General features: G+C 73.6%; 100 protein-coding genes and 1 riboswitch (2 of these 101 only partly in view). Of the genes, 48 read left to right on the forward strand and 52 right to left on the reverse strand.

The window, feature by feature from the left end; all coding sequences use genetic code 11:
* Positions 1-300, forward strand: partial view of a helix-turn-helix domain-containing protein gene (locus ACZ3TI_RS12405; protein ID WP_465726152.1) — the end only. It extends 537 nt beyond the left edge of the window; only the last 300 of its 837 coding nucleotides appear in the window; its start codon lies beyond the left edge, outside the window; its stop codon occupies positions 298-300.
* A 15-nt stretch (positions 301-315) separates the two neighbouring features.
* Here ACZ3TI_RS12405 and ACZ3TI_RS12410 read toward each other — a convergent pair whose 3' ends face one another.
* The 5 genes from ACZ3TI_RS12410 to ACZ3TI_RS12430 form a co-directional block, all read right to left on the reverse strand.
* Positions 316-936: an L-threonylcarbamoyladenylate synthase gene (locus tag ACZ3TI_RS12410; protein ID WP_465726153.1), complete on the reverse strand. Its 621-nt coding sequence runs from the start codon at positions 934-936 to the stop codon at positions 316-318.
* A gap of 103 nt (positions 937-1039) precedes the next feature.
* Positions 1040-2311 carry an acyltransferase family protein gene (locus ACZ3TI_RS12415; RefSeq protein ID WP_465726154.1) on the reverse strand — a complete coding sequence of 424 codons (1272 nt, stop codon included), beginning with the start codon at positions 2309-2311 and terminating at the stop codon, positions 1040-1042.
* A 2-nt stretch (positions 2312-2313) separates the two neighbouring features.
* Positions 2314-4404, reverse strand: a complete 2091-nt coding sequence (locus ACZ3TI_RS12420; RefSeq protein WP_465726344.1) for a bifunctional polysaccharide deacetylase/glycosyltransferase family 2 protein — start codon at positions 4402-4404, stop codon at positions 2314-2316.
* A 655-nt stretch (positions 4405-5059) separates the two neighbouring features.
* Positions 5060-5998: a hypothetical protein gene (locus ACZ3TI_RS12425; protein ID WP_465726155.1), complete on the reverse strand. Its 939-nt coding sequence runs from the start codon at positions 5996-5998 to the stop codon at positions 5060-5062.
* A gap of 16 nt (positions 5999-6014) precedes the next feature.
* Positions 6015-6848, reverse strand: a complete 834-nt coding sequence (locus tag ACZ3TI_RS12430) for a papain-like cysteine protease family protein (RefSeq protein ID WP_465726156.1) — start codon at positions 6846-6848, stop codon at positions 6015-6017.
* 519 nt (positions 6849-7367) lie between these two features.
* On the opposite strand from ACZ3TI_RS12430, the gene ACZ3TI_RS12435 reads away from it, so the two are divergent.
* Complete coding sequence (locus tag ACZ3TI_RS12435) at positions 7368-10388, forward strand: ATP-binding protein (RefSeq protein WP_465726157.1); 3021 nt, start codon at positions 7368-7370, stop codon at positions 10386-10388.
* Between the two features lie 20 nt (positions 10389-10408).
* Here the strand turns inward: ACZ3TI_RS12435 and mpaD are convergent, their stop codons facing one another.
* Positions 10409-11737 (reverse strand): daptide-type RiPP biosynthesis aminotransferase, encoded by a 1329-nt coding sequence (mpaD, locus tag ACZ3TI_RS12440; protein ID WP_465726158.1) that lies wholly within the window; start codon positions 11735-11737, stop codon positions 10409-10411.
* 536 nt (positions 11738-12273) lie between these two features.
* Positions 12274-12687 (reverse strand): Fur family transcriptional regulator, encoded by a 414-nt coding sequence (locus ACZ3TI_RS12445; RefSeq protein ID WP_465726159.1) that lies wholly within the window; start codon positions 12685-12687, stop codon positions 12274-12276.
* A gap of 213 nt (positions 12688-12900) precedes the next feature.
* On the opposite strand from ACZ3TI_RS12445, the gene katG reads away from it, so the two are divergent.
* The gene (katG, locus tag ACZ3TI_RS12450; RefSeq protein ID WP_465726160.1) at positions 12901-15120 is read left to right on the forward strand and encodes a catalase/peroxidase HPI; all 2220 of its coding nucleotides are present in this window, start codon (positions 12901-12903) and stop codon (positions 15118-15120) included.
* Positions 15121-15296: 176 nt separating this feature from the next.
* Here the strand turns inward: katG and ACZ3TI_RS12455 are convergent, their stop codons facing one another.
* Positions 15297-15815, reverse strand: coding sequence for a histidine kinase (locus ACZ3TI_RS12455; protein ID WP_465726161.1), 519 nt, complete (start codon positions 15813-15815; stop codon positions 15297-15299).
* Between the two features lie 223 nt (positions 15816-16038).
* Here ACZ3TI_RS12455 and ACZ3TI_RS12460 point away from each other — a divergent pair, with 223 nt between their 5' ends.
* From ACZ3TI_RS12460 to ACZ3TI_RS12480, 5 genes are all read left to right on the forward strand, one after another.
* Entirely contained in the window at positions 16039-16794 is a 756-nt protein-coding gene (locus tag ACZ3TI_RS12460) for a hypothetical protein (RefSeq protein WP_465726162.1), read from the forward strand.
* A gap of 65 nt (positions 16795-16859) precedes the next feature.
* Entirely contained in the window at positions 16860-18308 is a 1449-nt protein-coding gene (locus ACZ3TI_RS12465; RefSeq protein WP_465726163.1) for a lanthionine synthetase C family protein, read from the forward strand.
* On the forward strand, positions 18305-21523 hold the full coding sequence (locus ACZ3TI_RS12470; protein WP_465726164.1) for a lantibiotic dehydratase: 3219 nt from the start codon (positions 18305-18307) through the stop codon (positions 21521-21523). Before ACZ3TI_RS12465 ends, ACZ3TI_RS12470 begins: the two co-directional genes overlap by 4 nt.
* Before the next feature lie 307 nt (positions 21524-21830).
* The gene (locus tag ACZ3TI_RS12475) at positions 21831-23786 is read left to right on the forward strand and encodes an ATP-binding cassette domain-containing protein (protein ID WP_465726165.1); all 1956 of its coding nucleotides are present in this window, start codon (positions 21831-21833) and stop codon (positions 23784-23786) included.
* 50 nt (positions 23787-23836) lie between these two features.
* Positions 23837-24319 carry a DUF5990 family protein gene (locus ACZ3TI_RS12480; protein ID WP_465726166.1) on the forward strand — a complete coding sequence of 161 codons (483 nt, stop codon included), beginning with the start codon at positions 23837-23839 and terminating at the stop codon, positions 24317-24319.
* Positions 24320-24390: 71 nt separating this feature from the next.
* On the opposite strand, the gene ACZ3TI_RS12485 is transcribed toward ACZ3TI_RS12480, so the two are convergent.
* Complete coding sequence (locus ACZ3TI_RS12485) at positions 24391-26655, reverse strand: M9 family metallopeptidase (protein WP_465726167.1); 2265 nt, start codon at positions 26653-26655, stop codon at positions 24391-24393.
* Between the two features lie 259 nt (positions 26656-26914).
* On the opposite strand from ACZ3TI_RS12485, the gene ACZ3TI_RS12490 reads away from it, so the two are divergent.
* Together ACZ3TI_RS12490 and ACZ3TI_RS12495 are read left to right on the forward strand one after the other, a co-directional pair.
* The gene (locus ACZ3TI_RS12490; RefSeq protein ID WP_465726168.1) at positions 26915-27517 is read left to right on the forward strand and encodes a superoxide dismutase; all 603 of its coding nucleotides are present in this window, start codon (positions 26915-26917) and stop codon (positions 27515-27517) included.
* A gap of 145 nt (positions 27518-27662) precedes the next feature.
* Positions 27663-28493, forward strand: coding sequence for a polysaccharide deacetylase family protein (locus ACZ3TI_RS12495; protein WP_465726169.1), 831 nt, complete (start codon positions 27663-27665; stop codon positions 28491-28493).
* Between the two features lie 85 nt (positions 28494-28578).
* Here the strand turns inward: ACZ3TI_RS12495 and meaB are convergent, their stop codons facing one another.
* From meaB to ACZ3TI_RS12510, 3 genes are read right to left on the reverse strand one after another with little or no spacing between them, the layout of a single operon-like run.
* Complete coding sequence (gene meaB / locus ACZ3TI_RS12500; RefSeq protein ID WP_465726170.1) at positions 28579-29565, reverse strand: methylmalonyl Co-A mutase-associated GTPase MeaB; 987 nt, start codon at positions 29563-29565, stop codon at positions 28579-28581.
* Positions 29566-29582: 17 nt separating this feature from the next.
* On the reverse strand, positions 29583-31796 hold the full coding sequence (gene scpA, locus ACZ3TI_RS12505) for a methylmalonyl-CoA mutase (protein WP_465726171.1): 2214 nt from the start codon (positions 31794-31796) through the stop codon (positions 29583-29585).
* Positions 31793-33688: a methylmalonyl-CoA mutase subunit beta gene (locus ACZ3TI_RS12510; protein WP_465726172.1), complete on the reverse strand. Its 1896-nt coding sequence runs from the start codon at positions 33686-33688 to the stop codon at positions 31793-31795. The genes scpA and ACZ3TI_RS12510 overlap by 4 nt, the downstream gene beginning before the upstream one ends.
* A gap of 396 nt (positions 33689-34084) precedes the next feature.
* On the opposite strand from ACZ3TI_RS12510, the gene ACZ3TI_RS12515 reads away from it, so the two are divergent.
* Complete coding sequence (locus ACZ3TI_RS12515) at positions 34085-35188, forward strand: C40 family peptidase (RefSeq protein WP_465726173.1); 1104 nt, start codon at positions 34085-34087, stop codon at positions 35186-35188.
* Between the two features lie 113 nt (positions 35189-35301).
* Here ACZ3TI_RS12515 and ACZ3TI_RS12520 read toward each other — a convergent pair whose 3' ends face one another.
* The 4 genes from ACZ3TI_RS12520 to ACZ3TI_RS12535 form a co-directional block, all read right to left on the reverse strand.
* Positions 35302-36216 (reverse strand): M56 family metallopeptidase, encoded by a 915-nt coding sequence (locus tag ACZ3TI_RS12520; protein ID WP_465726174.1) that lies wholly within the window; start codon positions 36214-36216, stop codon positions 35302-35304.
* Positions 36213-36614 (reverse strand): BlaI/MecI/CopY family transcriptional regulator, encoded by a 402-nt coding sequence (locus ACZ3TI_RS12525; RefSeq protein ID WP_465726175.1) that lies wholly within the window; start codon positions 36612-36614, stop codon positions 36213-36215. Before ACZ3TI_RS12525 ends, ACZ3TI_RS12520 begins: the two co-directional genes overlap by 4 nt.
* A gap of 263 nt (positions 36615-36877) precedes the next feature.
* Positions 36878-39616, reverse strand: coding sequence for an FtsX-like permease family protein (locus ACZ3TI_RS12530; protein ID WP_465726176.1), 2739 nt, complete (start codon positions 39614-39616; stop codon positions 36878-36880).
* Positions 39613-40362, reverse strand: a complete 750-nt coding sequence (locus ACZ3TI_RS12535) for an ABC transporter ATP-binding protein (RefSeq protein ID WP_465726345.1) — start codon at positions 40360-40362, stop codon at positions 39613-39615. Before ACZ3TI_RS12535 ends, ACZ3TI_RS12530 begins: the two co-directional genes overlap by 4 nt.
* A gap of 350 nt (positions 40363-40712) precedes the next feature.
* Between ACZ3TI_RS12535 and ACZ3TI_RS12540 the strand changes: the two genes are divergently transcribed.
* Positions 40713-41390, forward strand: coding sequence for a YoaK family protein (locus ACZ3TI_RS12540; protein ID WP_465726177.1), 678 nt, complete (start codon positions 40713-40715; stop codon positions 41388-41390).
* Positions 41391-41414: 24 nt separating this feature from the next.
* On the opposite strand, the gene ACZ3TI_RS12545 is transcribed toward ACZ3TI_RS12540, so the two are convergent.
* The 3 genes from ACZ3TI_RS12545 to ACZ3TI_RS12555 all read right to left on the reverse strand — a co-directional run bounded on the left by ACZ3TI_RS12545 (position 41415) and on the right by ACZ3TI_RS12555 (position 44493).
* Positions 41415-42071 carry an Rv1733c family protein gene (locus ACZ3TI_RS12545; RefSeq protein ID WP_465726178.1) on the reverse strand — a complete coding sequence of 219 codons (657 nt, stop codon included), beginning with the start codon at positions 42069-42071 and terminating at the stop codon, positions 41415-41417.
* Between the two features lie 423 nt (positions 42072-42494).
* Positions 42495-42947 (reverse strand): nucleotide triphosphate diphosphatase NUDT15, encoded by a 453-nt coding sequence (locus ACZ3TI_RS12550; protein ID WP_465726179.1) that lies wholly within the window; start codon positions 42945-42947, stop codon positions 42495-42497.
* Between the two features lie 37 nt (positions 42948-42984).
* Entirely contained in the window at positions 42985-44493 is a 1509-nt protein-coding gene (locus ACZ3TI_RS12555) for an SDR family NAD(P)-dependent oxidoreductase (RefSeq protein WP_465726180.1), read from the reverse strand.
* Positions 44494-44784: 291 nt separating this feature from the next.
* Here ACZ3TI_RS12555 and ACZ3TI_RS12560 point away from each other — a divergent pair, with 291 nt between their 5' ends.
* Positions 44785-46224, forward strand: coding sequence for a GuaB1 family IMP dehydrogenase-related protein (locus ACZ3TI_RS12560; RefSeq protein WP_465726181.1), 1440 nt, complete (start codon positions 44785-44787; stop codon positions 46222-46224).
* On the opposite strand, the gene ACZ3TI_RS12565 is transcribed toward ACZ3TI_RS12560, so the two are convergent.
* From ACZ3TI_RS12565 to ACZ3TI_RS12575, 3 genes are all read right to left on the reverse strand, one after another.
* The gene (locus ACZ3TI_RS12565; RefSeq protein ID WP_465726182.1) at positions 46185-47096 is read right to left on the reverse strand and encodes a DUF5995 family protein; all 912 of its coding nucleotides are present in this window, start codon (positions 47094-47096) and stop codon (positions 46185-46187) included. The two genes, ACZ3TI_RS12560 and ACZ3TI_RS12565, sit on opposite strands and share 40 nt — an antisense overlap.
* Positions 47097-47224: 128 nt before the next feature.
* On the reverse strand, positions 47225-47614 hold the full coding sequence (locus ACZ3TI_RS12570; RefSeq protein WP_465726183.1) for a DUF3224 domain-containing protein: 390 nt from the start codon (positions 47612-47614) through the stop codon (positions 47225-47227).
* 155 nt (positions 47615-47769) lie between these two features.
* Positions 47770-48858: a PP2C family protein-serine/threonine phosphatase gene (locus ACZ3TI_RS12575; RefSeq protein WP_465726184.1), complete on the reverse strand. Its 1089-nt coding sequence runs from the start codon at positions 48856-48858 to the stop codon at positions 47770-47772.
* 205 nt (positions 48859-49063) lie between these two features.
* On the opposite strand from ACZ3TI_RS12575, the gene ACZ3TI_RS12580 reads away from it, so the two are divergent.
* From ACZ3TI_RS12580 to ACZ3TI_RS12590, 3 genes are all read left to right on the forward strand, one after another.
* Positions 49064-50047 carry an RluA family pseudouridine synthase gene (locus ACZ3TI_RS12580; protein ID WP_465726185.1) on the forward strand — a complete coding sequence of 328 codons (984 nt, stop codon included), beginning with the start codon at positions 49064-49066 and terminating at the stop codon, positions 50045-50047.
* Between the two features lie 90 nt (positions 50048-50137).
* Positions 50138-50911: an SDR family NAD(P)-dependent oxidoreductase gene (locus tag ACZ3TI_RS12585; RefSeq protein WP_465726186.1), complete on the forward strand. Its 774-nt coding sequence runs from the start codon at positions 50138-50140 to the stop codon at positions 50909-50911.
* A complete protein-coding gene (locus tag ACZ3TI_RS12590; protein WP_465726187.1) occupies positions 50908-51996 on the forward strand; it encodes an S-adenosylmethionine:tRNA ribosyltransferase-isomerase in 1089 nt (362 codons plus the stop codon). Before ACZ3TI_RS12585 ends, ACZ3TI_RS12590 begins: the two co-directional genes overlap by 4 nt.
* Before the next feature lie 20 nt (positions 51997-52016).
* Here the strand turns inward: ACZ3TI_RS12590 and ACZ3TI_RS12595 are convergent, their stop codons facing one another.
* The 3 genes from ACZ3TI_RS12595 to ACZ3TI_RS12605 all read right to left on the reverse strand — a co-directional run bounded on the left by ACZ3TI_RS12595 (position 52017) and on the right by ACZ3TI_RS12605 (position 56786).
* Positions 52017-52421, reverse strand: coding sequence for a nuclear transport factor 2 family protein (locus tag ACZ3TI_RS12595; RefSeq protein ID WP_465726188.1), 405 nt, complete (start codon positions 52419-52421; stop codon positions 52017-52019).
* A gap of 112 nt (positions 52422-52533) precedes the next feature.
* Positions 52534-56217: a SpoIIE family protein phosphatase gene (locus tag ACZ3TI_RS12600; protein ID WP_465726189.1), complete on the reverse strand. Its 3684-nt coding sequence runs from the start codon at positions 56215-56217 to the stop codon at positions 52534-52536.
* Positions 56218-56297: 80 nt separating this feature from the next.
* Positions 56298-56786: an Imm21 family immunity protein gene (locus tag ACZ3TI_RS12605; RefSeq protein ID WP_465726190.1), complete on the reverse strand. Its 489-nt coding sequence runs from the start codon at positions 56784-56786 to the stop codon at positions 56298-56300.
* Positions 56787-57165: 379 nt separating this feature from the next.
* Between ACZ3TI_RS12605 and ACZ3TI_RS12610 the strand changes: the two genes are divergently transcribed.
* Positions 57166-57420, forward strand: coding sequence for a hypothetical protein (locus ACZ3TI_RS12610; RefSeq protein ID WP_465726191.1), 255 nt, complete (start codon positions 57166-57168; stop codon positions 57418-57420).
* 65 nt (positions 57421-57485) lie between these two features.
* Here ACZ3TI_RS12610 and ACZ3TI_RS12615 read toward each other — a convergent pair whose 3' ends face one another.
* The 4 genes from ACZ3TI_RS12615 to ACZ3TI_RS12630 form a co-directional block, all read right to left on the reverse strand.
* Positions 57486-58208 (reverse strand): hypothetical protein, encoded by a 723-nt coding sequence (locus ACZ3TI_RS12615; protein ID WP_465726192.1) that lies wholly within the window; start codon positions 58206-58208, stop codon positions 57486-57488.
* Between the two features lie 416 nt (positions 58209-58624).
* Positions 58625-59689 (reverse strand): serine hydrolase domain-containing protein, encoded by a 1065-nt coding sequence (locus ACZ3TI_RS12620; protein WP_465726193.1) that lies wholly within the window; start codon positions 59687-59689, stop codon positions 58625-58627.
* A 142-nt stretch (positions 59690-59831) separates the two neighbouring features.
* Positions 59832-60245, reverse strand: a complete 414-nt coding sequence (locus ACZ3TI_RS12625; protein ID WP_465726194.1) for an HIT family protein — start codon at positions 60243-60245, stop codon at positions 59832-59834.
* A 189-nt stretch (positions 60246-60434) separates the two neighbouring features.
* Entirely contained in the window at positions 60435-61130 is a 696-nt protein-coding gene (locus ACZ3TI_RS12630) for an MSMEG_1061 family FMN-dependent PPOX-type flavoprotein (protein WP_465726195.1), read from the reverse strand.
* Between the two features lie 168 nt (positions 61131-61298).
* On the opposite strand from ACZ3TI_RS12630, the gene ACZ3TI_RS12635 reads away from it, so the two are divergent.
* Positions 61299-61619, forward strand: coding sequence for an antibiotic biosynthesis monooxygenase family protein (locus tag ACZ3TI_RS12635; protein ID WP_465726196.1), 321 nt, complete (start codon positions 61299-61301; stop codon positions 61617-61619).
* Positions 61620-61707: 88 nt separating this feature from the next.
* Here ACZ3TI_RS12635 and ACZ3TI_RS12640 read toward each other — a convergent pair whose 3' ends face one another.
* On the reverse strand, positions 61708-61956 hold the full coding sequence (locus ACZ3TI_RS12640) for an SCO4226 family nickel-binding protein (protein WP_465726197.1): 249 nt from the start codon (positions 61954-61956) through the stop codon (positions 61708-61710).
* A gap of 161 nt (positions 61957-62117) precedes the next feature.
* Positions 62118-62245: riboswitch (FMN riboswitch) on the forward strand.
* Between the two features lie 241 nt (positions 62246-62486).
* Between ACZ3TI_RS12640 and ACZ3TI_RS12645 the strand changes: the two genes are divergently transcribed.
* The 10 genes from ACZ3TI_RS12645 to ACZ3TI_RS12690 all read left to right on the forward strand — a co-directional run bounded on the left by ACZ3TI_RS12645 (position 62487) and on the right by ACZ3TI_RS12690 (position 71371).
* Positions 62487-63242 (forward strand): riboflavin synthase, encoded by a 756-nt coding sequence (locus ACZ3TI_RS12645; RefSeq protein ID WP_465726198.1) that lies wholly within the window; start codon positions 62487-62489, stop codon positions 63240-63242.
* Complete coding sequence (locus ACZ3TI_RS12650; protein ID WP_465726199.1) at positions 63239-63886, forward strand: nicotinamide mononucleotide transporter family protein; 648 nt, start codon at positions 63239-63241, stop codon at positions 63884-63886. The genes ACZ3TI_RS12645 and ACZ3TI_RS12650 overlap by 4 nt, the downstream gene beginning before the upstream one ends.
* Complete coding sequence (locus tag ACZ3TI_RS12655; protein WP_465726200.1) at positions 63883-65169, forward strand: bifunctional 3,4-dihydroxy-2-butanone-4-phosphate synthase/GTP cyclohydrolase II; 1287 nt, start codon at positions 63883-63885, stop codon at positions 65167-65169. Before ACZ3TI_RS12650 ends, ACZ3TI_RS12655 begins: the two co-directional genes overlap by 4 nt.
* A gap of 45 nt (positions 65170-65214) precedes the next feature.
* Positions 65215-65688, forward strand: a complete 474-nt coding sequence (ribH, locus tag ACZ3TI_RS12660; RefSeq protein ID WP_465726201.1) for a 6,7-dimethyl-8-ribityllumazine synthase — start codon at positions 65215-65217, stop codon at positions 65686-65688.
* A 113-nt stretch (positions 65689-65801) separates the two neighbouring features.
* Positions 65802-66074 carry a phosphoribosyl-ATP diphosphatase gene (locus tag ACZ3TI_RS12665; protein ID WP_097238956.1) on the forward strand — a complete coding sequence of 91 codons (273 nt, stop codon included), beginning with the start codon at positions 65802-65804 and terminating at the stop codon, positions 66072-66074.
* A 63-nt stretch (positions 66075-66137) separates the two neighbouring features.
* Entirely contained in the window at positions 66138-66986 is an 849-nt protein-coding gene (gene hisG / locus ACZ3TI_RS12670; protein WP_465726202.1) for an ATP phosphoribosyltransferase, read from the forward strand.
* Between the two features lie 154 nt (positions 66987-67140).
* Positions 67141-67581 (forward strand): PH domain-containing protein, encoded by a 441-nt coding sequence (locus ACZ3TI_RS12675; RefSeq protein WP_465726203.1) that lies wholly within the window; start codon positions 67141-67143, stop codon positions 67579-67581.
* 263 nt (positions 67582-67844) lie between these two features.
* On the forward strand, positions 67845-69188 hold the full coding sequence (locus tag ACZ3TI_RS12680) for a hemolysin family protein (RefSeq protein ID WP_465726204.1): 1344 nt from the start codon (positions 67845-67847) through the stop codon (positions 69186-69188).
* Positions 69185-70231 (forward strand): hemolysin family protein, encoded by a 1047-nt coding sequence (locus ACZ3TI_RS12685; protein WP_465726205.1) that lies wholly within the window; start codon positions 69185-69187, stop codon positions 70229-70231. Before ACZ3TI_RS12680 ends, ACZ3TI_RS12685 begins: the two co-directional genes overlap by 4 nt.
* 153 nt (positions 70232-70384) lie before the next feature.
* The gene (locus ACZ3TI_RS12690) at positions 70385-71371 is read left to right on the forward strand and encodes an NAD-dependent epimerase/dehydratase family protein (RefSeq protein ID WP_465726206.1); all 987 of its coding nucleotides are present in this window, start codon (positions 70385-70387) and stop codon (positions 71369-71371) included.
* Between the two features lie 76 nt (positions 71372-71447).
* Here the strand turns inward: ACZ3TI_RS12690 and ACZ3TI_RS12695 are convergent, their stop codons facing one another.
* Both ACZ3TI_RS12695 and ACZ3TI_RS12700 read right to left on the reverse strand, forming a co-directional pair.
* The gene (locus tag ACZ3TI_RS12695; protein ID WP_465726346.1) at positions 71448-73466 is read right to left on the reverse strand and encodes an AAA family ATPase; all 2019 of its coding nucleotides are present in this window, start codon (positions 73464-73466) and stop codon (positions 71448-71450) included.
* Between the two features lie 388 nt (positions 73467-73854).
* Positions 73855-74499 (reverse strand): uridine kinase family protein, encoded by a 645-nt coding sequence (locus ACZ3TI_RS12700; RefSeq protein WP_465726207.1) that lies wholly within the window; start codon positions 74497-74499, stop codon positions 73855-73857.
* A gap of 211 nt (positions 74500-74710) precedes the next feature.
* Here ACZ3TI_RS12700 and ACZ3TI_RS12705 point away from each other — a divergent pair, with 211 nt between their 5' ends.
* Positions 74711-75874: an acyl-CoA dehydrogenase family protein gene (locus tag ACZ3TI_RS12705; RefSeq protein WP_465726208.1), complete on the forward strand. Its 1164-nt coding sequence runs from the start codon at positions 74711-74713 to the stop codon at positions 75872-75874.
* 96 nt (positions 75875-75970) lie between these two features.
* Here the strand turns inward: ACZ3TI_RS12705 and ACZ3TI_RS12710 are convergent, their stop codons facing one another.
* A complete protein-coding gene (locus ACZ3TI_RS12710) occupies positions 75971-76489 on the reverse strand; it encodes a hypothetical protein (protein ID WP_465726209.1) in 519 nt (172 codons plus the stop codon).
* 218 nt (positions 76490-76707) lie between these two features.
* Here ACZ3TI_RS12710 and ACZ3TI_RS12715 point away from each other — a divergent pair, with 218 nt between their 5' ends.
* The 5 genes from ACZ3TI_RS12715 to fxsA all read left to right on the forward strand — a co-directional run bounded on the left by ACZ3TI_RS12715 (position 76708) and on the right by fxsA (position 81718).
* Positions 76708-77148, forward strand: coding sequence for an Lrp/AsnC family transcriptional regulator (locus tag ACZ3TI_RS12715; protein ID WP_031071340.1), 441 nt, complete (start codon positions 76708-76710; stop codon positions 77146-77148).
* Positions 77149-77179: 31 nt separating this feature from the next.
* Complete coding sequence (locus tag ACZ3TI_RS12720) at positions 77180-78787, forward strand: amidohydrolase (protein WP_465726210.1); 1608 nt, start codon at positions 77180-77182, stop codon at positions 78785-78787.
* A 71-nt stretch (positions 78788-78858) separates the two neighbouring features.
* Positions 78859-79317: a GNAT family N-acetyltransferase gene (locus tag ACZ3TI_RS12725; RefSeq protein ID WP_465726211.1), complete on the forward strand. Its 459-nt coding sequence runs from the start codon at positions 78859-78861 to the stop codon at positions 79315-79317.
* Between the two features lie 120 nt (positions 79318-79437).
* Complete coding sequence (gene lnt, locus ACZ3TI_RS12730) at positions 79438-81084, forward strand: apolipoprotein N-acyltransferase (protein WP_465726212.1); 1647 nt, start codon at positions 79438-79440, stop codon at positions 81082-81084.
* Positions 81085-81139: 55 nt separating this feature from the next.
* Positions 81140-81718, forward strand: a complete 579-nt coding sequence (fxsA, locus tag ACZ3TI_RS12735) for an FxsA family membrane protein (RefSeq protein ID WP_465726213.1) — start codon at positions 81140-81142, stop codon at positions 81716-81718.
* Positions 81719-81907: 189 nt separating this feature from the next.
* On the opposite strand, the gene ACZ3TI_RS12740 is transcribed toward fxsA, so the two are convergent.
* From ACZ3TI_RS12740 to ACZ3TI_RS12750, 3 genes are all read right to left on the reverse strand, one after another.
* Positions 81908-82282 carry an RNA polymerase-binding protein RbpA gene (locus tag ACZ3TI_RS12740; RefSeq protein ID WP_030058371.1) on the reverse strand — a complete coding sequence of 125 codons (375 nt, stop codon included), beginning with the start codon at positions 82280-82282 and terminating at the stop codon, positions 81908-81910.
* 285 nt (positions 82283-82567) lie between these two features.
* Complete coding sequence (locus ACZ3TI_RS12745) at positions 82568-84184, reverse strand: hypothetical protein (protein WP_465726214.1); 1617 nt, start codon at positions 84182-84184, stop codon at positions 82568-82570.
* 105 nt (positions 84185-84289) lie between these two features.
* On the reverse strand, positions 84290-84484 hold the full coding sequence (locus ACZ3TI_RS12750; protein WP_360491714.1) for a hypothetical protein: 195 nt from the start codon (positions 84482-84484) through the stop codon (positions 84290-84292).
* 396 nt (positions 84485-84880) lie between these two features.
* Between ACZ3TI_RS12750 and ACZ3TI_RS12755 the strand changes: the two genes are divergently transcribed.
* Genes ACZ3TI_RS12755 through ACZ3TI_RS12765 form a run of 3 tightly spaced genes read left to right on the forward strand, consistent with a single transcriptional unit; the run spans position 84881 to position 86967 of the window.
* Positions 84881-85297, forward strand: coding sequence for an ankyrin repeat domain-containing protein (locus ACZ3TI_RS12755; protein ID WP_465726215.1), 417 nt, complete (start codon positions 84881-84883; stop codon positions 85295-85297).
* Positions 85298-85321: 24 nt separating this feature from the next.
* Positions 85322-85837 carry a GNAT family N-acetyltransferase gene (locus tag ACZ3TI_RS12760; RefSeq protein WP_465726216.1) on the forward strand — a complete coding sequence of 172 codons (516 nt, stop codon included), beginning with the start codon at positions 85322-85324 and terminating at the stop codon, positions 85835-85837.
* Positions 85838-85893: 56 nt separating this feature from the next.
* Positions 85894-86967 (forward strand): serine hydrolase domain-containing protein, encoded by a 1074-nt coding sequence (locus ACZ3TI_RS12765; RefSeq protein ID WP_465726217.1) that lies wholly within the window; start codon positions 85894-85896, stop codon positions 86965-86967.
* A gap of 4 nt (positions 86968-86971) precedes the next feature.
* On the opposite strand, the gene ACZ3TI_RS12770 is transcribed toward ACZ3TI_RS12765, so the two are convergent.
* The 3 genes from ACZ3TI_RS12770 to ACZ3TI_RS12780 form a co-directional block, all read right to left on the reverse strand.
* On the reverse strand, positions 86972-87622 hold the full coding sequence (locus tag ACZ3TI_RS12770) for a vitamin K epoxide reductase family protein (RefSeq protein ID WP_465726218.1): 651 nt from the start codon (positions 87620-87622) through the stop codon (positions 86972-86974).
* Between the two features lie 95 nt (positions 87623-87717).
* Positions 87718-88533 (reverse strand): DsbA family protein, encoded by an 816-nt coding sequence (locus ACZ3TI_RS12775; protein WP_465726219.1) that lies wholly within the window; start codon positions 88531-88533, stop codon positions 87718-87720.
* A gap of 171 nt (positions 88534-88704) precedes the next feature.
* Positions 88705-89379, reverse strand: a complete 675-nt coding sequence (locus ACZ3TI_RS12780) for a hypothetical protein (protein ID WP_465726220.1) — start codon at positions 89377-89379, stop codon at positions 88705-88707.
* Between the two features lie 164 nt (positions 89380-89543).
* Here ACZ3TI_RS12780 and ACZ3TI_RS12785 point away from each other — a divergent pair, with 164 nt between their 5' ends.
* Entirely contained in the window at positions 89544-90422 is an 879-nt protein-coding gene (locus ACZ3TI_RS12785) for a CHAD domain-containing protein (RefSeq protein WP_465726221.1), read from the forward strand.
* A gap of 45 nt (positions 90423-90467) precedes the next feature.
* Here ACZ3TI_RS12785 and ACZ3TI_RS12790 read toward each other — a convergent pair whose 3' ends face one another.
* Positions 90468-91256, reverse strand: coding sequence for a uracil-DNA glycosylase (locus tag ACZ3TI_RS12790; RefSeq protein WP_465726222.1), 789 nt, complete (start codon positions 91254-91256; stop codon positions 90468-90470).
* 187 nt (positions 91257-91443) lie between these two features.
* Here ACZ3TI_RS12790 and ACZ3TI_RS12795 point away from each other — a divergent pair, with 187 nt between their 5' ends.
* Positions 91444-92460: a slipin family protein gene (locus tag ACZ3TI_RS12795; protein WP_465726223.1), complete on the forward strand. Its 1017-nt coding sequence runs from the start codon at positions 91444-91446 to the stop codon at positions 92458-92460.
* A gap of 68 nt (positions 92461-92528) precedes the next feature.
* The gene (locus tag ACZ3TI_RS12800; RefSeq protein WP_465726224.1) at positions 92529-92978 is read left to right on the forward strand and encodes a CBS domain-containing protein; all 450 of its coding nucleotides are present in this window, start codon (positions 92529-92531) and stop codon (positions 92976-92978) included.
* An 89-nt stretch (positions 92979-93067) separates the two neighbouring features.
* Here the strand turns inward: ACZ3TI_RS12800 and ACZ3TI_RS12805 are convergent, their stop codons facing one another.
* The 3 genes from ACZ3TI_RS12805 to ACZ3TI_RS12815 form a co-directional block, all read right to left on the reverse strand.
* Positions 93068-93898: an SDR family NAD(P)-dependent oxidoreductase gene (locus ACZ3TI_RS12805; RefSeq protein ID WP_465726225.1), complete on the reverse strand. Its 831-nt coding sequence runs from the start codon at positions 93896-93898 to the stop codon at positions 93068-93070.
* 76 nt (positions 93899-93974) lie between these two features.
* Positions 93975-94421 (reverse strand): PaaI family thioesterase, encoded by a 447-nt coding sequence (locus ACZ3TI_RS12810; RefSeq protein ID WP_465726226.1) that lies wholly within the window; start codon positions 94419-94421, stop codon positions 93975-93977.
* A gap of 40 nt (positions 94422-94461) precedes the next feature.
* Positions 94462-95082, reverse strand: a complete 621-nt coding sequence (locus ACZ3TI_RS12815) for a TetR/AcrR family transcriptional regulator (RefSeq protein WP_465726227.1) — start codon at positions 95080-95082, stop codon at positions 94462-94464.
* Between the two features lie 74 nt (positions 95083-95156).
* On the opposite strand from ACZ3TI_RS12815, the gene ACZ3TI_RS12820 reads away from it, so the two are divergent.
* On the forward strand, positions 95157-95651 hold the full coding sequence (locus tag ACZ3TI_RS12820; protein WP_465726228.1) for a DUF1453 domain-containing protein: 495 nt from the start codon (positions 95157-95159) through the stop codon (positions 95649-95651).
* Positions 95652-95667: 16 nt separating this feature from the next.
* On the opposite strand, the gene ACZ3TI_RS12825 is transcribed toward ACZ3TI_RS12820, so the two are convergent.
* The 4 genes from ACZ3TI_RS12825 to ACZ3TI_RS12840 all read right to left on the reverse strand — a co-directional run bounded on the left by ACZ3TI_RS12825 (position 95668) and on the right by ACZ3TI_RS12840 (position 101982).
* The gene (locus tag ACZ3TI_RS12825) at positions 95668-98649 is read right to left on the reverse strand and encodes an FAD-binding and (Fe-S)-binding domain-containing protein (RefSeq protein WP_465726229.1); all 2982 of its coding nucleotides are present in this window, start codon (positions 98647-98649) and stop codon (positions 95668-95670) included.
* 87 nt (positions 98650-98736) lie between these two features.
* Positions 98737-99741: a glycosyltransferase family 2 protein gene (locus tag ACZ3TI_RS12830; protein WP_465726230.1), complete on the reverse strand. Its 1005-nt coding sequence runs from the start codon at positions 99739-99741 to the stop codon at positions 98737-98739.
* Positions 99742-99970: 229 nt separating this feature from the next.
* The gene (locus tag ACZ3TI_RS12835; protein ID WP_465726231.1) at positions 99971-100654 is read right to left on the reverse strand and encodes an aggregation-promoting factor C-terminal-like domain-containing protein; all 684 of its coding nucleotides are present in this window, start codon (positions 100652-100654) and stop codon (positions 99971-99973) included.
* A gap of 533 nt (positions 100655-101187) precedes the next feature.
* A complete protein-coding gene (locus tag ACZ3TI_RS12840) occupies positions 101188-101982 on the reverse strand; it encodes an EI24 domain-containing protein (RefSeq protein ID WP_465726232.1) in 795 nt (264 codons plus the stop codon).
* Positions 101983-102123: 141 nt separating this feature from the next.
* On the opposite strand from ACZ3TI_RS12840, the gene ACZ3TI_RS12845 reads away from it, so the two are divergent.
* The gene (locus tag ACZ3TI_RS12845; protein WP_465726233.1) at positions 102124-102912 is read left to right on the forward strand and encodes a S1 family peptidase; all 789 of its coding nucleotides are present in this window, start codon (positions 102124-102126) and stop codon (positions 102910-102912) included.
* A gap of 235 nt (positions 102913-103147) precedes the next feature.
* Entirely contained in the window at positions 103148-103270 is a 123-nt protein-coding gene (locus ACZ3TI_RS12850; protein ID WP_465726234.1) for a hypothetical protein, read from the forward strand.
* A 44-nt stretch (positions 103271-103314) separates the two neighbouring features.
* On the opposite strand, the gene ACZ3TI_RS12855 is transcribed toward ACZ3TI_RS12850, so the two are convergent.
* The 3 genes from ACZ3TI_RS12855 to ACZ3TI_RS12865 form a co-directional block, all read right to left on the reverse strand.
* Positions 103315-104496, reverse strand: a complete 1182-nt coding sequence (locus tag ACZ3TI_RS12855) for a helix-turn-helix domain-containing protein (RefSeq protein WP_465726235.1) — start codon at positions 104494-104496, stop codon at positions 103315-103317.
* A 211-nt stretch (positions 104497-104707) separates the two neighbouring features.
* A complete protein-coding gene (locus ACZ3TI_RS12860; protein WP_465726236.1) occupies positions 104708-106147 on the reverse strand; it encodes an amino acid permease in 1440 nt (479 codons plus the stop codon).
* 230 nt (positions 106148-106377) lie between these two features.
* A complete protein-coding gene (locus ACZ3TI_RS12865; RefSeq protein WP_465726237.1) occupies positions 106378-106608 on the reverse strand; it encodes a hypothetical protein in 231 nt (76 codons plus the stop codon).
* A gap of 149 nt (positions 106609-106757) precedes the next feature.
* Here ACZ3TI_RS12865 and ku point away from each other — a divergent pair, with 149 nt between their 5' ends.
* Together ku and ACZ3TI_RS12875 are read left to right on the forward strand one after the other, a co-directional pair.
* Positions 106758-107747, forward strand: a complete 990-nt coding sequence (gene ku / locus ACZ3TI_RS12870) for a non-homologous end joining protein Ku (RefSeq protein ID WP_465726238.1) — start codon at positions 106758-106760, stop codon at positions 107745-107747.
* 48 nt (positions 107748-107795) lie between these two features.
* On the forward strand, positions 107796-108077 hold the full coding sequence (locus tag ACZ3TI_RS12875; RefSeq protein WP_465726239.1) for a hypothetical protein: 282 nt from the start codon (positions 107796-107798) through the stop codon (positions 108075-108077).
* Positions 108078-108112: 35 nt separating this feature from the next.
* Here ACZ3TI_RS12875 and ACZ3TI_RS12880 read toward each other — a convergent pair whose 3' ends face one another.
* Together ACZ3TI_RS12880 and ACZ3TI_RS12885 are read right to left on the reverse strand one after the other, a co-directional pair.
* Positions 108113-109501: an NADP-dependent succinic semialdehyde dehydrogenase gene (locus ACZ3TI_RS12880; RefSeq protein WP_465726240.1), complete on the reverse strand. Its 1389-nt coding sequence runs from the start codon at positions 109499-109501 to the stop codon at positions 108113-108115.
* A 172-nt stretch (positions 109502-109673) separates the two neighbouring features.
* Complete coding sequence (locus ACZ3TI_RS12885; RefSeq protein ID WP_402213188.1) at positions 109674-109955, reverse strand: DUF6158 family protein; 282 nt, start codon at positions 109953-109955, stop codon at positions 109674-109676.
* A 157-nt stretch (positions 109956-110112) separates the two neighbouring features.
* Between ACZ3TI_RS12885 and ACZ3TI_RS12890 the strand changes: the two genes are divergently transcribed.
* The 3 genes in view from ACZ3TI_RS12890 to ACZ3TI_RS12900 are tightly spaced (each overlapping or abutting the next) and all read left to right on the forward strand, a layout consistent with a single transcriptional unit that may run on beyond the window.
* Complete coding sequence (locus tag ACZ3TI_RS12890; protein ID WP_465726241.1) at positions 110113-110706, forward strand: ArsR/SmtB family transcription factor; 594 nt, start codon at positions 110113-110115, stop codon at positions 110704-110706.
* Positions 110703-112088 carry an MFS transporter gene (locus tag ACZ3TI_RS12895; RefSeq protein WP_465726242.1) on the forward strand — a complete coding sequence of 462 codons (1386 nt, stop codon included), beginning with the start codon at positions 110703-110705 and terminating at the stop codon, positions 112086-112088. The genes ACZ3TI_RS12890 and ACZ3TI_RS12895 overlap by 4 nt, the downstream gene beginning before the upstream one ends.
* Positions 112088-112109, forward strand: partial view of an adenosine deaminase gene (locus ACZ3TI_RS12900; RefSeq protein ID WP_465726243.1) — the start only. Its footprint extends 962 nt past the window's final position; 22 of the gene's 984 nt are visible here — the first part of the coding sequence; it begins with the start codon at positions 112088-112090; its stop codon lies off the right edge, out of view. Before ACZ3TI_RS12895 ends, ACZ3TI_RS12900 begins: the two co-directional genes overlap by 1 nt.

The following is a 112109-nucleotide window of genomic DNA, read 5'->3' on the forward strand; positions in this document are numbered from 1 at the left end:
GCCTTCCTCCACCTGGAGGCCGGGCGCCGCCCCGACGACCCGCTGCTCGCCGAGCTGGTCGGCCAACTATGCCTCCGAAGCGAGGAGTTCCACCGCTTCTGGGCCGAACACCCGGTCGCCGACAAGACCTCGGGCCGCAAGCTCTTCCACCACCCGATCGCTGGCACCCTGGATCTCGCCTACGACACCCTCCGCCCGGCCGACGACCCGGGCCAGGCCCTGGTCACCTACACCGCCGACCCGGGCACGCCGTCGGACGACGCGCTGCGCCTGCTGCTGTCCTGGGCAGCCTCGCGCTGAAACCCGTCGACCTGCTCACTCGAAGCGGGCCGGGTCTCCGGCCCCTCGTCGGATGATCTCCGGTGCGCCGCCGGAGAAGTCGACGACCGTCGTCGGCTCCGTACCGCAGTCGCCCGAATCCACCACGGCGTCCAGTACGTGGTCGAGGCGTTCCTTGATCTCCCACCCCTGGGTCATCGGCTCGTCCTCCCCGGGCAGGACCAGGGTGCTGGAGAGCAGGGGCTCACCGAGCTCGGCGAGCAGGGCCCTGGTGACGGTGTGGTCGGGGATGCGGACGCCCACCGTCTTCTTCTTCGGGTGCATCAGGCGGCGCGGCACCTCCTTGGTGGCGGGGAGGATGAAGGTGTAGCTGCCCGGCGTCGCCGCCTTGACGGCCCGGAAGACGTTGTTGTCGAGTTGGACGAACTGCCCCAGCTGCGCGAAGTCCTCGCACATCAGCGTGAAGTGGTGGCGCTCGTCGAGTCGCCTGATCGACCGGATCCGCTCGAGGCCGTCGCGGTTGTCCAACCGGCAGCCCAGGGCGAAACAGGAGTCGGTGGGGTACGCGATGAGGGCCCCGTCGCGGAGGCCGGCGGCCACGGTGCCGATGGTGCGCGGCTGGGGGGACTCTGGGTGCACGTCGAAGTACTTCGCCATTGGCCGACCCTACGGGATCCCGGCGGGCGATGGGCGCAGCCGGGGCATCCCGCGTGCTGGTGGGTCGTCGGGGCGCGGCGTACGGTCGGTCGGTATGGGCTTGTCAGCGCCGGCGCCCCCGGACCTTCAGCGGGACGGCGGCGAGCCGCCGCTTGCCGCGTGGGCGGCGGGGCCAGGGGAAGAGGCGTAGGGGGCGTTTGGCGGCGACGTCCTCGATCCAGCCGAAGACGAGGACCTGGAGGCCGATGAGTGGGATCGCTGTCATCAGTGGCAACCAGGGGCTGGTGAGAAGCCACTGGGCGTGTTGGTAGAGGACGTCGACGGACCAGAGGGTGTCGGTGAGTGGGATGGCGAGGATGAGGGCGGTGGTGTGCCAGAGGTAGATGCTGACGGCGCGCGCGTTGAGTAGTCCGACCAGGCCGTTCCAGCGCTGGAGTGGTTTCGGCCATTGGTTCCAGGACGGGCTGAGGTGGAGGAGCAGGGCGACGTAGCCGAAGGACCACAGGGCCTGGGCGATGGGCACGCTGTCCATGTCGGTGGGGGTGTAGGGATCGACCGGACGGGTGAGCAGCCAGTACAGGCCGGTGGCCATGATGAGCGGTGCGGCGGAGGGTATGAGGTACGGCGCCAGCTGTTTGAGCATGCCTTCCTGGTGGGCCATGCCGAGAAGCCAGCAGGAGCCGAAGGTGGCGAAGTCGCCGGCCGTCTCCCAGATTCGGCCTTCGGTGGTGAACAGGCCCGAGTTGATGGTCAGGCACAGTGCCAGCGGGGTGAGCAACGTGGCCCATGGGCGGCGGCGCAGTGCGTGCAGCATCAGCGGGGAGAGCAGGACGTACCAGAGGTAGGCGCGTAGGTACCACAGGGGTACGGTGGCCTGTTCGGCCCAGCTGGTCTGCAGGATGTGGAATCCGGGCAGCGGGGACGAGGGGTAGGGCGGGGTGCCGAGCGGGAGGATCCAGAAGGACAGCTCGGCCCACCACCGGCCGGGGCGGCCTTCGGAGTTCGGCCCCCAGCCGTCGACGAGCATGGCGGTGAGCGTGATCGCGCCGAACAGCCACATGGGCGGAAGCAGACGCCGCAACCGGCCGAGGATGACGCCGGCTGCCGGGCGGGCGAGGGAGCGGGCCATGAGCGAGCCCGCCAGGGCGAACATCACGCCCATGGAGGGGAAGACGGTCGGCAGCCAGGACCAGCTGAAGTTGTGGTAGGCCACGACGCGGATCAGTGCCAGGGCACGCAGCAGGTCGAGGTAGCGGTCGCGGCCGCCGCCGTCGTGCTTCAACGGTTGCGAGGACGGCTCTGCGGACGGTGGCTGTGGAGGTGGGGGCGGCGGCATGCGGAGTCGGAGGGTGTCCTGGATGAGGGAACGGTCCATGGTCAGGCCTCCACGGGGGTGGCGACCTCGCCGGTCCGTCGCAGTTTCTGCCAGCGCAGTCGGCCGCCGGTGATCGCGGTGATCGAGGACTGCAGCAGGACGGTGTACATCAGTTGCCGGTAGGCCACCTGTTGGACCGGCAGGGTGATCAGGTGCCAGGGCTTCTCGCCGTCCAGCCGGAAGGCGTACCAGGCGAGTGCGCCCTGGACGAGGAGGAATCCGGCCCAGGCGGAGATGGTCAGCGGGGCGTCCACGAAGAACACGCCGTAGAGGAAGAAGACGTCGATGAGGGGGGCCAGCAGCGGGCAGATGACGCCGAACAGTGCCACCGTGGGCAGTGCGAGCCGTCCGAAGCGGCCGGCCGGGCCGCGGGCGGTGAGCGAGCGGCGGTGTTTCCACATCGCCTGCATGGTGCCGTAACTCCAGCGGTAGCGTTGGGACCAGAGCTGCTGAACGCTGGCGGGTGCCTCGGTCCAGGCCCGGGCCCGCTCGGCGTAGACGATCCGCCAGCCATCGCACAGCAGGGCCATGGTGACGTCGGTGTCCTCGGCGAGCGTGTCGTCGCTCATTCCGCCGACCCGCCGCAGTGCGTCCCGGCGGAAGGCGCCGATCGCTCCGGGGATGGTCGGCATGATGTTGAGCATGTCGTACATGCGGCGGTCGAGGTTGAAGCCGAGGACGTACTCGATGTGCTGCCAGGCACCGATGAGCGTCTGCCGGTTGCCGACCTTGGCGTTGCCGGCCACCGCGCCGACGGTCGGATCGCTGAAGGGCTGGACCAGTTCCCGGACGGTGGAGGGTTCGAAGACGGTGTCGCCGTCCATCATCACGATGATGTCGTGCGAGGCGGCGGCGATCCCGGCGTTGAGGGCGGTGGACTTGCCGCCGTTGACCTTGCGGATCAGTCGGACGAACGGCAGGTCCATCTCCTCGACGATGTCGGCCGTGCCGTCGGTGGAGCCGTCGTCGACGACGATGACCTCGATCGGATGGTCGCTGGCGGCGAGCGAGTTGAGGGTGTGGGCGATGCACTCTCGTTCGTTGTAGGCCGGGACCAGGACGGTGACCCGTTCGGTGACGGCCGCTCCCCAGGCGAAGTCCGGGCGCCGGGCGCGCCGGGCGTGGCGCGTGGCGAGCACGAGCATCAGGGCGAATCGGCCGAAGTTCAGGAAGCCGACGAAGGCCAGCAGGCCGACCAGCACGGGTAGCAGGAGGACGGCGAACTTGGTGGTCCAGATGAAGGCTTTACCCGCCCACAGGGGGAAGCCGTGCACCGGCACCGTGGCGGGGGACGCTCCCAGTGCCTCGGAGATGGTGGCGAAGTGGTAGCCCTGGTCCTGGAGGCTGTCGATGATCCTTCCGAGCGCGATGACGGTCTGTGAGCGGTCGCCACCGGCGTCGTGCAGCAGGATCAGCTCGCCCGCTCCCGGCTTGCTCGGCATGGCGGCCTTCACGATCTTGTCAGTGCCCGGGAGTTGCCAGTCGTCGGTGTCGGAGTCGATGAACGCGGTGAGGTAGCCGTGCTCGCCGACGTACTTGACCACGGGGTAGGAGGCGTCGTCCAGCGTGTCCGCTGTCGAGGAGTACGGCGGGCGGAACAGCGAACTGTGCACGCCCGCGACCCCGGCCAGTGCCAGCTGTGTCTGGGCCAGCTCCCAGGCGATCCGGGTTCGGGACTTGAGCGCCAGGTCGGGGTGGGTGAAGGTGTGGATGCCGATCTCGTGGCCGCCCGCGACGATCCTGCGGATCAGGTCGGGATTGCGTGAGGTCATGGAGCCGGTGACGAAGAAGCTGGCGTGGATGTGGCGCGCGGCCAGCAGGTCCAGGATCTTCGGTGTCCACTCCGGGGACGGGCCGTCGTCGAAACTCAGCACGGCGGTGTGGTCCGGCACCCGGTAGCTCACCGGACTGGCGTTGTTCACCCCCCGGGCGTCGACGATCGGGCCGCCGGTCAGGACGCTCCGCGGGACGGTGGTCTTGTCGATGGACGGCGCGACCTGGTTGTCGTGGAACACCTCGTTCGTGGCGAGGCCGCGCAGCACCAGCAGCGCGAGTAAGCAGATCAGCAGGCACAGGGGCATGAAGAAGCGCAGCGGCGGTGCCGCCAGCCGGCGCTGCCGCCGCAGCGGCTGCCGACGGCGTTGGTGACGGGACAAGGATGCTCCTGGAGCTGGTTCTGCACGAGGCCGGGCGTGGGCGGACGCCGTGAAAGCCTGCAGCGTGGGTGACGTGACGGGAGCGCTCAGGGGCGCTGGCCGAGGGTTACTTACGGATGCGGTGTCGGCGCGGTCGTACCAGGTGCCGGCGAAGGGGCAGGGGCCCCGGGCGCAGGCGTGGACGCCGGCGGGGTGGTGTGCTGGGGCGGGATGTCGAGGGCCGGCGCGTCGGACTGCATACCGATCAGGCTGGTGATCATCGCGGCCGCCAGCATCGAGCCGATCGCACTGACCGGCCAGCCGATGCCTCGCAGCAGGCGGCCCCGGAAGCCGGACCGGGAGACGAACACCGGTGCTGGAGCGGACTCCGGAGCGAGTGACCCGGGTCTTCCAGGAGGAGCGACCGGATGCGTCGACCCGGACTGGACGGAGGATATGGCGGGGCGCACTCATGCGGCCTTTCTGTGCGGGCGGCCGGATCAAGCGGTGCGGCTTCGGGTGGGCGGTCGCCGGCGGACGCACAGCAACGGCAGTGTGGGGCCCGGCGCCGGCCGGTGACTCCGGGGGACCGGCGCCGGGGGCTCGGGATGTGTCAGCGCGTCGTGGCGGTTCGTCGGCGACGCCGGTATGCCATGGTGGCGCCGACCGCGGCGAGGACCGCGGCGCCGGTGAGTGCGGCCGGCGTCCAGTCAGGTTCGGTCGACGGCGCCGCGGTCGCGCCGGCGGTCTGCTGCGGCCGGCCGTCCGCAAGGCCGGCGAAGCCGCCGGCCAGGCCCTTGCGGTCGTATTCCGAGCCCGGCAGTTTGTCGCCGTAGCGGGTGGCGACGAGCTTCTGGTAGGCGGCGAGGGGGATGCTGTGCTGTCCGCCGAGACCGCTGTCGGCTTCCTCGTTGAGCGGCTCGACCATGCCGTCGGTGGTGATCCGGTACCAGGCGTGGATCTGCGGCTCGGTGAAGGTGCGGGACTGTGGGGTGCCGCGTTCGGCCAGACCGAGGTCGGTGTCGCCGTCGCGGATGCCGGCCAGCTGCCAGCCCTCGGCACCGACGTTCTGCCCGCTGCCGCCCGAGGCCACGGAGGTGCTGTTGCCTTGGGGCGTGAGCAGCACGGCAGCCTGGTGGCCGTCGGAGGTGGTCACCCGGGAGGCCAGATAAGTGAGCCGTAGTGCGGTCTGGGGGGTCGCCTGCGCCTTGCCCGCGACGAAGTCAGGGCTGAGCTCGAACATCGGCACCGGGTCCTTGAGGTCGAACCGGGGCGGGGCGGCGGCCGCCGTGGGCGGGTTCCCGGGGGCGCCGACTCCGCCACCATCCGCCCCGGCGGCGGAGTCGGTCCGCGCGGCCGAGACCAGGAACCTGGAGACGGCGTCGTGGACCTGGTTGCTCTGGAGGACCTGCTGGGCGGACTGGTAGCCCGCGATGCCGTCACCGTCGGCGGCCCGTGCCAGGACGGTCCCGCATTGGGTGGCGCCGAGTGTGGCCGCGGCGAGGACTACGGTCTGGGCGATCAAGCGCGTGGTGCGTCGTACGGTCTGCATGGGTCGGGTCGTCTCCTCAGCCGTGGATGCCGATGCGGGAATGGGTCCACTGGAACGAGTTGTTGTTCACGTAGGTGTCGAAGTTCCACCACGTGTAGGTCTGAGTGGTTGGCCACGGGTCGCCGACGGCGATCATGTTGCTGCCGCTGTCGTAGCCGTATATGACGTTCATGTGGCCGCCGCCGCTGCGCCAGCCGATCCGGACGCCGAACGGGCGGGCGGCAGCGATCTCGGCGGCGGATTCGGCGGACGAGGCGTTGCGGGACAGGCTGCGCCCGCTGTTGCTCAGCCCCACCCGGGCCAGGCCGTTGGCCATGTCCTCCAGGGTCGCGGGCTGGTTGTTGCAGTCCAACCACCTGCCCTGGGCGGCGAGCTGGCAGAACTGCTCCTGGCTGACGCCGGTGTGGCCCCAGTAGTTGGCGATGGTCAGGCCGGAGGCGTCCCAGCACCATTGGGTCTTGACCTGCTTCTGCATGGTGAGCTTGAGCGTCTTGCCGGTCGCCGACGTGTCCGTGGGGGTGGGGGTGGGGGTGGGGGTGGTTGAGCCGCAGACCGGCAGGGTGTCGGTGTTCTCCTTGATGAAGGCGGCGGCGATGTAGTACGAGCCGGACTGGATCCACCGGGTGTTGTTCTCAACGGCATCACCGGTGGTCCGGCAGGACATTCCGACCCTGTCGCCGACCCGCGAGGAGCCGTTGATCCGGGCTGACAGGGACGGCTGGGCACGGTGGTTGATGTTGGTGAACCGGCCGTTGCCGGCGGTTACGGTGCCGTTGACCAGGTCGGCCTGGGCGAAGACGCCGAGGCCGACGATCAGACCACCGGAGAGTGCGGTGGTGGTCGCGGTCATCAGGGCTTTCCTACGGCGGGACATGCGACGTCGATGCATTTGCGCTTTCTCCTTGATCGGAGGAATCGGGAATGTGCTCGTTCGGCCGCACCGTGACCCGAGGGGTACGGGTCATGGCGGCTCGACGCCCGAGGGGCGGAGAGGACTGACATCGTGAGTTCCGGGAATCCTGCCAGAGGAGTTGGCGTGTTCTGAATGCCCTTGTTCTACGCGCGAAGATGTCACCTCTTCAACCAACACCCAGGCTCACCTGACGATGCATCAACTCAGCCGCAGGGTAGAGCAGTTGGTGGCCGCGGCGAGATGGTGGTCTAGTCCGCGAAATCACTCGATCGTGCGCGACTATATGGAAACGTTGTGATCGAAATCCATTGCTAGACAGTGTGTCAGGTTCTGAAGCAGCGCAGAGTGCACGAAAGATGACGCTCCATCACGGACGGATAAATGTGGCGCTTCCCTGGATTTGTGAAGAGTTCGAGGTGGCGGAACCGCCGGCCCATTCCCGGACGTCCTCGTCGGATGGGCATTCGTCGTCGACTGCGACCGGCCGCCGGATGTTGTCGTTGTCGATGTCGAGGTCGGCAGAGATTTGACTTCCCGACCCTGAATGTGAACCCTGGTCCGGCAGTGCACACCGGGCGGTTCCCCGCCGTGACGCCGGCACCGTTCGTCTCAGCCTTCGGGGGAATCGCTTTGGTAAATGTCCAGACCTTTCTCGTTGACCGGGAAAGGGAAATGGCAGACCTGCAGGACCTGCTCTCGGCGCTGCGCGCCGGTCACTCGTCGACGGCCGTCGTCGACGGCCGGCCGGGAACCGGCAAGACGGCCCTCCTCGCCACCCTCGACCAGGCGGCTCGCTCCCGGGGGATGGTCGTCCTCAGAGCGCGCTGCAGCACCATCGAGCGGGACTTCCCCTACGGTGTCGTCCGCCAGTTGCTCGCCCCGCTGCTCACTACATCGGACCCGCACGGGCGGCCGGAACCGGCCGGGCAGGTGGACGCGGTGCTCGCCGGGCTGCCGTACCGCGCGGCCGACGCCGGGCCGCCGGCCACAGCGTTCGACACGCTGGAGGCACTCTGCACGCCGATCGTGCACCTGGCCGGGAACCGGCCAGTGGTGCTCGCTGTGGACGACATCCAGTGGGCCGACGAGCACTCGACACAGTGGCTGGCCTTCCTGGCCCGCCGGCTGGAGGAGACCCCCGTTCTGTTGGCAGTGGGATCGCGCGGTTCCTCGCCGGAGTCCGGTCCCGACCTGATCGACGAGCTGATGCTGCATCCGGCCTGTCGAGTCCTCCAGCCCGGCCCGCTCACCGTCGGCGGCGTCGCACGCTTGCTCGGCCAAGCCCTGGGGGCCTGCCCCGACGAGCAGTTCAACGAGGCCTGCCATGCCATGGGCGGGGGCAACCCTGCCGTGCTGACGCAGCTGATCCGCGAACTGGCGAGAGCCGGCGTCACACCCGTCGCAGCCGAGTCGGCACAGCTCCTCGCCATCGGCGCGCGAGTGCTGCCGATGGCGGTGCGCAGCTCGCTGCGCCGGCACTCACCAGACCTCCTGCGCGTGGCGGGTCTGCTGGGCGCACTCGGAGCCGACACTGAGACAGCAGTCCTCCAAGCAGCCGCAGGAGCTGCGCTTCCGTCAGTCGACCACACCATGACCGTGCTGGAGGGAACCGGGCTGCTCCTGGCCGGGCCGCCGCGCCGGTTCTCCCACCGACTGGTCGAGGAGGCGCTCGCAGGCATCCTCTCCACCACCAACCGGGCGGTCGCCCACGCCGAGGCCGCCCGCACACTGTTCGAGGCCCGGGCCTGCGCCGAGCGGATCGCCACCCACATCGTCGCGGGCGGCAACACCGGGGAACCGTGGCGGGTCGAGGCGCTGCGCCGTGGCGCCCGCCTCGTCTCGGAGCGCGGCGATGTGGCCACGGCCAGCCGCTTCCTGCGGCATGCGCTCGGTGAGACCGCCTCGTCCGAAGTGCGGCAGCAACTGCTCGTCGAGCTGGGCAGCGCCGAGGCCTCCACCGACCTGGCCGCCTGCGTGCGGCATCTCGGCAAAGCCGAGGAGTTCATCCGGGATCCGGCCGCACGCGCGGGATTCGTCCCGCTCCTCGCCCAGGCCCTCCTGCAGTTGGGGCAGTCGCGACGTGCCGTGGAACTGCTCGACCGTGCCGCCGCCGAGATCTCCGACGCCGATCCGCTGCTGCTGCCGATCCTCGGAATGCGTGCGCTCATCGCCGACGAGGACCGGCCCGGCACCTGGGAAGCCCTTCTCGACCGCAGGCCCTGCCGGGAGGCCACGGGCGGGACACCGGAGGAGCGCGGGCTGCTCGCGGCGCTCGCGGTGCGCTCCTCCATCGTCCTGGACGGCGCCGACCGCGCCGCCCGCCTCGCCGAGAAGGCGCTTCGGGGCTTCGACCCCGCAACGGACCAACTTCTGACCGCCGTCCACGCAGCCGGGACCTTGCTGCACGCCGACCGCGTGGACGCGGCCCGACGCTGGTCCGACGGGTTCGACGCGCGTGGCCTCGACGGCCGGCTGCCCGTGCTGCGGGCCGTGCTGGCGGCCACGCGTGCCAGGATCCTGCACCGGGCGGGCGAGCTCGCCCAAGCCCGGCACTACGCGGACGACGCCCTCCGCCTCACCGACGAGCCGCACCCGTACCTGCCCTACGTCGTCGCCTGCGCCGTCCAGATCCTGCTGGAGAGCGGGGACGTCGGGACCGCAGAGCTGATCAGCCGGCCGCTCATCGACGCGCCGGAACCGGAGAACTGGCTGTGGCCGTACTTCCTGGAGGCCCGCGCACGTCTGCTGGTCGCACAGGGGCGGCCGCAGGCGGCCCTGCGAGACCTGGAGGAGTGCGGCCGCCTCCAGCAGTCCCGATGGGGTGACAACCCTGGCCGCATCGCGTGGCGATCCCGGGCGGCGCTCATCGAGCACCGGCTGAAGCGGCCGGACGCGGCCCAGGAACGTGCGGCGCGGGAACTTCACCAGGCCCGTACCTGGGGTGCTCCGGTCACGACGGCCAGAGCGCTGCGGGTGTCCGCGTTGGTCGGTCCCCGACCCGCGGCACAGACTCAGCTGGAGGAATCGGTGGCCCTCCTGGAGGCTGCCGGCGACCCGCTTGAACTGGCCCGTTCGCTCACCGCACTCGGCAGCCTGCTGTCCGACGCCGGCCGGGCGGAGTCCGGACGGGAACAGCTGCGCCGCGCCCTTGGTCTCGCCCAGGCCGCCTCCGCCGTCGGGGTGGCACGGCAGGCGCACGAGGCGTTGCTGGCCTCGGGTGCCCGCCCGCGCAGGGTTTCCCAGGTCGGGCCGGACTCGCTGACGCCAAGCCAACGCAGGGTTGCGACGCTGGCCGCCGAAGGGCTGAGCAATGAGGACATCGCGGCCGAGCTGTTCATCACCCGGCGCACCGTGGAGTTCCATCTGACGCACGCCTACCGGAAGTTGCAGGTCGACGGGCGGACCGGCCTGACCGCACTGCGCGGGGAAGGGCGCGGGCCCCGGCCGGGATCGCTCCCGTCGGGCGAGGCCGGCTGAGCCGGCCTCGGCCGCTCGGATCAGTGGGTGCGGCGTCTCGAAGCCGCCCGCCCAGGTACCAGCGGAGCAGCCGGCGACCCGGGGCGTCGGTGCCCGGCCCGGAGGCCGGTCTCGTCCAGTCCCCGCCGCAACGCGGACGCGAGATCGGCGAGGTCCTGCTCCGTACTGGTCAGCACGGGGACGAGCTGGATGGCGCCGGGCCCCGGGTAGACGAGGGCCCCGTGGACGCGGATCGCGGCGATCGCGCCCTGTACGGCCCGGTCGTCCAGTGGATGGCCGTCGGCGTCCTGGAGATGCAACGCGCGGAAGCAGCCCGAGCCGGTGGTACGGCGCACCAGAGGATGCCGCCCGGCGAGTTCACGGAGCATCGAGTGCAGCGCGGTGCCGGTCCGCTCCGCGGCCGCCAGCGCGTCGAGCTCCTCGAACTGCGCCAGGGTGGCGGAGATGGCGGCGTAGTTCCCCGGGCTGCAGGCCGGGGCCTCCGTAGGCGGCAGGGGCACGCCGTGCGCCTCGAACGCGGCCGCGACGACGTGCGACACCAGGACCGCCGAGGCGGCGCAGCTGCCATTGGTCAAGCCCTTGGAGGCGATGAGCAGATCGGGTGCCTCAGGCCACCGCGAGCTGGCGAACATCGGGCCGGTGCGGCCGAACCCGGTGGCGACCTCGTCGGCAACGAGCAGGAATCCGTGCTCGTGCCGCAGAGCCGTCATGGTGTCGACGAACGCGTCCGACAGCGGATGGGCTCCCGAGCCGAGGACCGGCTCGCATGCCAGGACTGCCACCTGGGGGCCGTAGCGCTCCATGAAGCGCACCAGCTCCTCCGGATCCGCCGGGTCGACGTGCCGGACGTTGCGCAGGTCCACGCCGTACAGCTGCTGGTCGAGTGCCTCACGGGTGAGGGAGTGAACGCCGTATGTCAGCCCGTGGTACCTGCCCTTGAGGGCGACCACCAGCTGGCGCTCCTTGTGTCCCCGGAGCGCCGCGTACTGGCGGGCGAGCTTCATGGCCAGGTCGTTCGCCGCCCCGCCCGAGGTCGAGAAGACGGCCTGCCGGTAAGTGGCCTGCCCGGCAGCGGCGACCAGGCTCTTGGACGCCTTGAGCGCGTAGCCGTCGGGGGAGGAGTCGAGATCGGGGTCGGCCCGTTCAGCATCCGCGATCGCCTCACCGATCGCGGCGTTGCCGTAGCCCAGGTTGACGTTCCACAAGCCGCTGGTGGCATCCAGGACCTCACTGCCGTCGGCGAACCGCAGCCGGGCCCCCTCGGCCTCGGCCGTCCGACGGTTCCGCCCGCCGCAGTCGCTGGGCGGCAGCAGCAGTTTCCACAGCAGGTAATCGTGGAGAACGGTCAACAGGGCCTCCTGGTCTGTTGGACGGGAAGGACGGGGTGCTTGGGCGTGTGGCGGCCGGGATGCGCACCGGGAGCATCGTCAGCGTGGTTGCGGCCGGACCGCCACCACCGGTTCATCGACCGGGTGTTCCGGGCCGCGAGCGATCGCGACCCGGAACACCTGCGGGTGGCTGGCCGAAACCACCGCGTCGGCCCCCCTTCCCCCGAATCCGCCGGGCGCCGTTCCATCGCCTGACGGTGGTGGTCCACCGCCAGGCGGCCGGCGAAGCACGGAGCAACAGTTCAGCGCAGGAAACAGCGACTCGGCAGCCCTCCCCACGCCGATGAACGTAGTACGGACGGGGCACCGGCCGCACCGTAGAACAGCCGGGAGCCGACCGTAGGAATTTCTCCGCCGCCCCGCAGTGAAACCCCGGCCGAGCCCGGCAACTCCCGTAGCGGCACGCCCGAACCTCCCTGCAAAAGATTGATCGTTCAACAAATGCCCGGGAGCCCGGCGGATTCCTGGTCTCCTCGTCCGCGGTGCCGGCGCGGCGGTCAGCCCGCGCAGTTCGGGCAGAGGCCCCGGTAGGTGACCTCGGCCTGCGAGACGGTGAAGCCGAAGCGCTGCTCCGCCGGGAGGTCGGCGAGCGGGTTGCCGACGGGGTGGACGTCGCGGATCGCACCGCAGCCGGTGCAGACCAGGTGCTGGTGCGGGCGGTGGGCGTTGGGGTCGTAGCGCTTGGCGCGCCCGTCGGTGGCGACCTCGATGACCTCGCCGAGGGTGACCAGCTCGCCGAGGGTGTTGTAGACCGTCGCCCGGGAGATCTCCGGGAGGCGCTCCGCCGCCCGGGCGTGCACCTCGTCCGCGGTCAGGTGCACGTGCTCGCCGTCCAGGACCTCGGCCACGACGCGCCGCTGGGAGGTGAGGCGCCAACCGCGCCCGCGCAGCCGCTCCAGCAGGTCACTCATATCGGTTCACCTATTCAGGTCAAGGGGAGGACCGGAGTTTACCAATACACATCCTGCGGTATCCGGATCCCGATCGGATATGGGCTTGGTGTCTTTCTTGACTTGGATTCCGTCCATCGTAGGATCGGCTCCGGCGCTAGCCTAGGTACCAGCAGTAGAGGCCGTAGGTAACACAGAAGACACCGTGATCCGCCTTGTGAGGGAAGGATTCCCATGTCTGACATCCACGATGCAACCGGCGTAGAGGCGAAGGCGGAGGGCTGCCCGGTGAATCACGGGCGCGCGCCGCATCCCACCCAGGGCGGCGGGAACCGCCAGTGGTGGCCGGAGCGGCTCAACCTGAAGATCCTTGCCAAGAACCCCGCCGTGGCCAATCCGCTCGGTGCGGACTTCGACTACGCGGCGGCTTTCACCGCGCTCGACCTCCCGGCCGTCAAGCGGGACATCCAGGAGGTGCTCACCACCTCGCAGGACTGGTGGCCGGCCGACTACGGCAACTACGGCCCGTTCATGATCCGGATGGCCTGGCACAGCGCGGGCACCTACCGGATCAGCGACGGCCGCGGCGGTGCCGGCGGCGGTCAGCAGCGCTTCGCCCCGCTGAACAGCTGGCCCGACAACGCCAGCCTGGACAAGGCCCGCCGCCTGCTGTGGCCGGTGAAGAAGAAGTACGGCCGCGCCCTGTCCTGGGCCGACCTGCTCATCCTGGCCGGCAACGTCGCGCTGGAGGGCATGGGCTTCCGGACCTTCGGCTTCGGCGGCGGCCGGATCGACGAGTGGGAGCCGGACGAGGACGTCTACTGGGGCCCGGAGACCACCTGGCTGGGCGACGAGCGCTACACCGGCGACCGCGAGCTGGAGAACCCGCTCGCCGCCGTCCAGATGGGCCTGATCTACGTCAACCCCGAGGGCCCCAACGGCAACCCGGACCCGATCGCCGCCGCCCGCGACATCCGCGAGACCTTCTACCGGATGGCGATGAACGACGAGGAGACCGTCGCGCTGATCGCCGGCGGCCACACCTTCGGCAAGACCCACGGCGCCGGCCCCGCCGACAGCGTCGGCCCGGACCCCGAGGCCGCGCCGATCGAGCAGCAGGGCCTCGGCTGGAAGAGCACCTTCGGCACCGGCGTGGGCGCGGACGCGATCACCAGCGGCCTCGAGGGCGCCTGGACCGCCACCCCGATCACCTGGGACAACAGCTTCTTCGAGACGCTGTTCGGCTACGAGTGGGAGCTCACCAAGAGCCCGGCCGGAGCCCACCAGTGGAAGCCGAAGGACGGCGCCGGCGAGGGCACCGTCCCGGACGCCCACGACCCGAGCAAGCGGCACGTCCCGATCATGCTCACCACCGACCTGTCGCTGCGCTTCGACCCGGTCTACGAGCCGATCTCCCGGCGCTTCCTGGAGAACCCGGACCAGTTCGCCGACGCCTTCGCCCGCGCCTGGTACAAGCTGACCCACCGCGACATGGGCCCGGTCGTCCGCTACCTCGGCCCCGAGGTCCCGAGCGAGCACCTGCTCTGGCAGGACCCGCTGCCGACGGTCACCTACCAGCAGATCGGCGCGGCCGACGTGGCCGACCTCAAGCGGCGGATCAACGCCACCGGCCTGTCGGTGGCCGAGCTGGTCTCCACCGCCTGGGCGGCGGCCTCCTCCTTCCGCTCCAGCGACAAGCGCGGCGGCGCCAACGGCGGCCGGATCCGACTGCAGCCGCAGATCGGCTGGGAGGTCAACGAGCCCGACCGGCTGGCCTCGGTGCTGCGCACCCTGGAGGGCGTGCAGCAGGAGTTCAACGCGCAGGCCGGCGGCGGAAAGCAGGTCTCGCTGGCCGACCTGGTGGTGCTGGCCGGAGGCGTCGGCGTCGAGCAGGCGGCCAAGGCGGCCGGCCTCGCCGTCGAGGTGCCGTTCGCGCCCGGCCGGGTGGACGCGACGCAGGAGCTGACCGACACCGAGTCTTTCGCCGCCCTGGAGCCCAAGGCCGACGGCTTCCGCAACTGGGTCGGCAAGGGCAACCGGCTGCCGGCCGAGTACCTGCTGCTCGACAAGGCGAACCTGCTGGGCCTCAGCGCCCCCGAACTGACCGTGCTGGTCGGCGGCCTGCGCGTGCTGGGCGCCAACCACGGCCGGTCCGCGCACGGTGTGCTCACCGCGACCCCCGGCGTGCTGACGAACGACTTCTTCGTCAACCTGCTGGACCTGGGCACCCGTTGGACGGCCACCTCGGAGGACTCGCACACCTTCGAGGCCCGGGACGCCTCCGGCAAGGTCATCTGGACCGGCACCCGGGCCGACCTGGTCTTCGGTTCGAATGCCGAGCTGCGGGCCGTCGCCGAGGTGTACGCGAGCGACGACGCCAAGGAGAAGTTCGTGACGGACTTCGTCGCGGCCTGGACCAAGGTCATGAACGCGGACCGCTTCGACCTCGCCTGATCCTCACGGATCGCCGAGCGCGGATCGCCGAGAGCGGCTCGGCGAGCGCGGGAGCCCGGGGGTTTCGACCCCCGGGCTCCCGCGTCCTCGGCACCCTGGAACCGGCTGCGGGGTGCCGCCGGGGGGCGGACCGCGTGGCCGGCCGGAGGGGGCCGCCCACTCCGGACGAGCTGGGCTCAGGCCCCGCCCGGCGTCCCGTGGGACCGCTGCTCCTCGGCCTTCCTCTCGGCTGCCCGCACCTGCTCGGTGAAGGTGTGCGCGTCGATCCGCTCGACGGTGGCCCCGTGCCCGGCGGCCAGGTCGTCGGCCGGGCCGGGCGAGGCCTCCCGCAGCTCCAGGGCGAGCAGCGCACCGCCGTCCGGCACCCGGGGGGAGAGCACGATCAGCGCGGCGCCGGCCTCGGTCGCACCGTGCTCCTCCGCCGCGTTGCCGAGCGCCGCGCCCGCCGTGAAGCCCAGCAGCACGCCGACCGGACCGCCGAGCAGCCCGACCAGCCCGCCCAGCAGCCCCGAGCCGACGGTGGTCACGCCCGCGCCCCGGGTGAAGGTGTCCTTGACCTCCAGCAGTCCGTCGGCGCCGCGCTCCAGCACGGCCGCCATCCGCAGACCCGGCAGGTGCTGCGCCTCGGCGAAGGCGGGGCGCCAGCCGGCGGGGTCGGGGAAGGTCAGCAGGACGGCGTTGTGCTGCTCGCTCATCGCACTCCGATCGGGCCGGGACCGGCGGTGGCCGGGCTTCCATCGTGACCCTCGGTGCAGGGCACTGCCACAGGAGCGGAGCCGGAAGCCTGGCTGGGGCCACTTGCAACCGCCCGCCGCTCGGCCGGTAGTCACCCTGTGTCATGAAAATCCGTCGAGTTGTCAGCTTGCGGCCCCGGTGAAAGCATGAGAGGGCCCCCTCTTCCACCGAGGGAGGTCCGCGATGACCACCCCACAGAACAGCAGCGGATCCGACGGCGGCCCCGGCGACCGGCCGGACCGGGCCAAGGACATCAACGGTCCGCAGGATCCACTGGTCGACAGGTTCCGCCCGGAACCGGGCCGCGCGCCCGTCCGAGGGCTCACCCTCAAGGGCTTCCTCGGCGACAGCGACCGTGCAGGACACCGGCGGCTGTACCTGACGAAGAACCTCGACTACTACGTCGAGTTCACCACCGACGACGTGGTCGACAGCGCCGGCATCCCGCCGGACCGACCACCCTTCGTCGGAACGGAGGCGACCGAGGTCACCCTGAAGGAGGGGGCCGAGGTCAGCTACACCCACAGCGCCGCGGTCCGCCCGTCGGACGACTTCGACGTCGACGTCCGCCGGTCGAGCCGGCCGCGCCCGAGGGCACCGCAGCGCGGCCGAGGCCGGGCGTCGCGGGGGTCTCGAGCCGCCCTGGCACGCCGGGCGGCCGGCCGGTTCGAGCCTCAGGAGGGCTGCACCTGCGGTGCCCCCTGCGGCCAGCAGACCATCGAGTTCGCCACCTGCGCCTCGTGCGACCAGACCTGCGTCTCGTGCGACGGCACCTGTGACCAGACCTGTCCGGAGTCCTGCAACGGCAGTTGTGACGCGACCGTCTGCCAGTTCACCTGCGAGTTCACCTGCCCGGTCACCTGCGAGACGTGCTTCACCTGCAACACCTGCCATGACACCGAGTGCCCGGTGCTCTGCGAGATCCTGCCCCCCGGCTAGGAGCTGCGCCGGCCCAACCGGCGCGTCGCCGCTCGCAGCCGGTCCGCCAGCCCGAGGGAGGCCACATGACGCGACGCGAACTCGCCGATGCGACAAGCCCTTTCGCGTCGCCGACGCCCGGTGCTCCCGGTGCTCCCGACCGGCACGGCCCGGATCCGCGCCCGTGGCGCAGCGTGCTCGACGGCGACCGGCGGGCCGCCGCGCTCGCCGCCGTCGACGTCGCCGCCGAACGCTGCGTGGACCGCGCCCGCATCTGCGAGGCGCTGGCCGTCTCCCCCCGGCAGACCCGCTTCCCCCGGACGATCGGTTGGCTTCCCCACGGGGTGGCCGGGGGTGACGCCGGCATCGCGTTGCTCTGCGCGTACCTCGACCGGTGCCGGCCCGGGCAGGGCTGGGACGAGACCGGCCACCGCTTCCTGCTCACCGCGCTCGACGGGCTCGGAGGCCTTGGAGGCCTCGGAGGGCTCGACGGCACCGGCCGGGACGCCGTGCGGATCGGCTCCGGCCTCTACGGCGGACTCGCCGGCACGGCGTTCGCCGTCGCCGCGCTCAGCCGCGACGGCACCCGCTACCGCCGTGCGCTCGGCGCCCTTGACGAGGAACTGGCGCCCCGCGCGGGGCTGATGGCCGCGCGGCTCGCCGCAGCCCGCCACGACGGGCCGGTGAGCGCCTTCGATCTGGTCTCCGGGGCGAGCGGACTGGCTGCCGCCCTGCTGCCACGCGATCCGCAGGGCTCGCTCGCCGATCTGCTCGGCGCGCTGGTCGAGGTGGCCGCTCCGAACGGCGCGACGCCGCGCTGGGCCACCCCGGCGGACCGGCTCGGCGACCCCTCGACGCTTTCCCTCTACCCGTACGGGAACCTCAACTGCGGTCTGGCGCACGGAATTCCGGGACCACTGGCGGTGCTCGCCCTCGCCCTGCGGGCCAGCCGTGAGGTGCCCGGGCAGGCGGCGGCGGTGCGCCACCTGGCGGACTGGCTGACCGCGCACCGCCTCGACGACGCGTGGGGCGTCAACTGGCCCTCGGCCATCCCGCTGCCGGCCGCTCCCGGCGGACCGCCGCCGCCGGAACCGGGCCCGGCGCGCAGCTCCTGGTGCTACGGCAGCCCCGGCATCGCGCGGGCGCTGTGGCACGCCGGCGAGGCCCTGGACGACCGGCGGCTGCGCGACCTCGCCGTCGAGGCCGTCACCCGCGTGCTGCAGCGGCCCCTCGCCGCCCGGCAGCTCGGCTCGCCGACCTTCTGCCACGGTGTCGCCGGACTGCTCCAGGTGGTACTGCGCTTCGCCCATGACACCGGCCTCCCGCAATTCACCATCGGCGCCGAGCAGTTGGTCGATCAGCTGCTCGACCACTTCGACCCCGACCGTCCGCTCGGGTACGCCGGGGTGGAGCCGGCCGGCAACCGGGTGGACTCACCCGGCCTGCTCGACGGAGCCCCCGGCATCGTCATGGTCCTGCTGGCCGCCGCAACCGACACCGAGCCCACCTGGGACCGGTTCTTCCTCCTGTCATGACCGCCCACGACCCCGACCACCGCCACGGCCACCGCCAGGGCCCTGGCCACCGTCACGGCCCGCAGCCCCTCTACCGGCCGCTGGGCTGGGCGGTGGTGCGGGCACCGCTGCTTCCGGTGGACGCGCTCGCCACCGCCGGCACCGCCGCCGGCGGCGACACCCTGATGCCCGACGCGCCGCGGGTCCGCCTCGCCGTCGAGGTGGCCAGCCGCGACCTCGCCGCCGCCCTGCACCGCACCCGCCCCACCGACCCGGAAGCCCGGCGGCTGCGCGGCAAACTGACCCGCTACCTGATCCGCATGTGCACCAGGCCGACGCCGTTCGGCGTCTTCGCCGGCGTCGGCCTGGCCCGCTGGAGCGACCACACCGACCTGGCGCTCGGACCGTGCCCGCCGCGCACCCGCACCCGACCGGACATGGCCTGGCTGCTCGGGCTCGTCCAGCGCCTGGAGGAGGAGCCGGAGATCCGGGCCGGCCTGCGGCTGGTCACCAATGCGGCGGTCGTGCTGCGCGGCGAGCACGCCCTGCTCCGCGACGCCGGACCCGGCGCGGCAGCCGGACCCGGAGCCGACGGCACGGCGGACACCGTCTCGGTCCGGCTGACCCCCGCCGTGCGGCAGGTGCTGGAGACGGCGCGGCACCCGGCCACGGCGGACGAGCTGGCGGCCGGGCTCGCCCGGCTGGCGGGCGCGACCCCCGACAAGGCGGCCGGGCTGGTCGAACGGCTGCGGGCCCAGGGCTTCCTGCAGACCGACCTCCGACCGCCCCTCACCAACGGCGACCCGGCCACCCACGTCCGCGAGCGGCTGTCCGCCGTCCCCGGGGCGCGGGAGCTGGCCGACGGGCTCGACCACCTCTCCCGGGACCTCGCCGAGTGGGACGCCCTCCCGCTCGACGCACGGGTCCAGCCCTGGGCGGACCTGCTGGAACGCGCCGTCGGGCTGCACCCGGCCGGGCCCGGCACCCCTGTCCTGCAGACCGACCTGGCCCTTCCGCTGGCCGGACGGGGACTGCACGCCGAGGTGGCGGCGGAGGCGGCCCGCGCCGCCGAGCTGCTGCTCCGGCTCAGCCCCCTCCCCGCGGGCCCGTCCCGCCTGGAGAACTACCGGCGGGCGTTCCTCGGCCGCTACGGGACGGACCGCAAGGTCCCCCTGCTGGACCTGCTCGACCCCGACGTGGGGCTCGGACCCCCGAGCGACTCCCCGGCCCACCAGCACCAGGCCCCGCAGCAGCCGCAGCGCAACCGGCTGCTGCTCGACCTCGCCCTCGCCGCCAACCGGGAGCACCGCCAGAGCGTCGACCTGACCGACGAGCAGATCGAGGCGCTCACCGTCTCCCGCCCCGACCCGGCCGTCTGCCCGGTCTCCCTGGAACTCGCGCTGTTCCTCACCGCTGCCTCGCCCGCCGCCCTGGACGCCGGCGAGTTCCGGCTGGTCGTCGGCCCCAACCTCGGCGCCCCCGCCGCCGGGCGCCACCTCGGCCGGTTCGCCGACCTGCTCGGCCCGGACGCCCGTACCGCCCTCGACGAGATCGCCCGGGCCGAGCAGGAGGCCAGCCCCGACACCCTGTTCGCCGAGGTCGTCTACCTGCCGCACCGGGCCCGCTCCGCCAACGTCGCGATCCGCCCCGCGGTCCGGACCCACGAGATCGTGCTCGGCACCGGCCCCGGGGTGCCGCACCGGGACAGCATCCCGCTGCACGAGCTGGTCGTGGGGCTGCGCGAGGGCCGGTTCAGCGTCGAGTGGCCCGCCGCCGACGCCCGGATCACCGGAGTGCAGGGCCACATGCTCAACAGCGTGGGTGCCCCCGCCCCGGTCCGCTTCCTGCTGGACGCCGCCGCCGACGGGCGCTGCCAGCTTTCCTCGTTCTCCTGGGGTCCGGCGAACGGCTTCCCGTTCCTGCCCCGGGTCCAGTACGGCCGCACCGTGCTCGCCCTCGCGCAGTGGCGGCTCGACGCGGCCGAGCTGCCCGCCGACGCCGGCGAGGAGTTCACGGCCGCACTGTCGGCCTGGCGGCAGCGGTGGGCCGTCCCGCCCCTGGTCTACCTGTGCGTCGCCGACAACCGCCTGCTGCTCGACCTCACCGACCCCGACCAGGTCGAGGTGGCGCGCGAGGAGCTGCGGGCCCTGCGCGGCACGCAGACGCTGCAGCTCCAGGAGGCGCTGCCGCAGCCGCAGGACGCCTGGCTGCCCGGGCCCGACGGGCGGCACGTCTGCGAACTCGTCGTCCCGCTGGTGCGCGCGCGGACCGCGGCCGCGGACCGGGCAGCGCCGACGTCGGCCGGGCACCCGCCCGACGTGGCAGCGCCCGACCCGGCAGTGCCCGACCTGGTGGCGCCCGACCCGGCAGTGCCGGCCGACGACACCGTGCCCGCGAGCACCCGGTTCCGCCCGCCCGGAAGCGACTGGCTCTACCTCAAGCTCTACGGCAGCCCCTGGCAGCAGGACGAGCTGATCGCGGGACCGCTGCGCACCTTCGCCGAGTTCGCCACCGCCGCCGCACTGGCCGACAACTGGTTCTTCATCCGCTACTCGGACCCGGACAGCCACCTGCGGATCCGCTTCCACGGCGAGCGCTCCGCCCTGCTCGGCCCGCTGATGGACCAGGCCTGCCGCTGGGCGGAGGACCTGCTGGCGACCGGGGCCGCCACCCGGCTCGCCTTCGACACCTACGAGCGGGAGGTCGAACGCTACGGCGGCAGCGACGGCGTACGGGTGGCCGAGGAGGTCTTCGGTGCGGACAGCACCTCCGTCGCCTGGCTGCTCCAGGCCGCCGAGGAGCGGGAGATCCCGCTCGACCGCACGGCGATGGCGGTGAGCAGCGTCGACGACCTCCTCGACACCCTGGGCCTGCCCGAGCCGGAACGGTCGGTGTTCCTGCGCGGCGCCGCCGAGACCACCCGCGAGGGCGGCGACGAGTACCGCAGGCGCGGCAACGACCTGCGCCGGGCCCTCGCCGGTCCGGACCGGCCCGACACCGAGGTGCTGCGCCTGCTGCTGGCCCAGCGCCGTGCCGCCCTCGCCCCGGCGGCCGCCCTGCTCGGCGCGCTGCGGCAGGACGGCAGGCTCCGGCGCAGCCACGGCGAGCTGTGCCGCAGCTTCGTCCACATGCACCTCAACCGGCTCGGCTTGGGCCCGGCGGGCGACGCCGAGCGGCTGGTCCTGGAACTGCTGCGCCGCACCCGCGAGGGCCTGGCCAAGGCACCCGTCACCTGACGGCCGGGCACCTCCGCACCCGACCGCCGGTCCCCGCCCTTGGAATCGCACACCGTGTAGTCCTCCGGTGATCGACTGCCACCAACTCGCCGTCCCCGACACGGAATCGCCCGGATCGAGTGAGACCCGTCGGGACACGCCGGACACCCCGGCGGACCGCTGCCAGGATCGGGGTCCGCACCGGCAGCCAGCCCCTCGCAGAGTGCCCACCGGCACCCCTGCCACCCCGCCACGCCCGCCCGGCGACGGCGGCTGCCCGCGTGCGGATCCGCCGCGGCCGCAGGCCGCCGTACCAGGGAGGAGCACGGTGACAGAGCAGATCGTGAAACCCGAGCAGCCCGAGAACCCCGCAGCCGAGTCGGGGGAGGAGCGGCACGACGAGGAACTCCGCCTGCGCTTCCCCGGCGACCGCCGCGCCCAGGCCGGCGCGTCGATGTCGGCGGGCGCCATGCTGCGCCGCCTGCCGCACCTGGTGCGCCGGGCGATGACGCTGGCCTGGGCGGCGGACCGGACGTCCACCGTGCTGCTGCTGGTCTGCCAGGCGCTGGCGGGCGTGTTCGGGGCGCTCGCGCTGTACGCCACCACCGGCACGCTGGACGCGCTGCTGGTGCCCGGCCCGGTGACCGACCACCTGCGCACCGCCGCGCCGTCGCTGCTCCTGCTGACCGTCTCGGCCGCCCTGCGCGCCGTGCTGGGCATCGCCGTCGTCGGGCTCTCCGGCCGGGTGTCGCCGCGGATCACCCGGGAGGCGGAGCTGGCGCTGATCGCCGCCGGCTGCGCCGCCGAACTGAAGGCGTACGACGAGCCCGCGTACAACGAGCAGTGGGAGGCCGCCGACCGGGGCGCCTCGACCACGCCCGACCTGCTCTCCAACGCGCAGGACGTGATCGCCTCCACCGTCTCGCTGACCGCCGCCGCGGGCGTCCTGGCGACGCTGCACCCCTGGCTGGTGCCGCTGCTGCTGCTCGGCTCGGTGCCGACCGCGGTGGCCGCCGTCCGCACCGCCCGGATCCACTACCTGGCGGCGGTGACCACCAACGAGGACCGCGGGGCGCTGCGCGTCTACCGGTGGTTCCTGATCGACAAGACCCGTGCCGACCAGGTCCGTTCGGACCAGGTCACGCCCTTCCTGATGGCCAAGTACCGCCGAGCCGAGGCCAAGATCGTCGCGGCCACCGACCGGGCGACCCGGGAGGCGGCGAAGGTGTCGCTGCTCGCCGCGCTCGGCACCGGAGCGGGCAGCGCGCTGATCTGGGGCACGCTGCTCTACCTGGTGGCGAGCGGCCGGATCGACCTCGCCGCCGCCGGCACCGCCACCTTCGCCCTGCGCACGGCCTCCTCCGGGCTGCAGGGCCTGGTCGGCAACGGCGCCCGGCTGTACCGGATGGGCCTCTACCTGGACGACTACTTCACTTTCCTGGACGAGGCCGGCGGCCACCGCATCCGGCGCGGACACCGCCTCCCCGGCGCCCCGCAGCTGGTCGAGGTCGCCGACCTGAGCCACGTTTACCCGGGCGAGCAGCAGGAGCCCGCGCTGAACGGGGTCAGCATGACCCTGCGGGCGGGCGAGGTGGTGGCCGTGATCGGGCAGAACGGCAGCGGCAAGTCGACCCTGCTGAAGCTGCTCTCCGGCCTCTACCTGCCGCAGTCGGGCCGGATCACCTGGGACGGCGTGCCGGTGGAGGAACTGGACGCCGACGGCATGTGGTCCCGGGTGGCCCGGGTGCCGCAGGAGTTCGCCCGCTGGCCGCTGGGCGCCGCCGAGAACGTCCACCTCGGCCACCTCACCGACCAGCTGATGGCGGACGTCGAACGGGCGGCGGCGTGGACCGGCTTCGACGAGATCGTGGCCCGGCTGCGCTCAGGCTGGCGCACCCTGCTGGCCCAAGGCTGGTGGGGCGGCGCCGAGTTGTCCGGCGGCGGCTGGCAGCGCGCGGCCGTCGCCCGCGCCCTCTACCGCACGGTGCGCAGCCCCGGCCTGCTGATCCTGGACGAGCCGACCTCCGACCTCGACCCGCGCGCCGAGCACCGCATCCTGCACGCCCTGCGCGGCCTCGCCCCGGGCCGGATCACCCTCCTGGTCACCCACAACATCGCCAACGCGGCGGTCGCGGACCGGGTGATCGTGATGGACAGGGGCCGGATCGTCCAGACCGGCACCTGGGCCGAACTCGCCGCCCGCCCCGACGGCCTGTTCCGCGAACTGCTCGACCTCCAGCGCGACCGCACCATCCCGGCGCAGCGGGACGGGGAGCCCGAATGAGGCACGATGGCGGTATGGAGCGGAGGAGCGGTGAGGAGCCGAGGAGCGCCATGGAGCCGAGCGCCGCTGTGGAACTGAGGATCGAGGCCACCGACCTGCCCGGTCGCGAGTGCGGCGCCGGTCCCGGCTTCCCCGGGTACCGGAACGTCCACGTCGCTGTCCAACGCCGGGGCAGGCCGGCGGAGTTGCTGGACCCGCAGCCCGGGGACGCGGCGCGGGCGCGGTGGTCGCTGGAGTGCACGGCGAAGCCGCTGCCGGACGGCGGGGTGGACATCACCGGGCGGTACGTCCAGGGCGGCCCGGGCGGGCGGTTCGTCTACCTGAACTGGGTGGCCGGGGACGGCGACGGCTGGACGCTGTTCCGCCGGGCGAAGCTGCTGCTGGCGGAGGTCGACCGCGGGACCGCCGAACAGGCTGCCCGGACCGGCCTGCTCCTCGCCCGCCTCGGGCTGACGGACGCCGGGGGCCACCCGCTGTGCGCCGCCGTCCGCCCGCCGGCGGTCACCTGGTCGGCGGGACAGCCGGCGGAATAGTCGGCGGGACGGGAGGAAACGGGGGAGGGCCCCGCATCGCCGCGGGGCCCTCCGGTGCTCACGGGAGCAGGTCAGTTGTAGGTGGTGGTGACGGTGACGCCGCCGAAGCCCTGCTGGCCGTAGAGGCTGAAGTACACCCAGCCGGACGGCGGGTTGGCGATGGTGAGGGTCTCGCCGTTGCCGCTGGTGGTGGACTTGGCCAGGTACGAGCCGGTGGTGGCCCAGGCGCCGCCGTTGTAGTAGAGGTCGGCGTTGCCGGTGCCGCCGCTGGTGGTGATGGTCAGCTGCTTCACCCCCGCCGGGAGGTACAGGAAGTCGTAGCTGTAGTTCCCGGTGGTGGCGGAGACGTTGTCGCGGCGGCAGTTCTTGTCGTACTGCCGGGTGTCGACGGCGGTGCACAGCGGCGCCTGACCGGTGGGCAGCGAGCCGCAGTTGTCGGCGGCGCAGGCCTTGAGCCAGGTGGCGAAGTCCGCGTCGTACCTGGTGCCGATGGTGCTCTTGAGCAGGGTGCGGGCGCCGTTCCAGTCGCCCGCGCGGTACTTGGCGAGCAGTGCGTCGACGTCCTGCGGGTGCGACTGGAGCATGTAGCGGACGGCCAGGTAACCCCAGTTGTAGATCCGGGTGGAGTCCGCGTTGTCGTAGGTGCTGTCGAAGAGCGTGCTCAGCGCGTAGGTGCCCTTGCCGGCCTGGGTGACCGCGTCGTCGTAGTGGACGCCCCGGTAGCTGTAGGAGATGTACTCGGCGAGGCCCTCGACCCACCAGACGGTCGGGGTGGTCATGCCGGCGTCGAAGTCGCCGTACATGTCGTAGCGGCCGTCGAGGTAGTGGGTGTACTCGTGGTTGAGGTTCCAGATCTGGAACTGGGGGCGCAGCCAGGAGGCCTCGTGGGCGATGAAGCGGGCCTGGTTGCCGACCGCGTCCGGCCTGCCCTCCTCGTACATGCCGCCGTTGTCCACGGCGATGTGGTACATCTCCCAGGCGTAGAGGCTGTAGTTGTAGTAGTCGTCGAAGACGACGACCTCCAGGCTGGTGTTGTTGTCGTTGGCGACCGGACCGCTGTCCTTGGCCACCTTGTGGAAGAACGCGTTCTCGTTGACCAGGCTGGTGCAGGTGTCGGCGAGCTGCTGCGCGGTCATGTCCTGCGCGCGGATGCGCAGGTTGGCGTTGCAGGTGTGGTCGACGGTGAGCACGAGCGGGACGAGCCGGGTGGGCACGTCGCAGGTGCCGTAGTAGGAGCAGTTGCCGCTGTCCTTCTTCTCCGTGAACCAGAGCAGGTTCATGGTGAGCGGGCCGGTGTTGCCGACCAGCGGGTAGCGGTTGATCAGGTCCTTGACCAGCGGCCGGGCCTGGGACTTGAGCGCGTCCTGCGAGAGCAGGTTGCCGATCTGCATGCCGATCGAGGTGACCAGGTCACCGCCGTTGATCTGGGTGCTGTTGCGGGTGACGAAGGACGCCATGGTGGTGGCGAACGAGGGGTCGGCCTGGAGGGCGGCGGTGAAGGCCGGCAGGTCGAGGCCGCGGCGGACGACGGTCTCGGTGTTGGCGACGGCGGTGGCCATCGCGCCGGTCCAGGCTCCGCTGTAGTCGTTCAGCAGGCGCTTGACGACGCCGGTGTAGCGGGCGTTCTCCTGGGCGCTGTCGATCAGGGTGACGGCCTCGGCGAGGGTCTGGCCGTTGGCCTCGGTGACGTCCTTGCTCCGCGGGGCGGCGAAGAAGGCGTCCAGCGCGCCGCGGATCGCGGTCTGCAGGGTCGTGCCGTACGAGCCGACGACGTCGGGGCTGTTCCACTGCACGTAGTAGCCGGCGCGGAGGTAGACGACCAGCTGTCCGGCCGAGGTGGAGTCGTCACCGGGGTAGGCGGTGGAGACGTCGCGCAGGGCGTTGGCGACGGTGGCCATCTGGGCCTCGTTGAAGGCGCCCTTGGCGTCGGTGCCGGTCAGGTTGTACAGCGTGTTGACGCAGTCGAGGCTCGCGGCCTTGACCTGCTGGACCAGCGCGGCACCGGAGTTGCCGGTGAACGCGGAGACGTCGCAGGCGTTGGCGGCGGCGGTGAGCTGCTTGGGGGTCTTCGCGGCGCCGACGGTGCTGCCCGCCGTCGGGGCGGTGGCCTTGGCCTGCTGGTCGGCGGCGAGTGGGCGGGCGTCCTTGGGCGTGTCCGGCGACTTGGGCACGGGGATCGCGCGGGGCGCGGCGGTCTTGGCGGGCTTGGCGGCGGGGGCTGACGGGGTGTCGGCCGCGTGCGCCTGCGGCGCGAAGAGGCCGAGGGCGAGGAAGAAAGCGGCGCCGAGCGCAGGGAGTCTGCGCGCGTTCGCCTTCGCTATTCGGAAGGGACGCATGGGGTGGGGGCCTCCGGGGCCGGTAGCGGCCCGGGTAGTGGCCGTGTTGTTGGGGACACGACCGCTCCAATGTGTGACATGTAAAATGGCACAATCGTGGTGGCCGCGGGAAGCCCCCGGAAGCGGAAAACTCGTCAGGTGACGAGATGTGATGTGGGGAATAGGCAGGAGCCCAGGGTTCGTTCCTGCAAGTTATACGCAATAGTGTTGTCCCGGCACGATCAGCAATGTCCAACCCGCCGAAAGGGGCCGTGTCCTGATGGGCACCTACTCGCTTCCCGACCTCCCGTACGACTACTCCGCGCTCGAGCGGGCCATGTCGGCCGAGATCCTGGAGCTGCACCACTCCAAGCACCACGCCGCCTACGTCAAGGGCGCGAACGACACCCTGGAGCAGCTCGCCGAGGCGCGCGACAAGGAGCAGTTCGACGGTCTGGTCGGTCTGCAGAAGACCTTCGCCTTCCACCTGTCCGGCCACGTGCTGCACTCGCTGTTCTGGCAGAACCTCTCTCCGGAGGGCGGCGACCGCCCCGAGGGCGAGCTGGCCGACGCCATCACCGAGCACTTCGGCAGCTTCGAGGCCTTCAAGAAGCAGCTCACCACCGCCACTACCGGCGTCCAGGGCTCCGGTTGGGGCATCCTCTCCTGGGAGCCGCTCGGCCGGCGCCTGATCGTCGAGCAGGTCTACGACCACCACGGCAACGTGGGCCAGAACACCACCCCGCTGCTGGCCTTCGACGCCTGGGAGCACGCCTACTACCTGCAGTACCGCAACGTCCGCCCGGACTACGTCACCCGCCTGTGGGACGTCGTCAACTGGCAGGACGTCTCGGCCCGCTTCGCGGCCGCCACGACCGCCTGACGCACGTCAGGCGTCCCAGGCCCCGGACCGGTCGGGCGTTCCGGGGCCTGCTCCTGCGATGACGAGGAATTTCGGGGAACCCGTGCGGCGGGGTTCACGTCATCAACCTCGAAGAACCGCAGACAGGTGGGGGAGCAGTCAGCCGATGGACCGCAAAGTACGCATGAAGGATCTGGCCGGGAGCCGGGTGGCCCTCGCGGTGGCGGCCATCGCCCTGGCGGCGGGCGCCTGGGGGGTGGCGGCCCTCACCGGGTCGGACGGCGTTCCCCGGCAGGACATCGCACAGGGGCAGGAGGGGTCCTCCGACGGCAGCGGCGGGGACGGCAGCAAGGGCAACGACGGCGGCACGCAGCAGCCGGGCGGGATACCCGACGGCATCGCCCACGCCTCCGAGAGCGGAGGCAACACCGTCAACATCACCATCGACGACGGCCCGGACCCGACCTGGACCCCGAAGGTCCTCGACGTCCTCAAGCGGCACGGCGTGACGGCGACGTTCTGCATGGTCGGACCGCAGGCCAAGGCCCACCCCGACCTGGTCAAGCAGGTCGTCGCGGCCGGTCACCGGCTCTGCGACCACAGCGTGCACCACGACACCTCGATGGACAAGAAGCCCGTCGCCTACCAGGAGAAGGAGATCCTGGACGCGAAGAAGATGATCGAGGACGCCGCGGGCGGCGCCAAGGTGCTCTACTACCGTGCCCCGGGCGGCTCCTTCACGCCCGACAGCCGCCGCATCGCCGCCGCGAACGGCATGCGCCCGCTCGGCTGGAACGTCGACTCCAAGGACTTCAACAAGCCCGGCACCGCCGCCATCGTGGACACGGTCAAGAAGGAGATGCACCTCGGCCCGACCGTCCTCTTCCACGACGGCGGTGGCGACCGCCAGCAGACGGTGGAAGCCCTCGACCAGGTCCTCACCTGGCTCAAGGCCCAGGGCCGCCCCACCGGCTTCCCGGTCCAGTCCACGCCGTGAGCCCAGCCCCACTGCCGGGCGAAACCGTCGAAGCGCCGTGCCCCACCCACGGGTGGGGCACGGCGCTTGACCTTCACGCTGCGGGTCAGCCGAAGAAGGCGTCCAGGATCCGTTGGGCGGCCAGTCCCGCGGGGAGGGTGCCGGCGCGGACCTGCGTTTCCAACTCGGGGGCCAGGCGCTGCACTTCGGGGTTCTCGTGCAGGCGGGCGTAGAGCTGGTCGTGGACCATGGCCCAGGTCCACTCCACCTGCTGGTCGCGGCGCTTCGCCGCCAGGGCGCCCGTCGCGTCGAGGACCTTGCGGTGTTGCTGGAGACGCTCCCAGAGCACGTCGAGGCCGATGTTCTCGCGGCCGCTACAGGTGAGGACCGGCGGGGTCCAGGCCGCGTCGGGGGCCTGCAACAGCCTTAGCGCGCCAGCGAGTTCGCGGGCGGCGGCGCCGGCGTCGCGTTCGTGCGCGCCGTCGGCCTTGTTGATGGCGATGACGTCCGCCAGCTCCAGGACGCCCTTCTTGATGCCCTGAAGCTGGTCGCCGGTCCGGGCGAGGCTGAGGAGCAGGAAGGTGTCCACCATCCCGGCCACCGCCGTCTCGGACTGGCCGACGCCCACCGTCTCGATCAGCACGACGTCATAGCCGGCCGCCTCCATGACCACCATCGACTCCCGGGTGGCCTTGGCGACCCCGCCGAGAGTCCCGGAGGTGGGGGAGGGGCGGACGAAGGCGTGCGGGTCGACGGCGAGGCGTTCCATCCGGGTCTTGTCGCCCAGGATGGAGCCGCCGGTCCGGCTGGACGTCGGGTCGACGGCGAGCACCGCGACGCGGTGCCCCGACGCCGTCAGCATGGTGCCGAAGGAGTCGATGAAGGTCGACTTGCCGACCCCGGGCACGCCGGTGATGCCCACCCGGACCGCGCCGCCCGCGTGCGGCAGCAGCCGCTGGAGCAGCTGCTGCGCGAGCGCGCGGTGGTCGGGCCGGGTGGACTCGACGAGGGTGACGGCTCGCGCGATCCACGCGCGCGAGCCGTCCAGGACGCCCGTCACATAGGCGTCGAGGTCGATCGTCCTCGGTGGCATGGCCTAGAGATCCCGGCTCACAGCTCGTGGCCGAGGTCGGCCGCCAGGGACTTCAGCAGGTCGTACGCCGCGTCCGGGATGACCGTGCCGGGCGGGAAGACCGCCGCCGCGCCGGCCTCGTAGAGCGCGTCGAAGTCCTGCGGCGGGATGACCCCGCCGACCACGATGGTGATGTCCTCGCGCCCCGCCGCGGCGAGTTCGGCGCGCAGCGCGGGCACCAGCGTCAGGTGGCCGGCGGCCAGCGACGACACACCCACGATGTGGACGTCGGCCTCGACGGCCTGGCGGGCGACCTCGGCCGGGGTCTGGAACAGCGGGCCGACGTCGACGGTGAAGCCGAGGTCGGCGAAGGCGGTGGCGATGACCTTCTGGCCGCGGTCGTGGCCGTCCTGGCCCATCTTGGCGACCAGGATGCGGGGTCGGCGGCCTTCGGCCTGCTCGAACCGCTCGACCAGGTCGCGGGTGCGCTGGAGGGAGGCCGACGGGCCCGCTTCGTCTCGGTACACACCGGAGATGGTACGGATCTGGCCGGAGTGGCGGCCGTACACCTTCTCCAGGGCGTCCGAGATCTCGCCGACGGTGGCCTTGGCCCGGGCCGCGTTGACGGCCAGGTGCAGCAGGTTGCCGTCCAGCGAGCCGTCGCGCCGCGGTCCGGCCTCGGCGGCCGCCGTCAGCGCGCGCAGGGCGTCCTGGCAGACGGCCTCGTCGCGCTCCTCGCGCAGCCGGCGCAGCTTCTCGATCTGCCGGGCGCGCACGGCGGAGTTGTCGACCTTGAGGACGTCGATCTGCTCGTCGCTCTCGACCCGGTACTTGTTGACGCCGATCACCGGCTGGCGGCCGGAGTCGATGCGCGCCTGGGTGCGGGCGGCGGCCTCCTCGACGCGCATCTTGGGGATGCCGGCGTCGATCGCCCTGGCCATGCCGCCGGCCGCCTCGACCTCCTGGATGTGCTGCCAGGCGCGGGCCGCCAGGTCGTGCGTCAGCTTCTCGACGTACGCCGAGCCGCCCCACGGGTCGATGGCCCGGCAGGTGCCGGACTCCTGCTGCAGCAGCAGCTGGGTGTTGCGGGCGATGCGCGCGGAGAAGTCGGTGGGCAGGGCGAGCGCCTCGTCCAGGGCGTTGGTGTGCAGCGACTGGGTGTGGCCCTGGGTGGCGGCCATCGCCTCCACGCAGGTGCGCGTCACGTTGTTGAACACGTCCTGGGCGGTGAGCGACCAGCCCGAGGTCTGCGAATGGGTGCGCAGCGACAGCGACTTGGGGTTCTTCGGGTCGAACTGCTTGACCAGCTTGGCCCAGAGCAGCCGGGCCGCGCGCAGCTTGGCGACCTCCATGAAGAAGTTCATGCCGATCGCCCAGAAGAACGACAGCCGCGGCGCGAAGGCGTCCACGTCCAGTCCCACGTCCAGGCCCGCGCGCAGGTACTCCACCCCGTCGGCCAGGGTGTAGGCCAGCTCCAGGTCGGCCGTCGCACCCGCCTCCTGGATGTGGTAGCCGGAGATGGAGATCGAGTTGTACCGCGGCATCTTCTGCGAGGTGTACGCGAAGATGTCCGAGATGATCCGCATCGACGGCTGCGGCGGGTAGATGTAGGTGTTGCGGACCATGAACTCCTTGAGGATGTCGTTCTGGATGGTCCCGGCCAGCTTCTCCGGCGGTACGCCCTGCTCCTCGGCGGCGACGATGTACAGCGCCAGGACGGGCAGCACGGCGCCGTTCATGGTCATCGACACCGACATCTTGTCGAGCGGGATGCCGTCGAACAGCTGGCGCATGTCGTAGATCGAGTCGATGGCGACGCCCGCCATGCCGACGTCGCCGGGGACGCGCGGGTGGTCGCTGTCGTAGCCGCGGTGGGTCGGCAGGTCGAAGGCGACCGAGAGGCCCTTCTGGCCGGCCGCGAGGTTGCGGCGGTAGAAGGCGTTGGACTCCTCGGCGGTGGAGAAGCCCGCGTACTGGCGCACGGTCCACGGCTGGTTGACGTACATGGTCGGGTACGGCCCGCGCAGGTACGGGGCGACACCGGGGTAGGTCTCCAGGAAGTCCAGCCCGGCCAGGTCCTCGGCGGTGTACAGCGGCTTGACGCCGATGCCCTCGGGGGTGTCCCAGACCAGCTCGTCGACGTCCTTGCCGGTGGACTGGCGCCAGGCGGCCTGCCACTGGGCGTCGGTGACGCCGGTGGGAGCGTCGGCGGCGTCGCCGTCCAGCCCGATTCCGGTGAAGTCGGGGATCATCGGGCCGCCTCGCTCTCGTCGGCGCCGCTCGCGCCGGTGATCAGGTCCAGCAGGGAGGTCAGGACGGCGACCGCGTCCCCGCCCGCATGGATGAACTCGTCCACTCCGTCGGGCAGTTCGCCGAGCCGCCCGGCCAGCAGCACCTTCGCGGCGCCGGCCGCCTTCAGGGCGCCGGCCACCGCTGCGGCGTGCTCGCCGTACAGGGCGTCGCTGGAGCAGAGGCAGGCGACGGTGGCGCCGGAGGCGCGGAACGCCTCGGCGAACACGGCCGGGTCGACGGACTCCGCGGAGGTCGTCGCGATGCCGCCGGCCTGGAACAGGTTGGCGGCGAAGGTGGTGCGCGCGGTGTGCGCGGCGGCGGTGCCGATCGAGGCCAGGAAGAGCTTCGGCCGCGCGCCGGTGGCCGCGAGCGTCGCGTCCGAGCGGTCCCGCAGCGCCTCGTAGGCCTCGGCGCGGCTCACCCGCGGCAGGCCGCCGGTGAGCGGGGCGGGGGCCGGCTCGCGGACCAGCGGCTGCTCGTCCAGGTGCGGGAACTCGCTGACGCCGGTGACCGGTTCGCGCCGCTTGGCGAGCTTGACGGACCGTTCCGCCCAGGTCGCGGCGATCCGCTCCTCGACGAGGCCCGAGCCGAGCGCTGCCGGCAGGCCGCCGGCCCGCTCGATCTCCTGGAACCAGGTCCAGGCGGCCCGCGCCAGCTCCTCGCCCAGCTGCTCGACGTACCAGGAGCCGCCGGCCGGGTCGATAACCCGGGCCAGGTGCGACTCCTCCAGCAGGATCGACTGGGTGTTGCGGGCGATCCGGCGGGCGAAGGCGTCCGGCCGGCCGAGCGCGCTGTCGAAGGGCAGCACGGTGACGGCGTCGGCGCCGCCGACCCCGGCGGCCAGGCAGGCGACGGTGGTGCGCAGCATGTTCACCCACGGGTCGCGGGCGGTCATCATCACCCGGGAGGTGACGGCGTGCTGACGCTGCGCCGAGGCCTCGGCGGACGCCCCGGACACCTGGGCGACGCGGGCCCAGAGGCGGCGCGCGGCACGGAACTTGGCGATCGTCAGGAACTGGTCGGCGTCCGCCGCGTAGCGGAACTCCAGCTGGCCGAGCGCGGCGTCCACCGACAGGCCGGCCGCGGTCAGCGCGCGCAGGTAGGCGACGCCGGTGGCGAGCGAGCAGCCCAGCTCCTGGGCGGGGGAGGCGCCGGCCTCGTGGTAGGGCAGGGCGTCGACGGTCAGGGCGCGGACGTTCGGGTAGTCGGCGGCGCAGCGGGCGGCCAGGGCGGCGGCCTCGGCGAGCAGCGCGTCGGTGCGGGCGGTGTCGCCGGTGCGGGCCTGCAGGCCCAGCGGGTCGGCGCCGAGGTTGCCGGAGGCGGCGGCGGGGGAGACCTCGCGCTGCTCGTACAGCGCGAACAACTGCTCGGCGGCGTCGGTGAATTCGGGTCCGGCGTCGAGGACCATGGCGGCCAGGTCCAGGTACACCCCGGTCAGCGCCTCGGGCAGGGCGTCCAGGGGAAGGGCCTCGCCGCCCAGTTCCAGCCAGAGCGAGCCGACGCCGTTCTCCAGGTCGGCCAGCACGGCCTCGTTGGTGCGCCGCCGGTCCGGGTCGGCGTGCCGCTGGCGTACGTCCCACCCGGCGACGGCCGAGCCCTGCGGCCGTCCGCCGCGGACGAAGGGCGGGAAGCCCGGGTACCCGGGGTCGACCGCGGTGTCCTCGGCGGTGTACAGCGGGCGCGCGCTGAGCCCGTCCTGGAGCTTGGTGCTGAGTGCCTGCTCGGCGGCGGCGCCGTCCTCGGGCTGGGCACCGGACTTGCGCAGCACGCCCTGGACGAGCTGCTGCCACTGCTCACGGTGCGCGGCCGGGAACTCGGCGGCGAGGGGGAGCCCTTCGGGCGGGACCTTCATAGCCGCAGGTTAGCGCCCGTTCGCACAGCCGCAGGAGGGGAGGCGCGTGTGACCTTTCCCTCGATTTAGCGTGCTTTTAGCACTCCACGGGGCGAGGAGTGCCGCGGGCGGCCGGAGCGGGCTCCGGCGGGTGAACCGGCCGCCGGGCGGTGTCCGTAGTCAACACCGATGGCACGGAACGCGATCGATGTCCCGTCATGGCCCCGGAAGGCCATGATCAGGGGGATTGCGGAACCCCACCACTCATCTATTAAGTTACTTCGAAGAAGGTGGGTGGGGGCAGCATCCCCCCGTTGCTCCGTCCTGCCCGCCTTCTCCCGTCTTCGCCCGTCCCCCGGCCCCCCGCGAAGCCGTCCCCGGATTCCGCGGATTCCCCCGAAAGAGAGCCGACCGCCCATGGGAAAGCGCCGCAAGAGCAGCCCCCCGAGCCGGGCCCGCATGGCGGTCCTCACCACGGCCATGGCCGCCGGCGGCGCGGTCCTCGCCTCCGGCACCGCCCACGCCGAGCCCACGCCGACCCTCGCCTCCGTCAAGGAGCAGGTGGACCAGCTCAACGAGGAGGCCGAGCAGTCCATCGAGCGCTACAACGGCTTCCAGGCCAAGCAGCAGAAGCTCCAGGTCGAGGCCAACCAGATCCAGGAGAAGGTCGTCCGCGGGCAGGAGGCGATGAACGAGCTGCGCACCCGGCTCGGCGCGGTCGCCGCCGACCAGTACCGGACCAACGGCATCGACCCGTCGGTCCAGCTGATGCTCGACTCCGACCCGTCCGCCTACCTGGAGCGCGCCTCGGTGCAGAACCAGGTCTCCGACTCCCAGGCGAACCTGCTCAAGCAGGCCCAGGACGAGCAGCGCAAGCTCGACCAGGACCGCGCCGAGGCCACCGCGACCCTCGCCGAACTCGACTCGGTCGGCAAGCAGCTGGCGGAGCAGAAGAACGACATCCAGACCAAGCTGGCCCAGGCCCAGGCGATGCTCAACAAGCTCAGCGCCGAGGACCGCGCCAAGATCAACGCCCAGCAGTCCGCCGAGAAGGCCAAGGCGGAGGCCAAGCAGGCCGCCGCCTCCGCCGCGGCGTCCGAAGCGTCCGCCGCCGACCGCGCCTCCCGCTCCACCGAGCGCCCCGACCTGAACGCCCCGGTGGCCGCCGCCAGCGGCCGGGTCGCCACCATCATCGCGTTCGCCCAGGCCCAGCTCGGCAAGCCCTACGGCTGGGGCAAGAGCGGCCCCGCCAGCTTCGACTGCTCCGGCCTCACCAGCCAGGCGTACGCCGCGGCGAACGTCCGGATCTCCCGGATGTCCCAGGACCAGTGGAACGACGGCCCGCACGTCGACCGCGCCAGCCTCCAGCCCGGCGACCTGGTCTTCTTCTACAACGACCTGCACCACGTCGGCCTGTACATCGGCGACGGCAAGATGATCCACGCGCCGCGCACCGGCAAGAACATCGAGGTGCTGCCGATCTCCGCGATGCCGTACATGGGCGCCGTCCGCCCGGCCTGACCGTCAGCCGCGGCGGCCCGCAGCGGCCCGCTCCCCCTCCGGTGGGGGCGGGCCTTCGGCGTTCCGGGGCACCCGGCACGGTTCGGCGCGGCACCACACCCGTGGCGAGCCCGCTACGGATGCGGTGCGCAGGCCAGCAGGTACGGCAGCGCAGGGAGCGTCAACGTCCCGAGACGGCAGGCCAGTTGGCGTCGCCGACCGCCGCCGGGGCGGGCCAGTCGCCGGACCCGGGCCAGCACCCCGGCGCCCGCCACCCCGAGCGCCCCGCCACCAGGAGCGACGCCCGGAAGGCCACCCGGAGCGGAGACCCCGACGGTCGCCAACGCGCAGAGCGCCGAGGCCAGTTCACCCCGCGACACCTGTGCCAGCGCCGCGTCGTCCGCCGCCATCTCCAGCAGCAGCGCCACCTCCGAGCGCCCCAGCCGGGCCAGCGGCAGCGGCCCGAGGAGCAGGGCGAAGGTGTCCGCCGGCAGTCGGAACAGGTGGTGGCGGCCCCGGATGTGCCCGTGCTCGTGGGCGACGGCCGCGGCGAGCTGCCGCTCGTCCAGCAGCCGCAGCGCCCCGCGCGACAGCACGATCCGGGAGCGCCGCCCGGGCAGGCAGTAGACGGTCGGGTGCGCGTGCTCCAGCACCAGCGCGTCCCAGCGCCCGTCCCGTACGGCGACCACGTCCAACAGGGCCCGGTGCCGTCGCCGGGCCCGCCCGGTGCGCACGCCGACGGCGATCACCAGGGCGGCGACCACCGACCCGGCGGCTGCCAGCAGCCACCAGTCATGGGTGTGCGGAAGGACGGCTCCGACCGGTTCGGCGTGCGGGAGCAGGCCGAGCAGCCCGGCCGGCTCGTGGGCGAAGGGCTCGACGGCGTGGTGCGCCGCGAGCAGCAGGGCCACCGTGAACGAGGCCATCAGGGCGAGCCAGAGGGCCGCGCCCGCAGCCGGACGCGCCTGGAGCCGGGCGGAGCCGGCCAGCCGCCGGGGCAGGACGATGCCGGTCACCGCCAGGTAGAGGCCGAGCAGGGCGAGCGTCACCGCGGGTTCCGGCCCGAGCCCTGGTGCCGCTCCGGGTCCCGGGATGTGACCTGTTCGAGGGCCGCGAGCAGGGCGCAGGCCTCGTCCCCGCTGATCCCGTCGACGAAGTGGAGCAGCGCCCCGGCCCGGTCGGGGGTGGTCTCCAGCGCCTGGTGCATCAGCCGGGCGGTGTACTCCTCGCGGGTGCAGGTCGGCTCGTACACCCAGGCCCGGCCGACCTTGTCGCGGCGCAGCCAGCCCTTGGTGTGCAGGATGTCGGCGACCGTGGTGACGGTGGTGTACGCGACCGCGCGCTGCCGCTGCAGGTCGTCCACGACCTCGCGCACCGTGGCGGGCCTGTCCCAGGACCAGAGCCGGTCCATGATCTCGGCCTCCAGGTCGCCGAACCCCCGTAGCACCGCCCTGTTCTCCCTCGCCGAGCCCACTGCCGGCGCCCTTCGCCCGCCGGAACGCGGCCCATGGTACGGCGAGCGCCGGGCGTCCGCCCCCGCATGGCGGAGGCGGACGCCCGGCGTGGGCGGAGCGGTGCCCGGGGGGTGTCCGAGCGGTGTCAGTTCGTGCCCAGCCGGTGCTCAACCGGTGTCCGAACCCGACCGTACGGGTTCACCGGCCGGATCCACGGGGGCACAGGTCCACCGGTTCACCGGCCGGGTCCACGGGTTCACGACAGCCGCCGGCCGAGCGGGATCCGGGACTTGGTGAGCAGCGCGGCGAGCAGCCCCGCCACCACCGGCAGCGCCAGCACGACCAGCAGCAGCTCGCCCCACGGAGCGGTGACCAGCGCCGGCTTCCCCCCGAACCCGCTCGCCCGGGACTTCAGCAGCCCCACCGCCGGCACGAACCCGTTGGCCGCCCCGAGCAGCGCCCCCAGCAGGGCGATCAGCGCGCACTGCAGGCCCGCCATGGTGCGGCGGATCCGCGGCGGTGCGCCGACGGCGGCCAGCGTGGCCTGGTCCTGTCGGGAGTCGGCGGCGGCCAGGCCGGTGGCGATGCCGGCCGCGCCGAGCACGACCAGCCCGGCGAAGCCGGTGAGCGCCAGGGTGAGCGCGTCGCTCTTCGGCTGGAAGCCGCGCTCGATCTGCAGCATGGCGCTGCGGTCCAGCCGGATGGCCGACGCCTCGGCGCGCTGCTGCGCCTTGCGGTCGGGCGGGGTGGCGGGCAGCCAGACCGAGCCGGTGGGCCTCGCGGAGAGCCCGAACCGCTGCAGCGCGGAGGGCAGCACCATGCCCTGGGCGAAGGCCGCGGCGGTCGGGTTGTCGACCAGCACCGCCTCGACCGGGACCTCCTGCAGGTCGGGCTTGGGCACCTCGCCGGGCTGGACGGTGCCGCTGCCGCCGCGCAGCAGCATGACGGCCCTGCCGTCGGCGCCGACCAGGGACCGGTCGAAGACCAGCAGCTTCCCGGCGGCCAGCGCCTGCTCGACGGCGGGGTCGTGGACGGCGAACAGGTTGTGCAGCACGGTGGCGTCCCCGGCGGCGAGGTGCGGCGGGGCGCCGAGGCTGCCCAGGTTCACCGGGCCCTTGAGCTGGACGGTGCTGGAGCAGTTGGCGCAGAACCGGTACTCCACCTCGGCGAGGTCGCCGCGCGGGCCGAGCCCGGTGAGCTGCTTCTCCGTCTCGGTGCGCAGCTGCTCCAGCCGGGGCCCCTCGCTGTGGCTGACGAGCTGCACGGCGCCGTACGGGGCCTGCGGCCGGTAGTCGCGCCGGTTCTCGGCGTCGGTGCTGGTGCTGTACACCCCGACGGCGACGGCGCCGGCCACCGCGGCCATCACCGCGGCGACCGCCGGGGCGGTGCGCGAGCGGTGCCGGGCGGAGTCGCGCAGGGCGAGCCGCGGTCCGAGCGGCAGTCTCCCGGCGGCCCGGCCGAAGGCGGCGACGAGCATCGGGGTGCAGAGCAGCAGTCCGACCTCGGCGGTGATCGAGCCGCCGAGCACGGTGAGCGTACGGGTGTCGAAGCCGCCGACGCCCGGCTGTTCGCGCTGCACCGCGCCCGCGCCGTACATCGCGCCGGCGCCGCCGAGGACCACCAGCAGCAGGCCGATCACGGTGACCCGGCGGCTGGGCCCGCGGACGGTGTCCCGGCCGGTGAGCCCGGCGGTGACGCTGCGCCGGGCGGCCTGCAGTGCGGGCAGCGCGGCCGCGAGCAGGGCGGTGAGCAGGCCGATCCCGGCGATCGCGAGCAGGTCCAGCGGCGGCAGCGCGAGGTGTCCGAAGCGCGCGCCGCCGACCTGCTCGATCAGGGACCGCAGCAGGGCGACCAGCCCGGTGCCGAGCACCACGCCGGCCAGCGCCCCGGCCGCGCCGAGGACGAGGCCGCCGGCGAGCACCACCGCGCCGACGTGGGTACGGCTGCCGCCGGCCGCGCCGAGCAGGGCGAGCTGGCGGCGCGAGCGGCGGGCGCCGACCGCGAAGGCGGGCCCGGCGAGCAGGGCGACCTCCAGCAGCGCCATGCCCGTGACGGTGGCGACGACCGCCTTGGTGGTGTTGCCGGCCGCCGGGTCGCCGAAGCGGTACGCGTCGCGGTAGTAGGGGACGGCCGCGCGCGGCGGCGGGGCGAGCGCGACCGAGCGCGCGGTGACGGTGAAACCGTGGGCGTTGAACTCCTGGACCTTGGCCCAGTCGAGCGCGGTCCCCGCCGGGAGCCGGACCAGCCAGGCGGCGCGCTGTCCCGAGGCCCGCTCGGCGGCGGACTGGCCGGGCGTCGCGGCGGCAGTCATCGGCTCGAGCAACTCACCCGGCCGGGCGACGAGTTCGACCCGTCCGAGCTCGTCCGGGTGCTCCACGACACCGGTGACGGTGAAGGTGGTCTGCTCCAGGCCCTGGACGGTGGTGGTGCCGCCGACCGCGAGCCCGGCGTGGTCCAGGAAGGCCCGGGTGACGGCGAGTTCGTGCGGGGCCTTCGGGACGCGGCCCTCCACCAGGTCGATCCGGCCGCGCCAGACCGGGTCGCCGAGGTCGGCCTCGGTGGTGAGGGTGCGGACCAGGCCCTCGGGCGAGGTCGCGCCGGTCTCCGGCCCGGGCAGGGCCGGGGTGAGCACGCTGCCGGGCGGCAGCAACGAACCGGCCAGGACCGCCGGATCGGTGCTCGCGCCCCGCTGCTGCTCGGGCGTCGGCTGCTGACCCGGGCGGAGGTCGACGCCGAAGGCGCCGTCCTCGGCGACCGGGGCCTGCTCGACGCTGCGCCCCGGGCTGAGCGCGGTGACCAGCGCGTCCGCGCCGCCGACCACCCGCTCGACCCGCTCCGCCGGGGTGAGCTGCCCGCTGCGGTGGACCACGTCGGCGCCGGTGACGCCGAGTACGGGCAGCGCGACCATGGCGACGATCAGGGCGCTGCGGCCCTTGGCCCGCAGGGCGTCGCGGCGGGCGATGCGCAGGGCGACCCGCCAGGCTCCCGGCCTCACCGTGCCACCTCGCCCGTCGGACCGGGCCGGTGGACGGCGGCCGGGCAGGCCGCGGAGCGGTGGCCGGGGCTCTCCGAGGCGACCGCGCCGTCCCGCAGGTGGATGATCCGGTCCGCCCAACGGGCGTGCGAGGCCTCGTGGGTGACCATCATCGCGGCCGCCCCGGCGTCGCAGCGGGCGCGCAGCACGCCGAGCACCGCCTCGCCGGTGGCGGAGTCGAGCGCCCCGGTCGGCTCGTCGGCGAGCACCAGCCGCCGTTCGCCGATCAGCGCGCGGGCGATCGCGACCCGCTGCTGCTGACCGCCCGACATGTCGTCGGGGAAGCGGTCGGCGAGCTCGCCGATGCCCAGCTCCTCCAGCGCGACCAGCGCCTCCCGGCGGGCCCGGCGTCCCGGGACTCCGTCGAGTTCGCGCGGCAGGGCGATGTTCTCGGCGGCGGTGAGCGCCGGGATCAGGTTGTAGTCCTGGAAGACGTACCCGATGGAGCGGCGCCGCAGGTCGGCGAGCCCGCCCCGGCGGAGCCCGCCGAGCGAGACCCCCTCCACCAGCACCTCGCCCTCGCTGGGCTGGTCGAGCCCGCCGGCCAGGGTCAGCAGGGTGGACTTCCCGGAGCCGGACGGCCCCATGACGGCGACGAACTCGCCCGGGTGGACGGCAAGGTCGATGCCGCGCAGGGCGTGCACCTCGGCGGCGCCGCGCCCGTGCACCCGGGTGACCCGGGCCAGCCGCAGGACGGGCGCGGGCAGGGACGAACGGGTGCGGGTCGGGTCGGCGTGGGCCGGACGGGCGTGGGTCGGATCGGTGCGGGACACACTTCCCCCTCGTGAGCTGCTCAACTGTATATGTCGGTGAACTATATATGCCGGGAGCAGAAGCTCAAGGGGGGAGGTGATTGGTCAAAGGTCTACAAAGCTGTCGAAGTCGAGTGCGGGAATCGGAGCACCGGGCAGCCCGGAGCCCGTCGGAGGGAGTAGAACGGAGGGGCCGTCACCTGAACCGGACCGTCACCTGAACCGGACCGTCACGCGGACCGGCCCGTCACCTGAACCGGACCGCACCCGGACCGGACCGTCACCCGAACCGCCTGGGAGGCCCGATGCTGACCCCCGACCCCGAGCACGGGCCGCTGGTGCCGATGCTGCTGGTGCTGACCGTGGTCACCGGAGTGGTGGACGCGGTCAGCTACCTCGAACTCGGCCACGTCTTCGTCGCCAACATGACCGGCAACGTGGTGTTCCTCGGCTTCGCCCTGGCCGGCGCGGCGAACCTCTCCGCCACCGCCTCGCTCGCCGCCCTCGCGGCCTTCCTCCTCGGCGCGCTGGCCGGCGGCCACCTCGCCCGCCGCCTGCCCGGCCACCGGGGCCGCCTGCTGACGGCCGCCGTCGGGCTCCAGGCGGCCCTCGTCGCGGCGGGCACCGTCCTGGCGGCGGCCGTCGGCCACACCGCGGACCCCGCCCGCTACACCCTGATCGGGCTGCTCGGCTTCGCCATGGGCGGCCAGAACGCGGTGGTCCGCGCGCTGAAGGTCCCCGACCTCACCACCACCGTGCTCACCATGACCATCACCGCGCTCGCCGCCGACCGCACCGGCCCCCGCCGGCTTGCCTCCGCCGTCTGGATGTTCGCCGGCGCCCTCGTCGGCGCCCTCCTGGTCCTCCACGCCGGCGTCCCCACGGCCCTCGCCCTGGCTCTGGGCCTCCTCCTCGCGGTCGCCGCCCTCACCCGCCACGCCGCCGAACACACCCCGGCCCCGGCCTGGACCCAGCCCCGCTGAGTCCCGAGCGGCCTCCTGCGCCGATCAGTCCTCGTGGCGGTGGCCCGCGCGGCCGCTCCAGAGGGGTTCGAGGCGGGCCCAGTTCTCGGTCCAGGCGGATTCGGCGCGGCGGTCGAGGGCGTGGAGGCGCAGGCGGAGGGCGAGGATGACGAGGGCGAGCAGGATCAGGACGGCGCCGATGCCGGTGCAGGCGGCGGAGACGGCGAGGCCGGCGCGGTCGACCGGGGGAGCGGCGGCGTTGCCGGCCGCGTCGGTCCAGACCGGGATGCTGCTGCCGACGGCGGTCGAGTGCGGCGCCTGAACGGTGCCGGTGTGCCGCGTGCCGTCGGGGGCGGTCCAGGCGGCCTCGACGTCGGTCCGCTTGTTGTAGCCCTCGGCGAAGCGGCTGCCGGTGACGGCGGCGCGGTCCGGTACGGCGCGGACCACGGCGTCGACCTGGTGCAGCCGTGCGCGCTCCGCGGCCGCCTGCGGCAGGGCGTCGCGGTAGAGGAGGAGCGTGCCGCCCGCGGCGAGGGTGACGGCGAGCACCGCGCCGAGCGCGGCGAGCAGCCAGGCCCGGGCGCGGGCGCGGTCGAGGGGGCGGGCGAGCGGCTCGTGCCGGGCACCGAGGGCCTGCCGCAGCTGACGGCCGGTTCGCCGCGGGAGCGACACGGGCCGGGCCGGGCGGGGGGTGCTGGACACGTTGAGGGCTCCTCAGGGGCGCGGGGGCGTACGGCTGTTCGCCTGTACGCCACCAATTTCCACCCGACGGCCCCTCGCGCACAAGAGTGGTGCGCGCTCGTAGCACCTGCCACCGCAGGTGCTCTCCCCGCCAGTGCCGCCCGGTCCCGCAACCGGGACGTTCGGCCCTCGGCAGCCGTGCCCCCGTCCGGGCAGGCTGGATACCGGCGGCGCTCCCCGTGCCTGGGCGCGGCCGCGGCCCGGTCGACCGTGGGGGTGCCGGGCCGAGGGACGGGGCAGGGGGTGGTCGTGGGGCCACCCCCTGCTTTGGCTCCCGTCTGCTCTGGCTCCCGTTTCCCCGCCCGGGGCGCCCCCTGGCGGGGCTCTCAGGCTGCCCCTGTTGTGGCCCGGGCCGCCCCGGTGCCCAGCGGGTGACGGAGTACCTCAGTGGGTGACGGAGTAGCCGTGCGTCCCGTCCCGCCGCACGCCCTCCAGCCCGGGCAGCCAGCTGCCGAGCACCAGCGCGGACGGGTAGAACATCGGCTCCGGCAGCTCGTCCACCGCGAAGCGCTCCCAGCCGGCGCAGGCGTGCGGTTCGGTGACCACCGCCTCCGCCAGGCTGGGCGGCGCGAGGACGGCGGCGGTCAGCCGGGGCCGGCCGAGCTCGTGGTCGAGGTGGACGGCGAGCACCCGCATCCGGGCTGCGGGCAGCACGATGCCGGTCTCCTCGGCGAGTTCGCGGGCCGCGGTCTGCTCGAAGGACTCGCCCGGGTCGACCTTGCCGCCCGGCAGGCTCCAGGTCGGCGGCTCGCCGGCGGTGGTGCGCCGGCCGATCAGCACCCGGCCGTCCCCGGTGGGCACGATGATCCCGGCGCCGAGCATCGGTGCGGTGGTCAACTCGAGGTCTCCTTCGGGTGGTTGCCGGGAGGAACGGTTACCAGTTGGCGCGCTCGTAGTCCTTGAGGAAGCACCCGTACAGGTCCTCGCCCTGCTCGCCGCGCACGATCGGGTCGTAGACGCGGGCCGCGCCGTCGACCAGGTCGAGCGGGGCGTGGAAGCCCTCGTCGGCGAGGCGCATCTTGTCCGGGTGCGGCCGCTCGTCGGTGATCCAGCCGGTGTCGACGGCGGTCATCAGGATGCCGTCGGTCTGGAACATCTCCTGCGCGCTGGTGCGGGTGAGCATGTTGAGCGCGGCCTTGGCCATGTTGGTGTGCGGGTGGCCGGCGCCCTTGTAGCCGCGGGAGAACACGCCCTCCATCGCGGAGACGTTGACCACGTACTTGCGGCGGGACGTGGACGCGGCCATCGCCGGGCGCAGCCGGCTGATCAGGATGAACGGCGCGGTGGAGTTGCAGAGTTGGACCTCCAGCAGCTCGACCGGGCCGACCTCGTTGACGGTCTGCACCCAGCTGTTGGTGTCCGCGAGGTCGGGCACCAGGCCGCCGGCGTCGATGGCGGTGCCGGCCGCGATCCGGGCGGGGGTGGCGGAGCCGGTGACCAGGGCGAGCGAGGTGACGTCCTCGGCGGCCAGCCGCTGTTCGTCGCCGCTCGCCTGGTGGGGGAGTGCGGGCAGGTCGACGCTGCCGCTGCCGAAGCGGCCGATGGTGGTGGCCTGCGGCAGTTCGCCGGCGGGCAGCGGGGCGGACTCGGCGTTGACCAGCTCGCGGTAGGACTCCGGCGGGCGGCGCACGGTCTGCGCGGCGTTGTTGATCAGGATGTCCAGCGGGCCGTCGGCGGCGACCTCGTCGGCGAGCGCCATGACCTGGGCCGGGTCGCGCAGGTCGATGCCGATGACCTTGAGGCGGTGGATCCACTCGGAGCTGTCCGGCATCGACTTGAAGCGGCGGATGGCGTCGTTGGGGAAGCGCGTGGTGATGGTGGTGTGGGCGCCGTCGCGCAGCAGCATCAGCGCGATGTACATCCCGATCTTGGCGCGACCGCCGGTGAGCAGCGCGCGCTTGCCGGTGAGGTCGGCGCGCGCGTCGCGGCGGGCGCGGTTCTTGACGGCGCAATCCTGGCAGAGGTTGTGGTAGAAGGCGTCGACCTCGACGTACCGCTGCTTGCACGTGTAGCAGGAGCGCGGACGCTCCAGGATCCCGGCGATCTCGGTGGTGGTGACGGTGGTCAGGCCGAAGGCGCCGGCCGTCTCGTCGTCGATCCGGGTGGGGGCGCCGGTCGCGGTGCGTGCGGTGACCGCGCGGTCGTTGGCGGTCTTGCGGGCCCGGGTCTCCTGACGGCGGCGCTGCTTGAGGGTCCGGAATATGCCGCCCACGGCCTGGCGGACGGTGATCGCGTCCGGGTGGTCGACGTGCAGCTCGTCGAGCTCGGCGATCACCTCCAGGCAGAGCTTCAGCCGCTCGGGGTCGAGTCCGGGACCGTAGTCGATCTCCTCCTCGGTGTCGTCGATCCGGCCCTGCTCGATGTCCGTCTGCCCGTTGCCCACGCTTGCTGCCGCTTTCCCGTTCGCCTCGCCCATTACCGCGTGAATGCTACGGGAGCGGTCCCGGCCGGGGCGAAAAGCGGACGTCACGGGGGCCTTTGGATGATCCTCCATGTCTACGCGCGGAGCATTGATCACCGTTTGTGCACAGCCCCAGCAATGCTCCTCGAACTGGCTTTTGCCCTCGCCCTCACGGAGAATCGAATGCTGGGTGCAGGGCGCCCGAGTGCGCCCCGACGGCATCGCCGCAACCGCACCCGAGGTGTAATTTCTCCCAGCCAGAGAGCCCCCTTCATGCGCTTCCTGAACGACCTCAAGCCCTCGTACGACTTGACGTACGACGACGTCTTCATGGTCCCCAGCCGTTCCGCCGTGGGCTCCCGGCAGGGCGTCGACCTCTCCTCGAACGACGGCACCGGCACCACCATCCCGCTGGTCGTCGCCAACATGACCGCCATCGCCGGCCGCCGGATGGCCGAGACCGTCGCCCGCCGCGGCGGCTTGGTCGCCATCCCCCAGGACATCCCCACCGAGGTCATCGCCGAGGTCATCGCCTGGGTCAAGCAGCGCCACCTGGTCTTCGACACCCCGATCACCCTCGCCCCCGGCGCCACCGTCGCCGAGGCCCTGTCGCTGCTGCACAAGCGCGCGCACGGCGCCCTCGTGGTGGTCGAGGACGGCAAGCCGGTCGGCGTGGTCACCGACTCCGACTGCCAGGGCGTGGACCGCTTCACCGGCCTCGCCGACATCATGTCCCGCGACCTGCTGCTGCTCGACCAGGACGTCGAGCCGCGCGCCGCCTTCGAGAAGCTCACCGAGGCGCACCGCAAGCTCGCCCCGGTGGTCGACCGCGAGGGCCGCCTGGTCGGCATCCTCACCCGCAAGGGCGCGCTGCGCGCCACCCTGTACACCCCGGCCGTGGACGCGAACGGCAAGCTGCGGATCGCCGCCACCGTCGGCATCAACGGCGACGTCGCGGGCAAGGCCAAGGCCCTGATCGAGGCCGGCGCCGACGTGCTCGTGGTGGACACCGCGCACGGCCACCAGGAGTCCATGATCAGCGCGCTGCGCGCGGTGCGCGGACTGGACCCGCAGATCCCGATCGTGGCCGGCAACGTGGTCTCCGCCGCCGGTGTCCGCGACCTCGTCGAGGCGGGCGCCGACATCCTCAAGGTCGGTGTCGGCCCGGGCGCCATGTGCACCACCCGGATGATGACCGGCGTCGGCCGACCGCAGTTCTCCGCCGTCCTGGAGTGCGCCGCCGAGGCGCGCCGGCTCGGCAAGCACGTGTGGGCCGACGGCGGCGTGCGGCACCCGCGCGACGTCGCGATGGCGCTGGCCGCCGGCGCCTCCAACGTGATGATCGGCTCCTGGTTCGCCGGGACCTACGAGTCCCCGGGCGACCTGCAGACCGCCGCCGACGGCCGGCAGTACAAGGAGAGCTTCGGCATGGCCTCGGCCCGCGCCGTGAGCAACCGCACCGCCCAGGACTCCTCGTACGACCGGGCCCGCAAGGCGCTGTTCGAGGAGGGCATCTCGCACTCCCGGATGTTCCTCGACCCGGCGCGCCCGGGCGTCGAGGACCTGATCGACTCGATCATCGCCGGCGTGCGCAGCTCCTGCACCTACGCGGGCGCCAGCAGCCTGGAGGAGTTCCACGACAAGGCGATCGTGGGCGTCCAGAGCGCGGCCGGCTACGCCGAGGGCAAGCCGCTGCACTCCAGCTGGGCCTGATCGCCCACGCCCCCGGCCCCGGCCGGCCGGTTCCTCGCCTCGGGGAGCCGGCCGGCCGGCGCCGTGTCGGCGGCGACCGGTGCCGGTTCGCTGCCGCTGTCGGGGCGGGTGTCGGGGCGGGTGTGGGCGCCGGCGCGGGTGTGGGCACCGGTGCGTCGGTCGTGCGGTCCGAGCGGGAGCAGCAGTGCGCGGCCGAGCAGCCCGACCGAGTCGTCCAGCGCGGTGGCGAAGGCCCGGGCCGCGACCGGCAGGTGCCGCAGCTCCCACAGCGTTCCGACGGCGGTCCACGCCCCCTCGCGGGCGGCCCCGACCGACCAGGCGCCGAGCAGGTGGACGAGTGGCTCGGCGTGCTCCAGCAGGTCGGGCCCGGGCATCAGCCGCTCCCGGACGGCCGTCTCCACCTCGGCCAGCAGTCCGTTGATCCGGTGGTAGTCCTCCTCGAGGTCGGTGGGTCCGCAGCCGCGGCGGCGGCAGGTGTCCACCACGGCCAGCGGTAGGTCGTGCTGGATGTGGGCGGCCATCCCGGCGAGTGCGAACTGCAGCGGGTGCACCCCCGGGTGGGCTCGCAGCGCGAACAGCGGGCGCCAGCAGGCGGGCGGCTCCTGCCCGGCCGCGTCGGCGGCCACGGCCCGCAGGTACCGCCCGGCGAACACCGCGTCCAGTTCGGCCATCGCCGACGGATCGGCGAAGTACCCGCCGCCGAGCCGGTCGCGGACCGCCTCCGTGACGTCGAGGTAGAGCCGGTTGAAGACCGCCACCCCGTCGACCGGGGGCAGCCCCGCCCCGATCTCCCGCAGCCGGCCGACCACCCCCGCGACCGTGGGCGCCCCCGCGACCGCTGCCGTCGTACGATCCACCGCTCTGCCGGGCATGCGCCACCCTCCGATGTCGATCGTGCACTGATCGCATCATCGTGGCAGCGCGGCCCGGCAGCGGACGGGCGCGGCACGCCGGTGCCGGTGTCGGTGTCCGGGGCGCCGCCCGCACGGGCCGGGAGGGCTCAGCCCAGCTCGTACTCCAGGACGAAGGTGTGGGCGCCGGACTCGTCGACGGTCAGGTGGAACTCCCCGGTGATCCCGGCCAGCTCGCCCGACCCCGTGCCCGGCACCACGCGTATCGTCGTGCCGGTGGTGTCCCAGGCCGCGTGCTGGAGCACGAACGAGCCCTCACGACCGTCCAGCTCACCCGTGACGTGCTCCACCGCGACGTACGACGCCGGACCGCCGGTCGGGCCCCCGACGGACAGCATCCGCACCTCGCTCGTGCCGCTCAGCGCACCCGTGAAGGACTTGGCGATCCGGATCCGCCCGAAGGACGCGCCCTCCCGCTCCTCCGTCTCCACCGGCTCGAACGCCGTCAGTTCGAACGACCCCTCAGCCTTGAACCCCATGGCACCGTCCTCTCGTAGACCGCCGACAGCCGGTCGTGCTCCGTCGGCCGGCTCCCGGTCGACCGCGAACCGACCGTGAACCGACCGCGAACCGAGCGTTGCACACGGCACTGACAATCGCGCCCGAGCCCCCGCATGGCAGTCCGCCCGCCCCGTCACGGCTCCCAGCGCACCGCCAGCACCGCCGCGTCGTCCGCCAGCCCGGCGTCCCCGACCCAGCCGCCGACGTCCGCCAGCAGCGCGTCCAGCAGGTCCGCCGGACTCCCGCCGTGCAGCCCGGGCAGCCGCTCCGCCAGCGGGTAGAACCGGCCCCCGGCGTCCCGGGCCTCCGACACGCCGTCGGTGTGCAGGAGCAGCAGGTCGCCCGGCTCCGGGTCGAACCGCCGTGCGGGGTACTCGTCGCCGGTGAGCCCGAGCAGCCCCAGCGGCGGCGCCGGGAACGGGGGCTCCAACTCGCTCACCCGGCCCGCCCGGCGCAGCAGCGGCGGCGGGTGGCCGCAGTTCACCACCCGCACCGGGCCCCGGTCCGGCGCCACGTCCAGCAGCACGGCGGTGGCGAAGCGGTCGCTGTCCGGCCGGGCGGTGAGCGCCGCGTCCAGCCGTTGCGCCAGGCGCCCGGGATCGGGTTCGGTCCGCGCCGCCTCCCGGAACACCCCGAGGACGTCCGCCGCCGTCTCCACTGCGGGGAGCCCGTGCCCCTGGACGTCCGCGAGCAGGATCCGCACCCCGAACCGGGTCTCGACCACGGCGTACAGGTCCCCGCCGATCCGCGCCTCGGCCGCCGCCGCGACGTAGCGCACCGCCACCCGCAGCGGCCCGATCCGCTCGGGCGGCGGCCGCAGCAGGGCCCGCTGCGCCGCCTCGGCCACCGTCCGGACCTGGAACAGTTCCCGTTCGCGCGCCGCCACCAGGACGACGCTGGCGGCGCTGGCCAGCGTCGAGGCCAGCACCGTGACCGGCACGCTGATCCGCACCGAGACCGGCAATTGTGCGTTGGCCGACTCCAGCAACCCGACCGCGAGCAGCGCCGCCGTGCCGACCAGCAGCGGCACCCGGGCCTGCCGGGTGGTCGCCCCGGCGAGGACGGGGGCCACCGCGAGCAGCGGCGCCAGCGTCGTCCCGGGGCCGAGGGCGAGGGCGGCCACCACGGCGGCGACCAGCAGCAGGAGCGCGCCGTACAGCAGGGTCCGGGTCCGTCGGGGCAGGTGCAGCGGCGGCACCCCGTCCGGGCCGTCGGCGGTCACGCGTCCTCCAGTGCTGTGCCGGACGGTCCGAGCGGTTCCGGCAGATGATCGACAGCGGTTCGGTGGCCCCCGTCGGAGCGGGAGCCACCGGTCCACTCTCCCCGCCCCGCCCCGGGTCAGCACCTCGGGCCGACGCCCCGCCGTGCTCCCGGGCGGCACCTCGCCCGCGGGTCCGGCGGGGGCGCGCACTACGCTGGGCCGGGAGATGAGACGCAAGAGCCGCCGCCCGGCCTCCCCCCTCCCGCAGCGCCACGGCGTGGACCCGGTGTACCTGCGGCTGCCCCTCGAAGGCCCCTGGCCGACCTTGCGGGACCACCTGGTCGAACGGCTGCGTGCCGTCGCCGTCGAGCGGATCGACGCTGCGCTGCGCGACGGCGAGATCGTCGGCGAACAGGGACCGGTCGGCCCGGGCGAACCGTTCCGCCCCGGCACGCACCTGTGGTTCTACCGGGACCTCCCGGAGGAGGTGCGGGTCCCGTTCGAGCTGGTCGTGCTGCACCGCGACGAGCACCTGGTGGTCGTCGACAAGCCGCACTTCCTGGCCACCACCCCGCGCGGCAGGCACGTCACCGAGACCGCGCTCTCCCGGCTGCGGCACACCCTCGACCTGCCCGTGCTCAGCCCCGCCCACCGTCTGGACCGGCTCACCGCGGGCCTCGCCATGTTCGTCGTGCGTCCCGAGGACCGCGGCGCCTACCAGACGCTGTTCCGCGACCGCCTGGTGCGCAAGGAGTACCAGGCGATCGCCCCGTACGACCCGGAGCTGAGCCTGCCGCGCACCGTGCGCAGCCACATCGTCAAGGAGCGCGGGGTGATCGCCGCGCAGGAGATCGACGCGCCGCCGAACAGCGAGAGCCGGATCGACCTGCTGGAGCGCCGCGACGGCCTCGGCCGCTACCGGCTGCGCCCGCTCAGCGGACGCACCCACCAGCTGCGGCTGCACATGAGCGGCCTCGGACTGCCGATCCTGGGCGACCCGGTGTACCCGGTGGTGCTGCCCGAACCGGACCCGGACGACTTCCGCCGCCCCCTGCAACTGCTCGCCTCCACGGTCGAGTTCACCGACCCGCTGACCGGCCGCGAACGCCGCTTCGAGAGCCGCCGCACCCTCGCCGCCTGGACCGACCCGCAGACGTGGGCAGCGGGCCCGGTCGGCGAGTCCCGAGGTGAGTCCCGAGGCGAGTCCTAGGTCAGCCCGCCGGTCTAGGTCCAACGTCCGACCAAGTCCCGGTCCCGGCGGCCGATCCGGCGCCCGCCCCGGCGGCGCGATGGTTACGGCATGAACGCCGCACCGCACACCGAAGCACCGCACACCGCCCCCGTCGCCCTGGTCACCGGCGCCTCCCGGGGCCTCGGCCTCGCCCTCGCGCACGCCCTCGCCGCCGACGGCTGGCAGCTGGTGATCACCGCCCGGGGCGAAGCCGAACTCGCCGTAGCCGAGGCCGACCTGGCCGCCGTCACCAAGGTCGTCGCCCTGCCCGGCAGCATCGTCGACGACGACCACCGGGCCCGCCTGGCCGAGGCCGCCGAGCAGCTCGGCGGCGCGAGCCTGCTGGTCAACAACGCCGGCACGCTCAACGGCGCCCCCGCCCGCGGATCCGAGCCGCTGCCCCGGCTGGCCGACTTCCCGCTGCCGGACCTGCTGGAGACCTTCGAGGTCAACGCGCTCGCCCCGATCGCCCTCACCCAGCTCGTCCTGCCCCAGCTGCGCGGCCACGCCGGCGCGGTCCTCAACATCAGCTCCGACGCCGCTGTGGTGCCCTACCTCGGCTGGGGCGGCTACGGCGCCAGCAAGGCCGCGCTCGACCTCGCCACCGCCGTACTCGCCCGGGAGGAACCGGAGTTGCTGGTCTGGGCGGTCGACCCGGGCAGCATGCAGACCCGGATGCTCCAGGAGGCCGAGCCCGGCGAGGACATCTCCGGCGAGGCGCTGCCCGAGGAGGTGGCGCCGGTCCTGCTCGGACTGCTCCGCGACCGCACCCCGTCCGGCCGCTACCGGGCCGAGGACCTGGCCGCGCAGGCTGCTCCGGCCGCGGACCGGGGTGGGCGATGACCGCACTCACCGAACTCGCCGGCCTCGGCCCCGGCCTCGGTCCCGACTTCACCGTCCCGCCCGAACTCTCCGCCCGGGCACCGGCGGAGGCGCGCGGCACGGCCCGGGACGGCGTGCGGATGCTGGTCGGCCGGCGCACCACCGGTGCGGTCGAGCACCGCCGCTTCACCGAGCTGCCCGAGGTGCTGCGCCCGGGGGACCTGCTGGTGGTCAACAACTCGGCCACCCTCCCCGCCGCCCTGCCCGGTCGGCTGCCCGACGGTACGCCCGTCGCGCTGCACCTCTCCTCCGCCCAGCCGGACCGACACGGCACCCACCTGGTCGAGTTGCGCCGCGCGGTGGCGGGCGAGGCGGCGGCGTACTACCCGCCGCCGGAGTCCCCGGCCCGCGTCGGCCTGCGCGTCGCCCTGCCCTCGGGTGGTGCGGCGGTGCTGACCCGGCCGTTCACCGCCCGCCTCTGGTACGCCGAACTCGCCCTCCCCAACCCGCTGTTGCCGTACCTGGCGGTGCACGGCCGGGCGATCCGCTACGGCTACGTGGACCGCGAGTGGCCCATCGAGGCCTACCAGACCGTTTTCGCGACCGTTCCCGGCAGCAGCGAAATGCCCAGCGCGGCCCGCCCGTTCAGCGCCGAGGTGGTGGCCCGGCTGGCCGGTCGGGGCGTGCTCCTCGCGCCGATCACCCTGCACACCGGGGTGGCCTCGCCCGAGGCGCACGAGGCGCCCTACGCCGAACGCTTCCACGTCCCCACCGCCACCGCCCGGCTGGCCGGCCACGTCCGGGCCGGCGGCGGCCGGGTGATCGCCGTCGGCACCACCGTGGTCCGCGCCCTGGAGTCCGCCGCCGCCCCCGACGGCACCCTTCAGGAGGCCGATGGTTGGACGGAGTTGGTCATCACCCCGGAGCGCGGCGTCCGCGCCGTCGACGGCCTCCTCACCGGCTGGCACGAACCGCGCGCCTCCCACCTCCTGATGCTCGCAGCCGTCGCCGGCCTCCCGCTCCTCGCCGACTGCTACCGCGCCGCCGTCCGACAGCGCTACCTGTGGCACGAGTTCGGTGACGTCAACCTCCTCCTGCCGGACTGAGCGCGGCCCGTGCCCGCCGGTCAGGCCAGCAGGGTGCGGGCGACGTGGTCGGTGTCGAGGTACTCGCGGACGGCGGTGATGCGGCCGTCCTCGACGGTGAAGACGCCCAGGCAGTGGTTCTCGTACCGTTCGCCGTTGGCGGCCTTGCCGACGGTGGTCCACTCGGCGACGGCCTGGGGGCCGTCGGCGAGGACGCGGGTGAGGGTGATGGCGGGCAGGCCGTCGGGGGCGAAGAGGGTGCCGATCTGGCCCAGGAAGTCGCCGAAGATCTCCCGCCTGCCCCGCCAGGTACGGGAGAGGGAGAGGTAGCCGGGGTAGTCCCAGGTGGCGTCCTCGGCGAACAGGGCGATCGCGGCCTCGAGTTCGCCAGCCGCGATCAGGGTGACGTAGTCGGTGACGACGGTGCGGGCGTCGGGGTGCTGCACGGTGGCTCCTCTGGTTCTTCCGGTCGGGGCTGTCCCGCCATGGCACCAGGTAACCGCCGGGGCGGGCCGTCGAGCCAACAACCGCGGCGGCGGCGCGACAACCGTCCGTTGTTCATGCAGCCCGGGAGGCCCCCGGGGGCAGCTCCAGCTCGAACCAGACCACCTTGCCGTCCGCGGTGCGGCGGCTGCCCCAGCGATGCGCGAGCTCGTTGACCAGGTGGATGCCCCGGCCGCCCTCGTCCTCGGTGCGGGCGCGGCGGATCCGGGGCGCCGCGGCCTCCTGGTCGGCGACCTCGACGGTGAGCACCCGGTTGCAGAACAGCCGAAGCTGGGTGGGGGATCCGGCGTGGACCAGGGCGTTGGTGATCAGCTCGCTGGTGAGCAGTTCGGCCCAGTCGGCCAGCGCGTCGAGTTCCCAGGCGTGCAGTGTCTCGCGGGTGAAGCGGCGCGAGTGCGCGACCATCGCGTGGTCGCCGGTGAGCGGCAGGGTGGCGATCCGGTCCGCGCCGTGCGGGCGGACCTGCGCCATGATGACGGCGATGTCGTCCTCGCTGGTGCGGCCGGTGAGCCGGGTCAGGACGGCGTCGCAGGTCTGCTCCAGCGAGTGGCGCCGGTCGGCGACCGTCCGGCAGAGCAGCCGCAGTCCTTCGTCCAGGTCGCGGCCGCGGCGCTCGACCAGTCCGTCGGTGTAGAGGGTCAGGATGCCCTCCGGGGGGAGGGTGAACTCCGCGCTCTCGAACGGGACTCCGCCGACGCCGAGCGGGGCGCCGGTCGGCAGTTCGACCAGGTGTGCCCGCCCCTCGGTGTCCGCGACGACGGGCGGCAGGTGCCCGGCGCTGGCCGCGGTGCAGTGGCTGTCGATCGGGTCGTACACCACGCAGACGCAGGTGGCGAACTGGCCCTCGCCGACCGCCGTGGTGGCTTCGTCCAGCCGGTGCAGCACCCGCGCCGGATCGAGGTCGAGGGTGATCAACGTACGGGCCGCCGTGCGGAGTTGGCCCATGGTCGCGGCGGCCCGGATGCCGTGGCCCATGACGTCCCCGACGATCAGGGCGACCCGCCCGGAGGAGAGCGGCACCACGTCGAACCAGTCCCCGCCGACCTCGCTGACCACGCTGCTGGGCAGGTAGCGGTAGGCGATCTCCAGACCGAGGGTGCGGTGCACCTCCTGCGGCAGCAGGCTGCGCTGCAGCATGAGCGCGGTGTCCCGCTCGCGGCGGTAGAGCCGCCCGTTGTCGATCGCGAGCGCGGTGCGGGCGGCCAGCTCCTCGGCGAGCGAGCGGTCCGCCGGGCCGAACGGCATCGGATTGTGGGTGCGGACGAACTCCGCGCCGCCCAGCACGTGTCCGCGCGCCATCAGCGGCACCATCAGGTAGGAGTGCACCCCGGCGTCCAGCCCCGGCTGAACCCGGTCGGGGGAGGCGACGATGCGGCGCAGCTCCTCCTCGTTCACCTCGGACACCAGGATCGAGCGCCGGGTGCGCAGGCTCTGCGCGTACAGCTGGGCGGACTGCGAGGTCTCGCCCACCTGGTCGGCGGCCCCCGTCATGGTGCCGTCCGGGGCGGCCTCGCCGACCGCCACCGCCCGCATCAGCACCCGTCCCTCCGCCGGGACGGCCCCGGGCTCCTCACCGCTGAGCACCGCGTCGCGCAGGTCCACGGTGACGAAGTCGGCGAAGCGCGGGATCACCACCTCCACCAGCTCCTGGGCGGTGCGGTGCAGATCGAGCGTGGTGCCGATCCGGTTGCTGGCCTCGTTGAGCAGCGACAGCCGCTGCTGGGCGGCCCAGGCCTCGTCCAGCGCCCGCTGCCGGGCGGCGGCCGCGTCGCGCTCCCGGGTGAACAGCAGCGCGTTGTCGATCGAGACGGCGGCCCGCACCGCCAACTCCCCGGCCAGCGCCACGTCGTCGTCCTCGTAGGGGCGTTCGACGAGCGTCCGGTAGAAGCCCGCGACGCCGACCGGGGTGCCGCGCGCGATCAGCGGCACCACCATGAAGGAGCGCACGTTCTGCTCCCGTATGGCGGCGGTGCGCACCGGGTCGTCGGCGAACCAGGCCATCCCCTGCTCGTCCATCCGCGGCACCAGCACCGGCTTGCGGTGCGCCAGGCTCCACGCGTACGGCGAACCGGGCTGGAAGCGGTGCACGTTGCCGATGCGGGCGATCGGCGTCAGGGTCGAGCCGTGCACGGAGTGGAAGGCCATCCGCCGCAGCAAGGCCGAGCCGTCGGCGGGCGCACGGGCCTCGCGCTCGCCGCGGACCAGCTCCTCCAGCACCTCCACCACCACGGTGTCGGCCAGCCGGGGCGTCGCCACCTCGGCCAACTCCTGGGCGGTCTGGGCGAGATCGAGCGTGGTGCCGATCCGGGTGGAGGCCACGTTGACCAGCGCGAGGCGTTCCTGCGCGGCCTTCGCCTCGCGCAGCGCCTGCTGGCGGGCCAGGACGGTCTGGTGCTGGCGCAGGTACAGCCGGGCGTTGTCGATCGCGACGGCGGCCCGCGCGGCCAGCTCGTCGCCGAGCGTGATGTCGGCTTCCGCGAAGGACTCGCGCTCGCCGCGCCGCGAGTACACCACCATGCCGAGCGTGGTGCCGCGCGCCACCAGCGGGGTGATCCGCACCGAGCGCGGCCGGTCGCCGAGGTAGGCCTGGCGGCGGCTCTCGTTGATGCCCGCGCTCAGCAGCGGCAGCTCCCAGGACGGGATGACCACCGTCCGCCCGGTGTTCAGCGCGCGGGCGTACGGGGAGTCCGGCGGCAGCTCGTACACGGTGTCCACCGGCAGCGCCTCGGAGGGGTAGAGCGGGTCGGCGGTGGCGAGCGCCAGGCGGCGCACCAACTGCGGCTCGTCCGGGGCCGGCGGCTCGACGTTGCGGCCCGCGACCAGCGCCTCCAGCGCGAACACCCCGCTGATGTCGGCGACCCGGGGCACCATCGTGTCGGCCAGCTCCCGGGCGGTCTGCCGCAGGTCGAGCGTGGTGCCGATGGAGGCGGTCGCGTCGACCAGCAGGGCCAGCCGCTCCTGGGCGCGGGCGGCCCGGGTCTCGGCCCGGAACCGCTCGGTGATGTCGACGACCGTCGCGCTCACCCCGAGCACCCGGCCGCTGCGGTCCTCCAGCCGGAAGTAGGAGGCGGACCAGGCGTGGTCGTGCTGCGGGTCGCCCGGGGTGCGGCCGTGCGAGCGGGTGTCCACCACGGGCTCGCCGCCCTCCAGGACCCGGCGCATCACCGCCTCGGACTCGGCGCCGTTGATCCCGGGCAGCACCTCGGTGATCCGGTGCCCCAGGTGATGCTCGGCGGTCAGTCCGTTGGCCCGGGCCAGCGCCTCGTTCAGCCGGACGTAGCGCAGCTCGGTGTCGAACACCGCCATGCCCACCGGGGACTGGGTGAAGAAGCCGTCCAGGACGGCGAGGTCCGCCTGGAGCCGGCGCAGCGTGGTCACCTCGGAGGCGACGGCCAGCACCAGTGGTTCACCGCCGGGCCCGCGGATCGGGTGGGTGCGGAACTCCAGGTTCACCAGGTGCCCGTCGCGGTGGCGCACCGGGAACACGCCGGCCCAGGTCCGGCCCTCGAGGATCTGCCGGAACAGCTGGAGCACCTCGGGACGCTTCTCGTCGGTGGTCAGCAGCTTGGCCGCCTTCGCCCCGATCGCGTCTTCCGCACGGTGACCGAGCAGTGCCTCCGCGTCGCTGCTCCAGTGCAGGATCCGCCCGTCGGCCGCGATCAGCGCCGTCGCGATCGGCACCGTCAGCAGGGCGTCCTGCTGCGGCTCCCCCTCACGCTGTGCGTTGTGGTTCACCATGGCCAGAGAACCGTCCCAGAACCGTCCGGAGATCGTTCCCACCAGCCCTGCCATCTTCGCACGCGGCCCCGGGCGGCCGCTCACCGTGGCAGCAGGCGCTCCAGGTGGAACTCCGCCCACCGGTCGGGTTCGGGCTTCAGCGACTGGACCAGGTAGCGCCCGGGCGGCACCTCGACGGTCAGGTACTCGCCGCGTTCGAGGGCGGTCTCGCCGTCGTGGAACACGTCCGTGAGCAGGTACCGCCCGGCGGTCAGCTCGAGGACCGGCCCGTCCTCCCAGACCCCCGACCGCAGCGCCTCGCGTACCAGCGGCCGGACGTCGTTCGAGCAGTCGAAGTGGAGCGGTCGGACGAACACCCGCTCCTCGGCGAGCCACCCGACCAGCAGCGGCTCGCCGCCCAGCACCAGCGTGTCGCCGTGCCCGGGCACCGGGTAGGCGGCCGCGTAGTCCGCGGCGACCTCCAACAAGGCCTCCTCGCAGCCCGTCCACCCCTCGACGGCCCCCTCGGGGCACAGCACGAACAGCCCTGAGTCGGTCCCGTCCAGCCAGCCCTGCTCCACGGTGATCATGTGGGAATCCTCGCACGTCAGGGGGGAGCGGTCGCCGTGGCGGGTGCCGCGCGATGCGCAGGAAGTCGGCCGGGCCGACTTCCCGCGCAGCACCCTCGTCACCGTACGGCCGCACCCTCGTGACCGTACGGCCGCGGCCTCCCGCGACGGCTGTGCCGCCTCCGCCTCCGCCTCCGTGCGGGCTTCGACGGCGCGGGCGGCGAGGGGGCCGAGATGCCGACCAGGGTGCCGGTGAGTATCCAGGTACGGCCGGAGGCGCCCAGGTGGGCGGCCTGGGCGGTGGCGGCGAGGGAGGCGGTGGGGGCGGTGTAGGCCCCCGCTGCGCCACGGTTACCTGCTGACCGAAGCCGGACTCGAACTCTGGGGACCGCTCTACCAGTTGAGCCGTTGGGGCAGTCGGCATGCCACCGAGGGCGGCCCGTACCACCTCTTCGCGCACGTCGCCTGCGGCACCGACCTCGACCTCGCTGGCGCCTGCCCCGCCTGCGGCGGCGCGCCCGTCCCGCCGGGTGAGGTTGTCATTCGCCCCAACTCCGCCCGCGCCGACATGCGCCGCGAGGACCCGGTCTCCCGAGCGCTGGTCCGCCCGCACCTGCTGCTCGAACCGATCGCCTCGGCGGCCGTGCCCGCCTGACCGGCCGTGCCCGCCTGACCGAGCGGCTTCACGCAGCCGAGGTGGCCGCGCTCGTCGGCCTCCCGTCAGGAGCGCAACCGCGCCTCAGGGGCCGCCGCAGCCGCCCGGAGCTCCTCCAGGAAGTCCGCCGCCGCGCGGGCGTTGGGCACCGGGAGGGTGAGCGGCAGTCCGGCCGAGCGCGTCCGGACCTCCAGCTCCCCGAGGTCCGACGTCCGGACCGACTCCACCTCCGCCCACCGGTAGGCCTCCGTCGTCGCGAGCGGGTGCGGCGGCCGGTGCACCAGCCCGCCGGCTGTCACCGTCAGCCGACCGCGTGCGAACCGGACGCTGCCCTCGGTGCGCAGCGTCTCGTGCAGGGTGGCCCGGTGCCCGGGGGAGAGGCGCTCCTCCAGCTCCCGGAACAGCCCGCCGAGCCCGCGCAGATGCGCCAGCACCACCGGCTCCTCCACGCCGGCCAGCCATATTCGCCCCTGCTCGTGCTCCCCGCACCGACCGCCGGGGGCGTACTCGGTGGCCTCGACCGCACCCCACGGCAGCGGGCGCTCCCCGCCGTCCGCCGCGACCAGCACCAGCCCGCCCTCGTGGACCCGTACGGAGCGCAGCCCGGGCACCGGCCGCAGCCACCCGAACGCGCTCGCCATCAGCACCGCGACGGCCCCCGCCATGGGCGCGGGCCACCACTCGCCGAGCGTCACGCAGATCGTCACCGCGGCGACGGCCACGCAGACGTCCACCCACGCCCGCGCCCGCCAGGGCACCGGCCGGAACCACCGGTACACGCGCACCACCGGCCCGAGCCGATCCGCCGGGCCGTGACCGGCCTGACCGACCTCACCGTCCTCACCGACCTCACCGATCGGTCCGGTCGGGCGGACCGACGGTGCCCGCGTCGGCAACCACACCACCGCCACGTCGGCCCCTTTCACTCGGCTTCCACTCGGCGGATCCCTGTCGGAACCGCAGCTACCGGATCAGCATCGACCGCCTGCCACACCCGGCACCAGTGCCAATCGGCACCTTTTGGCCTGAAACGACCCCGCCATCATCACCCCCCACCCGGAACCCACCGCTACCGGGGGTGCCGATGAGCAGGGCGGATGTCCTCCGGGCCCTTGCCAGGCCGGCCCCGCCCGCGCCGACCGCCCCGCCCCGCCGCGCCGACCGGACCGCCCCACCGACCGCCCCGCCCGCGCCGACCGCTCCCTCACCCCGCCGTCGCGAAGTCCTGCTGCAGCCTGCGCAGCAGCGCCGTTCCCGCCGGGTCGGCCGACCGGCGGGTGTTGGCCAGCACCACCACCCCCACCTGCTTCTCCGGGTCGAAGGCCACGAACGAACGGAACCCGCCCGTGCCGCCGTTGTGCCAGATCTGCAGGTGCCCGCCCTGCTGGGTGTGCAGCCGGTGGCCGAGCCAGCCCAGGTGCATCCAGGCGAACGGGTTGACCCGGTGCCTGGTCTCCCGGGTGAGCGTGATCGCGGGCGCCAGCGGCGCGTCCGGCTCGCGTCCGGCGGCCAGCTGGGCCCGCAGGAGTATGACGAGGTCGGCCGCGGTGGACCGGAGCCCGCCCATGCCGGGCAGGGCCGCCAAGTCCCAGTACGGCACCGGCCGTCCGCCCGCCGTGTGCCCGTGCGCGAGCCGCCCGGCCTGCTCCGGGGTCGACCGCAGGTGGGTGTCCACCAGCCCCAGCGGCTCGCAGACCTCGCGCGCCACCAACTCCGCGTACCCGGTGCCGGACCGCTGCGCGAGGGCCAGGCCGAGCAGCCCTGCGCCGAGGTTGGAGTAGCGGAAGCTCGACCCGGGCACGGCCCGCAGCCGCGTCCGGCCGAGGCCGGCCAGCACGTGCTCGGCGGTGCAATGGGCGTACGGGTCCGGGGCGTTGGGCTTGAGCAGCGCGTTCGTGAGCATGCCCCGGGGCAGCCGGGGGAGTCCCGAGGTGTGGGTGGCCAGGTGCCGCAGCGTGATCGGCTGCCCACCCCGGCTCGGGACGGCGGCCCGGCCGCCCCGCGCACCGGCGAGCACCTCGCCGAGCGGCTCGTCCAGTCGCACCGTGCCGTCGAGAGCCAGCCGCGCGAGTACGAGCGAGGTGAACACCTTCGTCACGGAACCGATTTCGAAGACGGTGTGCGGTCCGGGCGCACTGCCGCTCGGACCTGACCGCCCGACACCGCGGATCTCCGTGGCACCGCCGGCCAGCCCGGCGACCACCGCGCCGACGTGCTGTGCCGCGAGTCGGTCGGCCGTCTGCTGCACGACATGCGCGAGTTCGTTCATGTCGTCGAGCCTAGGCGCGCCGATCTGCCGAACCGTCCGCCCCGAAAACGATTTCGGCCGCTCCTGATGCTCCCCCAGGCGTACGCTCGGCTGCGTCCCGCACGGTACTGCTGTGCAGAGGCGGAGTACGGGAGCGCGCGGCTCACCCCGCCAGCGCCGCCCGCAGTCTGGCCGCCACCTCCGCCGCCCCCGCCTCGTCCGGGTACGTGCCCCGCGGCCAGAAGAACCCGCGCAGCCCGTCCTTCGGATTGCGCGGCACCACGTGGACGTGCAGGTGCGGCACCGACTGGCTGATCCGGTTGTTCGCCGCGACGAAGGTTCCCGCCGCGTCCATCCCGTGCTCGACCGCCGCCGCCACCCGCTGCACCCGCAGGAAGAACGGTCCGACCTCGTCCGCCGGGAGGTCCGCCAGGGTCCGGTGGTGGGCGCGCGGCACGACCAGGACGTGTCCGGGGAACAGCGGTCGGCGGTCCAGGAAGGCCACCGCCGCCTCGTCGTCCAGCACCCGGTGCGCGGGCTCCTCGCCCGCCACCACCGCACAGAAGACGCAGTCCATCCGTCCATTCAAGCCACCGGCGGCCGCCCCGGCACCCCGGCGAATCCCGGCGGGCCCCACTTCACCCGGCCGGCCGCCGACCGGGTGCGGACGCCCCGCCGCGGGGCGCACGGGGCTCGGCCGCCGGCCGCACGACCCCCGGCCGCCGGGCCCCGCGCCGCGAACAAGGCCACCACTGGTACGGCGACCTCACTCGTACCGGTAGAGCAGCGACTCCCGCTCGTTCTGCTCGATCATCTCGATCGTCAGCGACTCGTCCCGCAGGTGCGAGAGCGTGATCTCCGCCGAGGTCGGCTGCGCGTCCTTGGCGAGCCAGTTCTCCGGCTTCCACGCGGAGGCGCGCAGCAGGGACTTCGGGCAGTGCGCGTACACCTCCTCCACCGCGACCACGATCGCGCTGCGCGGCGGCTTGCCGACGGCGGTCAGCTGCCGGAGCAGCTCCGGGTCGGTGGAGATGCAGGCCCGCCCGTTGACCCGCAGCGTGGTGTCCCGGCCCGGGACGACGAAGAGCAGCCCGACCCGGCCGTTCTCCAGGATGTTGTGCAGGGTGTCCAAGCGCTTGTTGCCGGTGGCGTCCGGTATGGCCAGGGTGTACTCGTCGAGCACCGAGACCAGTCCGGCCGGACCACCGCGCGGGGAGACGTCGCAGCGCCCGGCGGCGTCGGAGCTGGCGACGAAGACCAGCGGGGAGCAGGCGATCAGGCGCTGGGCGACCTCGTGCAGGTGGTCGACCTGCTTGCGGCGCGCGTGGTCGCCGGGCTGCTCGTAGACCTCGCGCAGCTGGGCGGGATCGGTGAGGGCGCCCGCGCGCAGGGCCTCGAACAGGCTGCTCGGGCGGTCCGGCGCGGGGCTTGACGGAACGGCAGCTTCCGATGTGGTGGTCATACCGGGAATCTAGCCGAGGCCCCTCGACCCCCCGGCGGCCGACAGCTTCGGGACCCCCCTCGGAAGACCGGGGGGAAGACCGGCAGAAGACCGACCGGACCCCTCGCCACCAGCGATTTTCCGCTGATAATGGGGGCCAGGGGATCCAGCCAGCCGGAGGTGGTGGTCGTGATCGTCAGGATCTGGGCCGGACAGGTGGTGGCCGGTCGCATCGAGGAGTTCTGCGATCACCTGACCGCCCAGGTGATCCCGCAGCTGGGGCGGACGGACGGCTGCCTCGGCGGTGAGCTGCTGCGCTCGGTGTCGGAGGACAGCGAGCAGCACCGGGTACTGGTGGTGAGCCGCTGGCGCGACGAGGAGGCCCTGCGCGGGTACGCCGGGCCGATGTGGCGGATCCGGCCGGTCTGGTCGGAGGGCGAGCTGCGCTACCTCGCCCACCCCCCGCAGGTCACCCACTTCCTGCAGATCTCCACGCCCGCCACACTCTGAAACCCGCCACACTCTGAAACGCTCCGGTAGCCCGGGAAACGCCCCTCACGCGGACACCCGAGCCACACGGACACCCGAAAAACGCCCCTCACACCGACAACGGCACCGGGTGGATCTCGTCCGCCGGGTGCCCGGTACGGCTGTGGACCCGCTGCACGGCTTCCTTGGACGGCGCGTCGGAGAGGCAGTACACCGTGCCGGACTCCGGGTCGGCCCACGCCTGCTCGAAGTGGACGCCCTCCTCGCCCTCGACCTTCAGGTCGGCGTTGTGGGCCGCCCTGAGCTGCTCGGCCGTGATCCCGGCCATCCCGTGGTGGACGTCCATGAACTTCGCCATCGCGCTCGCCTCCGTAGCTCCGGTGCGTTGCCGGCAGGACCCCACCTACCAGCCTCGCCCCGCCGCGCATTCCCCGCACGTCCGTGAAACAGGCCACAGCGGAACCCACTCCCTGCCCTTGCGCGGGCCGTGGCAGAATGACGGCAACAGCAGTGACGTTCAGCGCACTCCGGGGTCGGTGAAAATCCGAACCGGCGGTTACAGTCCGCGACCCGTCCGCAGCCAGCGGCCGGTTGACCAGGTGAAATTCCTGGACCGACGGTTAAAGTCCGGATGGGAGGCGTGCGCGGGCGGACGAAGAGCAGTACCCGTGGTCCCTCGGATTTCCCGAACATCCGGCAAGGACCGCGGTCAGGTGAACGACGGAAGACTCGTGTCTCCCGTGTCGGGCGAGCGATCTCCCGGCGGCCTGGGCAACCCCTGCGGGCGATCCCGCGACGGGTGGCGTCCCCGGCTCGCGCACCGTTGCCCGTCCGTGTCATCTCCCATGCCGCCCCGGAGTCCGCGCCCCAAGCGCGAGGAGAACCCGGGTGTTCACCGGCATCATCGAAGAGCTCGGCGAGGTCGTGTCGATCGAGGAGATCGGCGACTCCTCGCGGATCCGCCTGCGCGGCCCGGTGGTCTGTGCGGACGCGGGGCACGGCGACTCCATCGCGGTCAACGGCGTCTGCCTGACCGTTGTCGACAGCCCGGAGGAACTGGTCCGGGGCACCGGTGAGTTCAGCGCCGACGTGATGGCCGAGACGCTGCACCGCTCCAGCCTCGGCGAGCTGAAGCCCGGCTCCCGGGTCAACCTGGAGCGCGCCATGGCGCTCGGCGCCCGGCTCGGCGGCCACCTCGTCCAGGGCCATGTCGACGCCACCGGACGGCTGGTGAGCCGCGAGCCCGGCGAGCGCGACGCGAACGGCGAACTGCGCTGGGAGGTGCTGCGGTTCTCGCTGCCCGACACCATCTCCCGCTACCTGGTGGAGAAGGGCTCGATCACAGTCGACGGCGTCAGCCTCACCGTGGTGGAGGCCGCCCGGGACAGCTTCACCGTCAGCCTCATCCCGGCCACCCTCGCGCTGACCACGCTCGGTGCCAAGGCCGTCGGCGAGAGCGTCAACCTCGAGGTGGACGTGCTCGCCAAGTACGTGGAGCGCCTGCTCGAATCGCGCACCCTGCCGGGCCTGCCGACCCTGCCGGGCCTGTCCGACGCGTCCGCCCCGTCCGACGCGTCCGCCCCGTCCGACGCGTCCGCCCCGTCCGACCTGCCGACCGACGGAACCCCGGGGGAGTCCAAGTGAGCTGGCTCAGTGGAGAGGCGTTCACCGTCCTCGGTGAACACGTGAAGTGGGCCGACATGTTCGGCAACCTGCTCGGTTTCGCCGGCCTCGCGCTCGGCTGGCGCCGCTCGGTCTGGAGCTGGCCGGTCCAGCTGCTGTCCGGCGTGGTGCTGATCACCGCCTACCTCGGGGGCCACGTCCCCGGTCTGATCGGCAAGCAGCTGATCGTGATCGTCACCGCCGCCTGGGGCTGGGCGCAGTGGCGGCGGGGCCGCCGCGACACCGGCACCATCGCCGTACGGTTCGCCAGCTGGCCCGAGCGGGCCGCCCTGGTGGCGGGCACCGCGGCCGGCACGGTCGCGCTGGCGATGCTCTTCGAGTCCTTCCCCAGCCTGTCCTGGAGCCCCTGGTCGGACGCCTACATCTTCGTCGGCACGCTGGCCGCGATGGTCGCCCAGGCCCGCGGCTGGCTGGAGTTCTGGTTCGCCTGGATCGCGGTCGACGTCGTCGGCGTCCCGCTGGCCTTCAACAGCGGCTACTCCTTCTCCGGCCTCACCTACTCCGTCTACTTCGTCCTGGTGCTGCTCGGCCTGCGCTCCTGGTGGCTGAGCACCCGTGAACCGCGCGCCAAGTCCGCCACCGTCCCGCAGGGAGCCACGGCATGACCGAGAACCAGTCCGACAAGGGCACCACCGAGGTCGAGCTCGTCCTCGACCCGGTCGAGCGGGCGATCGCCGACATCGCCCTCGGCCGTGCGGTGGTCGTGGTCGACGACGAGGACCGCGAGAACGAGGGCGACCTCGTCTTCGCCGCCTCCGCGGCCACCCCCGAGCTGATGGCCTTCACCATCCGCTACAGCTCCGGCGTGATCTGCGCCCCGATGACCGGCGAGGAGCTGGACCGCCTCAAGCTCCCGCCGATGACCCAGGTCAACGAGGACCGCAAGGGCACCGCGTACACCGTCTCGGTGGACGCCCGCGAGGGGGTCGACACCGGGATCTCCGCCGCCGACCGCGCCCGCACCGTCCGGCTGCTCTCCTCGCCCGGCACCGAGCCCGGCGACCTCACCCGCCCCGGGCACGTCTTCCCGCTGCGCGCGGTCGAGGGCGGCGTGCTGGTCCGCCCCGGCCACACCGAGGCCGCCGTCGACCTGGCCCGGCTCGCCGGGCTGCCGCCGGCCGGCGCGATCGCCGAGGTGGTCAACGACGACGGCACCATGGCCCGGCTGCCCGAGCTGGTCGCCTTCGCCCGCGAGCACGGCCTCGCGATCATCTCCATCGAGGACCTGATCGCCTACCGCCGCCGCACCGAGCTGCACGTCGACCGGGCCGCCGTCACCGCCCTGCCCACCGTGCACGGCCAGTTCACCGCCGTCGGCTACAAGGGCACCATCGACGGCGTCGAGCACATCGCCCTGGTGGCCTCCGGCGGTCCGGGCGGTGGCCTGGACGCGGACGGACGGCTGCCGGACGGCGAGGACGTCCTGGTGCGGGTCCACTCCGAGTGCCTCACCGGCGACGTCCTCGGCTCGCTGCGCTGCGACTGCGGTCCGCAGCTGGAGGCCTCGCTGCAGCGGGTCGCGGAGGCCGGCCGCGGCGTGGTGCTGTACCTGCGCGGGCACGAGGGGCGGGGGATCGGCCTGGCCCACAAGCTGCGCGCGTACGAGCTGCAGGAGCAGGGGCGCGACACCGTCGACGCCAATCTGGACCTCGGCCTGCCCGCCGACGCCCGTGACTACAGCATCGCGGCGCAGATGCTGGCGGACCTCGGAGTCCGCTCGCTCACCCTGCTCACCAACAACCCGCAGAAGCTGACCGCGCTCACCGAGCACGGTCTCAAGGTCAAGGGGCGTGAGGCGGTCGAGATCGCGCCCGGCGAGCACAACCTGCGCTACCTGCAGACCAAGCGCGACCGGATGGGCCACGACCTGCCCGGCCTCGGCTCCTGAACACGCCCACCACCCGTACGACGAAGACGAACAGGAAGTAGGAACATGAGCGGCCACGGAGCCCCCGAGCTGACCATCGACGGCGCGGCCGACCTCAAGGTCGCCGTCATCGCCGCCCAGTGGCACGACCAGGTGATGAACGGCCTGCTGGACGGCGCCCACCGCGCGCTCAAGGAGCTGGGCATCGCCGAGCCGACCGTGCTGCGCGTCCCCGGCACCTTCGAACTGCCGGTCGCCGCCAAGCGCCTGGCCGACCGCGGCTACGACGCGGTCGTGGCCCTCGGCGTGGTGATCCGCGGTGGCACCCCGCACTTCGACTACGTCTGCCAGGCGGCCACCGTCGGCCTGACCCAGGTCAGCGTCGACACCGGCGTTCCGGTCGGCTTCGGCGTGCTGACCTGCGACAACGAGGAGCAGGCGCTCGACCGCGCCGGGCTGCCCGGCTCCGCCGAGGACAAGGGCCACGAGGCCGTCACCGCCGCCGTCGCCACCGCCGCGGTGCTGCGCGCCGCGCTCTGACGGCAGCCCGGACCCGTCCTGGACCGGTCCCGGGCCGCGGACGTCCACCGGACTGTCCACGGTCCGGGACCGTTTACCGTCCGTCCGTCCGCACGCCGTAAGGTGGGCCCATCATGGCTTCGAAGACATTCGAGGAGCTCTTCGCCGAGCTCCAGCAGAAGGCCGCCACCGGCGACCCCTCGTCCTCCCGTACCGCGCAGCTCGTCCAGCAGGGCGTCCATGCGATCGGCAAGAAGGTCGTCGAGGAGGCCGCCGAGGTCTGGATGGCCGCCGAGTTCCAGTCGGACGAGCAGACGGCGGAGGAGATCTCGCAGCTCCTCTACCACCTTCAGGTGATGATGATCGCCCGCGGGCTGACGCTCGACGACGTCTACAAGTACCTCTGACGTCCCTCCGAAACCGGTCCGGAACAGCACACCCCTCCCCAACAGGTAAGGAAGCAACCTCCCATGCTGCGCATCGCCGTCCCCAACAAGGGTTCTCTCTCGGGTCCCGCGGCGGAGATGCTCCATGAGGCCGGCTACCGCCAGCGGAAGGATCCCAAGGAGCTCGTCCTCGTCGATCCGAACAACGAGGTCGAGTTCTTCTTCCTCCGCCCGCGCGACATCGCCGTCTACGTCGGCTCCGGCCGACTGGACGTCGGTATCACCGGCCGCGACCTGCTGCTGGACTCGCACTCCAACGCGGAGGAGGTGCTCGCCCTCGGCTTCGCCGGGTCGACCTTCCGCTTCGCGCGCCCCGAGGGCGTCGAGGTCGAGGACGTCAAGGGCCTGGAGGGCCTGCGGATCGCGACCTCCTACACCGGGCTGGTCGAGCAGCACCTGGCCGACCACGGCGTGAAGGCGACGGTCACCAAGCTGGACGGCGCGGTCGAGACCGCGGTGCAGCTGGGCGTCGCCGACGTGATCGCCGACGTGGTGGAGACCGGCACCAGCCTGCGCAACGCGGGCCTGGAGGTCTTCGGCGAGCCGATCCTGATCTCGGACGCCGTGGTGATCCGCCCCAAGGGCGCGGGCGAGGACCCGCAGGTGGAGCAGTTCCTGCGCCGCCTCCAGGGTGTGCTGGTGGCCCGCCGCTACGTGCTGATGGACTACGACATCCGCGCCGAGAACGTCAGTGCGGCCGTGGGGCTCACCCCGGGCCTGGAGTCGCCGACCGTCTCGCCGCTGCACACCGAGGGCTGGGTCGCGGTCCGCGCGATGGTGCTCCGCAAGGAGGCGCAGCGGATCATGGACGACCTGTGGGGCATCGGCGCCCGGGCCATCCTGGTCACCAACATCCACGCCTGCCGCCTCTGACCCGCGCACCCGCGCACGAGTGACCCGCGCGCCCGCGTACGAGTGACCTGCTCGCCCGCGTACGAGTAAAGAACGGTTCAATGGGGCGGGGACGCCGGTCGGCGTCCCCGCCCCATTGCGCTGCCGCCCGTCAGAACCACCCCGGAGACCCCACGTGACCACGCCGCCCGTCGAGTTCCCCGTCACCTGGGCTCCGCGCCGCACCCGCGCCGTGCTGCTGCCGGTCTGCGTCCTGCTGGTAGTGCTGTTCGCCGTGCTGGCCGTGCTGCTCCCGGCGAACTGGCAGCTCAACGACCGGATCATGATGACGGCCAGCGGCATCCTGTTCGCCGGCGTCGGCCTGATGCTGGCCCGTCCGCGGGTGAGCGCCGACGCGGACGGCGTGACGGTGGTCAACTTCGTGCGCCGCCGCCGGCTCGCCTGGGCCGAGATCGTCCGGGTCAACTTCCGCCAGGGCGACCCGTGGGCCACCCTGGACCTCGCCGACGGCACCTCGCTCGCCGCGGTCGGCATCCAGCCCGGGGTCGGCAAGGCCCAGGCGATCGCGGACGCCCGCGCGCTGCGCGACCTCGTCGAGTACCACGCCCAGGTCTGACACCACCGCGCCCGACCGGCGCCCGACCGGCTCCCGCCCCCCGGGTCCCCGACCTGCGCTTCCCGGGGCCCGGCCGGGCCGAACGCTCCTCCGGGGCCCGTCCGGGTATGGTCTACGCTGGTAAAAGCGGGGCAAAATCCGTCCTGCCCGGAAACACCGAACCACCCGCACCGACCTGAGGAGTGACTCTCTCCCTCGATGGACGATCCGTCCGGTAGTACCCACGCCGCCTCACTTCCGACCCCCGGAAGGCAGGCGGCACTGTGATCACCGCTTGGCTGCTGTTGTTCGCAGCCGTTCTCCTGATCCTCGCCAACGGCCTGTTCGTGGCCGCCGAGTTCGCCTTCGTGACCGTCGAGCGCGGTGCGGTGGAACGTTCCGCCGCGACGGGCGACGCCCAGTCCGGCCGCGTCGCCAGGGCCCTGCGGCACCTCTCCTTCGAGCTCTCCGGGGCCCAGCTCGGCATCACCGTCACCTCGCTGGTGGTCGGCATGCTCGCCGAGCCGGCCCTGTCGACCCTGCTCACCCCGGTCATGTCCGGCCTCGGCGTGCCCGAGTCGGCGGCGCGCGGCATCGCCGTGGTCGTCGGCATGGCGCTGGCCACCGTCGTCCAGATGGTGATCGGCGAGCTGGTCCCGAAGAACTGGGCGATCTCCCGCCCGCTGCAGGTGGCCCGTGCGGTCGTCGCCCCGCACATGGCCTTCTCCTTCGTCTGCCGTCCGCTGATCAGCTTCCTCAACGGCGCGGCCGACCGTACGGTCCGGGCCTTCGGCATCGAGCCGCAGGAGGAACTGGGACACGCCCGGACCCCGGCCGAACTGGTCTCGCTGGCCCGGCACTCGGCCAGGGCCGGCGCGATAGACGAGGAGTCGGCGACCCTGTTCGTCCGCACCCTGGGCCTGAGCGAGCTGACCGCGGAGTCCGTGATGACCCCGCGCGTCGACGTGTCCGCGCTGCAGCGCGACGCCACCGCCTCCGACGTCATCAACCTGACCCGGGCCACCGGCCTGTCCCGCTTCCCGGTCTACACCGACAGCCTGGACGAGGTCACCGGCATCGTGACGCTCAAGGACGCCCTCGCCGTCCCGGCCGCCCGGCGCGGCCTGGTGCGCGTGGTCGAGCTGTCCTCGCCGCCGCTGCTGGTGCCCGAGACGCTGCCCGCCGAGGTGCTGCTCGACCGGCTGCGCCGCCTCCAGCCGATGGCCATCGTGGTCGACGAGTACGGCGGCACCGCCGGCGTCGCCACCGTCGAGGACATCGTGGAGGAGATCGTCGGCGAGGTGCAGGACGAGCACGACCCGGACGACCACCCCGAGCTGCGCCCGCTGCCGCCGGTCGACGGCCTGCCGGTCTGGGAGGCCGACGGCCGCGCCCGGATCGACCAGCTGCAGGGCATCGGCCTGAACGCCCCGGACGGCCCGTACGAGACGCTGGCCGGTCTGGTCGCCGACCTGCTCGGCAAGCTGCCCGAGGTGGGCGAGCAGGCCGAACTGCCCGGCTGGCGGCTCACCGTGACCGGTGTCGACCGCCACCGCACCAGCCAGGTCCGGGTGGAGCGCACCACCGCGCCCGCCTCGTTCGGCGAGGACGGGGAGGACGTCCGATGACCGCGCTCCAACTGGCCGTCGCCCTCCTGCTGCTGCTCGGCAACGCCTTCTTCGTCGGCGCGGAGTTCGCCGTCGTGTCGGTGCGCCGCAGCCAGATCGAGCCGCTCGCGGAGGCCGGGCACAAGCGCGCCCGCACCGTGCTGCACGCGCTGTCCAACGTCTCCGCGATGCTGGCCGCCGCCCAGCTCGGCATCACCGCCTGCTCGCTGGGTCTCGGTGCGCTCGCCGAGCCGACCATCGCCTCCCTGCTGGAGGGCCCGTTCCACGCGATCGGCGTCCCGTCCGGCCTGATGCACCCGCTCTCCTACGGGATCTCGCTCGCCGTCGTGGTGTTCCTGCACATGGTGATGGGCGAGATGGTGCCGAAGAACATGGCCATGGCCGGCCCGGAGAAGGCCGCGCTCTGGCTCGGCCCGCCGCTGGACCGGCTGGCCCGCTGGCTCGCCCCGGTGATCCGGCTGCTGAACGCCTTCGCCAACGGCGTGCTGAAGCTGTTCCGGGTCGACGCGAAGGACGAAGTCGAGTCGGTCTTCACCACCGAGCAGCTGATGTACCTGCTCGTGGACTCCCGGGACGCCGGCCTGCTCGACGAGGACCGCCAGGAGCGCCTGGAGGACGCCCTGGAGCTGGGCCGCCGCCCGGTCACCGAGGTGCTGCTCAAGCCCGAGCAGCTGGTCACCGTGGACACCAAGGCGACCGCCGCCGAGGTCGAGGAGCTCGCCCTGCGCACCGGCTTCTCACGCTTCCCGGTCACCGACGGCGACCCGGCCGGGCGCGGCTACCTCGGCTACGTGCACCTCAAGGACGTCCTCGACGTGGACGACCCCTCGGCGCCGCTCCCGGCCCGCCTGCGGCGCCCGATCACGGTGCTGCGCGGCGGCCTCCCGCTGGACGACGCCCTCGGCGCGATGCGCCGCGCGACCTGCCACCTGGCCGCCGTGCGGGACCAGGACGGGCGCACGCTCGGCGTGGTCATGCTGGAGGACGTCCTGGAGGAGCTGATCGGCGAGATGCACGACCCGGACCACCGCGCCACCGCCTGACCGCGCCACCGCCCGACCGCACCACCGCCTGGGCGCCTTCGCGTGGGGCGCCCTCGCGTTCCGGCTTCGCCCGGGGTGCGTCCGCTCGCGGCGATTCTGCCCACAGCATGCAGCCGTTCCCATGCCGGCCACCCTCGGAGGAGAGTGGTCGGCATGAGACTTCTCCTGCTGGGTGGAACCAAGTTCGTGGGGCGGGTGGTCGCCGAGGAGGCGCTGGCCCGGGGCTGGGAGGTGACGGCCCTCAACCGCGGCACGCAGCCCGCGCCCGAGGGTGTCCGGGTGCTGAAGGGCGACCGCACCGGCGAGGACGGCCTCGCGGCGCTCGGCACCGGCGAGTGGGACGCGGTGGTGGACACCTGGTCCTGGGCCCCGGCGGCGGTGCGCGACAGCGCCCGGGCGCTGAACGGCCGGGTCGGCCACTACGCGTACATCTCCAGCCGGTCGGTGTACGACTACCCGCTGGTGGCCGGCGCGGACGAGTCGGCGCCGCTGGTCGCCTCCTCGCCGGACCTCACCGGCGAGGTGCCCTACGCGGAGGCCAAGCGCGGCGCCGAGCTCGCCCTGGAAGCGGAGTACGGCGGTCAGGCCCTGCTGGCCCGTGCCGGGCTGATCCTCGGCCCGCACGAGAACATCGGCCGGCTGCCCTGGTGGCTGAACCGGATCGCCAAGGGCGGCCCGGTGCTCGCCCCCGGTCCGCGCGAGCTGGCGCTGCAGTACATCGACGCCCGCGACCTCGCGGTCTGGACCCTGGACGCGGCAGCGGCCCGCCTCGGCGGGCCGTACAACCTGGTCAGCCCCTCCGGGCACGCCACCATGGAGGAGCTGCTGGAGGCCTGCGTACGGGTCACCGGATCGGACGCCGAACTTCGCTGGACGGACCCCGAGCGGATCCTGGCGGCGGGCGTCGAACCGTGGACGGAGCTGCCGGTCTGGCTGGCACCCGGCGAGCTGTACGACTTCCTGCACACCGGCTCGGTCGAGCGCGCGGTCGGTGCCGGGCTGCGCTGCCGCCCGGTCGCGGAGACGGTCGAGGACACCTGGGCCTGGCTGCAGGCGATCGGCGGCACCGCGCCGCAGCGCTCCGACCGGGTCACGGTCGGGCTCGACCCCGAGCGGGAGGCCGCACTGCTCCAGGGTTGAGCGGGGTGAGCCCGTCGAGCCCGTCGAGCCCGTCGAGTTGGCGCCGGGGCCGGGGCCGGGGGACCGGGCCCCCGGCTCAGCCGCGGCCGTCGATCAGCTCCCCGTACGCCTGCACCAGGTCCGGCAGGCGCAGCGTGGCCAGGTCCTCGCGGCCCGGCGGCTCGCGCAGCAGCGACAGCCGCAGGTCCCGGTAGGCGCAGGACTTCTCGTACAGGGTGCGGATGAACCGTCCGTTGCCCAGCTCGTCGATCCAGCCCTCGCGGACGACGTGGGTGCAGATGCTGGCGAGCTCCTCGGCGGCGTCCTCGTCCCAGCCGTCGCCGTCCCGGCCGGCCAGCGCGGCCCCGATCGCGGTGAGCTCGCCCGGGCGGTAGCTCGGGAAGTCGACCCTGGTGGTGAAACGGGAGTTGAGGCCGGGGTTGGTGGCGAGCAGCCGGTTCATGCCCTCAGGGTAGCCGGCCAGGATCACCACCAGCCGGTCCCGGTTGTCCTCGGCGCGCTTGAGCAGCACCTGGAGCGCCTCGTCGCCGTACGCGTCGCCCTTGGTGTAGCCGGAGTTGGAGAGGCTGTACGCCTCGTCGATGAACAGCACGCCGTCCAATGCGGAGTCGATCAGCTCGTTCGCCTTGACCGCGGTCTGGCCGAGGAACTCGCCTACCAGGTCCGCTCGTTGGGCCTCCACCAGGTGGTCGCCGGAGAGCAGGCCGAGGGCGTGGAAGACCCGCCCCAGGATGCGGGCCACGGTGGTCTTGCCGGTGCCGGAGGGGCCGGAGAAGACGAAGTGGCGCTTGGGTGGCTGCACCGGCAGACCCTGCTCGGCCCGCAGTCGCGACATTCTCAACTGGGCTGACAGTGCGCGCACTTGGCGCTTGACCGGCTCCATGCCGACCATCAGCGAGAGTTCGGCCAGGGCAGCGTCCAGCTCGCGCTCGTCGCCGTCCGCCCGGGGTGCGGAGGCGGCGCCCCGGGACTGCGCCACACCGCGGACCGGCAGCGGCGGCGGCGCGGCGGGGCCGACCGGGGCGCCCGAGCCGGAGCGCTCCCCGGCGGCCTGCGGAGCACCGTCCGCCACCGTGCCGTTCAGTGGAGCGTCGCCGGTGGACGCACTGCCGGGCAGGGTTTCCTCCGAAGGCCCGTCCACCGACCCGTCCACCAAGCCTGCGTCCACCAGGCCTGCGTCCACCGAGGGCCCGCCGCTCGACAGTCCCCCGCTCGGCACCCCGTCGCCGGATACGGTCGCGCCGCCCTGCAGGGCCGGCTCCCCGAAGTCCTCGTCGTACCCCGGGCCCGCGGCGTACCCGACCTCGTCCAGGAAGCCCGCAGCGCCACCGGAGCCACCGACGGAGCCCCCGCCCGAGCGCCCGTCCGCCAGCAGCCCGTCCGCGAGCGCGTCCTCGGCCGAGATGGCCGCCAGCCGCGTCGCGGTGTCCATGAACGCCGGGTCCGACCGGTGCACCGCCCGGTAGAGCGGCAGCGCCGCCGCGGTGCGCCCGGCGCCCTCGTACGCCCGTGCCAGCCAGTAGCGCAGTTCCTTGCGCTGCGGCTGCTCGGAGCGGCAGCGGGCCAGCGAGGCGGCCAGCGGCGCCTGCGCCTGCGCGCACATGTCGAGCCGCACCCGCGCCATGCCCGCGAACAGCCCGGCCTCGATGCCGAGCAGCGGGTCGTCCAGCAGCCGGTCGGTGTCCCGGATGAGCTGCTCCCAGTCCTTGAGCAGGTAGGAGCGGCAGGCGTACAGGAACCGGGCGGACGGGTCCTCGCTGGGCGCCGGGCACTGCTCCAACGCCCGGTCCAGCTCGGCCAGGTGGCGGCCGTCCAGCCAGTGCGAGGCGTGCGCCAGCGCGAGGTCGCGGGCGTCCTCCAGGACGGGCTGCACCCACCAGCCCAGCCAGTACCAGGAGCTGAGCGGGCGCCGGTGCAGCCGCCGCTGCTCGCCGAAGCGCTTCTGGTTGCGGTACATCGCCAGCAGCGCCGCCGAGGTGTCGCTGCGCAGCGCGTGCAGGCCGAGCCAGGCGTCGGCCATGCCCGGGTCCAGCCGGACGGCGGCCCGGAACTCCTCCTCGGCCCGGGCGTAGGCGCCGGCCGTGTAGGCGTCCATGGCGCGCAGCCAGGCCCGGTCGGCGAGCCGGTCCGGGCCGCCCGCCGTGCTGTCGGAACTGTCCACCGTCGTCACTCACGCCCCCCGCGGTGTGGCCCGGGGCTCGGCCGGCGAGGCGCTTCGCACAGCCTGGCCGGTGGTCGTCGAGCCCCTGCGGCGCATATGCGCCTGCCAGGAATCGTACCGGCGCGGGGCTGATCCGGAAGGGTGCCGCACAGGGTCAAATGCGATCGCGGGAGCGGCCGTTGAGCGGCCGGGCGCCGAAAAGGGCGGCGGGGGAGCGAGATTCGGAAAGGGACCGAGCGGCGCCCCCGGCTCACGGGGGAACAAGCCGGGGGCGCCGGGTCCGAGACCGCCGGACGCTTGCGTTCCGGCGACTGAGGAGAACCTAAATCCTGGTGATGTCGCAGGTCAAGGCGCTTGTTGAAGGTTCACCGACGGTGCCCGGCGCGATCCGTCCGGTCACTCCGTCGACCCGCGTCGCGGCGTACGGGCGGCTCGGGTCGTCGGCGAAATGGGCCGATTCGGCCCGGGCCCAGCCCGCCCAGAACTCGGCCAGATCCGGACCGTCCCGCTCCTCGCCGCGCCGCCGGGCCGCCGCGGCGTCCAGTTCCATCCAGACCACCCGGGCCAGCCACGGGCGCACCGCCCGCCGTCCCGCGCCGACCCCCTCGACCAGCACCACCGGGGCGGCCGGCACCTCGGCCGTGCCCGCGAAGCGGCGCAGCGTCCAGTCGTACACCCGGTACGCGGCGTCCCGCCCGGCCGCCAGCGGCTCCAGCACCTGCTCGCGCAGCCGCCCGGTCCACTCGAAGAGTTCCTCGTGGGTGGCCAGGTCGTCGAGGTGGACCACCGGCGCCCCGCCGAGCGCCGCCGCCAGCCGCCCGGCGAAGGTCGTCTTGCCGGAGCCCGCGTGCCCGTCCACCGCGACCAGCCGTACCGGTCCGCAGGACGGCGGCAGTGCACGCAGCTCCGACGCGAGGGTGCGCAGGGCGTCGTCGACGAGCGGGGGGAGGGTTCCGGATGCAGCCACAACGTCAACCCTACGGTGCCGTAGCCCACCACTGCGGCTAGTTCATCTCCGCAGGTCGTGACGGCAGCAGCGGATTCGGGCATACTCGCTTCGCCACACATGTGAACGGCCGTTCACCGCAACCCGGTGCCGGTCGGGCCGACCTGCCACACACGCCCCGTGCCGAGCACACCCTCGGTCCGGTGCCCCGATCGAGGAGGCGACCGCCGCCATGACCCCGTCCCCTGTGAAAGCCGTGGAGCGCCAGCTGCCCAGCGAGGAGGCCCGCGAGCTGTTGAGCCTCACCCGGGACCTGGTCCAGCGCGAGCTGCAGCCGCGCGCGGCGGAGGACGAGGCCGCCGGCCGCTTCCCCCGGGAGGTCTTCCGCACCCTCGGCGAGGCGGGCCTGCTCTCCCTCCCGTACGACGAGCAGTACGGCGGCGGCGAGCAGCCCTACGAGGTGTACCTGCAGGTGCTGGAGGAGCTCGCGGCCGGCTGGCTGGCCGTCGGCCTCGGCGTCAGCGTGCACACCCTCTCCTGCCACGCGCTGGCCACCTTCGGCACCGACGAGCAGCGCGACAAGTGGCTGCCCGGCATGCTCTCCGGTGAGCAGCTCGGCGCCTACTGCCTCTCCGAGCCGCAGTCCGGCTCGGACGCGGCCGCGCTGCGCACCCGCGCCGACCTCGACGGCGAGGCGTACGTGGTGAACGGCACCAAGGCGTGGATCACCCACGGCGGGCAGGCCGACTTCTACAGCGCCCTGGTGCGCACCGGCGGCGAGGGCGCCAAGGGCATCAGCTGCCTGCTGGTCCCCGGCACCCAGCAGGGCCTGTCCTCGGCCCCGCCGGAGCACAAGATGGGCATGCGCTCCTCGCCGACCGCCCAGCTGCACTTCGACGGCGCCCGGGTCCCGCGCGAGCGGCTGATCGGCGAGGAGGGCCAGGGCTTCCAGATCGCGCTCGCCGCGCTGGACTCCGGCCGCCTCGGCATCGCCGCCTGCGCGATCGGCGTCGCCCAGGCCGCGCTCGACCTCGCGGTCGACTACGCGCGCACCCGGCGCCAGTTCGGCCGCCCGATCGCCGAGTTCCAGGGCCTGTCGTTCATGCTCGCCGACATGGCCACCCAGATCGAGGCCGGCCGCTCGCTCTACCTGTCCGCCGCGCGCCTCAAGGACGCGGGCCGACCGTTCTCCAAGGAGGCGGCGATGGCCAAGCTGTTCTGCACCGACACGGTGATGCGGGTGACCACCGACGCCGTCCAGGTGCTCGGCGGCTACGGCTACACCCAGGACTTCCCGGCCGAGCGCTTCATGCGCGAGGCCAAGGTGCTGCAGATCGTCGAGGGCACCAACCAGATCCAGCGCCTGGTGATCGGCCGCCACCTCACCAAGGGCTGACCTTCCGGGGAAGGCCGGGCGCCTTCCCCGCACAAACGGCCTCCGGCCGTCACTCCAGGGTGCGGGGTGACGGCCGGAGGCGTTCCTGTCGGAGCGTCAACTCGCCCGAGCGGAACGGGCGGTCAGTGCCGGACGGGTCCGGCGGCGCTGCTCCGGGATCGACCGCAGCGCGGCGACGTTCGGGACGGGCACGGCGGGCACCGCCGAGTCGGCCGCCGCGATCCGCACCGGGCGGTGCGCCACCGCGTGCGAGAACGGCTGGGTGCGCCAGTCCAGTTCGTTCGGGAGCTTGAACAGCGCGGCGAGCGCGGTCGGTTCGGCGTCCTCGGAGGCCTCCACCTCCGCCAGGTCGTCCGTGGGCGTGCCCGAGCCCGGGCAGATCGCGGGGGCGAAGGGGTTCCAGGCGGTCGGCAGCAGGGCGTGCTGCGGCAACCGCTCCTCGTCCGCCACCAGGGCGATCGGGCGGCGGCACTCGGGGCAGTTGACCCGGAAGATGTCCCAGGTCTCGGCCTCACCGGGATCGGTGCCCGGCGCGTGGTCGACCGCGAGGTTTTCGCGGCCGGCCATATCGTCGGTCTCGTCGGCGCCCAGCGCGCGCTGGTCAGTAGCAGGCATGTGGATCCCCCTAGGATCGGGCCCGGCGTGGTCGTCCAGGGCCACAACCAGCACTTCCCTGCGATCAGGACTCATAATCCTGCGGTCGTGTGCACCGTGATGCACCGGGTGTGTCCTTGACCACACCCCGCGCCACATTCATCCGGCATGTGCCTGCGATCCCTCCCCGTGCCACCTCGTGCGCCCCCCGTGCTCCCGACCGGGTAGGTTTGCGGACTGTGGAGGATCTAGACCAACGCATCGTCCAGCTGCTCGTCGAGGACGGCCGGATGAGCTACACGGACCTGGGCAAGGCCACCGGCCTGTCCACCTCGGCGGTGCACCAGCGGGTGCGCCGCCTCGAACAGCGCGGGGTGATCCGCGGCTACACCGCGATCATCGACCCCGACGCCGTCGACCTGGCGCTGACCGCGTTCATCTCGGTCAAACCCTTCGACCCCAGCGCCCCGGACGACACCCCCGAGCGCCTGGCCGGCCTGCCCGAGATCGAGGCCTGCCACAGCGTCGCCGGGGACGAGAACTACATCCTCAAGGTCCGCGTCGGCGCCCCCGGCGACCTCGAGGACCTGCTCGCCCGGATCCGCAGCGCCGCCGGCGTCTCCACCCGCACCACCGTCGTCCTGTCCACCCCGTACGAGGCGCGACCCCCGAAGCTCTGAGGCCGGAGCGAGGGGGTGCAGACTTGGCGTCATGACCGAACGCACCTCCCGGACCGTCCTGCTGCGCGGCGGCGCCGTCTACAGCCCCGCCGACCCCTTCGCCACCGCGATGCTCGTGGAGGGCGAGCACATCGCCTGGGTCGGCAGCGACGGCGCCGCCGAGGCGTACGCCGCGACCGCCGACGAGATCGTCGAGCTGGACGGCGCCCTGGTCACCCCCGCCTTCGTGGACGCCCACGTGCACGCCACCGCCACCGGCCTGGCGCTCACCGGCCTCGACCTCACCGGCAGCCCCTCACTGGCCGCCGCCCTGGCGGCCGTCACCGCCTTCGTCGACGCCCGGGGCGAGACCGGCGGGGTGCTGATCGGCCACGGCTGGGACGAGACCGGCTGGCCCGAGGGCCGCCCGCCCACGCTCGCCGAACTCGACGCCGCCGCCGGGGGCGCCGCGCTCTACCTCTCCCGCACCGACGTGCACTCCGCGCTCGCCACCACCGCGCTGCGCACCCTCACCGAGGGCCTCGCCGAGCGGCCCGGCCACCACCCCGAGGGCCCGCTCACCAAGGACGCCCACCACGCCGTCCGGCAGACCGCGCTGGCCCACCTCACCCCCGAGCAGCGCCGCCGCGCCCAGCGCGCCACCCTGGCCCGGGCCGCCGAACTCGGCATCGGCGCCCTGCACGAGTGCGCCGGTCCGGAGATCTCCTCCGAGCAGGACCTGGCCGCCCTGCTAGCCCTCGCCGCCGAGGGTGAGGGACCCGAAGTCTTCGGCTACTGGGGCGAGTTGGGCGGGGTCGAGACGGCCCGCCGGCTCGGCGCGGTGGGCGCCGGCGGCGACCTCTTCGTGGACGGCGCGATCGGCTCGCGCACCGCCTGCCTGCACACCCCGTACGACGACGCCGAGCACACCGGCACCGCCTACCTGACCGCCGAGCAGGTCGCCGACCACGTCGCCGCCTGCACCGAGGCCGGGCTGCAGGCCGGCTTCCACGCCATCGGCGACGCGGCCATGGCCGCCGTGATCGAGGGCGTCCGGGCGGCCGGCGAGCGGGTCGGCGCCGGCCGGGTCAAGGCCCTGCGCCACCGCGTCGAGCACGCCGAGTCGCTGGACGACAAGTCCATCGCCGCCTTCTCCGAGCTCGGTCTCACCGCCTCCGTCCAGCCCGCCTTCGACGCCGCCTGGGGCGGCCCGGAGGGCATGTACGTCCAGCGCCTGGGCGCCGAGCGGGCCGCCGCCCTCAACCCCTTCGCCGCCCTGCTGCGGGCGGGCGTCCCGCTGGCCTTCGGCTCGGACGCCCCGGTCACCCCGCTCGACCCCTGGGGCACCGTCCGCGCCGCAGCCTTCCACCGGACCCTGGACCACCGGATCTCGGTCCGCGCCGCCTTCACCGCCCACACCCGCGGCGGCTGGCGCGCGATCGGCCGCGACCAGGACGGCGTGCTGGTGCCCGGCGCGGTCGCCAGCTACGCGATCTGGGCCGCTGCCGAGCTGGTCGTCCAGGCCCCCGACTCCCGGGTGGCCGGCTGGTCCACCGACCCGCGCTCCGGGACCCCCGGCCTGCCCGACCTCACCCCGGGCCACCCGCTGCCGACCTGCCTGCGCACGGTGGTCCGCGGCCGCACGGTGCACCAGCGCTGAACCCCGTGCGGCGCTCGGTACGGCGCTTACTCGGATGAGGACACGGCACACCGGCCCGTAGGTTGATCACCATGACGACCGACCCGCTGGTGCCCGCCGACTTCACCGTCCCGCGCGAGCTGCTCGCCCCGGAGTTCCGCCTGGAGCCCCTGGGCGAGCAGCACAACGCCTCCGACCTCGCCGCCTGGACCGGCAGCATCGAGCACATCCGCGCCACCCCCGGCTTCGTCGGCCGGGACTGGCCGCCCGTCGACGGGATGCCGCCGGAGCGGAACCTCGCCGACCTGCGCCGCCACGCCGCCGACTTCGCCGCCCGCACCGGCTTCACCTACACCGTCCTGGAGCCGGAGCGGGACGAGGTGATCGGCTGCGTCTACATCTACCCGGACAAGGAGGAGCCGTCCGTGGTCGCCGTCAGCTCCTGGGTCCGCGCCGACCGCGCCCACCTGGACGCCCCGCTCCACCGGGCCGTCTCCGCATGGCTCACCGAGCACTGGCCGCTGGGCCCGATCCGCTACGCCGAACGCTGACCGCCGGTGGGGCCCCGGAGGCCCGGGGCCCCACCACCCTCACCTCACGCCCCACCGACGTTCCGGGGTACCTTCTTCGCACAGCGTCCGAACAGCAAGCCCCAGGAAGATGGTGCGCCGGTGGCCATTCCCGTCACCCAGGAGCGGTCCGGGACCGCGCCCGAGTCCCCGGAGCCGGCGCCCCGACCGGGCCGCGGCGCCCGTGCCCTCGCCAAGGTCCGCGCCGGGCTGCCCCGGACCGGCCTGGCGGCCCTCGCCGGCCTGCTGCTCGCCCTCGCCTTCCCCCCGTACGACCTCTGGCCGCTGTCGCTGCTCGGCGTCGCCGCGCTGTCGCTGCTCACCCGGGGCCGCACCTTCCGCCAGGGGATGTGGACGGGCTTCACCTTCGGTCTGCCGTTCTTCCTGATGCTGCTCAGCTGGCTGCGGGTGGTCGGCTGGGACGCCACGGTCGGCCTGTCCGTCGTCGAGTCGCTGTTCCTGGCCCTGCTCGGCGGCGGACTGGCCCTCACCTCCCGGCTGCCCGGCTGGCCGCTCTGGACGGCCTGCCTGTGGATCACTCAGGAGTGGGCCCGCGACCGTCTGCCGCTCGGCGGCTTCCCCTGGGGCCGGCTCGCCTTCGCCAACACCGCCACCCCGTACACCCCGCTGGCCGCGCTCGGCGGCGCGCCGCTGGTGACCTTCGCGGTCGCCCTCTCCGGCGCCCTGCTCGCCTGGGCCGCGGTGCGCCTGCGCGGGCCGCGCAAGGCGCCGCAGGCCGCGGCGTTGGCATCGCTCGGCGCGGTGGCCGCGCTGCTCGCCGGCTACCTCGTCCCGGTGCCGACCGCCGCGGCCGACACCGTGAAGGTCGCCATCGTCCAGGGCAACGTGCCCAACCCGGGCATGGACTTCCTCGGCCGTCCGATGATGGTCCTCAACAACCACGCCTCGGCCACCGAGCGCCTGGCCGCCGACATCGCGGCCGGCAAGGTCGAGCGCCCCGACGTCGTGATCTGGCCGGAGAACTCCTCCGACCTCGACCCGTTCAGCGACCCGCTGGCCCGTCAGCGCATCGACGAGGCCGTCAAGGCGATCGGCGTGCCGACCCTGGTCGGCACCCTGGTGGACGGCCCGGACGCGCAGCACGTCCAGAACGAGGGCATCGTCTGGGACCCGCAGACCGGCCCCGGCGCCTCCTACACCAAGCAGCACCCCGTCCCCTTCGGCGAGTACGTGCCCTTCCGCGCCCAGCTGATGAAGGTGATCACCCGTCTCCAGCGGGTCGCCCGGGACTTCTACCCCGGCGACCACAACGGCGTGATGCAGCTCGGCCCGGCCCGGATCGGCGACGTCATCTGCTTCGAGGTGGCGTACGACGAGATCGTCCGCGACACCCTGGACAGCGGCGCCCGCGTCCTGGTCGTCCAGACCAACAACGCGACCTACGCCAAGACCGGCCAGCCAGAGCAGCAGCTCGCGATGAGCCGGCTGCGGGCCGTCGAGCACGGCCGGGCGGTGCTGATCGCCGCCACCAGCGGCATCAGCGCGGTGATCTCCCCGGACGGCACCGTCCAGCAGCGCACCGAGGAGCTGACCGCCGCCGAGCTGTCGGCGTCCGTCCCGCTGCGCGACGGCACCACGGTGGCCGACCGGGTCGGCGCCGCCCCCGAGTGGACGCTGGCGATCGGCGGCCTGCTGGCCTGCGGCGCCGCGGTGCTGGTCGGCCGCCGTCGGAGGGGAAGCGCCGGAACACCGGCCGGGCGGGAAGCGTTGGACCGGGTGGTGCCGTAGCCGGCCCGGACCTCCCGTGCGGCGCGCAGAGCACCGCTTGGAGTGGATCCGTACCGTGACGCAGCAAGCTACCCCCACCCGTCCGGCCCCGCGCGGCAGGCTCCGCCGGGTGCTGCCGCTGCTGGTCACCGCCTGGCTGGTGCTGGAGATCTGGCTGCTGGTCCTGGTCGGCTCGTGGCTCGGCGGCCTCACCGTCCTGCTGCTGCTCATCGTGGGCGCCGTGACCGGCGGCTCGGTGATCAAGCGGGCGGGGCTGAAGGCGCTGTCGGCGGCGATCGAGCAGAGCAAGAACCCGCAGTCCCAACAGCCGCAGACCGGCACCAGCATGACGGTGCTGGCGGGCGTCCTGCTGATCGTCCCCGGCTTCCTGTCGGACCTGGTGGCCCTGACCCTGCTGTTCCCGCCCACCCGGGCGCTGTGGCGGGCGGCCGGGCGCCGGCTCGCCGACAAGGCGCTGCACAGCACCGTCGGCGTCGGCGCGGACCCGTTCGCGGACGCCGTGCGGCTGCAGGAGCAGCTGCGCATCCACCGCCCGGACGGCAAGGTGATCCAGGGCGAGGTGGTCGAGCCCGAGGCGGGCCCGCGCGGCCCGCAGGGCCCGGACACCACCTACCGCCCGCCGATCGCGGGCTGATTCCGACCGGTCGGCCTCCCCCGGGCGGCCGACCGGGCCACCCGGGAACGGACGGCCCGAGCAACGCCGACGAGGCCCGCCGACAACGCCGACGAACCCCGACCATGCCGACGAGGCCCGACAACGCGAAAGGGACCCTGGAAACCAGGGTCCCTTTTCGCGTCCTCCCCGCTCGGGGCGGGGACGAGGTCAGGCGCTCTTGCGGGTGTCCCGCGGGTGCACCGCGAGGTTCATCCCACCGGAACGGAGCACGGCCAGCCGCTCGGCCAGCACCTCCTCCAGCTCCTCCCGCGTCCGGCGCTCCATCAGCATGTCCCAATGGGTGCGCGTCGGCTTGGTCTTCTTCTCCTCCGGCTCGTCACCGTCGAGGAGTGCTGCCTCCTGGCCACAGAAGCGGCATTCCCAGACTGCGGGAATCTCCGCCTCGACCGAGAAAGGAACCTCGAATCGGTGTCCGTTCTGACATGCGTACTCGACGGTCTGGCGGGGAGCCAGATCGATACCACGGTCGGTCTCGTAGCTAGTGGCCCCGAGTCGCGTGCCGCGGAGAGCTCGCTCGCTCATGAATCGTGCCTCCCGGGCTTATGGCCCACAGGACTAGTGGTCGCTGTTCTTCGTCGTTCGGTCAACGCTCGGCTTCCGACGAAGATTCCCGTCCCGGGACATGCGTCGTCTGTAGTGCCGCCCCTGTTTGTACCCACCTGCGCCCGATTTGTCACATCTGGCCGGTGATATCACTCCAGGTGTCACCTATTTCACATCGGGCGATCGTGCGGACTTTCTGTGACGAGCGTACCGGGACGGGGTCCGACCGCGTTCGCCGCCCCCGATCCGGAGCCGGGAGGCCGGTCAGGAGATGGGACGCGAGCGGATCATCGGCTCGCCCTTGGCCAGGTCGACCGGGCGGGCCCGCGGGGCCGGCTCGACCGGTACGGCCAGTGGCGGGCGCTCCGGGCGGGGCGGCACCCCGGCGGCGGCCTCGGTGCGGGTGTCCCGGTGCGGCAGCAGGGCGATCACCGCCTCCCGCAGCTGGGCCGGGGCCTCGTCGTCCAGCGGGTCGACGGTGGCCGGCACCTGCAGCCGGACCGGGGTGCCGTTGCCGATCCGGGCGTAGCCGCGGCCGACCGGGGCGTGCGCGGCGGGCACGATGTCCAGCGGCGCGCCGAGCGCGGCGCGGCCGTCGTCCGGCCCGACCGGGCCGAGCAGCACCCGGGCCCGGGTGGTGGCGCGGACGGTCGGGGTGATCCGGTCGCGGGCCTCGACGTCGTCGGCGATGACCACGGTGACCCGGGCGGCCCGGCCGTGCCGCAGCGGGAGCTCCAGCAGGTCCTGCGGGTCGGGACGGCCCTCGGCCTGGGCGAGCTCGCTCAGCTCGGTCGGGTGGTCCAGCAGCAGCCACAGCGGCCGGGTGACGTCCTCGGGCGGGGCGGAGCCGGCGTGCCGGGCGGCGTTGAGCGCGGTGAGCCGGCGGTCGGTCTCCTGGACGGCCCACTCCAGGGCGGCCAGCGCGCCGTGCAGGCTGGTCTCCACGGTGTGCACCCCGGGCCGGTTCACCAGGCACGCGTGCTCCCCGGTGCCCGCACCGTCGACGACCACCAGGTCGGCGTACGGGAGGGCCTGCAGCGCGATCGAGCGGAGCAGGCTGGAGGTGCCGTAGCCGGTGACGCCGAGGGCCAGCAGGTGCGGCTCGGAGGAGCGCGGGCCGGTGCGCCAGACCACCGGCGGCTGCTGGACGGTCGTGCCGCCCCGGGTGACCGGGATGGTCCGGGCGGTGCCGTCCTCGTCGGTGAAGCCCAGCACGATCTCGCCGGGGGCGGTCACGAAGCGCTGGGCGATGATGTCGGCGGGCAGCGGGGCGAGGGCGGTGATCCGCAGCCGGTTGGACTCCTCGTCCCAGTCGAAGCGGTACTCCCGGGCCCGCCCGGCCTTGCCCTGGACGACCTGCTCGATCCGGGCCCGGGCGGCCGGCTCGGTGTCGGTGAAGTACGCGGGGTAGGTCAGGTCGAGCCGGGAGAGCCGGCCCTCGCCGTCGAACTCCCAGGAGTCGAAGGCCTTCTGGTAGCTGCCCTCGAAGTGGTACAGCGGGTTGGCGTCCTCGGGGCCGCACAGGTACGGGGTGAGCGCGGCGTAGAGGGCGCCGAGCTTGACGTCGGCGACGTCCGGCGTGGGCGGGGCGGGCGGCGCCTTGGGGGAGCGCCCGGCCCAGGCGGCGCTGGCCATCAGTGCGATCAGGGCGAACAGCAGGCCGTGCGGCAGCAGGTAGATGCCGACCAGCATCGCGGCGGTGAGGAACACCGTCGGGCCGCGGCGCTCCTTGGGGGTGGCCTGCCAGCGGGCCTTGGCCCAGGCGACGTGGTGGCGCATGCCGCGGCCGATGACGGAGAGCGGGGCGAACATGTCGGAGGCGTGGTCCCCGGCGGTCCGGGCGATCTCTCGGCCCTTGCTGAGGTGGCGGTGGAGCGGCATTCCTTTTGACTCCCCGGGTGGGACGGGTGGGGTGCGGGCGTGGGGTACGACGGGGCCCGGGGCGGTGGGATCCGCGCCCGGGCCGGTACGGGGGAGTGGCGGCGGCTAGAACCTGATGCCGCTGAGCAGGCTCGCGAGGCTGGCGCCGCCCGCGGTGATGCTGGGGGCGATCGACGAGCCGGCGACGTAGAAGCCGAGCAGGGCGCAGACGATGGCGTGGGAGACCTTTAGTCCGTCCCTGCGGAAGAAGAGAAAGGCGATGGTGCCGAACAAGACGATGCCGGAAATCGAGAGGATCACGTTGCGCTCCTCGGGAGGGGGGACAAGCGGGGGTGTTACGGAAAGTGCATTAATCGTGACAAAAAGTAATAGATGATGGAACGGTGCAAATGGGTGGTTCTGCCGTCCAATACCGTTCCGGAAGCCGGACGGCGGTATGCGAACCGGCCGGGGTGGGGGCCGGTTGCCGTGGGGATTCGGTGCGCGGAGGCATTCCCGCGGGGTGGGCGGGAAGTTTCCGGGGGGTCCGGGAAGTTCGCTCGAATGGCTGCGCGACCCGGGCGGCCGCGTGTCGTGGCGGGCCCGGGCCGTCATCCGGATCACGGACACGGCTGGCCCGCTCCGGCACCGGCCGCTACCGTGCCCTGGGCGCAGCCCGAGACCGCCCGACGAAATCGACCGGAAAGGCCGCCCACCATGACCGACGCCGCCAGCCAGCAGCCCGCCGACGCCCCCGACGCCGAGGTGATCGCGCTCGCCGGGAAGCTCTTCGACGCCGCCCGTGCCGGGGAGACCGACACCCTGGCCGCCTACCTGGACGCCGGCGCCCCGGCCGACCTCACCAACGACCGCGGCGACACCCTGGTCATGCTCGCCGCGTACCACGGTCACGCGGCCACCGTCGAAGCGCTGCTCCAGCGCGGCGCCGACCCGAACCTCGCCAACGACCGCGGCCAGACCCCGCTGGCCGGAGCCGTCTTCAAGGGCGCCGAGGACGTGCTCGCCGCCCTGCTGGCCGGCGGCGCCGACCCGCTCGCCGGCACCCCGAGCGCTCTGGACACCGCCCGGATGTTCGGCAAGGACGAGCTGGTCGCCCGGTTCGAGGCCCGCTGAGCGGAGATCGTAGGCTTTTCAACCATGGACACCACCGCGACCAAGGACACCGGCCTCGTCGAGTTCCGCATCACCGGCTTCGCCCACGCCGACGCCCAGGCCCTGTCGGCCGAGGTGCAGCAGGAGTACGTCCGGCGCTACGGCGACCCCGACTTCACCGAGATCCGCGCCGAGGACTTCGACGCGCCGGCGGGGCTGTTCCTGATCGCCTACCTGGACGGCCGCCCGGTCGCCTGCGGCGGCTGGCGGGCCAAGCAGGCCGGCCCGGACGGGCTGCGCGACGGCGACGCCGAGCTGAAGCGGATGTTCGTGGTGCCGGACGCCCGCGGTCGGGGCCTGGCCCGGGCGGTGCTGCGCCGGCTGGAGCAGACCGCGGTCGAGGCGGGACGCACCCGGTTCATCCTGGAGACCGGCACCGAGCAGCCCGAGGCCATCGCGCTCTACAAGTCCGAGGGCTACGCCGCGATCCGGCAGTTCGGCCTCTACAAGGACCACCCGCTGAACGTCTGCCTCGGCAAGGAGCTCGCCGCGGCGGTCTGAGCCGCCGCCCCGCCGGGTACGCTCCCGTCGCCCTGACGATGCCGAGGGGAGACGGGATGAGCCACCGAGCACCCGGAGCCGATCGGCTCCCCGCCCTGGCCGCGCCCGGCGGGGAGCTGGACCGGCTGGTCGGCGCGGGCGTGCGCACCGTCGGGGCGGGCGCGGTCTGGGCCGTCGGCGACGCCGGGGGCGCGCTCGGCGGCGGCAGCCACGGGGTGCTCGGGCAGGGCCCGTACGCGCGGCTGGTGCCCGGGCCGGACACGCTGTACGACCTCGCCAGCCTCACCAAGATCGTCGCGCTCTGGCCCTGCGCCGGCGTGCTGTGGCAGTCGGGGCGGCTGCCGCTGGACGAACCGCTCGGCCGCTGGTGGCCGCCGGCCGCCGGGCGCCCCGCCGGTGCGGTCACCGCCCGGCAGCTCCTCGCCCACACGGCCGGGATGCTCCCGTACACCCGCTTCGAGCAGCTCTACGGGCGCGACCGCGCGGCGATCCGGACCGGGGTGGTGGGTGCGCCACTGCACCGCGAACCCGGTACCGCCGTCGAGTACACCGACCGCGCCGCCGTGCTGCTCGCGTACCTGGTCGAGGACCTCGGCGGCGCGCCGCTGGACGCGCTCGCCGCGCGCTGGGCCTGGCACCCGCTCGGCATGGCGGACACCCGGTACGGGCCGCTCGACGCCGCGCTCGCCGACCGGACGGCGCCCACCGAGTACGACGAGCGGTCCGGCGGCCACCTGCGCGGCGTCGTCCACGACCCCTCCGCCCGGCTGCTCGGCGGGGTCTCCGGCAACGCCGGGGCCTTCTCCACCGCCCGCGACCTCGCCCGCTTCCTCACCGCGCTGCTCGCCCCGCTGCCCGGACTGCCGTGGGGCGGGCCGTGGACCGAGGAGTCGCTGCGCGAGCAGACCGGCGGACTGGAGCCGGCCCGCGGCCTGTCCTGGCTCTACGCCCCCGGCACCGAGCCGGCCGAGGGCACCTTCGTCCACTACGGCTTCACCGGCACCGGCTTCTGGGTCTCCCGGCGGCTCGGACGCTGGGCGCTGCTGCTGACCAACAAGGTGCACCACGACCGGGTCACCCAGCCGCTGACCGATCTGCGCAACGCCTACCGGCGAGCGGTGTTCGGCTGACCGGTCAGAGCAGGGTGCTCCAGTAGTACCAGAACCGGTTGAGCACCAGCAGCGCGATCACCGCCGCCCACAGCACCGGCAGCGCCCAGTGGTACCGGGCCGCCTCCCGCACCACCACCGCGAGGCGCGGACCCACCGGGAGCACGCCCGTGCGCAGGTTGTGCAGCGTGGTGTACCAGAACAGCGCCACCACCGTCGCCCACACCACCATGCAGTACGGGCACAGCGCGCCGATGTCGTACAGCGCCTGGTCGATCAGCCAGTGCACGAACACCACGCCCAGCGCGGTGCCCGCGTGCAGGCCCAGCCAGAACCAGCGCCGGTACGCGGCACCGGCGAGCAGCCCCGCCCCGATCGCCGCCAGGGCGCCGAACGCGGCCAGGCCCAGCAGCGGGTTGGGGAACCCGAAGACCTCCGCCTGCTCGGTGCGCATCACCGAGCCGCAGCTGATCACCGGGTTGATGTTGCAGCTGGGGATGTAGGAGGGGTTCTCCAGGATACGGAGCTTGTCGAAGGTCAGGACGGCCGAGGCGGCCAGCCCGAGCAGCCCGCCGAGGAACAGCAGGAGCGCGTAGGCCCGGCTCGCTCCGATCGGGGCCCGGCCGGCAGCGTCGGGAGCGGGACGGGAGAGGTGCACGGTGGTAGCGGCGGACATGGCAGCACACTCCGGTGGCTGGCTGGGAGGGGCCGGCCCGGCCGGGAATTCGGCCGGGCCGGTGGTGCCGTGCGGTGCGGTGCGAAGGGCCCGGCCTACTGCAGGCCGGCGGCCTGCTTGACCTGCGCGGTGAACTGCTCCGGCGTGACCACGGACTTGCCGGCGAACAGCGTCACCGGCTTGCCGTCCACCTTGACCGTCGGGGTGCCCGTCACCCCGCTGTCGTTGAACGCGTCGGCGACCTTCGCCGCCCACGGCGCGTACGTCTTGTCGGTGACCGCCTTCACGAAGGCGTCCGTCTTCAGCCCGGGCACCTGGCCGGCCAGGTCCAGGATGCGGTCGGTGTCGCCGAAGCCGTCCTCGCGCTCGTCCGGCTGGTTGGCGTACAGCACGTCGTGGAACTGCTTGAACTTGTCCACGCCCTCGTTCAGCGCGGCACCGGCCGCGGCCAGCGCGGTGCGCGAGCCCTTGCCGCCGAGGTTCTTGTCCAGGAAGGCCGCCAGGTGGAACTCCACCTTGACCTGGCCGTCCTCGGTGAGCTTCTTGACCGTCTCGCCGTTCGCCGCCTCGAAGTGCTTGCAGACCGGGCAGCGGAAGTCCTCGTAGACCTCCATGGTGTGCGGGGCGTCCGCCTTGCCGTACGTGATCACCGTGCCGTTCGGTCCGCTGGTGTTCGCCGGGACGACCAGCGGCGCCGAGGTCGCGGCCGCGGCGGCCTTGTCGTCCTTCTTCGACGCCGAGTTGATCGCGACGGCGGCACCGCCCGCGAGGGCGAGCACGGCGACGGCGGAGACCGTCACGACGATCCGCTGACGGCGCTTGGCGGTCTGCTGCTCGCGGCGCTGCGCCTCCTGGATCCGCTCACGGGCACTGATGCGCTTGGCCTGCTGCTTGCTGGGGGCCTGAGCCATGGGAAGTCAACTCCTGTACGCGGCGCGCGGGTGCGCGCGGGAAGCCGCACCGGGTGCGGCGGGGTCGGGGGAACGCGGGAGTCGTGCGCACTGCCTGCGGGCGTACCGGGGCCGGTGTCCGGCCGGGTACGGAAGGGATCGGCGTACGGGGATGACCCGGTACGGAAGCGATCAGCAGGCAGGCGCGAACGCGGGCGGGCCGCGTCGGGGTGCCGGGCTCAGCACCACGTCCTCGCGGCGCGGCCGCGCACGGTCCGACACCGGCAGCGGCATCCGCAGCACCGGGCGCGCCGGAGCCGGGACCAGCAGGACGAGCAGGGCACGCAGCGGCCGGGCCAGCGACTCGCGCAGCGCGCGCAGCGCCCGGGCCAGGCCCGACAGCGCCGAGTCGCCCAGGCGCAGCCAGGCGGCGGCGGCCAGCGCGATCACCAGGTGCACCAGCAGGAGCAGCAGTTGGGTCAGCGCCGGCGCCAACTGCCCGGCGTGGCCCAGCGGGCCCGAGAGCAGCGACCCGTCCATCGAACCGCCGCCGCAGACCAGCAGGTTCACCCCGCGAGCGGGGACCTGCCCGGAGAACACCGGTCCACAACCGGTCTGACCCAGGTTGAACGTGGTGTTGAGCAGCAGCTCGACCGGCACCATCACGGCGGAGATGTGCAGCATCCGACGCTCCGCGCCGGCCGGCACGGCCGCGACCAGGAAGACGACGGCGCAAGCCGAGGCCACCAGCGACAGCGGCAGCGGGCGGCCCGTGATGACCACCTGGCCCAACGCGGCCATCGGCACGGCGAGCGCGGTGAACACCGCGGCCCGCAGGGCCCTGGTCGCATGGCTGGAGGTCGTCACGCTCCGGAGTATGCCATGACGCTCACACCGCGCACGAGGGCGCATGGACCCTTGCGCTCCTGCTGACGAGCACTCAACCGGACGCGAATCATCGGACACGCCCTAACCTGGAAGCGTTCCCGGCGATTCTGTTCCCGGCGACCCCGGTGAGGGGATGGACGCGCATGGCGAAGCCCGAGACCACGGTGGGGCAGGTCCTGCTGGCCCGGATCGAGGCCCAGGCGGCCGTGCTGGCCGGACTGGACGACGCCGTGCGGGCCGACGAACCGGACGCGGTGCACCGGATGCGGGTCGCCTGCCGACGGCTGCGCAGCGCCCTGCGGACCTTCCGGCGGCTGTTCGCCCGCGGCGCGACGGACCGACTGGTCGCGGAACTGCGCTGGCTGGCCGCCGCCCTCGGCGGCGCGCGCGACCGCGAGGTGCTGGCCGAACGGCTGGCCGCCCAGGCCCGCGAGCTGCCCGCCGAGTGCGCGCCGGAGCGGGTCGCCGCCGCCCTGGAGAACTGGGGCGAGACCGAGTACCGCCGGGTCTGGCCCGAGGTGCTCGCCGCCCTCGACAGCCCCCGCCGCCGCGCCCTCGGCGACGCCCTGGCCGCCCTCCTCGCGCACCCGCCGCTGCGCCACCGCGCCGCCCGCCCCGCCCTGCCCGAGCTGTCCCGCATCGCCGCCCGCGAGCAGCGCCGCACGGCCGACCGCGTCCGGACGGCCCTCGCCGCCGGGCCCGAGGACCGCGACCGGGCCCTCCACGACGCCCGCAAGGCCGCCAAGCGGGCCCGCTACACCGGCGAGACCGCCGCCCCGGAGGCCGGCGCCCGGGCCGAGCGGTACGCGGAGCGGATGAAGGCCGTCCAGGAGGTGCTCGGCGAACACCAGGACGCCGTGGTCGCCGCCACCACCCTGGCCGCCGAGGCGCCCACCGCCGGCGAGCCCTTCGGCTACGGCGCCCTGTACGCCCGCCAGCTGGCCGCGCAGGAGACGGCGCGCGAGCGGCTGCCGGGCGTGTGGCGGCGGGCGGGCAAGCGGAAGCTGGCGCGGTTCAAGTAGCGGTTCGGGCGGCGTTCGGGAGCCGTGCGGCCGGGCGTGCTCGCGCTACCGGGGGCTGAGCCCCGCCGAGCGGGCCGCGTCGCGGAGCAGGTCGCGGAGCATCGGGGTGGTCAGGCGGCCGGTGTTCGTGTTGCGCGGGCTCACGTGGTAGCAGCCGTAGAGCCGCAGGGGCGGGCCGCCGTCCCGGGCGGGGAGGACGGCCTGGGCGGCGTGGCCGAAGGCGGGCCGGGGGCGCGGGAGCTGCCAGCCGGCGTCCGCGATCACCGGCAGCAGGGCCTGCCAGGCGAAGCCGCCGAGGGCGACCACGGTCCGTACGGTCGGGCGCAGCAGCTGCAGTTCGCGGGTGATCCAGGGGCGGCAGGTGTCGCGTTCGGCGGTGCTGGGCTTGTTGTCGGGCGGGGCGCAGCGGACCGGGTCGGTGATCCGCACCCCGTACAGCTCCAGGCCGTCGCCGTGGCGGACGGACTCGGGGCGGTTGGCCAGCCCGAGCTCGTGGAGGGCCGCGTAGAGCAGGTCGCCGGAGGGGTCGCCGGTGAAGATCCGGCCGGTGCGGTTGGCGCCGTGGGCGGCGGGGGCGAGGCCGACCAGGACGAGCGGGGCGTCGGGCGGGCCGAAGCCGGGGATGGGGCGGGCCCAGTAGTCCCAGTCCAGGTAGGCGCGGCGTTTGGTCCGGGCGGTCTCCTCGCGCCACTCGACCAGGCGGGGGCAGGCCCGGCAGCCGGTGACCACCCGGTCGAGCGCCGCGAGTCCGCTGGCGCGGGCGGCGGCCTCGGCGGGGTGGTGGGAGTCGCGGGGATCGTCGGCGGGGGACTGCGGGGCGGCCACGGTCGGCATGGCTCCGATCGTAGGGCTTCCAGGCCCTCGGGCGTCCGGGCGTTTCGTCCCGTTCCGATCGGGTTCGACCCGGTCGCGGCCGGGCAGACGTAGCGTGGAGGAAGCAGTTGCTCCGGCGGCCCCCGGCCCAGGCCGGGCCCGGCGGTGGTCGGAGGCTCCGGTGTGCGCAGGCCGCGAGGAGGCCGCGATGATCGTCGATGCGGTGCTGGGGGTCCTCGGGGGACTGGTCGGACTGGGGGCGATCTGGGCGAGCCTGAGCATCAGGGTGGTCCAGCAGTTCCAGAAGGGCGTGGTGTTCCGCTTCGGCAAGGTGCGCGACGAGGTGCGCCAGCCCGGGCTGGTGGCGTTGGTGCCGATCGCGGACCGGCTGCGCCGGGTGAACGTGCAGATCGTGACGATGCCGATCCCGGCGCAGGAGGGCATCACCCGGGACAACGTGACCGTGCGGGTGGACGCGGTGGTCTACTTCCGGGTGGTGGACCCGGTGAAGGCGACGGTCAACGTCCAGGACTACAACTTCGCGATCTCCCAGGTCGCGCAGACCTCGCTGCGCTCGATCATCGGCAAGAGCGAGCTGGACGACCTGCTGGCCAACCGCGAACCGATCAACCAGGGGCTGGAGTTGATGATCGACAGCCCGGCGCTCGGGTGGGGCATCGAGATCGACCGGGTGGAGATCAAGGACGTCGCGCTGCCGGAGTCGATGAAGCGCTCGATCGCCCGCCAGGCCGAGGCCGAGCGGGAGCGGCGCGCGCGGATCATCACGGCGGACGGCGAGTACCAGGCCTCGGAGCGGCTGTCGGAGGCCGCGGCGGTGATGAGCTCGACCCCGACCGCGCTCCAACTGCGGCTGCTGCAGACCGTGGTGGAGGTGGCGGCGGAGAAGAACTCGACGCTGGTGCTGCCCTTCCCGGTGGAGCTGCTGCGGTTCCTGGACAGCGCGACCGAGGTGCAGCAGCGCAACCTGCTGACGACCGCCGCGGTCGCCGCCGGGGCGAAGGCCGTGGAGGAGGCGGTGGAGAGCGGGGAGGTCCCCGAGGAGGAGCTCGACCAGGAACCGCCCCGGCACGAACTGCCGCCGTTGGACGAACTGTTGGAGCACTCGCCGCTGGAGGGCGCGGCGTCGCCGGACGGGCGCTCCGAGCACGGCGCCGGTACGAAGCCGGACACGGAGGCGGGCGCGAAGCCGGACGCGGCGTCCTGAGAGGTGGCGTCGGCAACCCGCCCGCAGCACGATGGACAGGGGGAGGAAGCCAGGTCAGGAGGCGGACCATGACCAAAGCCAGCGACATCATGCACCCGGGCGCGGCGTGCATCCGCGAGCACGAGACGCTCGCCGCCGCCGCCCGGATCATGCGGGAACGCGACGTGGGCGCCCTGCCCATCTGCGGGCCGGGCAACAAGCTGCTGGGCATCGTGACCGACCGCGACATCGTGCTGCGCTGCGTCGCCGAGGGCCGTGACCCGGCGTCGGTGACGGCGGGGGAGCTGGCGCAGGGGCGGCCGATGACGGTGGAGGCCGACGAGGACTGCGAGCAGGTGCTGCGGGTGATGGAGCAGTACCAGGTGCGTCGGCTGCCGGTGATCAACCACCCGGAGCACGAGCTGGTCGGCATGATCAGCGAGGCGGACATCGCGCGCGGTCTGCCGCAGGCCCGGCTGGCCGAGTTCGTGTCGGCGGTCTGCGCGGAGGAGGCCCCCACCAAGGCCGCCCTGGACTGACGCCGCCGCACGCACGCGAGGGCAGCGGTCCCCATCCCGGCGAGGGTGGGGACCGCGGCCGTGTCGCAGCCGTCGGACCGCCGGAGCCGTCAGACCGCCGGGGCGGAGCGGCCGTGGGCCTGCAGGGAGAGGTCCTGCCAGTCGCCCCAGGTCTTGAGCCGCTCGGCATAGGCCTGCTGGAGCATCGGGTACCCCTGGGTGCCGAAGAACACCCGCAGCGGCGGGTTCTCGGCGTCGGCGAGCTTCAGCAGGGCCTGGCCGGCGGCGGCCGGGTCCCCGACGTCGAGCGACTGCGCGTTCGCGGCGAAGGCGGCGCGCAGACCGTCGTAGAGCGGGTCGGGCTCGGCCCGGACGGCGGAGGCGATCGCGTCGGTGGCGTAGCTGCCGGGCTCGACGATGGTCACCTTCACGCCGAACCCGGCGACCTCCTGGGCGAGGGCCTCGCTCAGGCCCTCCAGCGCCCACTTGGAGGCGCAGTACCCGCCGCCGAGCGGGAACGCGGCGACGCCGGCCACCGAGGAGACCTGGATGATGCGGCCGGAGCCCTGCGCCCGCAGGTGGGGCAGCACGGCCTGGACGACCGACAGCGGGCCGAAGAGGTTGGTGTCCAGCTGGTCGCGCAGCTGCTCCTCGGAGAGCTCCTCGACGGCGCCGGACAGCCCGTACCCGGCGTTGTTCACGATGACGTCGAGCCGGCCGAAGTGCGCCCGGGCCTGCTGCACGCAGCGGTGGACGGCGGCCCGGTCGGTGACGTCGAGCGGCAGCGGGAGCACCGCGTCCCCGTGGGCGGCGACCAGCCCGGCGAGGTCCTCGGCGTTCCGGGCGGTCGCGGCCACCCGGTCGCCGCGGGACAGCGCAGCCTCGACGAAGGCGCGGCCGAGGCCGCGGGAGGAACCGGTGACGAACCAGACCTTGCTCATGCTTCTGCTCCATTGATCCGATGACTTGGTGCGGGCATCAAGACACCGGCGGGCGCGCGGGTGTGACACGCCCGGGCTACCCCAGGGCGTAGACGGCGGTGGCGTGGGCGGCGGGCTCCTCGGCGCCGTTCGTGCCGTCGGTGCCGTCGGCTCCCCGGGTTCCCTCGGGAGTGAGGGTGATGTCGAGGAAGGCGATCCGGCGCCCGAGCTTGGTGATCCGGGCGTGCACCAGGACGTCCCGGGCGAGGACGGCCCGCTGGAAGGTGGTGGACTGCTGCACGGTGGTCATCGGGCCGAAACCGCCGCGGGCCGCCGAGAGGGCGATCACGCAGGCGGTGTCGGCGGCGGCCATCAGCGCCTGGCCGGACAGCCCGCCGCCCTCGCGGGCGAGCCGGTCGGACCAGGGCAGGCGCAGGACGGCGTGGCGCTCGCCGGTCTCGGCGGTCGACAGGCCCAGGGCCTGCACCCAGGGGGCGAAGTGGTCGGCCAGGAGCTTGTCCGCCTCGGCGGTGGTGAGGGTCATCGCGCCATCGTGACGGGGGTGTTGGCGCGGTGTCAGGAGGTCAGACCCTTCCCAGGGTGTCGAGGTGGCGGCGGAGCACCGCGCGCAGCTCGTCCGGGCCGATCAGGTCGGGGTGCTGGACGGCCTGCAGGGTGAGGCCGTCGAGGAGGGCGGAGAGGCGGCGGGTCTCGAGGGCGAGGTCCAGTCCGGGGGCCAGGGCGCCGGTGCGGTCGGCCCCGGCCAGGACGCGCCGGACCAGGTCGTCCAGGCCGGACTGCATCTCGGCGGCGCGGGCCCGGAGTTCGGGGCGGGTGCGGGCGGCGGTGACGAAGGAGAGCCAGAGCGCGGACTCCTCCCGGCGCTCGGTGTCCAGCGGGAGGGTCTCGGCGAGCAGTCGTACGGTCCGCTCGCGCCGGTCGGTGCCGGCGGCCGGGGCCGGGTCGAGCAGGACGCGGGCGTGGGTGCGGATCCGGCCCTCGATCCGGCGGGCCAGCTCCTTCATCGCGAAGAGCATCAGCTCGGAGCTGCCGGCGAAGTAGTGCCGCACCGAGCCGATCGCGAGTCCGGCCTCGTCGGCGACGTTGCGCAGTGAGGCGTGCTCCAGGCCCTCCCGGGCCGCGACGCGCAGGACGGCGTCGGCGACGGCCTGGCGGCGTTCCTCGGGGTCGACGATCTTCGGCATGTTGCCGTTATAGCACGGGCGAGCTAAATTGCTGATTTAGCACGACCGAGCTATAAAAAATCCGGGGAGCAGGGATGAACAACTGGGTGCACGTGGCGCTGATCGGCGCGGTGGTCGTCATGGTGGTGGTCCGTCGGCTGCGTGGTGAGCCGCTCAACGCGCGGGACCTGTTCGCGCCGCCGGTGGTGCTCACCGGCCTCGGCCTGTGGGCGCTGTGGCAGCGGCACGGCCTCGGCGCGGGCGACCACGCCTGGGTCGCGGGCGGCGCCCTGCTGGGCGTCGCCCTCGGGGCGGTGCGCGGCGCCACCATCCGGGTGCACGAGCGCGGGGGCGTGCTGTGGCAGCGCTACACCGGCTGGACCCTCGTGGTCGCCGCGCTCTCCCTGGCGGTGATGGCCGGCTTCGCCCTGGTCGCCGAGCACTTCGGCCTCGCCCGGGACGCCCGACCGGTCCAACTGTCGATCGGGGTCGGCTTCCTGGGGGAGGCGCTGGTCGTCGGCGGGCGCGCACTGGCCTCCGGCGTCCCGTTCGCGCCGGAGCGGCGCGGCTTCGACCGCCGGTCCGGGTGACTCGCCGGGCGACTGGTCACCGCTCGCGGCGCAGCTCCCGGGCGATGAGCTCGGCCAGGTGCAAGGCCTGGCGGCCGTCGGCGAGTTGGGCGATCTGGGTGCGGCAGCTGAAGCCGTCCGCCAGCACCACGGTGTCCGGTCCGGCGGCCCGGAGCTCGGGCAGCAGGACGCGCTCCGCGATCGCCTCGGACACCTCGAAGTGGCCTTTCTCGAAGCCGAAGTTGCCCGCCAGGCCGCAGCAGCCGGAGTCCAACACCCGGTTGTCCAGGCCGAGTCGGGCCTCCACCCGGCGGTCGGCGGCGCTGCCGAGGACGGCGTGCTGGTGGCAGTGGGTCTGGGTGACGGCGTCCAGCGGGATGCGGGGGAGCGGGGCGTCCGGGGCGTACTCGTCGAGGAACTCCGCGAAGGTGCGGGTGCGTTCGGCGAGCGGGCGGCCGTCCGCACCGAGCAGCCGGGGCAGGTCCTCGCGCAGGGTGGCGGTGCAGCTCGGGTCCAGGCCGACCACGGGGGTGTCGGCCGGGAGCCCGTCCGCCGCCAGCACTCGCAGGCTGCGCCGCAACACCCGGCGGGCGGTGCCGAGTTGGCCGGTGGAGTGCCAGGTGAGGCCGCAGCAGACCGGGCCGGACGGCAGCCGGACGTCGAAGCCCAGGTGCTCCAGCACCTCGACGGCCGAGCGCAGCACGTTCGGCTGGAGGTGGTCGGAGAAGGTGTCCGGCCACAGCAGCACCGGACGCCCGCCCGCCGGGGCCGGCCCGTCCGGACCGGCGCTGCCGGCGCGGTGCCGCCGGAACCAGGCGGTGAAGGTCTCCGGCGGGAAGACCGGCAGCACGCGGCGCGGGTCGATCCCGCCGAGGTGCTTGAGCAGCCCGCCGAGCGGCGAGCGGGCCAGCGTGTTGGCGGCCCCCGGCGCGAGCGCGACGGCCCGCAGCCAGAGCGGCAGCCAGCCCATCGAGTAGTGCGAGAGCGGGCGCGGGCGGCGCCGGTAGTGCTGGTACAGGAACTCGGCCTTGTAGGTCGCCATGTCGACGTGGACCGGGCAGTCGCTCGCGCAGCCCTTGCAGCTCAGGCAGAGGTCCAGTGCCTCCCGGACCTCCTCGGACCGCCAGCCGTCGGCAATCGTCTCCCCGCGCAGCATCTCGGCGAGCAGCCGGGCCCGCCCCCGGGTGGAGTGCCGCTCCTCGCCGGTGGCCATGTAGCTCGGACACATCACCCCCGTGGTCGGGTCCACGCACTTGGCGACGCCCACACAGCGGTGCACCGCCCTGACCAGGCTGCCGCCGTCCTGCTCGTACGGGAGGGTGAGCGGTAGCGGGCGGCGTGGGGCGGTGACGAAGCGCAGGTCGGCGTCGAGCGGGCGGGGGTCGACGATCGCGCCCGGGTTGAGCAGGTTCTCCGGGTCCCAGATCCGCTTGAACTCGCCGAACAGCCCGATGATGTGGGCCGGGTACATCCGCGGCAGCAGCTCGGCCCGGGCCTGCCCGTCGCCGTGCTCGCCGGAGAGCGAACCGCCGTACGAGACCACCAGATCGGCCGCCTGCTCCATGAACTCCCGGAAGACCAGCACCCCGTGGGGCTCGTCCAGCGGGAAGTCGATCCGCAGGTGCACGCAGCCCTCGCCGAAGTGCCCGTACGGGACGCCGCGCAGGCTGTGCCGGCGCAGCAGCGCGCGCAGGTCCCGCAGGTAGTCGCCGAGCCGCTCGGGCGGGACGGCGGAGTCCTCCCAGCCGGGCCAGGCCTCGCCGCCCCCGGGCAGCCGGGTGACGATCCCGGCGCCCGCTTCCCGGACGGCCCACAGCCCGCGCTGCTCGACGGGATCGGTGACCAGGGCGACGGCGGCGGAGTGCTCGCGCCGTACCGCGTCGGCGAGTTCGCGGGCGGCCTGGTAGGCCTCCAGCGGGGTGGCGCCGCCGGTCTCCAGGAACAGCCAGCACTCGCCCGCGGGCAGCCGGTCCAGCGCGCGCGGGCGCGGGCCGGCCGCGAGCAGGGCGGCGATCAGGTCGGCCGACATGCCCTCGGCGGTCAGCGGCCGGTACGGCAGCAGCGCGGGGACCGCGTCGGCGGCGGCGCCCTCGTCGGGGTAGCCGGCCACCACCAGAGCCCGCGCCGGGGGGTCCTCGACCAGGCGGACGGTGGCGCCGAGCACCAGCGCGCAGGTGCCCTCGGTGCCGGTGAGCGCCCGGGCGAGGTCGTGGCCGTGCTCGGGCAGCAGCGCGTCCAGCGGGTAGCCGGAGGTGCGGCGCGGCAGCCGGGGCATGCCCTGGCGGATGGCGGCGAGGTTGCGGTCGGTGAACTCCTGGAGCTGCCGGTGGAGTTCACCGACCCTCCCGGGCACCTCGCGCAGTGCCGCACGCTCCCCGGCCCCGAGCCGGCCGCCGACGGTCAGCTCGGTGCCGTCCGCGAGCAGCAGCTCCAGCCGCTCGACGTTGTCGGCGGTGCGCCCCCAGACGAGCGAGTGCGAGCCGCAGGAGTCGTTGCCGATCATGCCGCCGACGGTGCAGCGGCTGTGCGTGGACGGGTCGGGGCCGAAGCGCAGCCCGTACGGCTCGGCGGCGCGCTGGAGGTCGTCCAGGACGGTGCCGGGCTGCACGCGCGCGGTGCGGGCGTCCGGGTCGATCTCCGGCACCCCGCCGAGGTGGCGGCGGAAGTCCAGCACCACCGCGCCCGGGCCGATCGCCTGCCCACCGATGCTGGTGCCCGCCCCACGAGCCACCACCGGCACCCGGTACGTGCGGCACAGCGCCAGCGCGGTGCGCACGTCGTCCGGGTCGGCGGGCTTGACCACGCCGAGCGGCAGCTGCCGGTAGTTGGACGCGTCGTGGCTGTAGACGGTCCGCTCGGCGGTGCCGAAGCGCACCTCCCCGCGCAGCACGGCGCCCAGCTCACGGGCCAGTTCGGCCCCGGGTACGGCGGACGGACGGCTCACGGGGGACCTCCGGGCGGCACGGCGACATGGCTCCGCCGATGATCCCAGCCGGGGCCCCGTCCGGGTGCCGGGCATGACGGGGGTACCGCCAACGGAGTGTCGTGCGGCGCGCTCGGGTCACCTCCGCCCGGGTCACCTCCGCCCGGGTCACCTCCGCCCGGGTCACTTCCGTCCGGTGAGCGTGCCCTTCGCGATGTGGGAGAGCTTGGCGACCTCGAACGCCGGGTAGGCGCCGCCCGCCAGCAGGGAGAACTTGATGCCCTCACGGCCTCCCGGCCGGCGGTGCCCGGGCGGCTGGAAGCGGCGGTGGTGCTCGGCGGCGCGGTGGAAGAACTGCGGCCGCTCGGCGCGGGTGACGCAGCCGGCGAGGTCGAAGACGAACAGGTAGTGCCGGATCATCCGGACGAACAGCGCGTCCCGCACCGCGTACAGGTGCGGCTGGTCCTCCAGCAGGGCGAAGCTGCGCTCGTACTGCTCGAAGAGGTCGAAGACGCTGCTGCCCGGCCCGCCCGCCGGGTGGACGGTCTCCCGGCGGCGCAGCTGGACGCACTCGCGCGGCAGCACGGCCGCCTTCCGCGCGCCGAGCAGGGCCGCGTGCACGACGGGGACCTCCTCGTAGCGGCCGGCCGGGAAGGCGAGCTCCAGCTCCTCCCAGTGGCCGCGGCGGATCAGCCGGTCCCAGATCAGCGGCGGTGCGCCGAACAGCGCGGGCCGGTCGAAGGGGGCGAACACCTCGGGGCCGGCCTCGGCGAGGAGCGCCTCGGCCCCGCCCGGCCAGTCCCGGTCCTTGTGCCGTCGGGAGTGGCCGTACAGCAGCACGTCCACCGGGCCGGTCTGCTTGAGCCGGTCGGCGAGCGTCTGGAGCGCGTCCCGGGGCAGCAGGTGGTCGGCGTCGAGGAACAGCAGGTACTCGCCGCTCGCCCGGGCCGCCCCCGCGTTGCGGGCCACTCCGACCCCGACCGCCGCGTTCAGGTGCAGCGCGGTCACCCGCGGATGCCGCGCCGCGTACGCGTCGGCGAGCCCGCCCGCGGTCTCGGGGGAGCGGTCGGCGACCACGATCACCTCGACGTCGGCCAGGGACTGCGCGAGCAGCGAGTCCAGGCAGTCGGCGAGCTGTTCGTGCTGGTCGTAAGCGGGGAGCACGACGCTGATCAGGGGTGAGGGCATGACGCCGGAGCGTAAGAGGGTCCGCGAACCGTGGCAAAGCCCTGACGGTGTGTAATTCCGAGCAATTGGCGGCAAATCGTACGGCCGTCCGCCATATCTTCACGCGGCCTTCCGGTCGCGTCCACGTCAGGCGGCGGTGCCGCTCGGTCGTGTGCCGACAAGGCCGCCGGCCCACGACGCGGGTGCGTCGTGGGCCGGGGTGCCGGAAGCGTCGAGTTGACGGGTCGGCTCAGTACCAGTGGTGCGCCTGCCAGAACGACCAGGCGGCGCAGGGGCTGCCGTAGCGGGTGTTCATGTAGTTGAGGCCCCACTTGATCTGGGTGGCCGGGTTGGTGCGCCAGTCGGCGCCCGCGGAGGCCATCTTGGAGCCGGGCAGGGCCTGGACCAGGCCGTAGGCGCCGGAGGAGGCGTTGACGGCCAGCGGGTTCCAGCTGCTCTCCCGGAACACGATGTTGCTGAAGCACTGCAGCTGGCCGGCCGGGACGATCTGCGCGGCGATCTGCTGCGGGGTGCCGGAGTAGGTGGTGGCGAGGCTCTGGCGCTCCTGCGAGCGGGAGGCGGCGGCCTCGGCGTCGGCCTTCGCCTTGGCGTCCGCCTGGGCCTTCGCCTCGGCCTCGGCTTGCGCCTGGGCTGCCGCCTGGGCTGCCGCCTGGGCGGCGGCGTCCGCCGCGGCCTTGGCCTGGGCGGCCTGGGCCTCCTGGGCGGCCTGCTGGGCAGCGGCAGCGGCAGCGGTGTCAGCCTGGGCCTGGTCGGCGACCGGCTTGCCGTCCACCGACACGGCGGCCGCGGGGGTGGCGGCCTCGACGGTGTTCCCGGACTGCGGGATGGCGAGGGCGGCGGTGGCGGCGCTCGCGACCACGAGGGTGGCGACGCCGGTGATCAGGGAGTTGCGGCGGGCATGGCTGAGCTGCATGAAGCGGGCGTTCCTTCTCCGTCGGGGCCCGCGCCGGTGGTGCCGGACGCGGGGCATCGCGCGGGCTCCGGGCGGGCGGGGCCCGCGCGGCCGTCCGGGAGACGGCCGTGGCGCCCCGGCGGAAGCGGCGGGGCGGGCGGGCTGCGCGGCGGATCGGACCGGTCGCGCTGCCTTGGCGACGGGCCATTCTTTGCAGGGCGCGGGACGGGCCGCAAAGGCAGTCGCTACTACGCCGCGTAGTGGCTGTGGGGCGGCCGCGACGCCGCGTGCGGCGGGGTTTCGGGCGAAATGTCCGACTTGTGCATTTGCGGCTCGCGGAGCGGCTCGGCGGACGGAAGAAATGGTCGGATGGGGCCGTGGCCTGGCTTCTTCAGGTCTGCCGCAGCGGCGCGGGGCGTGGTCCGGGCCCGGGCGGGGCGGCCCGGCGGTGCCCGCACGGGGCCGGACCACTATCGAGGGCAGTAGATGCCGAACCCCGTGTGGGCGGCCTCACATGTCGGGCGGGCCGACTTCGGCGCAGCGTGACCGGACGGTCACGGCTCCGGAGGCCGGGAGGGGAGCGGGCGCGACTCCTCCTCTTCCTGCTCCGCCGCGGTCGGGACGAGGTCGCGGGCCAGCAGGGTGGCGCCGGCGACGGCTCCCGGCATGGCGGGCACCGTCACCAGTGGCACCAGGAAGGCCAGCACCAGCGGCGTGCCGAAGCCCAGGGCCAGCCCGAGCCGGGCGCGGAGCAGCCGGATCCGCTCGCGCTGCGGCACCCCGCGCCGCTGCAGGGCGACGGCCGTCAGCTCGACGGTCAGGAAGAAACCGGACACCAGGAACCCCAGCGCCGGGACCACCGTCTGCCCGACCACCGGGATGAACCCGCAGGCGAACAGCACCGCGCCGAACGCCGCCACCCGGGCCAGCACGGACAGGCTGTCGCGCACCGCGATCAGCAGTTCGCGCCAGAGCGGGGCGTCCGGCGGGGAGGGCGCGCCTCCCTCGGTCTCGTCGACCTTGGCGCAGAGCGCCTCGTAGAAGGGCTGTCCGACCAGCAGCGTGACGGCGGTGAAGGTGAGCACGGAGAGCAGCAGGCCGCCGCCGAAGACGACCGCCGCGAGCGCGTCGCGCAGCAGGGTCCGCCAGGGCGAGCCCCAGTGCTCGGCGAACGGGGTGGCCCAGCCGGCGATGTCCTGGGACCAGGCGCCGAGGAAGACGAGCGCGACGACGTAGCCGGCCAGGGCGAGCAGCGCCGGCAGCATCCCGAAGCCCCACCAGCGGCCGTGCCGGCCCACCCACCGCTGGCCCTCGACCAGGTACTTCATCCCCGCCACAAGATCCCGCATGGGCGATCACCTTAGGGTGTCCGCACCCGGAACCCGACATTGCCGTGTTCCTGCCAGTTTCGACCGGCAAGGTCGGACCTCTCCTGCCGCGGCCCCTCGCCGGGCCACTCTCGGTCTCCCCCCACTGCAAGGAGGAGCCTGATGAGGCGTCAATTCGGCAGAGTCATAAGCCTGCTGGCCGGTCTGGTGCTCGGCGCCGGCGCGCTCGTGCTGCCCGCCGCGGCCTCGCCCGCGCCGTCGCCGACCGTGGTCGGCGGCACGCGGGCGGCGCAGGGCGAGTTCCCGTTCATGGTCCGGCTCTCGATGGGCTGCGGCGGCGCGCTCTACACCCCGCAGATCGTGCTCACCGCCGCCCACTGCGTCGACGGCACGGGCGCGAACAGCAGCATCACGGCCACCTTCGGCGTGGTCGACCTGCGCAGCGGCAGCGCGATCAAGGTCCGTTCCTCGTACGTCTACCAGTCGCCGGCCTTCACCGGCGCCGAGAACGGCGACGACTGGGCGCTGATCAAGCTGGCCTCGCCGGTGAACAGCAGCCAGGTCAGCACCCTGCCGATCGCCACCACCAGCGCCTACGACAGCGGCACCTTCACCATCATGGGCTGGGGCGCCGCGCGCGAGGGCGGCGCCCAGCAGCGGTACCTGCTCAAGGCCACCGTGCCGTTCGTCGACGACGCCGCCTGCGCGGGTGCGTACCCGGGCCTGAACGAGGCCGGCTCGCTCTGCGCGGGCTACGTCGACCAGGGCGGCGTGGACACCTGCCAGGGCGACTCCGGCGGCCCGATGGTGCGCAAGGACGCCGCCGGGCGCTGGATCCAGGTCGGCATCGTCAGCTGGGGCAACGGCTGCGCCCGCGCCGGCTACCCGGGCGTCTACACCCAGGTGAGCACCTACGCGGCCGACATCGCCGCGGCGGCGGCCGGCCTCTGAGGCCCTGAGCATCTGGGTATCCGAGCCTCTGAGCCCCGGAGCCCCTGAGTGTTCGAGCCGGTACGGCAGGACCGGCCACCACACCCGCAGGTGGTGGCCGGTCCTGCCGCGCGCTTCGGGCCAGGCGCCGATCGGCCCACTCCGTGTGGCGTGCGCCGTGGTGCGGCGGTTGGCTGAGAGCGCGCCGTCAGGATGTGCGCACCGTGAGCGAACGATCGCCCGGTCCGGCGCCGCCATGACGCCCGCGTTCCGGCTGTTCCAGGTGGCGCCGGGCGGCAGCCTCACGCTGAACCGGGTGAGCCTGTCCGGCGGGAACCCCGGTAGCGACGGCGGCGCCGTGCCGGGCTGCGTGAACTGATCCGCAGCAGCTGTGCCCGGGCTGGGTCCGCCCCGCCCGGGCCTTCACCCGCGCAGCCATTCCCGGGCCCGGCGCTGTTCGCGGGCGATGCGGCCGGTGGTGCCGGCGGGCAGCCGGGCGAGCAGGGTGGTGGCGGCGCCGGGGTGGCCGGCGCGGGCGAGGGCGCCGGCGAGGCGGGCGGTGACCAGGGTGTGGTCACGGGGTTGGGCGGCCGGGTCGAGGAGGGTCAGGGCGGCCTCCAGGCCGGCCGCCGCGGTGCGGGCGTGGGCGCGGCGGCCGGTGTGAACGGCGAGGTCCCGGTGGCAGGTGCCGTGCGCGACGGTCAGGACCAGGTCGGCGCGTCCCGACCAGGGGGTCGGCTCGCCGCAGCGCCGCGCGGCCTCGGTGAGTCTGCGGGCGTCCGCGAGCGCCGCGCGGACCTGCGGTGCCTCGCCGACCAGCGCGTGGGCGTGCGCCTTGGCGACGGCGGCCCAGGCCCGGATCCCCGGCAGGGGCGGGGCGGCGGCCCGGGCGGCCTCGGCCAGGGCGAGGGCGGTGGCCGGGTCGCCGTTCCACCAGTGCAGGGTGCTCTGCCGGGCGAGCAGGGCGGCGGCGGTGGCCCGGTCGCCGGTCGCGCGCGCCCAGTCCAGCCCGGTCGCGTACCAGCTGAGCGCGCGGGTGCAGCGGTCGCCCTCGAAGTGGGCCCAGCCGGCGAGTTCGGCGTACTGGGCGGCGAGCGAGCGGACGGTGGCGAGGCTCTCGCGGGGGGCGGTGTGCTGCCAGCCGGCCAGGGTGCGGGCGTGGTGCTCCAGGACGGCGGTCAGCTCCTCGCCGCCGATCCGGCCGGCGGCGGCGCGGTAGCCGGTGAGCAGATGGGCGAGAACCTCGACGGTGGCGGCGTTCGGTGGGGCGGTGCCGGCGGCGAGCGGCGGCCGGGTGGCGGCGGAGAGTTCGCCGAGGCGTTCGCGCTCCTGCCGGACGGTCTGCCACAGCTCGGCCAACTCGCCCCCGGCGAGCAGGAGTTCGTCGGCCCGGGCGGGCATTCCGGGCGGCGGCCAGCGGAGGGCGTTCTCCACCCGGCTGATCAGCGAGTTGTGGTAGCCGAGCAGTCGGCCGAACTCGGTCTGGCTGAGGCCGCGGGCCTCGCGCCAGTGGCGCAGCCGGCGTCCGAAGCGCAGGCGTGCGGACTCGGGTTCGGTCCGGGGCTGGGGCGGCGGGGGTGAGGTGGGGGCGGGTAGGGGCGGCACGGGGTCTCCCGGGGAGGGTGGGGGAGCGCTCGTGGGGGAGCGCCATGCCCAGGTATCCCCTTTGACGTGCCATGGTCAAACTGGCGCCTCGGTCGGACCGGGCGGGACGGCCCGGACACGGCACCGGGCGGGACGGCCCGGAAGCGGGACCGGGCCCGGGAGCCTCCGCAACGGCTCCCGGGCCCGGCGTTCACGCGCGGTGCGGGACGGGTCAGGATCCCGCCGCCACCGCGGCCCGCCGACGTCGGCCCACCACGGCCGAGGCCGCGAGCACGATCGCCGCGGCGACCAGCGACAGGTACATCTGCTTGCGCCCGTCCTCGTCGGTGAACATGTACGCCATGACGAACCCGATCATGCCCATGGCCGTCCAGGTCAGGTACGGGTACAGCCACATCTTGACGGTGTGCCGCTCGGGCATCTCCCGCTCGATGATCTTGCGCATCCGCAGCTGGGTGGCGCAGATGACCAGCCAGACGAAGAGCGCGACCGCGCCGGAGGAGTTCAGGAGGAACGCGAACACCGTGTCCGGCGAGGTGTAGTTGAAGAACACCGCGATGAAGCCGAAGACCACCGAGGAGAGGATGGCCACCCGCGGCACGCCGCGGTCGGTCACCTTCGCGAAGGCCTTGGGGGCGTCGCCGCGCTGGCCGAGCGAGAAGGCCATCCGGGAGGCGGTGTACATGCCCGAGTTGAGGCAGGAGAGGACGGCCGTCAGCACGATCACGTCCATCACCTGGCCGGCGCCCGGGATGCCGATGTGGTCCAGCACCGCCACGTACGGGCTGGCCTTGACCTCGGCGGAGTCCCACGGCAGCAGGGTGACCACGAGCAGGATCGAGCCCAGGTAGAAGATGCCGATGCGCCAGATCACGCTGTTGGTGGCCTTGGTCACCGCCTTCTGCGGGTCCTCCGACTCGCCGGCGGCCAGGGTGACGATCTCGCTGCCCATGAAGGCGAAGACCACGGTGAGCATGCCGGTGAACACCGCGCCCACCCCGTGCGGCAGGAAGCCGCCGTGGCCGGTCAGGTTGCTGGCGCCGACGGTGTGGGTGCCGGGCAGCAGGCCGAAGGCGGCCAGCGTGCCGATCACCAGGAAGGCGGCGATCGCGACCACCTTGATGCCCGCGAACCAGAACTCGAACTCACCGTACGAGGCGACCGAGAACAGGTTGGTGGAGGTCAGCACCGCCATCACGATCAGCGCCCAGCCCCACTGCGGCACGCCGGGCACCCACTGGTTGAGGATCTTCGCGCCGGCCGTCGCCTCGACCGCGAGCACCACGACCCAGAAGAACCAGTACAGCCAGCCGATGGTGAACCCGGCCCAGCGGCCCAGCGCGCGGTCCGCGTACGCCGAGAAGGAGCCGCTCTGCGGGTCGGCCGCGGCCATCTCGCCGAGCATCCGCATCACCAGCACGACCAGTGCGCCGGCCAGTGCGTAGGAGAGCAGGATGCCGGGGCCGGTGGACGCGATGCCCGCGCCGGAGCCGACGAACAGGCCGGCGCCGATCACACCGCCGATGGCGATCATCGACAGGTGGCGGTTCTTGAGTCCGGCCTTGAGGTGGCCGTCGCCGCCGTGCCCGTGCGGTCCCGCCTGGTGGGGGAGCTGCGCGGCTGCCGCCGGCTTGGTGGTGTTCGCACTCATCTGAGGGTGCCCTGTGCCTTTCCAGCGCGGGGACCCTCGGCTCGTCGCCGCAGGGTGGGGGGACAGACCCGCGCATTGCGGTGCAACCTAACTTCTACGCCCGAGTATCGGAACAATGCTTTGATAACTGTTCGCTTACCGGACATAAAAGCCCAGGTCAGGGCGGGTTTGATGGGGGTCGGAAAAGCTCAGATCTGACGCATCGTCAGGTCGGTGGGGGTCGGCCGAGGTCAGATCTCCCTCAAATCGAGCACGACGACCTCCGGCCGCCACCCCGACGGCGGGGCCGCGAGCCGGTCGGCGAGCCGGGCGGCGAGGATCCGCGGGATGTCGCTCTCCCTTGAGTACCCGGGCACCACGGTGACCTCGTCCTCGCGCACCTCTCCGAGCGCGGCGTACGTCACCCGGTACGTCGTGCGGTCCGGTGGCGGGGCGTGACCGGTCCGGCCGGTGGCGGTCATCGGCATAGACCTCCTCGGCCCATTGTCGGCGCGGTGTGGCCGATCGGGGCAAACCCGGGCAGAGTGGGATTCTCGGGGCATTCGTCGGAGCAAGTCCCCGAGCGTGCTCGGCGCCCGCCGGTTCCTCGGCGCCGGACAGGAGCGACCCCATGCAGACCACCTGGAAGGGGACGATCAGCTTCGGGCTGGTCAGCATCCCCGTCCACCTCTACTCCGCGACCCAGGAGCACGACGTCCCGCTGCACCAGGTGCACGCCAAGGACGGCGGGCGGGTGCGGATGAAGCGGTACTGCGAGCGGGAGGAGAAAGAGGTCCCGTACGCGGAGATCGCCAAGGGCTACGAATCCCCCGACGGCCGGACCGTCACGCTCAGTGACGAGGACCTGGCCGAGCTGCCGCTGCCCAGCAAGAAGATCATCGACGTGCTGGCCTTCGTCGACGAGGGCGAGATCGACCCGCTGATGTTCTCCAAGGCCTACTACGTGGGCGTCGCCGACAAGGCCGCCGCCAAGCCGTACGCGCTGCTGCGCGACGCACTGACCGAGTCCGGGCAGATCGCCGTCACCAAGATCGCGCTGCGCACCCGGGAGTCGCCCGCGGTGCTGCGGGTGCACGACAACACGCTGGTGCTGCAGACCTGCATCTGGCCCGACGAGGTCCGCCCGGTGGCCGGGATCGCGCCCGAGGAGGACGTCACCGTACGGCCGCAGGAGCTGAAGATGGCGCGGTCGCTGATGGACACCCTCTCCGAGGACTTCGACCTGGCGCAGCTGCACGACGACTACCAGAAGGCGCTGCAGCAGGTGATCACCGCGCGGCTCGAGGGCGTCGAGATCCCGCACGAGGAGGAGCCCGGCGAGGCGCCGGACAACGTGATCGACCTGATGGAGGCGCTGCGCAGCAGCCTCAAGCAGGCCAAGGGCGGGCGCGGGCCGACCGGGGCGCCGGAGGCGGAAGCGGAGGAGGAGCCCGCGCCGCGCAAGCGGGCCCCCGCGAGGAAGACCGCCGCGAAGAGCACGACGGCGAAGAAGACCGCCGCGGCGAAGACCACGACGGCGAAGACCTCCGCCTCGACGAAGACCTCCGCCGCGAAGAAGACCGCGAGCCGGAAGTCCGCGGCTCCCCGCAAGGCCTCCTGACCCCCGGGCCAGGCGTTCCCTCCCGTCCAGCATTTGGAGGCGGTCCCGATGGACCTGCTGACCTACAAGGAAGTCGAATCCCACCCCGAGGCCCAGCGGAACCAGGGCTTCGGACACCGGGCCTGGAACTGGCTGCTCACCCTCAGCCCGACCGTGGTGACGTTCATGGTCGCGCTGTCGGTGGGCCTCGGCATGGTCGCCACCCAGGTGAGCCTGCTCGCGGTGCTGGTGCCGATGGCGATCTTCTGGGGCCTGACGGTCGTCGCCATGTTCGGCGTGCTCGCCCGCTGGATGACGCCCGGCCGGGGCAGGCACCGGATGGCGACCTGACCCGGCCGGGGTGGATCGGCTGAGCCCGGGAGGACTCAGCCGATCCACACCGTGGTGATGTTGCAGAACTCCCGGATCCCGTGCCCCGACAGCTCCCGCCCGAAGCCGGAGCGCTTGACGCCGCCGAACGGCAGCGCCGGGTGGGAGGCCGTCATCCCGTTGAAGAACACCCCGCCGGCCTGGATGTCGCGGACGAAGCGCTCCTGCTCGTCCGTGTCGGTGGTCCAGACGTTGGCGCTGAGGCCGAACGGGGTGTCGTTGGCGAGCGCGACCGCCTCGTCCAGGTCCGCGACCCGGTAGACGGTGGCGACCGGGCCGAAGGTCTCCTCCTGGTGGATCCGCATCGCCGGGGTGATGCCGGTCAGCACCGTCGGCTCGTAGAACCAGCCGGTGTCCCAGCCCTCCGGTCGGCCGCCGCCGCACTCCACCCGGGCGCCGTGGGTCCGGGCGTCCTCGACCAACTCCTCCAGGTCGTCCCGGCCCTGGCGGCTGGCCAGCGGGCCGACGTCGGTGGCCTCGTCCATCGGGTCGCCGACCCGCAGCGCGCGCATCGCCCCGGTGAAGCCGGCGGTGAAGCGGTCGTAGACGTCGGTGTGCACGATGAAGCGCTTGGCGGCGATGCAGGACTGGCCGTTGTTCTGCACCCGGGCCCGGACGGCGGTCCGCACCGCGGCGTCCACGTCGGCGCTCGGCAGGACGACGAACGGATCGCTGCCGCCCAGCTCCAGCACGGCCTTCTTGACCTCGTCCGCCGCGGCGGAGGCGACGGCGCGCCCGGCGGGCTCGCTGCCGGTGAGGGTGACGGCGGCGACCCGGCGGTCCCGGACCACGCCCTCGACCGCGCCCGAGCCGATCAGCAGCGTCTGGAAGCAGCCCTCGGGGAAGCCGGCCCGCTGGAACAGCCGCTCGAGCGCCACCGCCGTGCGCGGCACGTTGGACGCGTGCTTCAGCAGCCCGACGTTGCCCGCCATCAGGGCCGGCGCGGCGAACCGGACCACCTGCCAGAACGGGAAGTTCCACGGCATCACGGCCAGCACCGGCCCGATCGGGCGGTAGCGGACGTAGGCGCGGGCGGCGCCGGAGTCGGCGACGTCGGCCGGGGCGGGCTGCTCGTCCGCGAGCAGCGCCTCGGCGTTCTCGGCGTACCAGCGCATCGCCTTGGCGCACTTGGCGGCCTCGGCGCGGGAGGCGGTGAGCGGCTTGCCCATCTCCTCGGTCATGGTGCGGGCGATCGCCTCCTGGTCCCGGTCCAGCAGGTCCGCCGCGGCGAGCATCAGCCCGGCGCGGACCGGGAAGGGGGTGTCGCGGTAGCTGTGGAAGGCGGCCTCGGCGCGGGCCAGCCGCCGTTCGATGCCGGCCGCGTCGAGCGGTTCGAAGGTCTCCAGGGTCTCGCCGGTCGCGGGGTTGACGCTGGCGATGGGCATGCGGGGCTCCCGAGGGGGGTCTGGGTCGTCCGGTCAGCGTGCGGGTGCGGGCACCGGTTCCGGTGGGGGCCGGGCCCGGTGCCGTCTGCCTCACACCCTCCCCGACGCCCGGGCTCCGGGCACGCCGCGGCGCGCCCGGCGTGTCCCGCCGGGCGGGTGCGGTGCGGGCCCGTCACTCCGGCAGCGACTCCACCCGGGCCGCCGCCTCCCGGGCCCGGGCCCCGGCCCTGGTCCGCCCGGCGGTCACCTGCCGGTTGGGGAAGCGATGCAGGTACTCGGCCTCCAGCTGCCCGGTGCGCAGCGTGTGCCGCTTCAGCGCCTCCTCCGACCCGTACAGGAAGGTCTCGTGGCGCGTGCGGTGCAGCTGCTCCAGCTCGTGCAGGAGCGTGTCGTTGCCCAGAGCGTGCGGGGAGATGCCCTCGGGCCGGATGTGCGTGGCGTCGGCGTGCCGCATCTCGGTACCTCCTCGGCGGAAGTCCCCTCCTACGGGGTGCCCGGTGACCGCCGCCGGTACACCCGTTCGAGGCGGGTGGGGGCGCGCGTCGGACGGAGGCACGGGGGGAGTTGTAAAAGAGATGTCGTACAAGAGCTCTTGTCGATAGCATCCCGGCATGATCGACACGACGGACGAACCGCGCGGCGCCCGGGAGATCCAGGACTCCCGGGTGCTCGCCTCCCTCACCCACCCGCTGCGCCGCCGCCTGCTCGACCTCCTCAAGGTGGACGGCCCGGCCACGGTCGGGAAGCTCGCCGAGCGCACCGAACAGGCGGTCGGCAACGTCAGCCACCACCTGAAGGTGCTCGCCGAGAGCGGGCTGATCGCGGAGGCGCCCGAACTCGCCCGGGACCGCCGCGAGCGGTGGTGGCGGCTCGCCGACCGCGAACTCAGCTGGACCAGGGCCGACTTCGACGGCGACCCGGTCGCCGAGGCCGTCGCGGACGCGGCCGGCTCGATCCTCCTGGAGCGCCAGGTCGAGCTGGTCCGCGAGTGGGCGGTGCGACGCGGCGGGTACGGGCCCGACTGGCGGGACGGCTGCTCGGTGGCCACCCAGACCTGGCTGCGGCTCACCCCGGAGGAGGCCCGGGAGCTGGCAGGGGACCTCCATGCGGTGATCCAGAAGTGGGCGAACCGGCCGGAGCCCGAGGACGGTCGGGAGCGCGAGACCGTGCTCGCCTTCGCCCACAGCGTCCCGGCCAGGCCGTGACCGCCGTCACCGCCCCGGAGCGGGCGCCCGGGACCGCCCGCTCGCGCTGGGGGCTGCTCGCCCGGCGTGACTTCCGGCTGCTGTGGGCGGGCGAGACCGTCAGCCGGCTGGGCAGCAACATCACCTCCGTCGCGCTGCCGCTGGTCGCGGTGCTGGCGCTGGACGCCGGGCCACTCGCGGCGGGCGCCCTGACCGCGGCGGTCTGGCTGCCCTGGCTGGTGTTCGGCCTGCCAGCCGGGGTCTGGGTCGGCCGGGCGCCGCGGCGGACCGTGATGATCGCCTGCAACCTCTGCTCCGCCGTGCTGTTCGCGAGCGTGCCGGTGGCGGGCTGGTTCGGCGGGCTCACCCTGGCCCACCTGCTGGCCGTGGCCTTCCTGAGTGGGGTCGCGTCGGTGTTCTTCGACGCGGCCTACCAGGCGTACCTGCCCGAGCTGGTGGCACCGGAGGACCTGATCGAGGGGAACGCCAAACTGGAGGGCAGCGCCTCGGCGGCTGCGGTAGCCGGCCGCGGACTGGCCGGACTGACCGTCCAACTGCTGGGCGCTGCAGGCGGGTTGCTCATCGACGCGGTGAGCTTCCTGATCGCGGCCGACACCCTGTTGCGGATCCGCTCCAGGCCGGAGCCGGAGCCGGTGGCACTGCGGCAAGAGCAAGCGGGCACGCTCGGGCAGGTCCGGGAGGGGCTGTCCTTCCTGCTGCGCGACCCGTACCTGCGGGCCTTCCTCTGCTTCGGCGCGGCCGCGAACTTCGCGCTCATGGGCTACCAGTCGATCCTGGCGCTGTTCCTGGTCCGGGAGGCCGGGATCGCCCCCGGCTGGGTCGGTGCCCTCGCCTCGGTCGCCGCGGTCGGCGGCGTGCTCGGTGCGCTGGTGGCCCGTCCGCTGTGCCGGCGGCTCGGAACGGCGCGCGGGGTACGGACCGTGCTGCTCACCGTCGTCCCCTTCGGGCTGCTGATGCCGCTGGCCGGGCCGGGCCTCGGGACGGCGCTCTACGTCGTCGGGTCGCTCGCGGTGGTCGCGGCGGTGGTGCTCTGCAACATCGTGTTCGGCAGCTTCCGACAGTCCTACACGCCGCCTGAGCTGCTCACCCGAGTCGCCGCCGGCTCGATGTTCGCCCTCCACGCGACCATCCCGCTCGGTGCCCTGGCCGGTGGCGCGCTCGGTGCGGCGATCGGGTTGCGCGCCACGATGTGGGTCATGGCCGGTCTGCTCGCGGCGGCCGGAGCGCTGCCGCTGTGCTCGCCGCTGCGCACCCTCCGGGAGTTGCCCACGGCGCCTCCGCAGCCGCGTTCGGAGGCCGCCGCGCCCACAGATCGAGAAGATCATAGGATGAATTCATCCGTACCTTCGGGTTCCCCCGCTACCGCTCGGACAGATCGCTGATGCCCCTTCCCAAGGCCGAAC

Source organism: Kitasatospora sp. NPDC023120 (genome assembly GCF_055560835.1).

Coding starts and splice junctions, on each gene's coding strand:
- ACZ3TI_RS12410 (WP_465726153.1), bottom strand. CDS start 936: ATGGCGAAGTACTTCGACGTGCACCCAGAGTCCCCCCAGCCGCGCACC.
- ACZ3TI_RS12415 (WP_465726154.1), bottom strand. CDS start 2,311: ATGGACCGTTCCCTCATCCAGGACACCCTCCGACTCCGCATGCCGCCG.
- ACZ3TI_RS12425 (WP_465726155.1), bottom strand. CDS start 5,998: ATGCAGACCGTACGACGCACCACGCGCTTGATCGCCCAGACCGTAGTC.
- ACZ3TI_RS12430 (WP_465726156.1), bottom strand. CDS start 6,848: ATGACCGCGACCACCACCGCACTCTCCGGTGGTCTGATCGTCGGCCTC.
- ACZ3TI_RS12435 (WP_465726157.1), top strand. CDS start 7,368: ATGGGCATTCGTCGTCGACTGCGACCGGCCGCCGGATGTTGTCGTTGT.
- ACZ3TI_RS12445 (WP_465726159.1), bottom strand. CDS start 12,687: ATGAGTGACCTGCTGGAGCGGCTGCGCGGGCGCGGTTGGCGCCTCACC.
- katG (WP_465726160.1), top strand. CDS start 12,901: ATGTCTGACATCCACGATGCAACCGGCGTAGAGGCGAAGGCGGAGGGC.
- ACZ3TI_RS12455 (WP_465726161.1), bottom strand. CDS start 15,815: ATGAGCGAGCAGCACAACGCCGTCCTGCTGACCTTCCCCGACCCCGCC.
- ACZ3TI_RS12460 (WP_465726162.1), top strand. CDS start 16,039: ATGACCACCCCACAGAACAGCAGCGGATCCGACGGCGGCCCCGGCGAC.
- ACZ3TI_RS12465 (WP_465726163.1), top strand. CDS start 16,860: ATGACGCGACGCGAACTCGCCGATGCGACAAGCCCTTTCGCGTCGCCG.
- ACZ3TI_RS12470 (WP_465726164.1), top strand. CDS start 18,305: ATGACCGCCCACGACCCCGACCACCGCCACGGCCACCGCCAGGGCCCT.
- ACZ3TI_RS12480 (WP_465726166.1), top strand. CDS start 23,837: ATGGAGCCGAGCGCCGCTGTGGAACTGAGGATCGAGGCCACCGACCTG.
- ACZ3TI_RS12485 (WP_465726167.1), bottom strand. CDS start 26,655: ATGCGTCCCTTCCGAATAGCGAAGGCGAACGCGCGCAGACTCCCTGCG.
- ACZ3TI_RS12490 (WP_465726168.1), top strand. CDS start 26,915: ATGGGCACCTACTCGCTTCCCGACCTCCCGTACGACTACTCCGCGCTC.
- ACZ3TI_RS12495 (WP_465726169.1), top strand. CDS start 27,663: ATGGACCGCAAAGTACGCATGAAGGATCTGGCCGGGAGCCGGGTGGCC.
- meaB (WP_465726170.1), bottom strand. CDS start 29,565: ATGCCACCGAGGACGATCGACCTCGACGCCTATGTGACGGGCGTCCTG.
- scpA (WP_465726171.1), bottom strand. CDS start 31,796: ATGATCCCCGACTTCACCGGAATCGGGCTGGACGGCGACGCCGCCGAC.
- ACZ3TI_RS12510 (WP_465726172.1), bottom strand. CDS start 33,688: ATGAAGGTCCCGCCCGAAGGGCTCCCCCTCGCCGCCGAGTTCCCGGCC.
- ACZ3TI_RS12515 (WP_465726173.1), top strand. CDS start 34,085: ATGGGAAAGCGCCGCAAGAGCAGCCCCCCGAGCCGGGCCCGCATGGCG.
- ACZ3TI_RS12540 (WP_465726177.1), top strand. CDS start 40,713: ATGCTGACCCCCGACCCCGAGCACGGGCCGCTGGTGCCGATGCTGCTG.
- ACZ3TI_RS12560 (WP_465726181.1), top strand. CDS start 44,785: ATGCGCTTCCTGAACGACCTCAAGCCCTCGTACGACTTGACGTACGAC.
- ACZ3TI_RS12565 (WP_465726182.1), bottom strand. CDS start 47,096: ATGCCCGGCAGAGCGGTGGATCGTACGACGGCAGCGGTCGCGGGGGCG.
- ACZ3TI_RS12570 (WP_465726183.1), bottom strand. CDS start 47,614: ATGGGGTTCAAGGCTGAGGGGTCGTTCGAACTGACGGCGTTCGAGCCG.
- ACZ3TI_RS12580 (WP_465726185.1), top strand. CDS start 49,064: ATGAGACGCAAGAGCCGCCGCCCGGCCTCCCCCCTCCCGCAGCGCCAC.
- ACZ3TI_RS12585 (WP_465726186.1), top strand. CDS start 50,138: ATGAACGCCGCACCGCACACCGAAGCACCGCACACCGCCCCCGTCGCC.
- ACZ3TI_RS12590 (WP_465726187.1), top strand. CDS start 50,908: ATGACCGCACTCACCGAACTCGCCGGCCTCGGCCCCGGCCTCGGTCCC.
- ACZ3TI_RS12600 (WP_465726189.1), bottom strand. CDS start 56,217: ATGGTGAACCACAACGCACAGCGTGAGGGGGAGCCGCAGCAGGACGCC.
- ACZ3TI_RS12605 (WP_465726190.1), bottom strand. CDS start 56,786: ATGATCACCGTGGAGCAGGGCTGGCTGGACGGGACCGACTCAGGGCTG.
- ACZ3TI_RS12620 (WP_465726193.1), bottom strand. CDS start 59,689: ATGAACGAACTCGCGCATGTCGTGCAGCAGACGGCCGACCGACTCGCG.
- ACZ3TI_RS12625 (WP_465726194.1), bottom strand. CDS start 60,245: ATGGACTGCGTCTTCTGTGCGGTGGTGGCGGGCGAGGAGCCCGCGCAC.
- ACZ3TI_RS12630 (WP_465726195.1), bottom strand. CDS start 61,130: ATGACCACCACATCGGAAGCTGCCGTTCCGTCAAGCCCCGCGCCGGAC.
- ACZ3TI_RS12640 (WP_465726197.1), bottom strand. CDS start 61,956: ATGGCGAAGTTCATGGACGTCCACCACGGGATGGCCGGGATCACGGCC.
- ACZ3TI_RS12655 (WP_465726200.1), top strand. CDS start 63,883: ATGACCGAGAACCAGTCCGACAAGGGCACCACCGAGGTCGAGCTCGTC.
- ribH (WP_465726201.1), top strand. CDS start 65,215: ATGAGCGGCCACGGAGCCCCCGAGCTGACCATCGACGGCGCGGCCGAC.
- ACZ3TI_RS12665 (WP_097238956.1), top strand. CDS start 65,802: ATGGCTTCGAAGACATTCGAGGAGCTCTTCGCCGAGCTCCAGCAGAAG.
- hisG (WP_465726202.1), top strand. CDS start 66,138: ATGCTGCGCATCGCCGTCCCCAACAAGGGTTCTCTCTCGGGTCCCGCG.
- ACZ3TI_RS12685 (WP_465726205.1), top strand. CDS start 69,185: ATGACCGCGCTCCAACTGGCCGTCGCCCTCCTGCTGCTGCTCGGCAAC.
- ACZ3TI_RS12690 (WP_465726206.1), top strand. CDS start 70,385: ATGAGACTTCTCCTGCTGGGTGGAACCAAGTTCGTGGGGCGGGTGGTC.
- ACZ3TI_RS12695 (WP_465726346.1), bottom strand. CDS start 73,466: ATGGACGCCTACACGGCCGGCGCCTACGCCCGGGCCGAGGAGGAGTTC.
- ACZ3TI_RS12705 (WP_465726208.1), top strand. CDS start 74,711: ATGACCCCGTCCCCTGTGAAAGCCGTGGAGCGCCAGCTGCCCAGCGAG.
- ACZ3TI_RS12710 (WP_465726209.1), bottom strand. CDS start 76,489: ATGCCTGCTACTGACCAGCGCGCGCTGGGCGCCGACGAGACCGACGAT.
- ACZ3TI_RS12720 (WP_465726210.1), top strand. CDS start 77,180: ATGACCGAACGCACCTCCCGGACCGTCCTGCTGCGCGGCGGCGCCGTC.
- ACZ3TI_RS12725 (WP_465726211.1), top strand. CDS start 78,859: ATGACGACCGACCCGCTGGTGCCCGCCGACTTCACCGTCCCGCGCGAG.
- ACZ3TI_RS12740 (WP_030058371.1), bottom strand. CDS start 82,282: ATGAGCGAGCGAGCTCTCCGCGGCACGCGACTCGGGGCCACTAGCTAC.
- ACZ3TI_RS12745 (WP_465726214.1), bottom strand. CDS start 84,184: ATGCCGCTCCACCGCCACCTCAGCAAGGGCCGAGAGATCGCCCGGACC.
- ACZ3TI_RS12755 (WP_465726215.1), top strand. CDS start 84,881: ATGACCGACGCCGCCAGCCAGCAGCCCGCCGACGCCCCCGACGCCGAG.
- ACZ3TI_RS12760 (WP_465726216.1), top strand. CDS start 85,322: ATGGACACCACCGCGACCAAGGACACCGGCCTCGTCGAGTTCCGCATC.
- ACZ3TI_RS12765 (WP_465726217.1), top strand. CDS start 85,894: ATGAGCCACCGAGCACCCGGAGCCGATCGGCTCCCCGCCCTGGCCGCG.
- ACZ3TI_RS12770 (WP_465726218.1), bottom strand. CDS start 87,622: ATGTCCGCCGCTACCACCGTGCACCTCTCCCGTCCCGCTCCCGACGCT.
- ACZ3TI_RS12775 (WP_465726219.1), bottom strand. CDS start 88,533: ATGGCTCAGGCCCCCAGCAAGCAGCAGGCCAAGCGCATCAGTGCCCGT.
- ACZ3TI_RS12785 (WP_465726221.1), top strand. CDS start 89,544: ATGGCGAAGCCCGAGACCACGGTGGGGCAGGTCCTGCTGGCCCGGATC.
- ACZ3TI_RS12790 (WP_465726222.1), bottom strand. CDS start 91,256: ATGCCGACCGTGGCCGCCCCGCAGTCCCCCGCCGACGATCCCCGCGAC.
- ACZ3TI_RS12795 (WP_465726223.1), top strand. CDS start 91,444: ATGATCGTCGATGCGGTGCTGGGGGTCCTCGGGGGACTGGTCGGACTG.
- ACZ3TI_RS12800 (WP_465726224.1), top strand. CDS start 92,529: ATGACCAAAGCCAGCGACATCATGCACCCGGGCGCGGCGTGCATCCGC.
- ACZ3TI_RS12805 (WP_465726225.1), bottom strand. CDS start 93,898: ATGAGCAAGGTCTGGTTCGTCACCGGTTCCTCCCGCGGCCTCGGCCGC.
- ACZ3TI_RS12810 (WP_465726226.1), bottom strand. CDS start 94,421: ATGACCCTCACCACCGCCGAGGCGGACAAGCTCCTGGCCGACCACTTC.
- ACZ3TI_RS12815 (WP_465726227.1), bottom strand. CDS start 95,082: ATGCCGAAGATCGTCGACCCCGAGGAACGCCGCCAGGCCGTCGCCGAC.
- ACZ3TI_RS12820 (WP_465726228.1), top strand. CDS start 95,157: ATGAACAACTGGGTGCACGTGGCGCTGATCGGCGCGGTGGTCGTCATG.
- ACZ3TI_RS12825 (WP_465726229.1), bottom strand. CDS start 98,649: ATGCCCGGCACCCGGACGGGGCCCCGGCTGGGATCATCGGCGGAGCCA.
- ACZ3TI_RS12830 (WP_465726230.1), bottom strand. CDS start 99,741: ATGCCCTCACCCCTGATCAGCGTCGTGCTCCCCGCTTACGACCAGCAC.
- ACZ3TI_RS12835 (WP_465726231.1), bottom strand. CDS start 100,654: ATGCAGCTCAGCCATGCCCGCCGCAACTCCCTGATCACCGGCGTCGCC.
- ACZ3TI_RS12840 (WP_465726232.1), bottom strand. CDS start 101,982: ATGCGGGATCTTGTGGCGGGGATGAAGTACCTGGTCGAGGGCCAGCGG.
- ACZ3TI_RS12845 (WP_465726233.1), top strand. CDS start 102,124: ATGAGGCGTCAATTCGGCAGAGTCATAAGCCTGCTGGCCGGTCTGGTG.
- ACZ3TI_RS12850 (WP_465726234.1), top strand. CDS start 103,148: ATGACGCCCGCGTTCCGGCTGTTCCAGGTGGCGCCGGGCGGCAGCCTC.
- ACZ3TI_RS12860 (WP_465726236.1), bottom strand. CDS start 106,147: ATGAGTGCGAACACCACCAAGCCGGCGGCAGCCGCGCAGCTCCCCCAC.
- ACZ3TI_RS12865 (WP_465726237.1), bottom strand. CDS start 106,608: ATGACCGCCACCGGCCGGACCGGTCACGCCCCGCCACCGGACCGCACG.
- ku (WP_465726238.1), top strand. CDS start 106,758: ATGCAGACCACCTGGAAGGGGACGATCAGCTTCGGGCTGGTCAGCATC.
- ACZ3TI_RS12875 (WP_465726239.1), top strand. CDS start 107,796: ATGGACCTGCTGACCTACAAGGAAGTCGAATCCCACCCCGAGGCCCAG.
- ACZ3TI_RS12880 (WP_465726240.1), bottom strand. CDS start 109,501: ATGCCCATCGCCAGCGTCAACCCCGCGACCGGCGAGACCCTGGAGACC.
- ACZ3TI_RS12885 (WP_402213188.1), bottom strand. CDS start 109,955: ATGCGGCACGCCGACGCCACGCACATCCGGCCCGAGGGCATCTCCCCG.
- ACZ3TI_RS12890 (WP_465726241.1), top strand. CDS start 110,113: ATGATCGACACGACGGACGAACCGCGCGGCGCCCGGGAGATCCAGGAC.